At 49.1% G+C, this 115,343-nt stretch carries 103 protein-coding genes (1 of these 103 running past the window's edge); 76 read left to right on the top strand and 27 right to left on the bottom strand.

Annotated elements, in window-relative coordinates; translation table 11 throughout:
• Positions 1–109: the beginning of a sensor domain-containing diguanylate cyclase gene (locus tag IEX98_RS09625; protein ID WP_188888745.1), read on the bottom strand. 881 nt of this gene lie to the left of the window's left edge; 109 of the gene's 990 nt are visible here — the first part of the coding sequence; its start codon is at positions 107–109; its stop codon lies off the left edge, out of view.
• A gap of 18 nt (positions 110–127) precedes the next feature.
• Complete coding sequence (locus IEX98_RS09620) at positions 128–937, bottom strand: alpha/beta fold hydrolase (RefSeq protein ID WP_188888744.1); 810 nt, start codon at positions 935–937, stop codon at positions 128–130.
• Between the two features lie 372 nt (positions 938–1,309).
• Between IEX98_RS09620 and IEX98_RS09615 the strand changes: the two genes are divergently transcribed.
• Positions 1,310–4,345 carry a carboxypeptidase regulatory-like domain-containing protein gene (locus tag IEX98_RS09615; protein WP_188888743.1) on the top strand — a complete coding sequence of 1,012 codons (3,036 nt, stop codon included), beginning with the start codon at positions 1,310–1,312 and terminating at the stop codon, positions 4,343–4,345.
• Between the two features lie 514 nt (positions 4,346–4,859).
• Here the strand turns inward: IEX98_RS09615 and IEX98_RS09610 are convergent.
• The gene (locus IEX98_RS09610) at positions 4,860–5,447 is read right to left on the bottom strand and encodes a GNAT family N-acetyltransferase (protein ID WP_229692070.1); all 588 of its coding nucleotides are present in this window, start codon (positions 5,445–5,447) and stop codon (positions 4,860–4,862) included.
• A gap of 130 nt (positions 5,448–5,577) precedes the next feature.
• Here IEX98_RS09610 and IEX98_RS09605 point away from each other — a divergent pair, with 130 nt between their 5' ends.
• Positions 5,578–5,988 carry a GNAT family N-acetyltransferase gene (locus tag IEX98_RS09605; RefSeq protein WP_188888742.1) on the top strand — a complete coding sequence of 137 codons (411 nt, stop codon included), beginning with the start codon at positions 5,578–5,580 and terminating at the stop codon, positions 5,986–5,988.
• Between the two features lie 72 nt (positions 5,989–6,060).
• Here the strand turns inward: IEX98_RS09605 and IEX98_RS09600 are convergent, their stop codons facing one another.
• Positions 6,061–6,999: an aldo/keto reductase gene (locus IEX98_RS09600; RefSeq protein WP_188888741.1), complete on the bottom strand. Its 939-nt coding sequence runs from the start codon at positions 6,997–6,999 to the stop codon at positions 6,061–6,063.
• Positions 7,000–7,069: 70 nt separating this feature from the next.
• A complete protein-coding gene (locus tag IEX98_RS09595) occupies positions 7,070–8,074 on the bottom strand; it encodes a Gfo/Idh/MocA family protein (RefSeq protein ID WP_188888740.1) in 1,005 nt (334 codons plus the stop codon).
• Between the two features lie 123 nt (positions 8,075–8,197).
• Between IEX98_RS09595 and IEX98_RS09590 the strand changes: the two genes are divergently transcribed.
• The 6 genes from IEX98_RS09590 (at position 8,198) to IEX98_RS09565 (ending at position 15,502) form a co-directional block, all read left to right on the top strand.
• Positions 8,198–9,049, top strand: coding sequence for a helix-turn-helix transcriptional regulator (locus IEX98_RS09590; RefSeq protein ID WP_188888739.1), 852 nt, complete (start codon positions 8,198–8,200; stop codon positions 9,047–9,049).
• Between the two features lie 115 nt (positions 9,050–9,164).
• The gene (locus IEX98_RS09585; protein ID WP_188888738.1) at positions 9,165–10,793 is read left to right on the top strand and encodes a helix-turn-helix domain-containing protein; all 1,629 of its coding nucleotides are present in this window, start codon (positions 9,165–9,167) and stop codon (positions 10,791–10,793) included.
• A 169-nt stretch (positions 10,794–10,962) separates the two neighbouring features.
• A complete protein-coding gene (locus IEX98_RS09580) occupies positions 10,963–11,967 on the top strand; it encodes a FecCD family ABC transporter permease (protein ID WP_188888737.1) in 1,005 nt (334 codons plus the stop codon).
• Complete coding sequence (locus IEX98_RS09575) at positions 11,968–12,987, top strand: FecCD family ABC transporter permease (protein ID WP_188888736.1); 1,020 nt, start codon at positions 11,968–11,970, stop codon at positions 12,985–12,987. It abuts the gene before it with no gap.
• Between the two features lie 27 nt (positions 12,988–13,014).
• Positions 13,015–13,956 carry an ABC transporter substrate-binding protein gene (locus IEX98_RS09570; RefSeq protein ID WP_188888735.1) on the top strand — a complete coding sequence of 314 codons (942 nt, stop codon included), beginning with the start codon at positions 13,015–13,017 and terminating at the stop codon, positions 13,954–13,956.
• A 907-nt stretch (positions 13,957–14,863) separates the two neighbouring features.
• A complete protein-coding gene (locus IEX98_RS09565) occupies positions 14,864–15,502 on the top strand; it encodes an HD domain-containing protein (RefSeq protein WP_188888734.1) in 639 nt (212 codons plus the stop codon).
• Between the two features lie 98 nt (positions 15,503–15,600).
• Here the strand turns inward: IEX98_RS09565 and IEX98_RS09560 are convergent, their stop codons facing one another.
• The 4 genes from IEX98_RS09560 to IEX98_RS09545 form a co-directional block, all read right to left on the bottom strand.
• Complete coding sequence (locus IEX98_RS09560) at positions 15,601–16,842, bottom strand: hypothetical protein (protein ID WP_188888733.1); 1,242 nt, start codon at positions 16,840–16,842, stop codon at positions 15,601–15,603.
• Positions 16,843–16,971: 129 nt separating this feature from the next.
• The gene (locus tag IEX98_RS09555; protein WP_188888732.1) at positions 16,972–17,961 is read right to left on the bottom strand and encodes an ABC transporter ATP-binding protein; all 990 of its coding nucleotides are present in this window, start codon (positions 17,959–17,961) and stop codon (positions 16,972–16,974) included.
• A gap of 21 nt (positions 17,962–17,982) precedes the next feature.
• Positions 17,983–18,801: an ABC transporter permease gene (locus IEX98_RS09550; protein WP_188888731.1), complete on the bottom strand. Its 819-nt coding sequence runs from the start codon at positions 18,799–18,801 to the stop codon at positions 17,983–17,985.
• Between the two features lie 10 nt (positions 18,802–18,811).
• Positions 18,812–19,609: an ABC transporter permease gene (locus IEX98_RS09545; protein ID WP_188888730.1), complete on the bottom strand. Its 798-nt coding sequence runs from the start codon at positions 19,607–19,609 to the stop codon at positions 18,812–18,814.
• Between the two features lie 169 nt (positions 19,610–19,778).
• On the opposite strand from IEX98_RS09545, the gene IEX98_RS09540 reads away from it, so the two are divergent.
• The 6 genes from IEX98_RS09540 (at position 19,779) to IEX98_RS09515 (ending at position 27,540) form a co-directional block, all read left to right on the top strand.
• Positions 19,779–22,133 carry a helix-turn-helix domain-containing protein gene (locus tag IEX98_RS09540; RefSeq protein ID WP_188888729.1) on the top strand — a complete coding sequence of 785 codons (2,355 nt, stop codon included), beginning with the start codon at positions 19,779–19,781 and terminating at the stop codon, positions 22,131–22,133.
• A 239-nt stretch (positions 22,134–22,372) separates the two neighbouring features.
• A complete protein-coding gene (locus tag IEX98_RS09535) occupies positions 22,373–24,019 on the top strand; it encodes an extracellular solute-binding protein (RefSeq protein ID WP_188888728.1) in 1,647 nt (548 codons plus the stop codon).
• 81 nt (positions 24,020–24,100) lie between these two features.
• On the top strand, positions 24,101–25,021 hold the full coding sequence (locus IEX98_RS09530; protein WP_188888727.1) for an ABC transporter permease: 921 nt from the start codon (positions 24,101–24,103) through the stop codon (positions 25,019–25,021).
• A gap of 41 nt (positions 25,022–25,062) precedes the next feature.
• Positions 25,063–25,938: a carbohydrate ABC transporter permease gene (locus IEX98_RS09525; RefSeq protein ID WP_188888726.1), complete on the top strand. Its 876-nt coding sequence runs from the start codon at positions 25,063–25,065 to the stop codon at positions 25,936–25,938.
• A gap of 85 nt (positions 25,939–26,023) precedes the next feature.
• Positions 26,024–26,416: a hypothetical protein gene (locus IEX98_RS09520; RefSeq protein ID WP_229692069.1), complete on the top strand. Its 393-nt coding sequence runs from the start codon at positions 26,024–26,026 to the stop codon at positions 26,414–26,416.
• 152 nt (positions 26,417–26,568) lie between these two features.
• Positions 26,569–27,540: an ABC transporter substrate-binding protein gene (locus IEX98_RS09515; RefSeq protein WP_229692067.1), complete on the top strand. Its 972-nt coding sequence runs from the start codon at positions 26,569–26,571 to the stop codon at positions 27,538–27,540.
• Positions 27,541–27,614: 74 nt separating this feature from the next.
• Here IEX98_RS09515 and IEX98_RS09510 read toward each other — a convergent pair whose 3' ends face one another.
• Positions 27,615–28,739, bottom strand: a complete 1,125-nt coding sequence (locus IEX98_RS09510; RefSeq protein ID WP_188888724.1) for an ROK family transcriptional regulator — start codon at positions 28,737–28,739, stop codon at positions 27,615–27,617.
• Positions 28,740–29,207: 468 nt separating this feature from the next.
• Here IEX98_RS09510 and IEX98_RS09505 point away from each other — a divergent pair, with 468 nt between their 5' ends.
• From IEX98_RS09505 to IEX98_RS09450, 12 genes are all read left to right on the top strand, one after another.
• Positions 29,208–30,140 carry an ABC transporter permease gene (locus IEX98_RS09505; RefSeq protein ID WP_188888723.1) on the top strand — a complete coding sequence of 311 codons (933 nt, stop codon included), beginning with the start codon at positions 29,208–29,210 and terminating at the stop codon, positions 30,138–30,140.
• A 13-nt stretch (positions 30,141–30,153) separates the two neighbouring features.
• Positions 30,154–31,035 (top strand): carbohydrate ABC transporter permease, encoded by an 882-nt coding sequence (locus IEX98_RS09500; RefSeq protein WP_188888722.1) that lies wholly within the window; start codon positions 30,154–30,156, stop codon positions 31,033–31,035.
• Positions 31,036–31,149: 114 nt separating this feature from the next.
• A complete protein-coding gene (locus IEX98_RS09495; protein WP_188888721.1) occupies positions 31,150–31,959 on the top strand; it encodes a sugar phosphate isomerase/epimerase family protein in 810 nt (269 codons plus the stop codon).
• A gap of 22 nt (positions 31,960–31,981) precedes the next feature.
• The gene (locus tag IEX98_RS09490) at positions 31,982–33,112 is read left to right on the top strand and encodes a Gfo/Idh/MocA family protein (protein ID WP_188888720.1); all 1,131 of its coding nucleotides are present in this window, start codon (positions 31,982–31,984) and stop codon (positions 33,110–33,112) included.
• A gap of 33 nt (positions 33,113–33,145) precedes the next feature.
• On the top strand, positions 33,146–34,336 hold the full coding sequence (locus IEX98_RS09485; RefSeq protein ID WP_188888719.1) for an MFS transporter: 1,191 nt from the start codon (positions 33,146–33,148) through the stop codon (positions 34,334–34,336).
• A gap of 176 nt (positions 34,337–34,512) precedes the next feature.
• Positions 34,513–36,024 carry an ABC transporter substrate-binding protein gene (locus IEX98_RS09480; RefSeq protein WP_188888718.1) on the top strand — a complete coding sequence of 504 codons (1,512 nt, stop codon included), beginning with the start codon at positions 34,513–34,515 and terminating at the stop codon, positions 36,022–36,024.
• A gap of 566 nt (positions 36,025–36,590) precedes the next feature.
• Positions 36,591–38,441, top strand: a complete 1,851-nt coding sequence (locus IEX98_RS09475; protein WP_188888717.1) for a sensor histidine kinase — start codon at positions 36,591–36,593, stop codon at positions 38,439–38,441.
• Positions 38,416–39,462, top strand: coding sequence for a response regulator transcription factor (locus tag IEX98_RS09470; protein WP_188888716.1), 1,047 nt, complete (start codon positions 38,416–38,418; stop codon positions 39,460–39,462). The genes IEX98_RS09475 and IEX98_RS09470 overlap by 26 nt, the downstream gene beginning before the upstream one ends.
• Before the next feature lie 121 nt (positions 39,463–39,583).
• Positions 39,584–41,251 carry a sugar ABC transporter substrate-binding protein gene (locus IEX98_RS09465; protein ID WP_188888715.1) on the top strand — a complete coding sequence of 556 codons (1,668 nt, stop codon included), beginning with the start codon at positions 39,584–39,586 and terminating at the stop codon, positions 41,249–41,251.
• Positions 41,252–41,277: 26 nt separating this feature from the next.
• Positions 41,278–42,180, top strand: a complete 903-nt coding sequence (locus tag IEX98_RS09460; protein ID WP_188888714.1) for an ABC transporter permease — start codon at positions 41,278–41,280, stop codon at positions 42,178–42,180.
• 15 nt (positions 42,181–42,195) lie between these two features.
• Complete coding sequence (locus IEX98_RS09455) at positions 42,196–43,086, top strand: carbohydrate ABC transporter permease (RefSeq protein ID WP_188888713.1); 891 nt, start codon at positions 42,196–42,198, stop codon at positions 43,084–43,086.
• Positions 43,087–43,089: 3 nt separating this feature from the next.
• Positions 43,090–44,484 carry an MGH1-like glycoside hydrolase domain-containing protein gene (locus IEX98_RS09450; RefSeq protein ID WP_194458304.1) on the top strand — a complete coding sequence of 465 codons (1,395 nt, stop codon included), beginning with the start codon at positions 43,090–43,092 and terminating at the stop codon, positions 44,482–44,484.
• A gap of 447 nt (positions 44,485–44,931) precedes the next feature.
• Here IEX98_RS09450 and IEX98_RS09445 read toward each other — a convergent pair whose 3' ends face one another.
• Together IEX98_RS09445 and IEX98_RS09440 are read right to left on the bottom strand one after the other, a co-directional pair.
• Positions 44,932–45,090: a hypothetical protein gene (locus IEX98_RS09445; protein ID WP_188888711.1), complete on the bottom strand. Its 159-nt coding sequence runs from the start codon at positions 45,088–45,090 to the stop codon at positions 44,932–44,934.
• A gap of 13 nt (positions 45,091–45,103) precedes the next feature.
• Positions 45,104–45,862: a class I SAM-dependent methyltransferase gene (locus tag IEX98_RS09440; protein ID WP_188888710.1), complete on the bottom strand. Its 759-nt coding sequence runs from the start codon at positions 45,860–45,862 to the stop codon at positions 45,104–45,106.
• 158 nt (positions 45,863–46,020) lie between these two features.
• On the opposite strand from IEX98_RS09440, the gene IEX98_RS09435 reads away from it, so the two are divergent.
• From IEX98_RS09435 to IEX98_RS09415, 5 genes are read left to right on the top strand one after another with little or no spacing between them, the layout of a single operon-like run.
• On the top strand, positions 46,021–47,637 hold the full coding sequence (locus IEX98_RS09435; protein ID WP_188888709.1) for an ABC transporter substrate-binding protein: 1,617 nt from the start codon (positions 46,021–46,023) through the stop codon (positions 47,635–47,637).
• A gap of 2 nt (positions 47,638–47,639) precedes the next feature.
• Positions 47,640–48,587 carry an ABC transporter permease gene (locus IEX98_RS09430; RefSeq protein WP_188888708.1) on the top strand — a complete coding sequence of 316 codons (948 nt, stop codon included), beginning with the start codon at positions 47,640–47,642 and terminating at the stop codon, positions 48,585–48,587.
• On the top strand, positions 48,584–49,408 hold the full coding sequence (locus tag IEX98_RS09425) for an ABC transporter permease (RefSeq protein ID WP_188888707.1): 825 nt from the start codon (positions 48,584–48,586) through the stop codon (positions 49,406–49,408). The genes IEX98_RS09430 and IEX98_RS09425 overlap by 4 nt, the downstream gene beginning before the upstream one ends.
• A 21-nt stretch (positions 49,409–49,429) precedes the next feature.
• On the top strand, positions 49,430–50,242 hold the full coding sequence (locus IEX98_RS09420) for an ABC transporter ATP-binding protein (protein WP_188888706.1): 813 nt from the start codon (positions 49,430–49,432) through the stop codon (positions 50,240–50,242).
• Complete coding sequence (locus tag IEX98_RS09415) at positions 50,226–50,987, top strand: ABC transporter ATP-binding protein (RefSeq protein ID WP_188888705.1); 762 nt, start codon at positions 50,226–50,228, stop codon at positions 50,985–50,987. Before IEX98_RS09420 ends, IEX98_RS09415 begins: the two co-directional genes overlap by 17 nt.
• 813 nt (positions 50,988–51,800) lie before the next feature.
• Here IEX98_RS09415 and IEX98_RS09410 read toward each other — a convergent pair.
• Positions 51,801–52,634 (bottom strand): hypothetical protein, encoded by an 834-nt coding sequence (locus IEX98_RS09410; RefSeq protein WP_188888704.1) that lies wholly within the window; start codon positions 52,632–52,634, stop codon positions 51,801–51,803.
• The gene (locus tag IEX98_RS09405; RefSeq protein ID WP_188888703.1) at positions 52,621–53,175 is read right to left on the bottom strand and encodes an RNA polymerase sigma factor; all 555 of its coding nucleotides are present in this window, start codon (positions 53,173–53,175) and stop codon (positions 52,621–52,623) included. Before IEX98_RS09405 ends, IEX98_RS09410 begins: the two co-directional genes overlap by 14 nt.
• A 142-nt stretch (positions 53,176–53,317) precedes the next feature.
• Between IEX98_RS09405 and IEX98_RS09400 the strand changes: the two genes are divergently transcribed.
• The 15 genes from IEX98_RS09400 (at position 53,318) to thrS (ending at position 74,580) form a co-directional block, all read left to right on the top strand.
• On the top strand, positions 53,318–54,343 hold the full coding sequence (locus IEX98_RS09400; protein ID WP_188888702.1) for a phosphotransferase family protein: 1,026 nt from the start codon (positions 53,318–53,320) through the stop codon (positions 54,341–54,343).
• 87 nt (positions 54,344–54,430) lie between these two features.
• Positions 54,431–56,005: an ABC-F family ATP-binding cassette domain-containing protein gene (locus tag IEX98_RS09395; RefSeq protein WP_188888701.1), complete on the top strand. Its 1,575-nt coding sequence runs from the start codon at positions 54,431–54,433 to the stop codon at positions 56,003–56,005.
• Between the two features lie 370 nt (positions 56,006–56,375).
• On the top strand, positions 56,376–57,530 hold the full coding sequence (locus IEX98_RS09390; RefSeq protein WP_188888700.1) for an ROK family transcriptional regulator: 1,155 nt from the start codon (positions 56,376–56,378) through the stop codon (positions 57,528–57,530).
• Between the two features lie 56 nt (positions 57,531–57,586).
• Positions 57,587–58,591, top strand: coding sequence for an asparaginase (locus tag IEX98_RS09385; RefSeq protein ID WP_188888699.1), 1,005 nt, complete (start codon positions 57,587–57,589; stop codon positions 58,589–58,591).
• Between the two features lie 94 nt (positions 58,592–58,685).
• Positions 58,686–60,293, top strand: a complete 1,608-nt coding sequence (locus IEX98_RS09380; protein WP_188888698.1) for a glutathione ABC transporter substrate-binding protein — start codon at positions 58,686–58,688, stop codon at positions 60,291–60,293.
• Between the two features lie 105 nt (positions 60,294–60,398).
• Positions 60,399–61,325 (top strand): ABC transporter permease subunit, encoded by a 927-nt coding sequence (locus tag IEX98_RS09375; RefSeq protein ID WP_188888697.1) that lies wholly within the window; start codon positions 60,399–60,401, stop codon positions 61,323–61,325.
• A 101-nt stretch (positions 61,326–61,426) separates the two neighbouring features.
• Entirely contained in the window at positions 61,427–62,257 is an 831-nt protein-coding gene (locus IEX98_RS09370) for an ABC transporter permease (RefSeq protein ID WP_229692100.1), read from the top strand.
• Between the two features lie 16 nt (positions 62,258–62,273).
• Positions 62,274–63,275: an ABC transporter ATP-binding protein gene (locus IEX98_RS09365; protein ID WP_188888695.1), complete on the top strand. Its 1,002-nt coding sequence runs from the start codon at positions 62,274–62,276 to the stop codon at positions 63,273–63,275.
• Complete coding sequence (locus IEX98_RS09360) at positions 63,272–64,258, top strand: ABC transporter ATP-binding protein (RefSeq protein ID WP_188888694.1); 987 nt, start codon at positions 63,272–63,274, stop codon at positions 64,256–64,258. Before IEX98_RS09365 ends, IEX98_RS09360 begins: the two co-directional genes overlap by 4 nt.
• Before the next feature lie 47 nt (positions 64,259–64,305).
• Positions 64,306–65,820 carry a M17 family metallopeptidase gene (locus IEX98_RS09355; protein WP_188888693.1) on the top strand — a complete coding sequence of 505 codons (1,515 nt, stop codon included), beginning with the start codon at positions 64,306–64,308 and terminating at the stop codon, positions 65,818–65,820.
• A complete protein-coding gene (locus tag IEX98_RS09350; protein WP_188888692.1) occupies positions 65,817–66,527 on the top strand; it encodes a copper homeostasis protein CutC in 711 nt (236 codons plus the stop codon). Before IEX98_RS09355 ends, IEX98_RS09350 begins: the two co-directional genes overlap by 4 nt.
• 22 nt (positions 66,528–66,549) lie before the next feature.
• Positions 66,550–67,497, top strand: coding sequence for an ROK family protein (locus IEX98_RS09345; RefSeq protein ID WP_188888691.1), 948 nt, complete (start codon positions 66,550–66,552; stop codon positions 67,495–67,497).
• A gap of 328 nt (positions 67,498–67,825) precedes the next feature.
• The gene (locus IEX98_RS09340; protein WP_188888690.1) at positions 67,826–71,296 is read left to right on the top strand and encodes a glycosyl hydrolase family 95 catalytic domain-containing protein; all 3,471 of its coding nucleotides are present in this window, start codon (positions 67,826–67,828) and stop codon (positions 71,294–71,296) included.
• A 163-nt stretch (positions 71,297–71,459) separates the two neighbouring features.
• Complete coding sequence (locus IEX98_RS09335; RefSeq protein ID WP_308421771.1) at positions 71,460–72,263, top strand: alpha/beta fold hydrolase; 804 nt, start codon at positions 71,460–71,462, stop codon at positions 72,261–72,263.
• 406 nt (positions 72,264–72,669) lie between these two features.
• Positions 72,670–74,580 (top strand): threonine--tRNA ligase, encoded by a 1,911-nt coding sequence (thrS, locus tag IEX98_RS09330; protein WP_188888689.1) that lies wholly within the window; start codon positions 72,670–72,672, stop codon positions 74,578–74,580.
• 134 nt (positions 74,581–74,714) lie between these two features.
• On the opposite strand, the gene IEX98_RS09325 is transcribed toward thrS, so the two are convergent.
• Positions 74,715–75,605, bottom strand: a complete 891-nt coding sequence (locus IEX98_RS09325; RefSeq protein WP_188888688.1) for a hypothetical protein — start codon at positions 75,603–75,605, stop codon at positions 74,715–74,717.
• A 184-nt stretch (positions 75,606–75,789) separates the two neighbouring features.
• On the opposite strand from IEX98_RS09325, the gene IEX98_RS09320 reads away from it, so the two are divergent.
• The gene (locus IEX98_RS09320; protein WP_188888687.1) at positions 75,790–76,785 is read left to right on the top strand and encodes a MerR family transcriptional regulator; all 996 of its coding nucleotides are present in this window, start codon (positions 75,790–75,792) and stop codon (positions 76,783–76,785) included.
• Between the two features lie 27 nt (positions 76,786–76,812).
• Here IEX98_RS09320 and IEX98_RS09315 read toward each other — a convergent pair whose 3' ends face one another.
• Positions 76,813–78,246: an alpha/beta hydrolase family protein gene (locus IEX98_RS09315; protein ID WP_188888686.1), complete on the bottom strand. Its 1,434-nt coding sequence runs from the start codon at positions 78,244–78,246 to the stop codon at positions 76,813–76,815.
• A gap of 171 nt (positions 78,247–78,417) precedes the next feature.
• Here IEX98_RS09315 and IEX98_RS09310 point away from each other — a divergent pair, with 171 nt between their 5' ends.
• Positions 78,418–78,780, top strand: coding sequence for a hypothetical protein (locus IEX98_RS09310; protein ID WP_188888685.1), 363 nt, complete (start codon positions 78,418–78,420; stop codon positions 78,778–78,780).
• A gap of 104 nt (positions 78,781–78,884) precedes the next feature.
• On the opposite strand, the gene IEX98_RS09305 is transcribed toward IEX98_RS09310, so the two are convergent.
• Positions 78,885–79,574, bottom strand: coding sequence for an HAD family hydrolase (locus IEX98_RS09305; protein WP_188888684.1), 690 nt, complete (start codon positions 79,572–79,574; stop codon positions 78,885–78,887).
• Positions 79,575–79,759: 185 nt separating this feature from the next.
• On the opposite strand from IEX98_RS09305, the gene IEX98_RS09300 reads away from it, so the two are divergent.
• The 7 genes from IEX98_RS09300 to IEX98_RS09270 all read left to right on the top strand — a co-directional run bounded on the left by IEX98_RS09300 (position 79,760) and on the right by IEX98_RS09270 (position 86,328).
• Positions 79,760–80,770 (top strand): ABC transporter substrate-binding protein, encoded by a 1,011-nt coding sequence (locus IEX98_RS09300; RefSeq protein ID WP_188888683.1) that lies wholly within the window; start codon positions 79,760–79,762, stop codon positions 80,768–80,770.
• 91 nt (positions 80,771–80,861) lie between these two features.
• On the top strand, positions 80,862–81,779 hold the full coding sequence (locus IEX98_RS09295; protein WP_188888682.1) for an ABC transporter substrate-binding protein: 918 nt from the start codon (positions 80,862–80,864) through the stop codon (positions 81,777–81,779).
• 2 nt (positions 81,780–81,781) lie between these two features.
• A complete protein-coding gene (locus IEX98_RS09290) occupies positions 81,782–82,954 on the top strand; it encodes a phosphotransferase enzyme family protein (protein ID WP_188888681.1) in 1,173 nt (390 codons plus the stop codon).
• Positions 82,955–83,078: 124 nt separating this feature from the next.
• Positions 83,079–83,831 carry an ABC transporter permease gene (locus IEX98_RS09285; protein ID WP_188888680.1) on the top strand — a complete coding sequence of 251 codons (753 nt, stop codon included), beginning with the start codon at positions 83,079–83,081 and terminating at the stop codon, positions 83,829–83,831.
• Positions 83,832–83,842: 11 nt separating this feature from the next.
• Positions 83,843–84,604 (top strand): ABC transporter ATP-binding protein, encoded by a 762-nt coding sequence (locus IEX98_RS09280; protein ID WP_188888679.1) that lies wholly within the window; start codon positions 83,843–83,845, stop codon positions 84,602–84,604.
• 39 nt (positions 84,605–84,643) lie between these two features.
• Positions 84,644–85,480, top strand: coding sequence for a MerR family transcriptional regulator (locus IEX98_RS09275; RefSeq protein WP_188888678.1), 837 nt, complete (start codon positions 84,644–84,646; stop codon positions 85,478–85,480).
• A 5-nt stretch (positions 85,481–85,485) separates the two neighbouring features.
• Positions 85,486–86,328: a sulfurtransferase gene (locus tag IEX98_RS09270; RefSeq protein WP_188888677.1), complete on the top strand. Its 843-nt coding sequence runs from the start codon at positions 85,486–85,488 to the stop codon at positions 86,326–86,328.
• A gap of 182 nt (positions 86,329–86,510) precedes the next feature.
• On the opposite strand, the gene IEX98_RS29530 is transcribed toward IEX98_RS09270, so the two are convergent.
• Positions 86,511–86,666, bottom strand: a complete 156-nt coding sequence (locus IEX98_RS29530) for a tyrosine-type recombinase/integrase (protein WP_188888676.1) — start codon at positions 86,664–86,666, stop codon at positions 86,511–86,513.
• Positions 86,667–86,722: 56 nt separating this feature from the next.
• Here IEX98_RS29530 and IEX98_RS29355 point away from each other — a divergent pair, with 56 nt between their 5' ends.
• From IEX98_RS29355 to IEX98_RS09250, 4 genes are all read left to right on the top strand, one after another.
• Complete coding sequence (locus tag IEX98_RS29355) at positions 86,723–86,857, top strand: hypothetical protein (protein WP_268237828.1); 135 nt, start codon at positions 86,723–86,725, stop codon at positions 86,855–86,857.
• A 175-nt stretch (positions 86,858–87,032) separates the two neighbouring features.
• Positions 87,033–87,800, top strand: a complete 768-nt coding sequence (locus IEX98_RS09260) for a nucleotidyltransferase domain-containing protein (protein ID WP_188888675.1) — start codon at positions 87,033–87,035, stop codon at positions 87,798–87,800.
• Between the two features lie 36 nt (positions 87,801–87,836).
• Entirely contained in the window at positions 87,837–88,064 is a 228-nt protein-coding gene (locus tag IEX98_RS09255; protein ID WP_188888674.1) for a hypothetical protein, read from the top strand.
• 35 nt (positions 88,065–88,099) lie between these two features.
• A complete protein-coding gene (locus IEX98_RS09250; protein WP_268237827.1) occupies positions 88,100–88,447 on the top strand; it encodes a sensor histidine kinase in 348 nt (115 codons plus the stop codon).
• A gap of 54 nt (positions 88,448–88,501) precedes the next feature.
• Here the strand turns inward: IEX98_RS09250 and IEX98_RS09245 are convergent, their stop codons facing one another.
• From IEX98_RS09245 to IEX98_RS09235, 3 genes are read right to left on the bottom strand one after another with little or no spacing between them, the layout of a single operon-like run.
• Positions 88,502–90,790, bottom strand: a complete 2,289-nt coding sequence (locus IEX98_RS09245) for a preprotein translocase subunit SecA (RefSeq protein ID WP_188888672.1) — start codon at positions 90,788–90,790, stop codon at positions 88,502–88,504.
• A gap of 41 nt (positions 90,791–90,831) precedes the next feature.
• On the bottom strand, positions 90,832–91,278 hold the full coding sequence (locus IEX98_RS09240; protein WP_188888671.1) for a hypothetical protein: 447 nt from the start codon (positions 91,276–91,278) through the stop codon (positions 90,832–90,834).
• A 1-nt stretch (position 91,279) separates the two neighbouring features.
• On the bottom strand, positions 91,280–91,486 hold the full coding sequence (locus tag IEX98_RS09235) for a helix-turn-helix transcriptional regulator (RefSeq protein ID WP_188888670.1): 207 nt from the start codon (positions 91,484–91,486) through the stop codon (positions 91,280–91,282).
• Positions 91,487–91,640: 154 nt separating this feature from the next.
• Here IEX98_RS09235 and IEX98_RS09230 point away from each other — a divergent pair, with 154 nt between their 5' ends.
• Positions 91,641–92,300: a pentapeptide repeat-containing protein gene (locus IEX98_RS09230; protein ID WP_188888669.1), complete on the top strand. Its 660-nt coding sequence runs from the start codon at positions 91,641–91,643 to the stop codon at positions 92,298–92,300.
• A 104-nt stretch (positions 92,301–92,404) separates the two neighbouring features.
• Here the strand turns inward: IEX98_RS09230 and IEX98_RS09225 are convergent, their stop codons facing one another.
• Complete coding sequence (locus IEX98_RS09225; RefSeq protein ID WP_188888668.1) at positions 92,405–92,959, bottom strand: NAD(P)H-dependent oxidoreductase; 555 nt, start codon at positions 92,957–92,959, stop codon at positions 92,405–92,407.
• Positions 92,960–93,203: 244 nt separating this feature from the next.
• On the opposite strand from IEX98_RS09225, the gene IEX98_RS09220 reads away from it, so the two are divergent.
• The 6 genes from IEX98_RS09220 (at position 93,204) to IEX98_RS09195 (ending at position 98,989) form a co-directional block, all read left to right on the top strand.
• A complete protein-coding gene (locus tag IEX98_RS09220) occupies positions 93,204–93,569 on the top strand; it encodes a winged helix-turn-helix transcriptional regulator (protein WP_188888667.1) in 366 nt (121 codons plus the stop codon).
• A 256-nt stretch (positions 93,570–93,825) separates the two neighbouring features.
• Positions 93,826–95,040 (top strand): MFS transporter, encoded by a 1,215-nt coding sequence (locus IEX98_RS09215; protein WP_188888666.1) that lies wholly within the window; start codon positions 93,826–93,828, stop codon positions 95,038–95,040.
• Positions 95,041–95,212: 172 nt separating this feature from the next.
• A complete protein-coding gene (locus IEX98_RS09210) occupies positions 95,213–97,078 on the top strand; it encodes a 3-oxoacyl-[acyl-carrier-protein] synthase III C-terminal domain-containing protein (RefSeq protein ID WP_188888665.1) in 1,866 nt (621 codons plus the stop codon).
• The gene (locus IEX98_RS09205) at positions 97,075–97,959 is read left to right on the top strand and encodes a DUF6999 family protein (RefSeq protein WP_188888664.1); all 885 of its coding nucleotides are present in this window, start codon (positions 97,075–97,077) and stop codon (positions 97,957–97,959) included. Before IEX98_RS09210 ends, IEX98_RS09205 begins: the two co-directional genes overlap by 4 nt.
• A 134-nt stretch (positions 97,960–98,093) precedes the next feature.
• Positions 98,094–98,474, top strand: a complete 381-nt coding sequence (locus IEX98_RS09200) for a VOC family protein (protein WP_188888663.1) — start codon at positions 98,094–98,096, stop codon at positions 98,472–98,474.
• A gap of 44 nt (positions 98,475–98,518) precedes the next feature.
• Entirely contained in the window at positions 98,519–98,989 is a 471-nt protein-coding gene (locus IEX98_RS09195) for a GyrI-like domain-containing protein (protein WP_188888662.1), read from the top strand.
• A gap of 26 nt (positions 98,990–99,015) precedes the next feature.
• On the opposite strand, the gene IEX98_RS09190 is transcribed toward IEX98_RS09195, so the two are convergent.
• Positions 99,016–99,780: an SDR family oxidoreductase gene (locus tag IEX98_RS09190; protein WP_188888661.1), complete on the bottom strand. Its 765-nt coding sequence runs from the start codon at positions 99,778–99,780 to the stop codon at positions 99,016–99,018.
• Between the two features lie 206 nt (positions 99,781–99,986).
• Between IEX98_RS09190 and IEX98_RS09185 the strand changes: the two genes are divergently transcribed.
• Both IEX98_RS09185 and IEX98_RS09180 read left to right on the top strand, forming a co-directional pair.
• A complete protein-coding gene (locus IEX98_RS09185) occupies positions 99,987–100,706 on the top strand; it encodes an SDR family NAD(P)-dependent oxidoreductase (RefSeq protein WP_188888660.1) in 720 nt (239 codons plus the stop codon).
• Positions 100,707–100,733: 27 nt separating this feature from the next.
• Positions 100,734–101,153: a GNAT family N-acetyltransferase gene (locus IEX98_RS09180; RefSeq protein WP_188888659.1), complete on the top strand. Its 420-nt coding sequence runs from the start codon at positions 100,734–100,736 to the stop codon at positions 101,151–101,153.
• 170 nt (positions 101,154–101,323) lie between these two features.
• On the opposite strand, the gene lgt is transcribed toward IEX98_RS09180, so the two are convergent.
• The 4 genes from lgt to IEX98_RS09160 all read right to left on the bottom strand — a co-directional run bounded on the left by lgt (position 101,324) and on the right by IEX98_RS09160 (position 104,181).
• On the bottom strand, positions 101,324–102,115 hold the full coding sequence (gene lgt / locus IEX98_RS09175) for a prolipoprotein diacylglyceryl transferase (protein WP_188888658.1): 792 nt from the start codon (positions 102,113–102,115) through the stop codon (positions 101,324–101,326).
• A gap of 64 nt (positions 102,116–102,179) precedes the next feature.
• Positions 102,180–102,977, bottom strand: a complete 798-nt coding sequence (locus tag IEX98_RS09170; protein ID WP_188888657.1) for a M56 family metallopeptidase — start codon at positions 102,975–102,977, stop codon at positions 102,180–102,182.
• Positions 102,961–103,404 carry a BlaI/MecI/CopY family transcriptional regulator gene (locus IEX98_RS09165; RefSeq protein ID WP_188888656.1) on the bottom strand — a complete coding sequence of 148 codons (444 nt, stop codon included), beginning with the start codon at positions 103,402–103,404 and terminating at the stop codon, positions 102,961–102,963. Before IEX98_RS09165 ends, IEX98_RS09170 begins: the two co-directional genes overlap by 17 nt.
• A 174-nt stretch (positions 103,405–103,578) precedes the next feature.
• Positions 103,579–104,181 carry a transglutaminase-like domain-containing protein gene (locus tag IEX98_RS09160; protein ID WP_188888655.1) on the bottom strand — a complete coding sequence of 201 codons (603 nt, stop codon included), beginning with the start codon at positions 104,179–104,181 and terminating at the stop codon, positions 103,579–103,581.
• A 314-nt stretch (positions 104,182–104,495) separates the two neighbouring features.
• On the opposite strand from IEX98_RS09160, the gene IEX98_RS09155 reads away from it, so the two are divergent.
• The 8 genes from IEX98_RS09155 (at position 104,496) to IEX98_RS09120 (ending at position 115,309) form a co-directional block, all read left to right on the top strand.
• Entirely contained in the window at positions 104,496–105,452 is a 957-nt protein-coding gene (locus tag IEX98_RS09155; protein ID WP_188888654.1) for an ABC transporter substrate-binding protein, read from the top strand.
• Positions 105,453–105,632: 180 nt separating this feature from the next.
• Complete coding sequence (locus IEX98_RS09150) at positions 105,633–107,267, top strand: AraC family transcriptional regulator (RefSeq protein WP_188888653.1); 1,635 nt, start codon at positions 105,633–105,635, stop codon at positions 107,265–107,267.
• Positions 107,268–107,618: 351 nt separating this feature from the next.
• A complete protein-coding gene (locus IEX98_RS09145) occupies positions 107,619–109,439 on the top strand; it encodes a family 43 glycosylhydrolase (protein WP_188888652.1) in 1,821 nt (606 codons plus the stop codon).
• Between the two features lie 497 nt (positions 109,440–109,936).
• Complete coding sequence (locus tag IEX98_RS09140) at positions 109,937–110,383, top strand: OsmC family protein (protein ID WP_188888651.1); 447 nt, start codon at positions 109,937–109,939, stop codon at positions 110,381–110,383.
• 156 nt (positions 110,384–110,539) lie between these two features.
• Positions 110,540–111,445 carry an AraC family transcriptional regulator gene (locus IEX98_RS09135; protein ID WP_188888650.1) on the top strand — a complete coding sequence of 302 codons (906 nt, stop codon included), beginning with the start codon at positions 110,540–110,542 and terminating at the stop codon, positions 111,443–111,445.
• 115 nt (positions 111,446–111,560) lie between these two features.
• Positions 111,561–113,216, top strand: coding sequence for a helix-turn-helix domain-containing protein (locus IEX98_RS09130; protein WP_229692066.1), 1,656 nt, complete (start codon positions 111,561–111,563; stop codon positions 113,214–113,216).
• A gap of 84 nt (positions 113,217–113,300) precedes the next feature.
• Positions 113,301–114,287, top strand: coding sequence for an ABC transporter substrate-binding protein (locus IEX98_RS09125; protein ID WP_188888648.1), 987 nt, complete (start codon positions 113,301–113,303; stop codon positions 114,285–114,287).
• Positions 114,287–115,309, top strand: a complete 1,023-nt coding sequence (locus IEX98_RS09120) for an NAD(P)/FAD-dependent oxidoreductase (RefSeq protein ID WP_188888647.1) — start codon at positions 114,287–114,289, stop codon at positions 115,307–115,309. The genes IEX98_RS09125 and IEX98_RS09120 overlap by 1 nt, the downstream gene beginning before the upstream one ends.
• The last annotated feature ends 34 nt before the right edge of the window (positions 115,310–115,343 follow it).

Genomic DNA, 115,343 nt, shown 5'->3' with positions numbered 1-115,343 from the left:
GACGTTCATAAAGCAGCATATCCAGCAAAGTTTGATTCACGGTTAGGATGATGCCGCTGTCTGAAATGGAGAAGTAACCGCAGGGAGCTTTATCTAATTGAATGTCCATATGCCGATCCTCCAGATGCTACATGTTTGCCAAATACGCTTTAATGAGCTGGGTCGTCTCTTCAGGATGACTGAGCTGAGGGTAATGACCCTTTGCTGTCATTTGTTGGAGCGTACTGTTTTTAAGATGAGCGTGCAAATATTGCCCGACTTCGACCGGAGCGATACTGTCCTGCGAGCATTGCAGAATAAGCGTCGGAACCGTTGCGTCCGGAAGAATGCTTCTGCAATCGGATAAAAAGGTCACTTCAGCAAACTGACGGGCAATACGAGGATCTCTGGAACAAAAGCTTTGCTCTAATTCCTCTGTGAGCTCCTTACGTTCGGGATTTTGCATAACGATGGGTGCCAGATAGCTGGCCCAGCCGATAAAATTCAACTGCATCATCGTCAGCAGCTCTTCGATATCACTTTTTTCGAAGCCTCCGTAGTACTCAGGCAGGTCGTTCATATAGCGCGGTGAAGGCCCAATCATAACGATGCGCTCGAAATAATCCGAGCCGCCGCGGATAGATGCGAGCAGGCCGATCATGCTGCTGACGGAATGCCCGACGAATATTACATTTTTCAACGCCAGCGCGTCCAAAATCTCCAGCACGTCTTGGGCATAGCCTTGCAAATCACTATATTTGACAGGATCATAATCGTTAATTTGAGATTGTCCGGAGCCTACATAATCGAATAATACAACCTTGTAGTCTTCGATAAAGTTAGGAACGATATAGCGCCACATCGTTTGATCGCATCCGAAGCCATGCGCGAATACAATCGTTTGTGCACCTGTTCCTATCACGTTTACGTTATTTCGTACGAGGATGTTTTCGGTCATATGTATCTCCTTATTAACAAGTGAATGTAGTAGATGAATGATGAATAAGCATGTTTCTTATTTGTATTATATCGGAAAAGCTCGAATTAGGGAGATTCATCTTGTCGATTTGCTGGAAAATGATAAAAATAAATGCGTATACATGCCAAATGGTTACAATTTTCTGCTAGTGATCACAAAATTGCTGCTTGCTCAGCATGATAACTGCTATTACGGAATTTACTTGAAACGATCTGGATTTCTATCATTTCAATTTGCTTACAAATATAGTAGAATCTAATATTGAATAATTTGCCAATGTTATGGGTCTTTTAGATTATTGCGTAGGCCAATTATCCTATTATAAAAACTTATAAAAATGGAGGTAATAGCATGAGACCGAAGTCCAAAAAAACTTCAAAAAAAATGTTTGTTTCAATGGTTACTTTAGTGGCTCTTCTAGTTTCTTTATTTGGCAGCAGTGCAGTGTCGGCAGCTCCTGATACGGGAACCGTTACCGGGGTTATTAATGATCTGGCAACCAACAGCCCCTTGAGCGGTGTTGCGGTAAAAATATTCACCGGTGGGGATGGCGCAGGGGGAGAAGAAGTAGGCTCAGTTGTTACCGGCAATGACGGCGTGTACACGTTTGACAATGTACCTGCCGGCAAGTTTTATTTGAATATTGTGAAGGAAGGGTATCTATCTTCAAATTTTATTCCAAATGGCAATACGGCAGTTGCAGGTGATGTTGTTACAGTCATGCCTTATTTTATGGAGATTACTCTGGTTCACGGTATAGTGAAAAACACGCAAGGCGCTGAAATCGGCGGTGTTGAGGTTCAAATAATTGGTCAGCCATATTATGTTGTTACTCCGGAAACTTCAGGGTATTTTCAATTTTCAAATGTGCCTCATGGAATTTATACATTGCTCATTACAAAACCTGGATACCAGGACCTAACAGAAAGTTTTACGGTATTTCTGGGTGAAAGAGCAAGGGTCTCTTTAGGTGATATTACGCTTCTGGCTGATGGTGAAACTCCACCTCCACCTAAAACGGTCATAGAGTTAACTGCGAATCGGCAGTCCATTGAGGTAGAGGCTGGTCAATTAACAGGGGTAACTATCACTGCTCATTATAGCAATGGTTCTTCTGCTGATGTGACGCCGAGGGTAAGATGGACTTCTTCCAATCCTGCAGTCGTTGAAGCAGCTAGTTATGGAGTTTTTGGAATGAAAGAAGGAAGCGCGACGATAACGGCTGCGCTCGAGGACAAGGAAGTTACGATTCCTGTCGTTGTGACTGCAAGACCTAAACCTATCGGAACAGGAACCGTAACAGGGGTTGTTAATGACTTAGCAACCAATGCTCCATTAAGTGAGGTTGAAGTGAGATTATTTTATATTCCCGGCGGTGGAGGAATTGAAGTTGGTTCAACTGTCACTGATACAGATGGTACATATACGTTCAATAATGTACCAGAAGGGGGAATTTTTTTATTGTTTAGAAAAGATAATTATGTTCCGGGCAATTGGATGACTGACAAGAAGTCCATAAACGATGAGACCGTAACCATAGAGCCGTATAACATGGCATTTTCTCAAATCTCTGGTTCAATCAGGGATACACGAGGCTTTGAAATCGGAGGCACTACGGTAACCCTGACAGGTACTGAATATCAAGTAACTACACCAGAACAATCAGGGTTTTTCCAGCTGAATAATGTGCCCCTTGGAATGCATACGCTGACTGTTACCAAGGAAGGATACGAGCCTTTGGTTACAGAAAGTTTTTCAGTTGTACGAGGTGTGTCTGTTTATCCGAGCGATCTCGTTCTTGTAGAAGAGGGGGAGTTGAATCCCAAAACAATTCTCTTTTTGACAGCCAATCCGAGTCAATTGGAGCTTCAAGTAGGTAAAACGGCAACGGCATCGATCCGGGCTCTTTACAGTAACGGAACCAATGGTGATGTGACATCAAAGGTTAGCTGGACCTCCTCGAATCCTTCAATTGTGAATGTCTCCAGTACTGGTGAAATCATTGGAGTGAGTGAAGGAGAAGGAGTTACAGTAACAGCAAAACTGGATGATAAAACTGTCTCTATTCCAGTTGTGGTAATGACGACATCTGGCTCGCATAAGACGGGCTCCGTAAAAGGGAAGATTAGAGATTTGGAAACGAGAGAGGGATTATCCGGTGCTTCGGTAAGTATTTATACCGGAGAATATCCTGGTACTTTGTTCGAAACGGTAGTAACTGATGATAATGGCGTATTTGTAAGCGAGAACGTACCTGCAGGACTATTCCATTTATTAGTGGAAAAAACGGGTTATGTTTCATTTCATACTACACCAGATAACAATGTGGTTAACGAGAATGAAGTTACATTAATACCGGATTTTAATGTTTTTTATTCACAAGTATTAGGAACAGTTCGGAACGAGAGTAATGAGGCCATAGACAATGCTATTGTTAGAGTTAACGGAACAGATACCGTCACGACAACTTTACCGCGTAGCGGCATTTTCTCTCTCATTAATATCCCGGATGGTACGTACACGTTAACAATTACAAAGCCGGGCTATAAAGATCTGACTACGGATCAATTCACTGTGGAGAAAGGCAATTTGTACAATTTGAATACACTTCACATGGTTGCAACAGGAAGCGGCGGCGGTAACAATGGTGGAGGAGATGGAGGTGGAGGCAACGGCGGCGGTCCTGGCGGTGGCACTGGCGGCGGTACGCCACCAGTAACGACACCAACTCCGAGTCCGACACCAACACCATCGCAGAAGCCAGAAAAGCCTGCTCTTGATGAGAAGCTTATCAAAGCAGAAGTGGTGAAGGAAAAGGTTCAAAAAGCTGCTGCTGCAGACACCACGGTTTCATTCTCAGACGTTAATGCGAATAGCTGGAGCGCCTCTGCAATCGAACTGGCTGCCAAAATCGGTTTTGTCAGCGGCTATGAGGATGGCACCTTCCAAGCCGATGCAAGTGTTACAAGAGCCGAGTTTGCGAGTATGCTGGTCAAGGCACTGGGAATTTCGTCTACGGGAGATGCTTCTTTTGAAGATACCCAAGGTCATTGGGCAGCCAGTGCAATTAATACACTGAAAGCAAATGGCATTATTGGCGGCTATAAAGACGGGTCATTTAAACCAAATAATGAAATCACCCGGGCAGAAATGGTTGCCATTCTCTCGAAGGTATTGAAGCTGGGTGAGGCTACAGGCGATTCCAAGTTTAAAGATGTGACGGGAAGCTGGGCGGAAGCCCAAATCAACCAACTTGCAGAAGCAGGCATCATTAGCGGTAAAAGTGAGAACAAGTTTGATCCGAATGCGACAGCCACTCGTGCAGAATCCGTCGTTATGATTCTTCGTTTGTTGAATGTAACGTTGGATCTCGGTCTCAAGCTGTAGCAGCATCCGTTAAACAAAATTAGCGTCAACCTAAAAAGGCCGCTTAGCACATGCTGAGCGGCCTATATTTTTCAGTAACTTGCGTGCTTTGGATGATCATATCTAGTTAACTCTAAACTTGCATATAGAATTGAGCAATTGAGGGGACCATCAGGCTGACTTCAAGCGCGTCAAATCACGGAGTAAAGAGTCCAATCGAAAGCGGTAATGCTCCACAGGCTGTCTCTCCAGGTCAATTAAGAAACAAAATGTAAAGTGCATGCTGATTAGTCTCAAAAGGTCCAAATTAGCGTTCAAAATGCAAAAGTGCATTTGAAATCAATGAATTTCGCGCTATAGCCGATTTTTAGTTCGATCAAACTGCACTTTTGCATTTTGATGCGGTAAATCGTCGAAAAAGCGGCGGACAACCTGCAGATTTACATTTTGATAGGGAAAAGAAAAAAGGTGAATGGCAGGAAGTTCAAGTCAGGTACTGGAGGCATTTATTTATAATGAGAGTACAATTACTCGGCTATTGCTGCTCCAGCATCGATTCCAGCTTGGCTTTGACACCTGGCCATTCTTCATTCGTAATGCTGTACATGACGGTGTCTCGTACGTAGCCGTCGTGAAGAATACGGTGTTTGCGTAAAATACCTTCTTTAACAGCTCCGATGCGTGCAATGGCCGTTTGGGATTGAAGGTTGCGAAGATCGGTCTTTATTTGCACACGCAGCATATCGAGGTGTTCAAATGCCTCGCGCAGCAATAAGTATTTGCATTCCGTGTTAATCCGAGTACGCCAGACGGCAGGGTTCAGCCATGTACTGCCGATCTCCAGACTGTGATGCTCCGCGGAGAGGTCGAATAAACGGGTGCTGCCGACGATTTTTTGCCCCGTATGATCCCAGATGACATAAGGAATGCATGTACCGGCTGCTTCCTCTTGTTTGGCTTTACCAATGAAATGCTGCACATCTGTGAGTGTTTGGAGAGGTTTCAAGTAAAGAGACCAGCTCGCCATTTCCTGTGCAGCTTCAAGCAAAGGCTTGGCATGGTGCTCGTCCATTCGAAGCAAATCTGCTCGTTTTCCTTGCAGTCGCAGAGTATCTGTCGTCATCTCGATACACCTCTTCATTCATGTCGTTAATGAACAGTATAGAAGTGAAAGACGGACTGTAAAAAGATCCAATTATTTTTGTTTTTAGTAAACCACTTTGAGGCAGAGGCGGAAAAAGGGGGGATCGCTGATGATTATCGAGGCAGCCATTATGGCAGACTATGCTTATATTTTGGAGAGAGATAAACATTTGCTTCAGCATTTAATCGAATCCAAAATCGATGCAAAAGAAATTTATATGCTGCACAGCGAGGAAGGCAACAGCTTTGGATGGTTGAGATACGGTTATTTCTGGGACAATACGCCCTTCATGAATATGCTCTGGATCGATGATGCATTCCGAGGAAAGGGGTTAGGCAAGCAAGCTGTCTTGTTCTGGGAAGAGGACATGAAGCGGAAGGGCTTTAAGCTCGTGATGACATCAACACTGGCCAATGAAGAAGCACAGCATTTCTACCGGAAGCTGGGCTATAAGGACGCCGGATGCCTGTTGCTGGAGAACGAGCCGCTTGAAATTATATTAACGAAGAACATCTCTTAATAGTTCAAAATAAGAATAGGTCAATAGAGGTGCTGGCGTTTGCTTAGCCCCTCTATTGACCTTTCTCAGCTTCTACTTCTTATCCGAGGATAGATCCAGCCACTCTAGCTCTTCCTTGGTCAAAATAATACGCGACCCCTCGTCGCAAGAGCGAAGCTCTTCCAGTGATTGTGCGCCAATTAGGGCGCTAGTCGGGAAAGGCTGGTTCAGTACGTATGCCAGCGCAATTTGAATGGCTGTTACGTTTTTGCGCTCACCCAGCTGCTTGGCCCGTTCAAGCCGTTCCCAGTTGTCTTCGCTGTAGAAGACGCGGACCAAATCCTCGTTCGTCCGATCCTCTGGCGAGAATCTTCCTGTGAAGAAGCCTCTTGCCTGGGAAGACCACGAGAATAAAGGAATTTGATTTGCTTCATGCCAAGCGCAAGTCTCTTCGTCAGCGGAAACGCAGCCCGTCCAGAACGGCTCGTTGGCTTTCGCCAGGCTGAGGTTCGGGCTGCTGAAGGAGAAGCCAACCAGGCCGTTTGCTGCAGCATACTCATTGGCTTCCTGAATCCGCTGCCAGCTCCAGTTGGACACCCCGATCGATCTCACCGCCCCGGATGCGATATGCTCGTTCAGCGCTTCAATGACCTCTCCCGCGGGTACGGCCGGATCATCTCGATGCAGAGCATACATATCGATATAGTCAAATTGCAGACGATCCAGGCTGTCCTTCAAGTCGCTGCGGATCGCCTCGCGGCTGACGCGCGGGCCGTTCTGGTCATGATGCGCGCCTTTGGTCAGCACAATCCACTGCTCCCGATTGCCCCTTTCCTTCATATAACGGCCGATGACTTCCTCGCTTTGTCCGCCGCAATAAATATGAGCGGTATCAATAGAATTGCCTCCGATTGCAAAGAAAGCATCCAAGTTCGCTGCCGCTTTGTCGTAAACGTTATGAAAGAAATAGTCGGAGCCCTTCATCAGGCGCGACACCGGTTTATTGAGTCCTTGTACATGTAAATATTCCATAGTCAGGATAGCCTCCTCGGTATACGATTACTGCCATTCATTATCTGTGGTTACGCTATAACGCAAGCGCTTACGGCTTCAATACGACTCTTGTCCGCTCGCGTGCCGACAGCAAGCAGGCGTCAATGACTCTCATGTTGAGAATCGCATCTGAGGCCGGGAACGGCAGCGCGGTACCTTCTGTAATGGAGCGGGCAATATGGTCGGCTTGTGCGGTATAGGCATTGACATAAGGCACTTCGATTTCTTTGCGTTCGCCGTTTGCATGTAAGTAGATCGTGCCGCTCTCTTGCGAAGGTGTTACGAAAGCGGAAGGAATCTCGATGATGCCATCACTGCCCAGCACCTCGAGCGGGTTGCGGAAGGCGGACCACATGCCGCAGTCGAAAGTCAGCGATACATTTCCTTCGAATTCAAGCAGGCCGGAAGCCATCATGTCGACATTATCATGTTCAGGCGAGAACTGGGCGTTCACCGTAACGGCTTCCGGTTCTTTGCCGAGCAGCAGGCGAGCCGCGCTAATAGGGTAGCAGCCCACATCATAGATCGAGCCGCCGCCCCATGCTTTGCGGTAGCGGACATTCGCTGCATCCTTAGCGTTATTGAACGTAAAGGCGCCGCGTATGCCGCGAACATCGCCGATAGCGCCGGAGGCGATCAAATCTTTTATCGTCTGATAGCGAGGGTGATAACGGTACATGAAGGCTTCGGCGAGCAGAACGCCAGCTTTGTCGGCCGCTTCAACCATTTCCGATGCTTCGGATTCTGTTAAAGCGAGCGGTTTTTCGCACAAAATATGCTTGCCTGCTTCGGCTGCCCGAATAGCCCATTCTTTGTGCAAATGGTTCGGCAGCGGGATATAGATCACGTCGATTGAAGGGTCTGCAAGAAGAGCCTCGTAGCTGTCGTATGCGACTGGAATTTGCAGTTCCTCTGCGGTCTGTTTTGCTTTTTCACCATCGCGGCTCGCGATAGCAGCCGCTTCGTTCAATTCCGATAATTGCAGTCCCGGAATAACAGCCCGCTTTGCAATTCCGGCACAGCCTAGAATACCCCATTTCAACTTTTTGCTCATGATTCACCCTCGCTTTGTTTGTTGGTTTATGATTATATTGCGATTATAGGGGATGCGAATTAAAATTAAAATAATATTATTTTGCTTCACATTGAAACAATATTGTCATTGAGGTGTTTAAAGATGCAGCGTCATAGCTTATTGCTTACGTTACCTGCTATGCCATACTTTTGCTTCCCCGAATCGGTGGGTCAATATCGTGAAAATCCAGAGCATACCGTATCGAGGGAAGCGGGGGCACTTAACAATTTTAATATCCATTACGTCGTTTCTGGAAAAGGTTTTGTGGAGCTGGACGGCGTCGTTCACGAGCTGCGCGCGGGAGAAGCGGTGCTTTATTTCCCGCTGCAGAAGCAGCGGTACTATAGCAGCCAAGATGAACCGTGGGATGTTCGTTGGCTGCATTTTTATGGAGGCAGTGGACTCCGTGATTATTTGCTGGAGCAGGGCTTGCACAAAAGTCCGCTGTGGACGCTTCGGCAGCCTGCCCTTTGGGTGCAGGCTCATGAAGAACTGCTGGTGGAAGCCGAGACCCATCGCATGCTGCATCCCAGCCATTTGTCCATGCTGACGTATGCCGTTCTGACCGCATTCGTCGAGCAGGCTGCTGCGCTTAATCGCGGCAAGGCGGCCACCTCTGCCGACCGGATAATGGAGCTGCTGCCGCTTATGCAGCAAGAAGCGGTTCAACCTTTTATTTTGGATGAATGGGCGGATAAGCTTGGTGTTACCACCTATTACTTCTGCAAACTGTTCAAGAGCGCGACGAGAATGACGCCAATGGCATTCATCACTCGCTGCCGCTTGCAGGCGGCCAAGCAATGGCTGCTGGAGCGGGAGGATGTCACGATCGGACAAATCGCCGAGGAAGCTGGGTATCCGAGCGTCAGCTATTTCAACAAACGATTTATGGAGCACGAAGGGATGACCCCTACGGCATATCGCAGATTATATGCAATACGTGGCAGCCTCTGACGGCCGGAAAGTGAAAAGTGATCTATTGCAGGAACACTTTTCGTTGACTACAATGAAAAAACAATTATGCGGGCGGCACGGGGATGCGCTGGTTTAATAAGGGGATGCGGTCAAAATGAATGCGGAGCAGTTTTTGAATGATACGATGTTTGAGCTCATACAAGCCCGGAAATCCGGCGAACCGCCCGATTGGGCGATCGGCAGCTTGCTGTTGGAGCATCATACTCTTCTATATCTGGTGAAGGGGGATGCTCTTGTTCAAGTGGATGGACTTGAAGCCAGACTAGAGAGCGACACGCTTCATGTGTTTGCGCCCGGAACCCGGCTTGAGCTGAGGCAAGGGCTGCTTGGACGGCTAGAGTTATGCTGGCTGACCTTCGATATTTTCCGTCTAACCAAACATGCTCAGAACAATACAAGCCGATCCTTTATCCGGGAAACCACATTCCCGCTGCAAGGGCAGATTCGTGCCAGCAGTCATCTATTTAAGCGGTATTTCTATTTGCTTGAGGCCGAAGGCAAGCGGATGCAGGCGCAGAATCGGTTTCAGGCCCAGCAATATTTGTATGATTTGCTCAAAGGCATTCTGCAGCACGCGGCCCCAGTAGCGATGAACGACATCGAAGAGCGGCTGAAGCAAGCGATCCACTATATGCAAAACCACTATCGCGAGGAAATTCGGGTAGACAAGCTTGCCGAGTTGGCAGGGCTTCATCCGACGTATTTTTCCCAGCTATTCAAGCGCAACTTGGGTAAAACGCCGGTATCCTTCCTTGCGCATCTCCGTATGAACAAGGCCAAAGAAATGCTGCTGCAGACCGACAGGTCGATACGCGAAATCGCCCAGGACGTCGGCTATAGCGACGAATTTTATTTCAGCCGTCGTTTTAAGGAAATGAGCGGTTACTCCCCAACCATGTTTACGAGCAGCAAAAATGTACGGATCGTCTCACTTTCTTATCCCTATACAGATCACTTGCTCACGCTTGGCATCAAACCTTGCGCAGCGCAGCTTCATGCTTATTTGCCTGAGACGCCGCAATCCCTTCGCTTGCCGCGGCATGGCTCGGAGCTGTGGGAAATTAGCCGGGAAACGTTCGCGGAAGCGAAGCCGGATCTGATCCTGTGCAAGGATAATGTTCACGGTAAAGCATTGGAAAATGTGAACGATATCGCGCCAGTCATTGCCATCCCATGGACGACGAAGGATATCTATGCCCATTTGACCACAATCGCGGAGCTTGTTGACCGGAAGCAGGCTGCCGAAGCATGGATAACTGAGCATAAAAGCAAGGCGGAGCAGCTTCACCGCAAGCTTGAAGGGAAGCTTGCTATTGCGGACACAACCGTCGCGGTATGCAGCGCACGTGCTAAAGGGCTTCGCATGTACGGATCACGAAATATCGGACATGTCTTTTACCGGTCACTGGGGTTTCAGCCGCCGCAGCGAATTCAGGAGCAGCTAAGTCTCCATCCTGAAGGGACAGGCTTTAATTGGACAGGCATTGCTCCGCATGAGATTGGGAATTATGAAGCCGATTATTTGTTGGTCGCAGTGGAGACGGACGAAGATCGTGAGCGGGTACAGCAATGGATCGTCTCGGAACCGGCTTGGGCTGCGCATTCTGCAGTCAAGAATGGGCGTGTTTTTGTGGTGGATTGGGACAAGTGGATTCTTTATTCGCCGCAAATGATCAATTGGCAGCTGGAAGAGGCGTATTTACTTCTGTCAGGTGAGGCATGATGAATAAAAGGGAATAAATCCATATCGAGTGAAACCGGAAATCTTGAATTTGTCCATGAACGAAGCTTGGAATATGTCATGGACGGAGAAAGAGGGACGGTTATAATTAGATAATGATAATGATTATCAATATTATTGATAGGAACGGAGGTATCCTCGCGCGAAACAGATGAACGGGAATAAAAAATGGCAGATAAGCCTATGGTTTACGGCGGTAATTGTGGCCTTACTGCTCTCAATGTTTCTGGCGATTTCCTATGGCGCTAAAGAGCTGACATTGCGGACGGTATGGACCGCGATTTTTCACTATAACAAAGAAGATACGGCACATCAAATCGTCCATGTGTTAAGGCTGCCCCGCGTCCTCGGCGCGGTATTGACGGGAATGGCTTTTGCCGTGGCCGGTTCATTAATGCAAGGGGTTACGCGGAATCCGATGGCGGATACCGGTATTTTGGGCGTCAATGCGGGGGCGGCGTTTGTCGTCGCGCTATCCTTTGCGCTATTGCCGGGTCTTGCCTATGGAAAGTTAATGATTTTATCTTTTATTGGAGCGGCGTTAAGTACATTAATTATCGTCGCACTCAGCTCTGCCACGCGAGGCGGACTGACCTCACTGAAGCTTACGATAGCCGGAGCGGTCGTTGCCGCTATCCTGCATTCATTAAGCAGCGGTGTCGCCATCTATTATGACCTTAGCCAGGATTTGGCCTTCTGGTATGCAGGAGGTGTGGCGGGGGTCAGATGGGAGCATCTGAAGTGGCTTGCGCCTGTTGTACTCCTCACGATTGGCGGTTCCATGGCAATGGGAAGGTCGATTACTTCCATGGCCTTCGGCGAGGAGACGGCTGCAGGCCTTGGAGTTCGCGTCGGGCGGATCCGTTTTTTCGGAATGGCAGCTGCAGTTGTGCTTGCTGGTTCCTCGGTATCGGTCGCAGGGTCGATCAGCTTTGTTGGTCTTGTTATTCCTCATATGGCTCGCCGTTTAGTTGGTGTAGATTATCGGATCACAATTCCGTTCGCCGCTTTACTTGGCGCTATTTTGCTGGTCTGGGCAGATTTCGCTTCGCGAATGGTTCACCCGCCGCGTGAATTTGCAATTGGGGGCATGGTGGCGATGGTAGGCGTTCCTTTCTTTCTCTATTTGGCTCGCAAGGAAAGGAGGGAGCTGTAGATGGACCGGATTCAAGTGAGCCGGCTTCGAAACGCTTTATGGGCTTCCTTTACGCTGCTCCTGATTGCGATTGCGGTCGTGACTATCGCCCTCAATACAGGATCAATTCGTTTGTCGCCGTCAGAAGTCTGGAACACGCTATGGGGCAACGGGACAAATGAGCAGATGCTTATTTTATTCGAATATCGTCTGCCGCGCATTATAATTACCGCTCTTGCGGGGATGGGGCTGGGTGTAGCCGGTGCCGTGCTGCAAGGCGTATCGCGGAATGCTTTAGCTGACCCCGGTATTCTGGGGCTGCATGCGGGCGCAGCATTTGGCCTAATCGTATTCGTTTCCTTCTTTCGGACGATGGAGGGACCGGCAGCCTTGCTTATTCCGCTCTTTACGTTTGCGGGCGGTATGGTGACGGCCGTCATTATTTTCCTATTTGCTTACGACCGGTTTAAAGGACTGCTGCCAATTCGGCTTATCCTTGTCGGCATTGCCATAGAGGCGGGAATCGGGGCTTTTACGCTGTTTCTTTCCTTGCGGCTGGACGAGGACACCTATTCCTTCACCTCGCGCTGGCTGGCGGGAAGCGTCTGGGGCAGGGAATGGATTCATGTATGGACACTGCTTCCTTGGATCGCGCTTCTGATTCCATTCCTGTACAGCCAGTCTAAGAAGCTAGATCTGTTTGCGCTGGGTGATGAGCTGGCCTCGGGAATCGGAAGCCGGGTTACTCGAAACCGGATTGTGATGCTGGCCGCAGCGGTAGCCTTGTCCTGCGCAAGTGTTGCGATGGCAGGCGGGATTGGCTTTATTGGGCTGGTTGCGCCTCATATTGCAAGACGGCTGGCCGGGCCGCAGCATCGTTATTTTTTGCCGGTAGCTGCCCTTACAGGGCTTGTTATTCTAGTGACGGCGGACACGATTGGCCGGTCTATTTTGCAGCCTGTTGCGATACCGGCGGGAATCGTCGTTGCGATGGTAGGCGGACCTTACTTTTTGTATATGCTGTTTAAAACAAAATTTTAGAGAAGATTGAACAGGAGATGGATGAAGTTGAAAAAGGGATTGTTTATGCTAACGGTTGTTATGCTCGTCGCGCTGCTATCTGCATGCGGGCAAGCAGCTAATAAAGGTACGGGCTCCAAAGAAGGTTCCTCTAATACGGGGGCTAGTGAAGTCGAACAAACGGGTCAATATGGCGATGCCAAAATCGCCTCGATGTCGATACATATTACGAACAACTTGCTTGCACTCGGCATTAAGCCGATCGGCTCGGTTATTGGCGGTGACGTCAAAGATTTCCTCCCCCATGTGAAAGATCGTCTGGAGGGTGCAGCCAAATATGGTGTCGTAACTGATCCCGACATGGAAGCCGTTCTGGCGTCGAAGCCGGATGTTATCTTTATCGATGAAGTATACACAGGCGAAGATGTGGGCAAATTTGAAAAAATCGCGCCGACGGTGAGCATTAATATGGACGAAGGAACCTGGCGTGATCATCTGCGAAGAATTGCCGAGCAAGTAGACAAGAAAGCGGAAGCCGAGAAATTTATTGCCGATTATGAGAGTAAAGCGGCAAATGTAAGTACGATGATTCACGAAAAGCTTGGCGCCGATGCCAAAGTGATGGCGATCCGAATGACGGCGAAGGAGCTGCGCGTCATGGGGATGAAGCGTCCGCTAGGGCCGATTATGTTTGATGATCTCAAGCTTGCGCCAGCCGCTGGTGTGGAAAAAATCGTCGATAAACCTTACGCCGTCATCTCGCAAGAGGTGCTGCCGGACTTCGATGCGGATGCGATCTTTGTCATTATAAGCAAAGGCAGCGAAGCCAAAGCCACCTTCGATGAATTGGCCAAAAATCCGATCTGGCAAAATCTAAAAGCGGTGAAAAATCAGCATGTCTATGTGCTCGATGGACAAAAATGGCTGGACTATTCCTCCATTGGCCACTTTATGGCGCTGGAAGACGCGGAAAAGCTATTTGCTAAGTAACTTTTAGGGATGCTGGTGGTAACTGTCGCAGTATGGGTCTGTGAGGACTATACAAGCAGCTAGTTAAGATGCGATATGCCTTCCGAAGCTGCAGAAGGCGCAATTCGCTTTCAACAGCTCCAAGCTGTGAAATCAGCTTCACACAGCTCCACACACTGGACTCTTTGTGCCTAAATGAGAAACAAAATGCAAAAGTGCATGCTGATCTGTCTCAAAAGGTCCAGAATGGCGTTCAAAATGCAAAAGTACATTTGAAATCCTTCTATTTCACGCTATAGCGTCTTTTTGAGCCAATCAAACTGCATATTTGCATTTTGAAGCGAAAAATCGCCGAAAAAGCGGCTAACAACCTGCACATTTACATTTTGTGCCTCCCGCGCGCGGCGTGGCGATGCAGGATAGGATGATGGCAGACCAATTTTACAGTCGTTGCAGACGCGCGGCAGGCAGCAGATAGCGGAGTGGTAGCGGGTTTACTTTCTTGCATGAGACTGATTCGAGTGCTAATGGGTTCGGTTGTAGCGTCATCAAGAATGAGGCATGGCTTTGAATGTTTAATTCTTGGTTTGTCTTGCTCTGAGATGATGCACGGCTGGGGGAAAGCGGAGCGTTTTGAGTTCAGGATGCTTTTTTGAAGATTCTAACCATTTATCATCGTGCCGGCGATGGGGACAATGGAATCAAGAATAGCAGCATGAACCAAAACGCGCAGCGATCCCGTATATAGCACAATAGCAGGGCTCTAAACCGAGTCCTGTTTTTTCATGTCATTAACATCGATGAAATCTATTATTATAATAGAAACAATAATATTTACTTATAATACTGTCCGGACTATACTTTGTTCATCAAGCAGCAACACTAAGATTGACCAGCCACACCATTTGAAAATCAGGGAGGAATCAACATGACTACTACTATCGCCGATATTAAAATTCCGGACAGCAAGCTGGCGCTTGGCGCCGCTGAGCTGCTTCGCGAGCACGGTAATGATCTGCTCTGGAACCACTCACACCGCGTCTATTTGTTTGGAGCTTTGCAAGGTGCCAACAACGGGGTGAAATATGACAGCGAGCTGCTGTACATTAGCGCTTTATTCCATGATCTTGGTCTGACGAAGCATTATAGCAGCCCGGACAAGCGTTTCGAGGTAGACGGAGCGAATGCTGCTCGCGATTATCTGCGGAGCCATGGTGTTCCCGAGGAATCGTCCCGTCTCGTCTGGGATGCGATTGCGCTTCATACAACGATTGGCGTAGCCCAATACAAAGAGCCTGAAGTAGCCTTGATCTACTCTGGCGTTGGTTATGACGTCATGGGTGAAAATTTCGAAAGCCTGACCGAAGAAGTACGCGGGCAAGTAGTTACTGCCTATCCGCGTAACGGATTTAAGAACAAAATCTTGCCTGCTTTCCTGGAAGGCTTCAAGCATAAGCCGGAGACGACGTTCGGCAACATTAAAGCGGATGTTTGCGCGATGCTGCTGCCCGGCTTCAAGCCTACCAACTTCTGCGAATGCGTGCTTCACTCGCCGTGGAAAGAGTAAGCCTGGTTAGCGAACGATAGCAAGTGAAAAGCCAGTCCGATGTGAACTGAAAAACAGTTCAATACCGGTACTGGCTTTTTTCGCGCCGACACTTCTAACTAGCGCTTAAAGTAAATGCGCGGAGCACCGTAAGTGGCGATCGAGTTGGAGAACGGGGCTGCAGACGTGCTCTTGATGAGCTCCAGTCCGCCCCACTTGGAGACGATCTCCGTCGGATTGCCGCTTGCATCCCAGTTCGTTACTTTTGCAAAGTGATAATTCGTGTAATAAATCGCATCAGGGAAGGCGATTGGCGTCATCGATGCCGTTGAATAACTAATGCCAGGACGGGAAGCGTGAGCGCCCTGCTTTTTCATAAAGTTGATAATATCGGCATCATTGCCCTGCTGCGGTGAGCCGGTGTAAGAGGTATCCGAAATATCCGCAACGAAATGATAGCAAGTAAATGCACTCGTCGCAGGGCCAGCAAAGCTGTTGTCAGTCGGCGAGTTGTAGTACCATGTAGAGTCATTGCGCTGATAGTAGTTATAATCCATTTCTGTTACGTAGATGGGCTGAGATGCGACGACGACAGATGCGCCGCGAATATCGTTCGGATAGGTCGCCGTTATTTTGAGCGTAGGCTTCTGTGCGTTTCGGGTGTCATAATGCTCATTGAACGTATAGTCCAGCTTATAGCGGCCGATTGTACCGGGAACATAGGACAGGTTGCCGAGAACCGTCGTGCCGGTGCTTGTCGTGACGGAAGCGACAACGGAGGTGGGTACCCCCTCCACATAAGCATCGATCGTATGTGTACTTCCTCTGAGCAGGTAAGATGAGCCTGAGCCGGCGAAATAACCGGAGGTGTAAGAGAAGGAGCCGGGGCTGTAGAGCCTTACTTCGCCGGGAGTGACTGCACTGACCTCGAGCTGAGAGAGATTCAGGTTGGACGTGTTTCCGGAAAAGTCGTACATGTAGATGTAATAGTCCCCATCCAAATAATTGGAATAGGAGCTAAAGCTGCTTAGCTGCTGCTCATACATGGATTGACCGTCTGGGAACTCGGGGGTGATTTTGGCGATAGCAAAATAAAAGGTGGTGCTTCCGGAGCTTCTGAATTTATAACGGTATTTGTCAAAATGAAGCTTGAACCTTTTCTCATAGCTGTTGTAGCGGTTGGGCGAATGAGGTGTGTACGCGCTGCCGTTAAACGTCTCTGATCCGGTGTAGCGGGTAAAGAGAGTGGAGCCGCTGTAATACGAGATTTCTCCTGGAAGCGCAAATCCGATTGCCGGAATTGAACTGACCCCCAGCAGCATTGCCATTAACAGAACACCTCTTCGTAACCATTTCATCATAATGCCTCCTTTATGGGACAAGTGTGAATCACTTACAGAATATACGAATTAATGGCAGATGAATAGCGGCTCTATGAAAAAAAAGACTGCCCTATTATCCGGAAGAATAATAGGGCAGCTTAGGGTGATCTAGACGGCGGATGTCGTTTTATACACTTCGCGGATCGCGTCTTCAATATCTGGTTCTTTGACGCTCAAATCCTGAATCGGCAGCTTCTGTGACAGATCGGAGATCAGCTCCGCTGCGGATATTCGCTTCTTCTCGAATTGGTACCAGATTTTAAGCCCATCCTGCTTGATAATTGTCGCTGCCGGATGGACGAGATCCTCGCAAGGTTGTTTCAGCTCAACGACGAGCAGACGGTAAGGTGCCAATTTGTGAATGATCGTATCGATAGGTCCGTCCTCTACGATTTTGCCATGGTTGACCACAACGAGACGGTTGCACAGCTGTTCCACGTCATCCAGATCATGAGTCGTCAAGATGACGGTTACGCCGCGCGTCCGGTTAATTTCTTTGATGAAATTGCGAATGGCATGCTTCGCATCGGCATCAAGGCCGATAGTTGGCTCATCGAGAAACAGCACTGACGGGGCATGCAGCATGGCCGCTGCCAAGTCGCCGCGCATCCGTTGTCCTAATGATAGCTGACGAACGGGCGTGTCCATGAATTCATCCAGCTTCAACACGTCTCTTAGAATAGCTAGCGTTTCCTCGTAAGCGGCCAGATCGATTTGATAGATGCGTCTCAGCAGCTCGAAGGACTCGCCAAGCCGCAAATCCCAATACAGCTGCGTGCGCTGTCCGAAGACAACGCCAAGTTTGCGTACGACTGATTTGCGGTCTGCTTGCGGCGATATGCCGCATACTTTGATCGATCCGGAGGTCGGATGGAGGATGCCGGTCAGCATCTTGATCGTTGTACTTTTTCCCGCACCGTTTGGCCCGATATAGCCGACGATTTCTCCTTTTCCGATCGAGAAGCTAATGCCGTCCACGCCGTTCACTATCGTCTTTTGAGGGAACAGCAGGCTCTTAAGCGAGCCCCGCAGTCCGCTTTCTTTCTTCGTAATAATATATTCTTTCACCAGATCATGAACCTCGATAACGGCTTCCATGCCGGATCACTCCCCACTTGTCTAAGAGCCAGCGCTCTCGTAATTTTTCATTCCGATTCTGAAAATCCAGTGCGCCAGCAGGAAGCAGGCCAGCCCGATAATAGGCGTCCATAATGCCAAGCTGAACGGCAGCTGGACCATACCGCTATCCTTGCCGAGAAACTCGACTGCGGGATAGAAGCTGATGAACCCGATCGGAATCAGGAAGGTGAATAATGCCTGCAGTACAAAGGGATAGATGCTAAGCGGGTACATCGTGGCGCGCTCCAGCATGGAGAGGGCAAAGCCGACCATAGAGCCGTTTCGTTTCGTCCAGAAGGCAATGGTGCCCAGACTGATAAATAATGCAGCCCGCAAGAGGACGCCCCCCAGCAAGACAAGCACCAGCTTCACAATATTAAAGAACGACCATTCGAAGCCGACAAGCTGACAGCCGTATAAGAAAATGATAATGCCCGGAATGCAATCAATTAATCCGATGAAATTGACATAGCTCGTTACGAGCTGGAAGAACACATTCATCGGGCGCAGCAGCAGACGGTCGAAGCCGCCATTAATGACCATATTGTCGATATGCCAGGTGTTGATGAAAAAGACAACGAATATGCCATGACTGACTAGAGCGAGCCCATACAGAAAGGTAAGCTCGGGGAAGTCCCATCCGTTAAGCGGTTGAAAACGGTCGACGATAATTTTGAGCATCCATATTCCCGAGAAATATTGAATCGGAATCATGAGCAGCCAGCTGAACAGAAACAGCGGATACTCCAGCTGCCGCTGTACGGCGAGGCGTGCGAAGCAGGATGCGACGGATACATAGTGCCGGATTGATGACATCATAGCTGCTGTCTCATCCTCCCTGAATTAAAGTTTTTTTCTTCGTACGCTTCCAGCCTGCTGCAAGCAGAAGGAACAAGATGATGATCCACACCGCTTGAACCGCTAAGGCCGCTAGAGCTTCCTTCGTTCCGACATTGCCAATGTAGATGCCTAGCGGCGTCTGGTAGGTATACTGAAAGGGCAGAAACTTGGAGACCGTCTGGACGCTTTCCGGGAAAAACCAGAGCGGCACGATGCTGCCCGACAAGACGCGCACGATGCTGTCCTTGACCATCCCCATATTGCCAAGCTCCATCACCCAGAACGCGATTAGGCCAACCAAGGCGCTGAGCAGCCACAGGATGCCGTAACTAAGCAGGCAGCTGGGGATGAAGAGCAGGAAGTTCAGGAAGGACGAAGGCCAAGGGATTCCGAAGAATAGGGAAGCGAATACGATGAGCGGCAGCGCTTTGTTCGCCAGTGAACTCAAGCTGCCTCCGATATCATCGGCCAAATAACAGGCGAGCAGCGGGATCGGGCGATAGAAATCAGTGACGATCTGACCCTCTCTGATTTTGTAATAGATGGTGTCCTGAACATCACATACGAACATCGATGAGAGAATAATCGATAGAATGGTATAGGTAGTCAGGTCTTGCAGGCTGAGCGATTGGACTTGTCCGATACCGCCTCCGTAAGCAGTCTGCCATAGGAAGACGGATGCCAGCATAATGATGAGATTGGTGCCGACAGAAGTGAATACCTCAAACCGGTAAGCCAGATTGGTGAGCATTCTCATCTTTGTTATGTACCAATAGGCCTGTAGCATGGTGAACCCCCTTGAAATATCCGATTTTGTAAATTCATACAATTATAGAGTGGATGCTGTTATTTAGGCAATACTTTCCTGATTTTCACGACATGGATTGAAGCGGTTTCAATATCGTTTTCCTGTGCTATAATCGAATACACTATGCTGATATAAAAGGGGGAGCCTTATGTTGTGGAAACGCTTTATCGTTCATCGTAGAAGCGTGATGATGACATGGCTGCTATCGTATTTGGCGATCCTGACTGTTCCTGTATTAATAAGCATTTTTGTTTATGTGCAGTCACAGGCTATTCTGAAAAGCGAGATTTATCGCGCCAACAACGTCCTGCTGAAAGAAGTGCGGGAAACGATAGATAATCAAATCCAGCTTGCGGAGCGGCTGACGACGGAACTGACTTGGAATGTCCGCATTAGGGGCTATCTCTATTCCAATCAATACAAGACGCCCGATAGTCTGGATAATGACTTGTACGGTCTGCATAAGACCGTTCAGGAGATGGCGATCTATCAATCGCTATATCCTTCCTTCAAAACCTACTATGTCTATTTCAGAGACCAGGATCTTGTACTGGAGCCGGGTGTCTACCGCAGCAGCCGTCTGTCCTATGAAACGGTCCATGAGCATCAGACGATTTCTTATCCGGTCTGGCTCAACATTATGCAAAGCAATAATGCGGGTAAGTTTATTAAATTGGAAAATAGAGATCAGTCCGGCAGTACACTGGCCTATATCCAGTCCTTCCCTGGCAATCGTCAGGAGCCGCCGCCTGGAACAGCCGTTATACTGCTGGATACAGCGAGGCTGATGGAGGTTATCCAGAATGTAAGCGAGTATAGCAGCGGGCAAGTGATGCTGCTCAACCCCGATGGACAGATTCTGTTGTCTACGCAGCAGACAGACGGGCCAGGCTTCCTGCCAGGACCAGAGCTGGCGGGTGATTCGGGAACCTCTTTCACCGAGGTGAACGGACAAAGATCGGAGTTTCTCTACATCAAATCGCAAAATTCCGAATTGATTTACGCCACGGTCATCCCAAGCAATCTGTTCTGGAACAAGACGGATTACTTGCGCAAAATTACGTACCTTGGCCTCGGCATAAGCGTTATTGGCGGCCTTGTGCTTGCTCTTGTCTTTTTGTACCGCAACTATAGTCCGGTGCGTTCACTGCTGCGCATGCTCAAACATTCACAGGGTAAGACGGCCAACGCGGACAATGAGTTTCTCTATATACAACAGGCGATCTCCGATACGCTAAATGAACAGGAGAAAACGCAGTTCAAGATGAAACAGCAGTCCAATCTGCTCCGCTCTAATATGCTTTCAAGATTGTTCAAGGGAAGGATGGAGCATCAGATCGGTCTGGATGAATCGTTGTCCGCCTTTGATGTCCATTTTCTATCTGATCAATTTGCAGTACTGCTATTCCATGTGGATTATGAACGGTTCAGCATGCATCTGGACGAGTTGCCCGGCATTCATGATAAATCCAGGCTCATGCAGTTCATCGTGACTAATATTGTAGAGGATATGGCGGGTGCTGCGCATCGCGGCTACGTGAGCGAAATTGACGATCATATCGCTTGCTTGATTAGTCTGAACGAAGGTGAGACGGAGCAGCATAAGCAGGAGATTCGTGAGCTTGCTGAGCAAGCACGCGAGTTTCTGGGGCAGCACTTCAATATCCAGTCCGAGATTTCGATCAGCCGCATTCAGCGGTCTGTAGAAGGCATTGCACTCGCTTACCGCGAGGCGCTGGATACGATGGAATATATGATGGTCGTCGGTCAACCGGGCATACTGATGATAGATGATATCGCACGCAATCCGGAGTCCGGTTTGCAGTACACCTATCCGATTCAATTAGAGCAGCAATTGATTAACGTCATTAAATCGGGAGACGGCGATAAAACGAAGGCGATGATTCATGCGATCATTTCAGATAGCATGGAGCAGCAGCTCACACCCGATTTGCTCAAATGCTTGATGCTCAATCTGATCAGTACGCTGGTGCGCATCATCGCGGAGGTCGGAAGCAATGATGAGGTGCTGCCGGTTAATAGTCCGGATTGGATTGCACATATTATGGCTGGCGAGTCGATCAAGGAAATGGAACAGCGTCTGCTGATCATTGTCAGTGATGTATGCGCCTATACAGCGGACAAGCAAAAGCAGCTGCAGCAAAGCTCCCGAACCCGGACGCTCCAGCAGCTATCCTTGGAAATTAAATCGTATTTGGGCGAGCATTATCAGGATCCCAACTTAAATATTGCGATGATCGGCGAGCGATTCGGTCTGACGCCAACCTACTTATCGCGGCTGTTCAAGGAGCAGACGGGAAGCGGTCTGCTGGATACGCTCAACCTGCTTCGTCTGGAGCAGGCCAAGCTGCTGCTTCGCGATTCAGACCACAGCATCAAGTCGATTGCCGGCCAAGTCGGCTTTCATGATATCAATACGTTCATCCGTATTTTCAAAAAGTATGAAAGCATGACGCCTGGGCAATATCAAAAAATGATATAGATTACGCTGAAAGAGGCTCCTAGAGCCTCTTTTTCGTATTTGATGACGCGATTCCGCAATTTGATGATGCCATTTACGGCTTTCACGATGCGTTTTCCGGTTTTGAGGATTGAGAAGGGGCTGTTCAGGCCTGATAATCGAAAGTGTGAAGGGCGCCCCTTATCCACCAGTACGATGCATGACCGAATTGAAAATGCAGTGATAACTTATAAACAATACTAGGAGGGTTACACGTCATTATGAAAGTAAAAAGAGGCAAGTTCACAATTCGTTATACCGCATCTGCAATTGCGATGATGATGCTGGTTGTTATACTGTCTGCCTGCAGCGGCTCAGCCGGCAATGGAACCAATAAGGGGACTTCCCAGCCATCACCGGCGAATTCGAATAATCCGGGGCCGGCCGGTGAAGCGTCGTATCCATTGCAAACTACAGATACACTGACCTACTGGGCCGAATACAATTCCTCGATGTCTTCAATCGGCGAAGTTCCATTTTTCCAAGAGTGGCAGAAACGGACAGGCGTACCGCTCCGCTTCATTAGTCCTCCATCCGGTCAAGCTACGGATTCGCTCAACATTATGCTTGCATCGGGCGACCTGCCTGATTTGATCGAGTATGACTGGTTCAATTTCCCTGGCGGACCAGAAAAGGCTATAGCAGATGGCTACATTTTGAGACTCAACGATTATATTGATCAATTTGCTCCAAACTTGAAGAAATACTTGGCGGAGCATCCGGAAGTCGACAAGATGATTAAGACCGATAACGGCAGCTACTATACGTTCCCGTTTCTGCGCGGAGACCCGATGCTGCAAGTGTACCAAGGACCGATTATCCGTCAGGATTGGCTGACCGAGCTGGGTCTGGATGTACCGGAGACGATTGCAGAATGGCATGACATGCTTAAGGCATTTAAGGAGAAAAAAGGTGCAGAAGCTCCCCTTTCCTACATGTTCTCACCTGAATTTCTGAACAATGGCGCGTTCATTGGCGCTTTTGGCGCAAGCCGCACTTGGTTCCAGCAAGATGGCGTCGTCAAATATGGGCCAATGGAGCCTGGCTACAAAGAGTTTCTGTCCACGTTCCGTCAATGGCGTACGGAAGGACTGCTTGATAAAAACATCGCCAATGTCGACGGCAAAGCGCTTGACGCCAACATTACCAATAATCTAACAGGCGCAAGTGTTCTGAACTCCGGCAACGGTATCGGCAAATGGACGCCGCTGCTGCAGGAGAAGAACCCGAATGCCAAGCTTGTTGGCGCTCCGTATCCGGTGCTCAATAAGGGAGATGTGGCGATGCTGGGTCAGAAGGACCCGATCTACACGACAGGAACGAATGTCGCGATCACTAGCAAAGCCAAAAATGTTGAGCTAGCCGTGCGCATGCTGGACTGGGGTTACAGCGAAGAAGGACATATGTACTTCAACTTTGGACAGGAGGGCGTAAGCTATACGCTGGACAGCAGCAATCAGCCAATCTATACCGATCTGCTGCTGAAAAACTCCGAAGGCTTATCCCCTTCGCAAGCTATGACCTTGTACATCCGTGCCAACTACGGTGGTCCTTTTGTACAAGATAAGCGCTATATTACGCAGTACCTGGCACTCCCGGAGCAAAAGAATGCCCTTGAGCAATGGACGAAGACGAATGTCAGTGACCATAAGCTGCCGCAAATTACGCCGACACCGGAAGAAGCTTCGGAGCTGGCGCAAATTATGAACGATGTGAATACGCTTGTCGATGAGATGACGCTAAAAATCATTTTGGGCAACGAGCCCGTGGATGCCTACGACAGCTATATGGACAAGTTGAAATCCCTTGGCATCGAGCGTGTGATTGAAATTCAGCAAGCGGCTTTGGATCGTTACAATAGCCGTTAATCGATGAGATAGATAGACAACAAGCGAATGAGGCGACAGCGCGTTGCTGCGCCTCATTTTGCTGCACGAGGAGTGAGACGAATGAACAAACCGGCCTTTGGACGGTTTCTGATCAAGGATCTGGTCGGAAATCGATACTTGTATTTGATGATGCTGCCTGTTCTTGCTTATTATTTGATCTTTCACTATGCACCGATGTACGGGGTGCTGATTGCCTTCAAGGATTATTCGCCGATGAAGGGGATATTAGGAAGTCCTTGGGTTGATTTCAAGCACTTTGAGACTTTTTTCAACAGCTACTACTTCTTGAGGGTACTCAAAAATACGCTGCTAATCAGCGTGTACTCGCTGCTTTTTGAGTTTCCCGCACCGATAATTTTGGCTTTGCTTATTAACGAAGTGAGAAGCCGGTCCTATAAAAGAGTCGTCCAGTCCATTACGTACATGCCCTACTTTATTTCCATGATCGTTATTGCCGGACTGATTCGGGATTTCACAGATAGCGGCGGCGTACTCAACTCGATTTATATGTATTTTGGCGGGGACGGCACCTCCATGCTGCAAAATGAAGGTTTATTCCGCCCCATCTATATCCTGTCGGAAATTTGGCAAAAGGCAGGCTGGGAATCGATTATTTATTTGGCCGCACTTGCGGGAATCGATCAGGGACAATACGAGGCAGCCCGTATTGACGGCGCCGGACGCTTGAAACAAATATGGTACATTACACTCCCGGGTCTGCTGCCGACTATTGTTATTCTATTTATTTTACGAATGGGCAATTTGCTCAATGTCGGCTTTGAAAAAATCATTCTCTTATACAACCCGGTTATCTATGAAACGGCAGATGTTATCTCCTCTTTTGTATACCGGAAAGGGCTGCTGGAGTTTAACTGGAGCTACAGTACGGCCGTAGGTCTGTTCAACTCAGTCATTAACTTGACTCTGCTCATCTTGGCTAACTGGATCAGCAAAAGAGTCACGAACAGCAGTCTCTGGTAAAAGAACTGCGAAGCATTGCAGATTGAGGAGGTATTATACGAATGAAAACCACGTTATCCGAAAAAACCTTTGTATCCGTCCTATATGTTTTTCTATTTATTCTGGTCATCATTACGTTGTATCCGCTGTTGCATGTGCTGCTGGCCTCCTTCAGCGAGCCTAGCGCCATAATCGCCCATAAGGGATTGCTATGGAAGCCGCTTGGCTTCAGTATGGAGGCTTACCGGCTCGTATTTAGCGATCCTAGCATTTATATCGGGTACCGGAATACGTTGTTTATCGTTATCGTCGGGGTGGCGCTAAATCTGTTATTAACAGCGCTTGGTGCTTATGTGCTGTCCCGCAAGCAGGTGTATTGGAACAATATGTTCATGTTTATCATTACGTTTACGATGTTTTTCAGCGGCGGATTGGTTCCTCTTTACTTGGTTGTCAAGGGGGTCGGACTGACTAATACGCTTTGGTCGACCATATTTCCATTTGCCGTATCGACCTTTAACCTGATTATTATGCGAACTTCGTTTGCAGCTGTTCCGGAGGATCTGGAGGAATCGGCGAAAATGGACGGGGCGAACCATTTTATTATTCTGTTCCGTATTATCGTGCCGTTGTGCTTGCCGGTTATTGCGGTTATGGGGCTCTACTATGCGGTCGAGAAGTGGAACGGCTGGTTCTATGCATCCATCTTCATCCAAAATCACGATCTGTTCCCGCTGCAAATTTTCTTGCGCAAGGTGCTGATTCTAAGCTCGACAGATTCAATGACTGGCGGATCGGCTGCAGGCGAACAATTCCAAATTGGAGCAACGATCAAATATGCAACGATTATGGTTGCTACACTGCCGATTCTATTTGTCTATCCGTTTATTCAAAGGTTCTTTGTTAAGGGCGTCATGATCGGCGCGATTAAAGGATAAGAATACAGCTGATTACTTTACAAAATCATCCAATCTGATTATCCTGTTGGTGTACTTACTGGTTCTGAGTAATAACCGGGCGGGAGTGATCGTTATCCAACTGACGGCTATTGTGGCAGCAGTTATTCTATTGGCAGTCGCTATTTTTCAAGTGCTTCTATCTTTGGGCGCCCCTCTTGCGGAATACAGCTGGGGTGGCAGGCATACTGGCGTTTTGCCAGTGCGGCTGCGGGTGATGAGTCTGGTATCTGTTTTTATTTTGCTGCTGATGGGAGCCGTTTGTTTGGTCCATGCCGGGGTTGGATTCAGCGTCATCGCCGATTGGCCGACGCGAACAATTCTCTGGATCTTTGCCGTTTTTCTGGCGCTGAATACGCTGGGCAATATGGCATCACAAAGCGTGAAGGAGAAGCTTGTCATGACTCCCTTATCGGCTGCTGCCTGTTTGTTATGTTTGCTGCTGGCATGGTTCGGATAAAGAGAACAAAGTAGGCTGCATGGGGGATAGAAGACTGCCCCTTGCAGCTTTTTTTTATTCTTGACGTCCCTAATCAATAATGATAATCTTTATCAATGGATGTCAAGTACATCTGAATTATAAAGATTTTCATCTATTGGGGGAGTATGGCTTTGAAGAGATATTTGCTCACTATAAGTTTGCTTTTGCTGGCACTAACGCTTGCCGCTTGCGGAAATACAGGGAAAGATTCAAGTTCCGGGAGTAACGCGCCGAAGGAAACAGAGGCTCCGCAAACCGAAACGGCAGCACCTGCAACACGCGTATACAAACATTTCTACGGGGAGACGAGCATCCCGGTGAAGCCGGAGAAAGTCGTTACGCTGCAGTATGCGAGCCAGATGATTTCCGTTGGCCTGAAGCCAATCGGCGCAGCCAGCCATTTGCTGGAGACAACCGATCCTGCGTTCCAAGGCATTGAAGACATTGGGCCGCCTGATGATATTAATTTCGAGAAAATTTTGTCGCTTCAGCCAGAGTTGATTATTGCTGGTGATGTCGAGCAGGATGTCTACGACAAATTGTCCAAGATCGCGCCAACCGTAGTCATTCCATGGATGGATTACGATGTGTTCGGCCACGTTCAAGTGATTGGAGATATTTTGAACCGCCAGGATGAAGCTGCTGCCTGGAAGACTGCATTTGATGAAAAGCTCGCAGCGGCCAAGGCTAAAATCGCGGATAAAGTAGCAGATGGGCAGACAGTCGCTATCTATCGTGTTGATCCGAAAGAGTTTTACGTATACGGGGTACGCAATATCGGCTTCACGCTTTACAAAGCGCTAGGCTTGCAACCGCCGGCTATTGTGCAGAAGGAAATCGACAAGGACCCGAACCTGTGGGGAATACCGATTTCACTGGAAATGCTGCCGGACTATGATGCCGATTACGTGTTTGTTACTTTGCTGGACGGGGAAGAGACAAGCAAGCGGTTTGAAACGATTCAGGCGGGTTCCCTGTGGAAAAACCTTAAGGCTGTTAAAAACAATCATGTGTACAAAATCAGCATGGATACGTGGCTTGGCTACACGCCGCATGATATTGAAGTGCAGCTGAATGATGCGGTTAATCTGCTGACGCAATAATCGCAAAGGAATCCACGTCAAAGAACGCAACGACCGGCATAGCCGGAAACGTTGCGTTCTTTGCTTATTCAAGGTTATTGCACGGTCTTCTGCTTGAAGATTTCATACAAGCCAAGCGTGGCGGCGCCCATTGCCGCACCGTACATTTTCCAATGAAACGGCAGCACTGGCGTATCACCGTACGGAGAGCTTTCAGCCTGGTGAATAGCGGTAACGAGACGGTCGAAAAACAGCTTATTGTCTGTAATCCACCCGCCGAGTATCATTTTCTGCGGATTGACGAGCAACAGCGCTTTGCCGCAATAATCACTAATTTCGTGAATCATAAGCTCGGCTAGATCGTGATAGGGCTGAACGCCATCGAAGGCCAGGGCGACAAAGGTCCGAATAACCTCTTCGGGCGTTTGCCCCTCGAACGGCTCAGGATTTTCCCGTCTTAACCGCTCTGCCAGCACCGGCGTGCAATAGGGAGAGAAGAAAGGCGTTCGGCCCGCCGATCCTCCGGAACCGTGATAGATTTGACCATTAATGACGATTCCTGCACCGGTTCCGTAATCAATCATCAGAAAGATGATCGAATGATCACCTTTAGCTGCACCGCTGAACCGCTCCGCGAAGCCAGCTGCATCGAGGTCATTCGTTAACAGAATCGGGATCGACAGCTCGTCTTCAAGCATTTTCAACAACGGGAAGCGGTCCAGCTTTAAGTAATTGGACGTCATGACGACGCTTTGCGTATCGTCAAGTCTGCCCGGAAGCGAAATGCCGATACGCTTGATGAGCTCGTATGGAATTTGCTGATTTCGGATAAAAGTGCGGATCGTATTGGCGAGCTCTGCGCGGATTTGCTCCTCGCCGATGACCGGCTTGAAGGTCTGGTTGGCAATGAGCTCGCCATTCAGGTTGAGAAGCACACAGCGAGCCGGTGAGCTGGACAGATCAACACCGATTACATAGCCGCCGTCGGCGCGAATGTTGAGGAGCGTCATCTTGCGTCCCACGCCGCTTCCGGACGTACCGGTCTCATGCACTAGCTTTTCGCGAATCATATCCTCGATCAGAACCGAGACGGTGGTGGGGCTAAGTTTGGTTTTCCGCGCCAATTCGACCCGGGATATCGGCCCGTGCTCGAATATGGCATGAAGCAGCGTCGAAATGTTGATTTCCCGAAGCATTTGCTGGTTTCCTATTTTTATCATATCAATTCTCCATATTCTATTTAGATGGCGTGCTAGAACGGCCTGAACAAGCCAGTCTGGAATCGGTCCGCGGCCATAAAGCCGGTAGGCGGACAGAGACGGTGGTAGGAGTGCCTATGGAGGATAGGGCCATTCAATATCATATATTTTCTGCGGCAGGGGGATAGGTAGTGTAAAGAGATATCAAAGCGATTATATTGAATGCTCGGGGCCACTGTCAACTTTTGATAGAACTGGAGACCTTGTAATTGTCGAAAAAGAGACATAATTAAATTTTCAGAAAATTAACATTAGTCATTGACAAGCGATATTAACCGAAAATATAATGAATTCAAATAAGAGTAAGCGGTTTAAATTTTTTTGATTAATTAATTCGTCCGGTGGAACAATTAATTAAAAGGGGGTGCATTTCAACGCAAAAGCGTCCGTTTTCATATCAGCCATCAAACTGAGAGGAAGGGAATGGCCATGACGCCAAGGTTGAATCAGGCAGCTTTTCGCAAGCTAAGAAAATACAAAGTTTTGTACTTCATGCTCCTCCCGGGTGTCGCGTATTTGCTCATTAACAACTACATCCCAATGTTCGGCATCGTCATCGCGTTTAAGGAAATCGATTTTTCGAAGGGGGTCTTCGGCGGGGACTGGGTGGGCTTTCGCAATTTCGAGTATTTGTTCAAGACGTCAGAGGCTTACATCATTACGCGAAATACGATTTTGTACAATACCGTATTCATTGCGCTTAATCTCGTCATTTCCGTCGGGCTCGCCATTCTCTTGAATGAGCTGAAGAACAAGCTGCTGAGGCGTTTTTATCAAAGCGCGATTCTGCTGCCCTATCTGATCTCAACCGTCATTGTCGGTTATCTCGTATTCTCGCTGCTCAGCATGGAGACCGGCTTCGTCAACAATACGATTATGCCGCTCTTCGGCAAGGAAGCGGTCATGTGGTATACGGAGCCGAAGTATTGGCCGGTCATCCTGACGATTGTGAACATCTGGCATAGCGTCGGCTACCTGTGTATCATTTATTTCGCCGCCGTTGTCGGGATTGATCATGAATATTACGAGGCCGCCAAGATTGACGGCGCCGGCAAGCTTAAGCAAGTGCTGCACATTACGCTGCCCGCCCTGACACCGGTTATCGTCATTATGACGCTGCTGCAGATCGGAAGAATTTTTCACGCCGATTTCGGCTTGTTCTACCAAGTGCCGCTCGACTCCGGCCCGCTGCTTCCGACAACGAATGTTCTGGACACCTACGTATACCGCGCGCTGCTGAAAAACGGAGATATCGGGATGGCATCGGCAGCCGGCTTCTATCAATCGATTGTCGGCTTCGTGCTCATCATCTTCACCAATTACGTGGTCAAAAAAATAAACCCGGACAATTCATTGTTCTAAGGAGGCGTAACCTTTGCGATCCAACAAAGTGGAGCAAAGCATTATCAATGTCATCTTTGCATTGATCTCCGGCTTCTGCCTGATCCCGTTTTTGCTGCTGGTGTCGGCCTCGTTTACGGACGAAATGGTCATTATCCGGGAGGGCTACTCCTTTTTGCCAAGTCAGTACAGTCTGGAAAGCTACAAGTTTATATTTGAAAAATCAAGCGATATCTTCAATGCCTATGGCATTTCATTCCTCGTGACGACCGTCGGCACGATCGCAAGCCTTGCGATTATGACACTGCTGGCCTATCCGCTTTCCAAAAGAGATTTGCCGTTTCGCGGTTTCTTCTCCTTTCTCGTATTCTTCACGATGCTCTTTAATGGAGGGCTCGTACCGACCTATCTCATTTACGCCAACGTATTCAACATCGACAACACCTTGCTCGCTTTAATCGTTCCCGGCCTGCTGGTCAGCGCTTTTTACGTCATCTTGCTAAGAACCTTCTTCACTGTGTCCATACCGGGCGCCGTACTGGAATCTGCGCATATCGACGGGGCAGGAGAATTCAGAATTTTCTTTCAAATGATTTTGCCGCTGTCACTACCTGTTATTGCGACGGTCGGATTGTTTCAGGTCATTAATTATTGGAATGACTGGTTTAATGGATTGATCTACGTCTCAGACAGCAAGTTGTACAGCATTCAGGTGCTGCTCAATACGATTTTACTCAATGTCCAATATTTGCTCGAAAATGTTGAGTATTCGACGCGCGTGGAGGGTGCGGCGATTCCGACGCAAGGGGTGCGTATTGCCATTGCGGTCATCGGGGTGCTGCCGATTCTGATTGCTTACCCGTTCTTCCAGCGGTTTTTCGTCAAAGGCTTAACGGTTGGGGCAATTAAAGGCTAGTTACAGAAATTGATGGCAGCTTGGAGAGGAGGTGGTGGGGCGGGCGGCCCGGGGGAAAGGAAGCAGGCATCAACCGAAAGATCGTTCCAACAACAGACCAGGGAGGGTAAGCATATGAAAATCAGCATTGGCGGCTATTCCTTTAACAACACGATGAATGAAGGAAAGATGGATACGTTCGGCTATTTGGAATCCTCGAAATACAGGTACGGGCTCGACACGGTAGACCTATGGAATGGAACGTTCGACAAGGCGCGTCAGGATATCTTTACACTGCCCGACGAGTCCTATATCCGGAAAGTTCGCGAAGCGATCGACGAAAAGGGCATGAAGGTTATTAACATCGCAGTCGATGGTGCTCATCTCTGGGACGCGGACCCCGAGAAGCGGAAAATGCTTTTCGGCAACGCCGAGGCTTATATGAAAATTGCCTCTACGCTTGGAGCCGCAACGGTCCGCATTGATACGGGAGACAAAAGCTCCGATCCGTCAACGGAAGAGCAGCTTGACTATAACATAAAGCAGTTCCGGGTACTTAGCCAGCTTGCTGCTGATCTTGGCATGATCGTTGGACCGGAGAATCATATGGGGTCCTCGAAGGACCCGAACTATTTGAAGCAATTGGCTGAGGGAGTCAACCATCCGAGCTTTGGCATTCTGCTGCATATGGGGCGCTGGGCAGTGGACGAGGAGATTGGCGATGCGCTTGTAGCGCCGTGGGTCTATCATACGCATTTCGATGGCAAAACGGTTGCATCCGATAAAGCGGAGTCACTTGTCCGGACGCTACTGGACGCTGGATACGACGGCTATTGGGGCATCGAATACAACTCGCCAGCGAATCAGTATATGGAAATGGAATGGGCGATTGCTTCCGTGAAACGGATTTTGGCCAGTGTACGCGAACCCCAGCCGCAAGCCTAACTAACCAAAGGAGATGAGTGGAATGAGTAGAAAAGTACGCATCGGAATCGTTGGAGCCGGCTTGATCGGCAAAGCGCATTTGAGGAATTATGCCAATATTGCAGATGCTGAAATCGTAGCGATTTGCGACGTGAATGTGCAGGAAGCGCAAAGGGTGGCGGAGCAGTTCGGTATTCCGAACGTCTACTCCGACTTCAAGGAGATGCTGCAGCGGGACGATATTGAAGCGGTGGATGTCTGTCTGCACAACAACCTGCATTCGCCGGTAACGATTGCTGCTTTCAAAGCCGGCAAAGATGTCTATTGCGAGAAGCCGATTGCCGGCTCTTACAGCGACGGCGTTCAGATGCTGGACGCAGCCAAGGCCTATGGCAAGAAGCTCCATATTCAGCTCGGCACGCTATACCGCAAGGAAACGAAAGCGGCGAAGGCTCTAATTGACGGGGGCATGCTCGGCAAGCTGTATCACGCTCGGGCAACCGGTCACCGCCGGAGAGGCCGTCCCTTCATCGACGGATACGGTACGCCGGCTTTTCTCAATAAGGATATCGCCGCAGGCGGAGCGCTTATCGATATGGGCGTCTATCATATTGCCCAAATGCTGTACTTGCTCGATACGCCTAAGGTGGAACGAATATCCGGGAAAGGCTACCGCGAGATGGATATGGATGCGACAAGGGCCGGTCAGGCGGTATTCGACGTGGAGGAGCTTGGTCTTGGCTTCGTGAAGTTCGAGGGCGGTGCCACGCTGGACATCTATGAAGCCTGGAGCATTCATCTTGGCAGCATTGAGGGCTGCAGCATCGTCGGCAACAAAGGCGGCGTGAAGCTGCCAGCTTACTCCGACCAAGCGGTGCTCGCTCCGTTCAGTTTCCATACGACGCTTTGCGATATCGATATTAACGGCATGGTCAATCTCGATGAAATGGACGGACGCTGGAATCATTTGAAGCCGGATTATGACGCCTATCAATCGTCGCAGCATCATTGGGTGGCGGCGCTGCAAGGCCGGGTGGAACTGCTGCCGACGGCGCATATCGCTTTGCAGACGATGCTGGTCAGTGAAGGCATCTACTTGTCAGATCGTCTGGGCAGAGAAGTAAGCGGCGACGAGATCATAGAGCATTCTTTGACGACAGCGATTACGCTCTAATATCCGTGCAAGGAAGGGGTGAGGATTCATCCGATGACGGAACAATCGATTGAAGGCAACAATAAGTCACTTGCGGTTCTGAAACGATTTAATTTCTTTTTATACGGTACGATTGCGATTCTGACCTCCTTTTTCCCGCTCTACTTTCAAGAGATCGGCTTAAGCAAAATCGAGATCGGCATGATCATGGCCGGCGGACCTTTCATATCGATCTTTGCGAATCCATTCTGGGGCTATTGGAGCGACCGGACGCAGAACGTCAAGCGCATTCTGATCCTGCTGCTGATCGGCAACTTGATTGCAACGGTGATCGTATTTCAGACCCGGTCGTATGTGTTGATTTTTGCACTGATGCTTATTTTCTTCTTCTTCAACAGTCCGACCTTCTCTCAGAGCAACAGCCTCATTCTGAACGCCATCGAGAATACGAAGCATAAATTCGGCGCTTTCCGTCTGTGGGGCTCGCTCGGCTGGGCAATTATTGCGGTGCTGGCGGGGCCGGTGCTGAGCTGGATGGGCTTGCTTAATCTATGGGTGCTGTACGGTGCGATGATGGTCGTGACCCTGCTGTTTACGATTGGCTTGCCGCGAGGCAGAGTAACGACCAAACCGAAGGGGGAGCGGCAAAGCTACTGGAAGGTCATGATTTCGAGCAAAGTGTTTTTCGTCTTTGTCATTCTGGGCGTCTTGATCTCGGTGCCTAACTCCATCAACCAGACCTTCGTGTCGCTGTATATATCCAATCTTGGCGGCTCGAATGAGTTGATTGGATGGTCTGTGTTTCTATCGGCTGTGTTTGAAATCCCTGTTTTTCTGCTGTTTGACCGCTTCCTGAAAAAATCGACGAAGATGATGCTGGGCTGTCTGGTCTTAATCAGTATTTTGTTCGTTATCCGATGGCTGCTGATGTCGGTAGTAGGAGGTCCAATTCATATTATTTTCATTCAAATTCTTCACTGTATTACGTTTGGCGGCTATTACTATGTCGGAACGAGTCTTTCTGCACATCTTATTCCGGGCGAATACCGGGCTACGGGCCAAGCGATCTATGCGTTGACCTGGGGCGGCATTTCCGGCATCGTGGCGGGACTATTCGGCGGCTGGATGTTCGACAATCTGGGGCCGCAGATGATGTATCAAATATGCGCGGCTATTTCGGTAGCCGGTGTTATTGGTTTCTTGTTCATGTGGCTGAGAATGAGGAAACAGCCTCAGTTGACATGACGAGGATGGGAGAAGGCGGATAGCGATACTTCATTCCGATGGGGTTGGGGTTGCTTCCGCCGCCCCTTCAGGCAGCAAGAGCAGGAGCAAGAGCAAGAGAATCGGCAAGTTTCATCTCCATTGTTCAAGGATATTCAACAACACCTGTTATGAAAATCCAAGGGAGGTCTTACACGATGTATAAGAAGAAAACGGTTCACGCTTTGCTGTTCATGCTGTCGATTTGTATGGTTCTGAGCGCATGCAGCTCTTCCTCTTCTCCTAGTGAAGGCGGGGAGAAGCCCGGGAAAGGAAAAGATGAAGGCGGATTGAAGCCTTATGAAATTACGCTGGCGTTCTGGGGAGACAATCAGCGCGACCTCGGTCTGGTTGAGGAGGCGGTCAGCAAGATTACGAAGGAGAAGATTAACGCTACGGTTAAGCTGAAGCGAATCGAGCCTGCGGCCTGGACGCAGCAGAAGGTGCTGATGTTCTCAGGCAATGATAAGCTGGACATTATTTTCACAGGGGAAAATCAGTATATCTCGGAAGTCGCGCAGAAAAAGCTCGTTCCAATGGACGATTTGCTGCAGACGGCAGGGCAGGGCATCATAGCGGCATTTGATCCGGACGTACTGGCCGCTTCCAAGATCGGCGGCAAAACCTACGGGATCCCGAGTATCCGAGACTTTGCCTCGTATCCGACGATGTTGTTCCGGAAGGATATGCTGGAGCAAAACAACATCGACGTCAGCGGCGTGAAGACGCTCGAAGAGATGGAGCCGATCTACAAAAAGATGAAGGCGGCTCGTCCAGAACTGTCGCTGATCGGCAAGGCCTCGGGCGGCGCTTCGATTGCTTATCCGCTGCTGTTGACCACGATCGATCCGTTAAGCGATATGATTGGCGTACTGACGGATACGAGCAAGCTCGAAGTAGTCAATCTGTATGAAAGCGATGAGTACGCCAAGTTTGTCAGCACGCTGCACGAATGGTATAAGGCGGGCTATATCCCGAAGGATATCGCTACAACTTCGCAAACCGGCCGGGATTATATGAAGGCGAACATCGGATTTTCCACACCAAACAAAGGCAAGCCCGGCATTACCACCCAGACAGGCAATGCGGTAGGGACGGAACTGACGGAAGTGAAGCTCGCGCCGGCCAAGATGAATACGCTGACGATTACGAATGCGATGCTCGCAATTGCGACGACATCCAAAGACCCGGAACGGGCGATGATGTTTCTAAACCTGCTGTATACGGATAAGGAAATCGTTAATTTGCTTCATTGGGGTATCGAAGGCAAGCACTACAAGGTCAACGAGAACGGCACAATCGACTTTGCAGATGGCGTAGATGCCAGCAATAGCGGGTACAACTTGAGACAGGGCTGGATGTTCGGCAACCAATTGCTGGCGTATCCATGGAAAACCGATAGTCCTGACATTTGGCAGAAGATGGATGAATTCAACCGAGGAGCGGAGAAATCCGCGGCGCTGGGCTTCATGTACAACCCGGAGCCTGTGAAGACGGAGCTTGCGGCCATCGAGAATGTGATCCAGCAATATGCGATGGGGCTGGAGACGGGAACGCTGAACCCTGCGGAAAACTTGCCGAAGTTCAACAACGCCTTGAAGAAGGCGGGCATCGAGAAGGTTATCGCGGAGAAACAGAAGCAGCTGGATGAGTGGGCCGCTTCAAAGTAACTGCGTGGGCTTGGAAGGGGAGGCTGCCGGCAATCTGCCTGTCAGCCTCTGTCCGTTGATAGCCTTGTAGAGGCTGCAACGAATCAAAATGTAAAACTGCATTTTGTCAGCCGATTTATGGACGATTTTTCGCATCAAAATGTAAATGTGCAGGTTGATCGGTCTGAAAAGCCGCGAATGGATGAAATGAAGTGATTTCAAATGCACTTTTGCATTTTGAGGGCAATTTTGGCTAGTTTATGGCTTGTCAAAATGTACTTTTGCAGTTTGATCACCAGTCAGCAAGTAGAGTTGAGCCGTGAAAGGTAAAAAAGTTTTACGCATTTCTATAGCGCCGCCCTCACGGCGGAAACAAGATGCCGGACCGCTGGGGTCCGGCTTTTTCATGCACTTTTGCAGGGCTGAAAATGTTTTTTTACCCGGTATGTCTAAATCATCACGAATATGTCAAAATCATTAGCAATCGCTTTCAAACGATTTTAATCCAATTTCGTCCGCAGCAATATCCTCTATAATGAGAGGGATAAGACGACAGCATGAATTTCTGCACGAAGGGGCGGACAAGCATGTCCATATTTAAACAAGCATCGCTGCGCAAAAAAATAATCATTTTAATGATGGTTCTATATATTCCACTGCCGCTGCTCGGCCAATTCTGGTATGAGAAATCGTACAAGGCGATTAAAGAGAACGCGGTCGGCTCCAGCTATCAGCTCGTTAATCAGGTTAACGATCATCTGGATACGTACTTCAAAGAAGTGCAGCGCTGGACGTATCCGCTGCTGGTCAATGAGCTGACATCGACTTTTCTCAATGAAGAGTTGACGGAATCATTCGAACGTTTTCAGATATCTGAACAGGTCGAAAAAAAGCTGTTTAATCCGATTATGACGAATCGGGAAGATATTCACGGCATATCGCTCGTAACGAGCAAAGGGATCGCCGTCTCTTCCTCCAGTTATATGTCAGCGGAACGAAGATACAGTTTATATAACTCCCGGATTAAAGAGAACGGCAAATTCACAATTATGGGGCTGGAAAAGGAAGAAGGCGGGCCGACCTTTCTGGCGATGGCGTTCAAGTTCAACGGCTTAAACGGCAACACTGACAGCAGCGGCATGCTCATTGTCGATCTGAAGCTGACGGAAGTCATCAATATTACCCAAAATGTCCGCATCGGCAAAACCGGTTTTATATGGATTGCTGATCCGGAGCAGAAGACCGCCTATCACCCGAACGGCTACGGCGCGGAACGATTGATTCCGGAAGCCTATCAGGAGGCGATGGGAGAGCAGCGGCGAGGCACGTTTACGATGCCGACGAAGGAAGGCAATAAGCTCGTCGTCTTCTTCCGCTCCAGCAGCACCGGACTGACTTTGTTCTCAGAGGTGCTGCTCAGCGAGCTTAACGAATCGTTGTTGAAGGTTAGCCGGCTCTCAACGATATTATTCCTTGTCCTGTTCTTCATCGTCATGCTCATTGCGAGTGCTGTTATGTATTCGTTGAGCAATTCGTTGCTGACGATGCTTCGTTTGATGAAGCGGGCAGAGCTAGGCGAGCTTAGCGTGCGTGCACCGGAAAACAAAGGCGCCGAGGTAGGCAGCTTGTACCGCGGATTTAACAAGATGGTAGAGGAATTGAAGCGGTTAGTTGAGATCGTGCATGTCTCCGAGCTGCGGGAGAAGGAGCTGGAGGTCAAGCAGAAGGAAGCGCTGCTCCATGCCATGCAAGCGCAGATTAACCCTCACTTCCTATATAATACGCTGGAATTCATTAACTCTAGCGCCATTGTGGAAGGGAACGATAAAATTAGCCGAATGATCGTATCGCTTGGAGATATGTTCCGCTACAACGTTCAGAATCCGAATGATATCGTCAGCCTGTGGGACGAAAAGCAGCATATTGAAGCGTATCTGGCCATCCAGTCCGAACGATTCGAGTCTTTGAATTATACAATCGATATCCAGCACCGGTATGGCCGTCGGACGCTGGCCGTGCGTTCGATGCTACAGCCTATCGTGGAAAACAGCTTTAAGCATGGCTTCCAGAAGCATAAAATACCGCCGAATTATATTCGGATATCTGAGATGGACGTTGCGGCCGGCAGCTTGATTTCAATCGAGGACGGCGGCAAGGGAATGGATGAGGCTATACTGCAAGCATACAATGACTTGTTCGATCTGCCGCTCGACAAGCTTATGAATCATGAACCGCCACAGGATGGCAAAATGTCTATCGGGCTGATCAATGTGCATACTAGAATTCGGATGCTTTTCGGCGAGCCCTACGGCTTGTTCATCTCAACATCCGGAGAAGACGGCACCTGTATCGACATCTTATTGCCATTAGAATCGGAGCAGCACCAGAATGGAAGCAAAGGAGCGGACAGCGATGATCTACAGAATTCTTCTCGTTGACGATGAAGCGATGAGCAAAAAAAGCCTGCGTAAAATTTTGATGGGGGCAAGCCCGCACTATCGAATTGTGGGAGAAGCGTCAGACGGTGCGGAAGCGCTCCAAGTGGCTGAGCGTGAGCAGCCCCATTTGATTATTACCGATATCAGCATGCCGGTCATGGATGGAATCGAGCTGATCCAACGCCTGCGGCAGGACGGCTTTGAGATGGATATTATTATTTTGTCCGGTTATGGGGAATTTGAATATGCGCAGGAAGCGCTAAGGCATGGGGTAGCTGACTATATTCTGAAGCCTATGCGCCAGGAGCAGGTGCTGCGGCTGGTAGAGAAGCGCTTCGATCGTTTCATGAAGTCGCGTCAATCGGCTATGATCAAGAACCAGCTGATCGCGCCGATCAGCCTGGCGGCGGAGCGTATCGGCAACGAGCTGTGGATGGTCAACGAAGCAGGCGTCCGCCAGGATGTGAGCGAACTGCTGCGGCTGCTCGACGATTCCGATGTGGCGGCTGAGGAACGCATCTCGCTGCTTCGTGATGCGGCTTCCTTGATTCAGAATCGATTGCAGCCGCAATATCAGCTTGTCGCTTGGGCTTTTCCTTTCGAGGGCTCCGACTACGGACAAGCTGCGGCATCGTTCTCGGAATGGCTAGAGGCCGGGCTGCATGAAATCAGGGACAAGCGAAATTGGGGGAAACGCAGCGTTATCCAGCAAGCAATCGACTACTTGAAGGAGAACTTTTCCGACAGCGAGCTGAATCTGGAAAAGGTGCTGACGCCCCTTGGTATATCTCCGACTCACTTCTATCACATGCTGATGGAGGAGACTGGAATGTCTTATATTGCTTATTTGACACATATCCGGATGGAGCATGCCAAGGAGCTTCTTCAGCATAGCGATTTGAAGACGTATGAGGTGGGTCAACGCTGTGGTTATCCCGACTATCCTCATTTTACGAAACGGTTCAAACGGCAAATCGGACTTACCCCAACGGAGTATCGAAAAAATATGCAGCACTTATGAAACCGCTAACATTCCTAATGAAAACGACATACACGCAACGAAAATGCCATTCTCTTCGGGTTCCCGGTTTACTACAATAGCTTTTGCAAGGACATATCTATTTAACTAGGGGGATTCATCTATGAAACGGCAAGTCGCTCTTCTGATGACCATAATAGTTGGAACCGTGTTGATTTTATCTGCATGCGGTAAAGATCAAAACGAGGGTGAAGCAACGCCAGAGAACGGCGCGGGATCTACCGGGCAAACTTCTGTAAACGCATTCGGCTGGCAGCTTCCGGCTAAAACGACGAAAATCCACTTCTACCAAGCGGAGAAAGGCAACCCGGATAAAATCGAGAAAAAGCAAGCCGCTTTTCACGACTACCTGTTGAAGGAATTCAACGTTGATATGAAACGGACGACGCTGGATGTGGAACCAAAGGAAAAGCTGAACCTGATGCTCGTTTCCGGTGATTATCCGGAAGTAATCGCAGGGCTGGATGATTCCGCGATTTCACAATGGAAAGCGCAAAACAAAATTATGGACCTGGCTCCTCTCGTAGATAAGTACGGGCCAAACATTAAGAAAGCGCTGGGCGACCGTTATGCCTCCTATCTGGATGAGAACGGCAAGCTGTGGGGCATTCCACGCGGCTGGGGTTACCTGCCAATTCCGGATTTCACGGCTCATATCCGTTGGGACTGGTACCAAGAGATGGGCGCGCCGGAGATCAAAACGCCGGAAGACTACTACAATGTGCTGAAGCAAATGGTTGCTAAGCATCCAACTAACGCCAATGGCGAAAAAACGTACGCTTTGTCTTGGAACGCGGATGTGAAGGTCAACAATGCAATCGGCTTCTGGGGCCTGCAAGACGGCTACAAAGAAGACGCCGACCATAATCTGACGCATTGGCTGAATACCGAAGAGGGCAAACAGGCTGCTCTGTTCTACAACCGTTTCTTCCTTGAAGGTCTGATGGACCCTGACGCATTCGTCAACAAGTTCGAGGATTGGAGAACGAAATTCTCCAACGAGCGGATTGCCGGACATATCGGTCCATGGTGGCAGTCTTGGAATGCGGGCCATGAAGTATGGCGTACGACAGATCCAAACTACAAAGAAGATAAACGTTACGTACAGGTTGCGTTCAAAGCGGAAGGTGCGGAAAAAGCTTACCTCTCGCCAAAAGATACACATGGCTGGAATTACACGGTTCTGACGGATAAAGCAAAATCGCCGGAAGAAATTATTAAATTCCTTGATTTCACAATGACACCGATGGGTACTCGCCTGATGGGCTGGGGTATTCCGAACATTACTGATTCCTACTGGAACTTTGAAGAAGGCGGCAAGTGGTCGTTCAATGACACTGCGAAGCAAGCATTGCTCGCAGGAGATCTGGATTATGAGAAAACGGAAGCAGCTAACGGCAGCAATATCTTCTGGCTGGCTTATCCGCAAGGCTTGCTCAGCGACGACAATAAGAGCACGGCTTGGTATGACCAGAACTTTAACGCAGATGACAAGTGGAAAAAGCTTATGCTCGACAATGTCAGCGACACGATCTATGAAAGCACAGAACGCCGCGTAATCTTTGCCAATGACAACCCGCTGACGATTAAGAACCAGCAAATCGAAGAGCTGATCAAAACCGGATTTGCAAAAATCGTGATGTCGAAGTCGGAAGCGGAAGCGGTCAAAAACTTCGAAGATCTGCGCAGCAAAGCGCAAAAAATCGGCTTGAGCGATATCGAGAAATACCGCACGGAAGAATACAAAAAGAATCTTGCAAAGTTGAAATAAACGGATAGCTGGAGGGAAGCCGAATCATGAACTACCTTAGACGCTTTTCCAGAGAGAGACAAATTTGGCTGATAAGCTTGCCTATCATACTGTGGGTGCTCGTCTTTTCTTACTTCCCGATGTACGGTTTGATCATTGCCTTTCAAAACTACGTTCCCGGACAGACGATGTTCGGGAACTGGGTAGGGCTTGACAACTTTATTCGGTTTTTCCAGGAACCTGATTTCTGGATGATTATGCGCAATACGATTGTCATTAGTATGCTTAATCTGCTTATAGGATTTCCCGCACCGATCATTCTCGCCTTGTTGCTTAACGAGGTGAGAAACCGGGCGTTCAAGAAAACGATTCAATCGCTCTCTTACATTCCTTACTTTATCTCCTGGGTCGTTGTCGCCAGCATTGCCTTTACGCTGCTTGGCAACGACGGGATCATCAATGATTTGCTGCAGCGTTTCGGCTTTATTCACAATCCGATTCAGTTCCTCGGAGAAGGGAAGTACTTCTGGGCCATCTTGACCTCCAGTAATGTCTGGAAGGATGTCGGCTTCAGTTCTATCATCTATATGTCTGCAATTGCAGGCATCGACCGCGAGCAATACGAAGCGGGCAAAGTAGACGGACTAGGACGCTTCGGCCTTGCTTGGCATATTACATTGCCGGGAATTCGCTCCACGATTGTCCTGCTGTTCATCTTGGCGCTTGGCGGCATTCTGAACGCAGGCTTCGAGCAGCAGCTGCTGCTGGGCAGTCCGACAACCAGGGACTACTACGAGGTTATTGATACGTACGTATACCGGTTTGGTGTTCAGTTCGGCAACTATTCCTACGGTACGGCGGTCGGCTTAATGAAGAGCTTAATCGGCCTGACATTGGTCATTGTGGCGAATAAGCTTTCGAAACGCTATATGCAAACTGCGATTTTCTAGAAAGGAGCAATAAGGATGAGCGAACGTTCGACAACCATTCCTCAACGGCTATTCGACATCGTGAACGTCGTTGTCTTACTGCTGTTTGGCATCATTATGGCTTACCCGTTTTTGAATTTGCTGGCTTTGTCCCTGAACGATGGGGCAGATGCGGCAAGGGGCGGGATCTACATTTTCCCGAGGGAGTTTTCCTTGGATGCCTACAAGCTTCTGCTTCAAAACGATAAACTGCTGGAGGGCTTCGGCTGGTCTGTGCTTCGGGTTGCTGTAGGGACCGTTACTTGTTTGTTCGTAACGGGTCTGCTGGCTTACATCGTAAGTATCCGTCATTTCTCCGGCCGGAAGTTCATGCGGATTCTATTTCTCGTCACGATGTACTTCAACGGCGGTTTGATTCCAATCTATCTGCTGATGGTCAATTTGAAGCTGACGGATTCCTTTCACGTCTATTGGATTCCTTCGCTGATCAGCGCTTACTACATGCTGCTCATGTCCTCGTATATTTCCGAGCTGCCTGATGCACTGTTCGAGTCTGCGCGAATTGACGGGGCTTCGGAGATGAAAATCTATCTAAGCCTAGTTATTCCAATGTCGCTGCCGGTATTTGCTGCCGTATCGATTTACTCGGCTGTCGGTCACTGGAATGCGTGGTTCGATGTTGTGCTGTACAATTCCAGCGGTCATTTCGATACGCTTCAAGTCTACTTGCGGCGGTTGCTCCTGGAAGTGGAAGCATCCCAGCAAATTATGGATCAGCAGCTGATTTTCCAAAAATTCAAAAGCATGACGCCATTGACGCTGCGTGCGGCGACAACCATTTTCGTTACCGTGCCGATCTTGCTTGTGTATCCGTTTTTGCAAAAATACTTTATCGGCGGTTTGACGATCGGCTCTGTGAAAGGATAATTGATGATGACGAACAACAAGAACCATTCCTTAGGCGCAATTACGTTCCGATCGGATGACGAAGCGCTGAATGCCGGATTTGAATGGGCGAAAGACCAAGCGCTCTTTTACGCGCATCACGGTGAAGATCCTGTCGGCCTCTGGTATGAGGCCGCCTTGCCGGGCAGAGAAGCATTCTGCATGCGGGACGTTTCCCATCAAAGCTTAGGCGCTGCCGTTCTGGGCTTGCAGGCGCATACCCGCAATATGATGCTGAAATTCGCGGAGAATATTAGCGAGACGAGAGACTATTGCACGTATTGGGAGATCACAGGAGGAGATATTCCGGCTCCTGTCGATTATGAGAATGACCAGGATTTCTGGTACAACCTGCCGGCGAACTTCGATGCTATCGATGCCTGCTACCGCCAATATTTGTGGACGGGCGACCGCTCCTACTTGGACAATCCGGTTTTTCGTAAATTTTATGACTTGTCCGTAACGGAATATGTGAAGACTTGGGATAAAGACGGAGACGGTATTCTTGAATATGAGGCGGCCTATGGACGCCGCGGCTTAGCTTCTTATAATGAAGCTGGCGAATATGCGAGAATTGGCGCTGATCTCATTGCGATTATGATCGCCGGGTATGAAGCATATGCCGAGATCGTGAAGTTAACGGGGCAAGGTGAAGCGCGTGCCGCTGAGTATTCGGCCAAAGCTTCGGAGCTGCGGAAGCGGCTGGAGGAGCAGTGGTGGGATGAGAGCAACGGCTGCTTCTATATTGCTCTGAGCCAGAAGGGCGACTTCATTGCATCTGAAGCTGGAGAAGGCCAATTCCTTCCGCTCTATTATGGCGTTATCGATAATGCGGAGAAGCGGGAAGGCGCGCTGCGCGAAGCAATCGCGCGAGGCGCTTCCAATGTGGAAGGCATGTCCTATTTGCCGGAAACGTACTATCGCGGAGGAAGTGACGAAGAGGCGCTTCGCAGCTTGAAAGCGCTGATGGAGCCTAGTCTTGAGCGCCGTGAGTATCCTGAGGTTTCTTATTCGGCAGTTGGAGCGGTAGTGTCTGGCCTGATGGGTATCTCGGCAGACGGCATTTCTGGTGTGACGACCGAATCGAAATTGGCGGGAGAGCTGACTTGGGCAGAGCTGTCTCTCGTTCCCGTTCTCGGAAGAACGATTGCTGTTAAGCACCAGGGTACAACGCACACGGAATTTAGCAATCTTTCCGGCGCAGCCTTGCGCTGGAAAGCGAAGTTCCGCACGGAAGCAGCGGAAGGGCAGACTGCTGGGCTGAACCATAATGGTCTTGCCATTCAGCCGTCTGTGGAACGCGACGAACTCGGCCGCACCTATCTGGTGGCCGAAGTCGAGGTCGAGCCTGGCGAGACGCATACGATCACAGTTGGTTAACAGCGAGAGCCGTCAGTCCATTTTCATGGACTGACGGCTTTTTTTGAGTGGTGTCCTATCTGCATTCCAGCGAACCCGCCTCTGCCTCCCCAGCGAAACCACGAGATGGTCGCTCTTCGTGTCTTAGTGAATAACCTACCTCAGGCTCGCCTTCCGAGTCCCGGCGTACTGACCTCTGAATGCTCGCCTTCCGTGTATAATCGAACTAACTAACTTACCAAGCACACCTTCGTGCGTTGAATGCTCGTACTGCGCGCCAACTCGAATGGACTAACTAATTATGTTCACCTTATTGCGCATCCCAGCGCTCTCCACGCCTAATTGAACGGACCAACTCAAAATACACGCATTCCAGCGCTAAATGTGGAACAAAATGTAAAAGTACATTTTGATAAGCCTCAAATTGCCCAAAACACCCCTCAAAATGCAAAAGTACATTTTAAACCTCTACATTTCACCCATTTGAGGCGTTTCCGGCCAATCAACCTGCACTTTTGCATTTTGATGCGATAAATCGCCGAAAACACGGCTGACAACATGTATTTTTGCATTTTGATTAGTAGAGGCAGGGCGTATAGCGAATCTGCTTCGCAAAGAACGAATCAAAGTTGCCCTCCCATCACTTACTCGCCACGATGGCGAACATGGGCCGATGGCGGTTCAGCAGCTGCTCAGCCGGGCTATACAGCCCTGCATCGAATCCGTGCCAGGCGGTCACATGGGTGAAGCCAATGTGGCTCAGCATGTCGATGTCCCAGGCAGGACGCTTCACATAGGTTAGCGGCAGCGCTAAGGCGATTTGATCACCTTCCGATATTTCCTCCTCCGAACGATAAGGCACATAGCCTGCCGCGATCGCTTCCTGTTTAGCCGCTTGGAACAAGGCGGCTTCCCTCGGATCGGTCAAGAACAAGTTCCAGTTGCCGTCGAAAATAATCGTCTGCCCATCCTCGGCCAGCCATTGATGCCATTTCCGGTAGACGCCAACGGGATTCGGCAGAAACCAGGTAACGTTGCGGGATATGATCAAATCGAACACACCATCCGGCTCATATTCCAAAATATCGGTCTGGATGATTCGAATATCGCAGCCGTGCTTTTCTGCATTTTTCCTCGCTTTGGCTATCATCTCCGTGGAGGAGTCGATGGCGGTTACTTGATGCCCCAAGCGCGTTAATAAAATGCTGAAAAAGCCTGGGCCAGCGCCAACGTCCAGCACTCGAAGCCCCTGCTTATCCTTAAGCAGCTTGCTCAGAATCGCCGTCCACTTATCGGCCGACTCATTCGTAAATTCCTGCTCCACAATTTCCTCGTAAATATCGGCCCCCTTATCCCAATATTGCTGATGCTCCAATTGTTGCTCCTTGCTGATCGTCATAAAATCTCTCCTCATGTAAAAAATCTCGGATAAAATCGTTATAAAAAATAATGCTTGCTAATAGTAATTATTACGATTAAAATCTATCATCAGTTGGATATCGAAGTCAAGCGATACTTGTTCAACTGCATTTTATATCTATTTTCCGGGAGGGCATCATGTCAAAATCATTCAAAAGATCGGCCATCACAATCAGTACAATACTTCTCTTATTGCTGGCGGCCTGCTCGTCGCAGACGGAGCCGGGACCAGCATCAACGAATAAACCGGAGGCACCGGCCGCCAAGCGCATCACCGTCGCGGTTACTCAAGATTCGAAGGGGGATCGAATCGACGCCTCCACCTATAACGGGGCGAGAGCCGTTCATAGCGCAATCTATGACCCGCTCGTGGAATTTGGCGAAGGCGGCAAAATCGGACCGGGGCTCGCAACCGCTTGGGAAGTGTCGGAGGACGGCAAAACCTACACTTTCCATCTGAGAGAAGGTGTTCAATTCTCCGACGGCAGCGAGTTTAATGCTGAATCCGTCAAATTCTCATTGGCTCGAACCGTGGCAAATGAGGAGAATGCATCGCTAGAAATTGCAAGGAAGCTGGACAAGGTGGAGACGCCGGACACTCATACTGTTGTGCTCCAGTTTAAGGAGATGGCGACGCAGGTTCTTCTCGAGCTCAGCCAAGCCCGTCCTTTTCGGATCATGAGTCCCAATGCGGTTAATCCTGCAGGTGCTGCGGATGGAGAGTTTGTGAAGCCAATCGGTACCGGTCCATGGCAATTAGACAGCTTCAAGGAGGGAGCGGAAACCGTCCTGACCGCCAACGAGCATTATTGGAAGGAGAAGCCATCTCCATACAAGCTGGTGTTCAAAGTCATTACCGACCCGCAGGCCCGCGTGCTTGCACTGCAGAATGGCGAGATCGACATTGCCGGGGGAGAAGTGGGGAACATTCCGTATGAGAGCCTGCCTATCTTTGAGAACAATGCGAAATACAAGATAGAGCAGCACGCCAGCACGATGTCTTATTTCATGGTCATCAACCAGAAGAATTCATTTCTAGCGGATAAAAGCGTCCGTCAGGCCATTAATCTCGGAACCGATACTAGCAAAATGATGAACGGACAAGGCGCAGATGTGTCCGGCTTGTTCCAGAGCACGGTCGCTTTCGTTACGCCTACTAATCAGCCCTCTTATAGCTTTGATCCTGATAAAGCTAAGCAATTGCTTGAGGCAGCTGGCTTCCAATGGAATGCGGGCAGCAAACAATACGAGAAGGACGGCAAGCCGATCCAGCTTCGTTTAGTCATCCAGACAGAGGAATATCCGGAGTGGAAAGAGATGGCCGAGATTTTCCAAAGTGAGATGAAAAATATCGGCATCAAGGTGGAGATTGCCAACCTGGAGCGTGCGGCCTATTATGATGCGCTGTGGACCAACAAAGAGTATGATCTGCTTCTCTATCGGACGTATACCGATGCGCAGCTGCCGTACCGCTTCCTGACATCCCTGTTTTATCATACGGATAAAACGCCGGGCGTCGCCTATCAGGATGCAGCCCTCACGCAACAACTGGATGGCATCGCGAAAACAACTTCGCCAGCGGAGCAGCAGGCGATCTTCGACCGGATTTTTGCCCGGCTGCATGAAGAAGCGATGACCGTGCCGGTTTACTATACAAAGCAAACCTTTATTCATAGCAGCAAGATTGGAAACTTCGCCTTTGGCGATATTGAAGACAATCCGGTCAAATGGCATCAGCTGACGATTGAGGAATAGAGATGCTGCGCTATGCGATCGGCAGACTTGCCCTGCTTGTCTTTACTTTGTTTTTGCTGACATTATTCGTATTCGCGCTTATGCGGCTTGCCCCCGGAAATCCTGCAGCTTTGCTGCTGCAGGGTATCGGTGCCGTTCCCGACGAGAGCTTGATTGCTCTCTACGAGCATAAATGGGGCTTGGATCAGTCATTCGTCCAGCAATATGTCACTTGGCTGCTAGAACTGCTTCAAGGCCATTTGGGTTCTTCTTTTGTAACGGGTCAGCCCGTCACGAAGGAAATCGCATCGCGGCTTCAGCCTACGCTATTGTTGATTGCCAGTTCTTTTATCGTGACCGTTCTTTTCTCGGTTCCACTTGGGATCGTAAGCGCCATCCGGGAAAATACGCTGCTCGATCGGATCGTCTATGGAGGCTCCGTTCTCGGCTTATCCGTTCCGCTCTACTGGCTGGCGATTTTGCTCATGCTCGGTTTTGGCGTGTTATGGCCCTTGTTTCCGATCATCGGAAGCGGTTCGGCGAATCATTACGTCCTTCCAGTAGCGGCAATCAGTCTCATTCAAGGCGCATATTTTGTCCGAATGATCCGTTCTTTCACGTTGGAATACAAGCATTCCTTTTTCATGGAGGCGGCGAGGGCACGCGGCTTGCGGCGACGTATTTTGTACCCGTCCTATCTGCTTAGGTCGATGTTGATTCCGGTGCTAACGGTTGTTGGAACAAGCTTCTCCGGCTTTTTCGGTGCGGCCGTCATGATTGAGAATGTGTTCAGCTTTCCGGGGCTCGGAACTTATATGCTGGACATGATCTACAATCGAGATTTTCCAGCTATACAGGGCTGCAGCTTACTGGTGGCAGCGGTAATCTTCGTCTTGAATTTCGTGACCGATCTTGGCTATTATGCGGCCGATCCGCGTGTAAGGCTGGATAAGCAGAGGTGGGAATTGTGAAGAAGAGGTTTACTTCGTTTGCGTTTGAAAATAAATGGACAACGGCAGCGCTGCTATTTCTAACGGGGCTGCTTATCGTGGGCATTCTGGCTTCTTGGCTGCATCCATTTGATCCTTACGAGCCTAATTATGAAGCCAAGCTGCAGCATCCGAGCCTTGCTCATCCCTTTGGGACGGATTATTTGGGTCGTGACTTGTTGAGCCGAGTGCTTGCGGGTATTCCCTATTCGGTGTTTCCCGCCCTTATCGTTCTTGGGCTGGTTATGGTCATCAGCCTCGTTCTTGGAACGTTAAGCGGGTTTTACGGAGGCCGCCTGGATATGCTGCTGATGAGCGTTGCAGATTTATTCACGGCCGTTCCGAATCTTCTGCTTACTATTGTCATTATCGGTTTTTTAGGCTTTGGGATGGAAAATGTTTATGCGGCCATTTTGCTGTCCTGGTGGGCCAAATATGTACGGATCATCCGCGGCCTCGTTCATGATGTGAAAAAAGAGCCGTATATGCTATCCAGCCGGGTGAGCGGCTCCTTCGGTTTTCATGCGATACGGCGGCATGTTGTGCCGAACGTTATGCCGCAGGTGTTGACGCTGATTATTTTGGATGTCAGCCGGGTTATTTTGACTTTGTCAGGGTTGTCCTTTCTGGGACTGGGCGCTCAGCCGCCTTCGCCGGAATGGGGCGTGATGCTGCTGGACGGCAAAAACTATTTGCAAATTGCGCCTTGGATGGGCTTTTTTCCAGGGTTGATGATCTTTGCGACGGCTGTCGCGTTTCAGATTTGCGGAGAGAAGCTGCGGAGCCGATTTCAATTGAGTTAGCGGATGAGGGGAGTGGCAGAGGTGCTGGAGGTTCATGGGCTTACGATAACTGCGAAAGATACCAATCGGGTGCTCGTCAGGGATAGTTCTTTCTCGGTAGACGCGGGGGAGACGTTATGCCTCATCGGCGAGAGCGGCAGCGGCAAGACACTGACGGGCAAAGCGCTGCTCGGTATGCTGCCGGATGGGCTGCTGATGGCGGGGGAACTATCATTTGGCGGCGAAGTGATGTCGGGGTATGGCAAGAAGGAGTGGAGGCAGGTAAGGGGCAGACGAATAGGCGTCATTTATCAGCATCCCGAGCAAGCGCTGCATCCCGCCATTCCGATCGGCAGACAGCTGGTCGATTTGCTGCGCAGCCACCTGCCGGTGACACGGCATGCCGCAGAAGCTAGTGCTAGGGCGATGCTGGATAAGGTGTCGCTGAAAGACACAGACCGGTTGATGAAGAGCTATCCGTTCCAATTAAGCGGCGGCATGAACCAGCGGGTGATGGTTGCGATGGCGCTTCTATTGAAACCAGAGCTGCTTATAGCCGATGAGCCAACGAGCGCACTGGATGTGACGACACAGTCGGAGATTATCGCTTTGCTGCAAGGGCTTGTGGCGGAAGAACAGTTAAGCATGCTGTTCATTACCCATGATCTATTGCTGGCTGGCGAGCTCGCCGATACAATTGCCGTCATGAAGCAAGGGGAGATTGTGGAGCAGGGAACAGCGGCAGCAGTGATGCACCGGCCCAAGCATGCGTACACGAAGCAATTGTTGAACTGCCGCTCCTCATTCCGATTTACTTCAGAAGAGGGTGCATACTTATATGTTGGAAATCGATGAAATATCGAAAACGATCGGAACGAAAACGGTGCTCGACCGGATCACGTTGTCGATCTCCAGCGGCGCTTCGTTAGCCATTGTTGGTGAAAGCGGCAGCGGCAAGTCAACGCTCGCTCGCATCGTTATGGCGCTAGAGCGTCCCACTTCGGGTGTGATTCGATTCAACGGTATAGCGGCTCCGCACAAGAAAACCTCAGACTTCAAGGACTGGTACCGTCAAATTCAGTTCGTATTTCAAAATACGACGGCGTCGCTAGACCCCCGAATGACAATTGCGCAAAGCCTGGAAGAGCCGCTGACCGGGTTTACGGGCATGGGCAAAAACGAGCGTAAGGAGCGGATAGCGGAGTATGCTGAAAAAGTTGGATTGCCGCCTCATCTTCTTGCCGAGAGGCCAGGACGCTTAAGCGGCGGGCAATACCAACGTGCGTGCATTGCCAAGGCGCTCGTCGTGAAGCCGAAGCTGCTCATATGCGACGAAATCGTATCGAACTTAGATTTGCTGCACCAGCATCAAATTATTGAGTTGCTCCATACGCTAAAAATCGAGCAGCAATTGTCACTTCTATTCATTACGCATGACCTTTCGCTCTTAGCCGGGTTGTGCGAGGAGATTGCGGTGTTGAAGGAAGGGCAGTTGGTCGAGCGTTTCGCCTCCTCGGCCATCCATGCCTCCGGCCATCATCCCTACACACAATCGCTGCTGAATGCAGCACGATCGCTTGGGCGCCGCGCATCTGAGTAGCAAGGGTACGCGATGATGTTCAGAAAGTTTTGTGTATTAAGACGCATTGGAAAGGTGATCTCACACCTATTCTAATGCTCCGCTGGCGAACCTCCTTTGCAAACCGACTAAGGAGAATCATAAACGTACATGCCGCATTACGCCCTCGAGTAACTCATTAGCGAACCTGCTTCACAAAACAGCGAATGAAAGTCATAAATGTGCGTGCAGCATTATGCCCTTGAGTAACTCATTAGCGAACCTGCTTCGCAATAAAGCGAATCCAGGTTCGCTACACATCCGCTATTTAGCTGGTACAGAGGCTACAGCGAAGAGAATTTCGCTATTGGAGAACTTAGCTTCTCCAAAAAGGAAATTCTCTTCGCTAATGCTAAAGGGCAGCTTAAATGCGCATGTATTTCGGAAAATTTGCGAAGCGGTCTTCGTTAAATAGCGAAGCCGATTCGCTGTTTGATAGCATTAGGTGGTTTATACACAAAGGCTAGAAGACCATAAGGCGGCAACTTACTCACCGTCCTGTACCACATAGGGTGAGCGGAGTGTTTCGAGTTCGTGATGACTTTTCGCAAATTCATCTCATTTGCATCGTGTATGCGATGGGGCAAATGGAATCAAGAATGGCAGCATGAACCGAAACGCGCAGCGAACCTAGCGTAGTAGACAAAGAAGGGGTTAGGTCAGTCTGTGCCACATAAGGTGAGCGGAGCGTATCGAGTTCAGGATGATTTTTCGCAGATTCAACTCCATGTACATCGTGTAAGCGATGGGGCAAATGGAATCAAGAATGGCAGCATGGACCGAAACGCGCAGCGACTACAAATAATGCTTCTCCGTCTTGAGCTCAGCGCCATCATTGTCGAGCGCCGAGACATCCATATACCTGCGGAGTCCTTCAAGCCATGAATCCGGTATGCGGCCGAAGAAGAACGAGTCGCCGGATGCGCTTTGAATGACATCTGCATCCACATGATCGCCAACTTCATTGGTCATCCGAATGGCGGCGACCTTACTATCCCTAATAATACCGATCAGCTGTCCTTTTAAAGGGTCGCTGCCCTCTCTGCCGATGGCTGCCATTTGCAGAAAGTAGGCGTTGCCTTCGCTGAAGGGCCCTGGGGTCCACTGCTTCGATACATTCGTGCTCGTCATACTTACTGATTTATATTCCCCTTCTTCGCTCTGCCGCACATTTGCGACTACAATCTGATATTCGGAGTTTGGGCTCAACTGGTTAATGAAAAAGACTACGTTGGTGTCGTCCGTCAGCTTTTCTTGATGCAGCAGTTCAATAGAAGGATCAATTGAAGTGCCGCTGAGGAGCGACTTCCATTCGTCGGAGGTCAGGCGATGCAAGTCTATCAAGTCTTTGATAGGGCTGCTATTCTGCTGATTCGCTACACCTGCCTGATTCTCGCTATCGGCTGGCGGTATGTGATCAACCTGCTTCCATGTCATATCGCCTGCCCAAAGCCCAGCCGTAATAACTAGCACAATAGCTGCAGCCGACGTAAGCAGAAGCCATCTGCTCCTACCGTTCCTATTGGGCCTTATTTCTGCTGTAATACTTTCCAACGATACCTGTACTTGCTTGGCAGGAAGGGGACGTTCTTGCAGCTGCCGCTCCAAATCGAGATTATACTCCGTCATGCTCTTGACCTCCTTCATAGCTTTTCGCTAATTTGATTCTCGCGTGGTGAAGACGGGATTTCACCGTACCGACCGGAAGCCGTAACAAGGAAGCAATCTCATCATGAGAGAGGGCGTGATGCGCATGCAGCACCATCACCTCTCGCTGTTTAACCGGCAATTGAAGAACGAGCCGCCAGGCTTCCGAAGACATTAGGTTATCTAACGCCTCAAGTTCCGCAGAAGGGGAATTGCTGCCGCTCTCCGGCAATTCTTTCATTAATAGGACGCGGCGAACGAAGCTGTTTTTCCTGCGGTTAAAGCTAATGTTGCGTGTTATCCGGAGCAGCCAGGTCTTAATAGAAGCTTCACCTCGAAAGGTATGGAGCTTTTCATAGACAGCCAGAAAGACATCCTGAGCGATATCATCCGCCATATGCGTGCTCCTTGTTAACGATAGCGCATAATCCCAAACTTCGTTCTGGTAGGCCAGAATCAAATCACTCAAAATTTGTTCTTTGTCATAACCGTCCGAGAGCGTCTCCAAGTATGTAAAATCCAATCGTTTCTCACCTCCATACCAAACAGACAACGCACACGGCCATTAGGTTCATTTTTAATAGTATAAAGGATAAACTGCCCTCAACTAGAATTATTAGGATGAAATATACTCCATAGTTATCCTGAAAGGGGCACACGGCCAGATGGACATGCAAGCTGCTGAATTAGAAGTGAAAAGCTGGGCAATCGCCAATGCCTCCTCACTAGGACTGAATCCAACCCGGATAGAGGTTCAATCGATATGGAATCCCGGCGGTTTAAGCAATATGTCCTACCGGGTATCGGATGGCGAGACGGCCCGCCATATAAAGCTGTCGCCGCCGAAGAAGGCGGAACGGTTGAAGCGCTGGGCCAAAGTAAGCTGTGATCTGGCAGAGCGCTACCATGCGCCGCGCCTGATCGCGGAAATCGAGGATGAGATCGTTCCCGGTTATTCCTACGGTCTTGTATTTGAATTTATTAAAAGCAGGCCGTTAAGTGAAACGGCAAATCCCGGTCCCATTGCGATGAAAGTGCTGGAGCTATTGCAACGGCTGCAGCAGGATGAACGGATTAGAGAAATTCTCGCTGAAGAGGATGCCGCTGCTTCTTATGCGGATGCTTTTATTGAAGAGTATGTTTGCCGCTTGGAAGAGGATATGGAAGTGATCAGGTCGGAGAAGGAAAGCTTGGATTTTGTAACGGAGCAGGATTTGGACGGGTTTGACCGTGAGGTCAAAGTGCTGCGCCAGTTGGCCAGCGACAATCCTGCATTTCAGCATACCGCCAATGATGTCGTTCATAACGACATTCATTGGGACAATATTTTGGTAGAGGATTCCGGCCGGTTCTGGATAATCGATTGGGATGACATGTCGGCAGCCGGTGATGCAGCGATGGATTATTCCGTGCTGCTGTGGACGCTGCATGAGTCGGAGGAATGGCGGCGTTGGCAGGAGCAAGCGCTAGAGCTAGAGCTTGCGGCCAAAGGCACCGGTATTTCCGAGCGTCTGGAGCTTTACTTCCGGGCAAAGCTGCTCGATGATGTCATTGATGTGCTTGCCGATTATGTCGAGGTAGAGGGCGTGCCGGAATGGATGGAGAAAACCCGGCAGCGGGCGAAGGAAATCCATCTTCGTGCTTATCCGGAATACATCAGACGCTATGGCGGGCTTGGCACCGGCTCGTAGCAGCAGCGCAGCGGCGCTTTGAGCAAACATATGCCCGCGAACAAGTGTTATAATCAACTAGACTAACGGAAGCAGAAGGGTGAAGCCATGAGCGTTATTCGGTTGGAGAACGTCACAAAGAAATATGAAGAGTCTATGATCTTTCGCGATATTTATTTTCGCCTAAGTCAAGGAGAACGGGTAGGATTGATCGGCCGCAACGGCGCCGGCAAGTCGACGGTGTTCAAGCTGATTATGGGCAAGGATGAGCCGACGTCCGGCAAAGTAGAGATTGACCCGCAAGTGAAAATCGGATACTTCTCGCAGTTTTCCGAAATGCGCGGCAATCTGTCCGTTCAACAAGAGCTGGAAAACAGCTTTGAGCAGGTTGCTCTAATTGAAAGGGAGCTGCAGGAGGTTGGAGAGAAGCTTGGTCTGGTCACTGACGACGGCGAGATGGAAGCGTTGCTGGCAAGACAGGCAGAGCTGTTCGAGCAAATGGATCATTTGGACGGCTGGAACGTAGCTGTGGAGATCAACACGGTGCTTACGAAGCTGGGCTTCAATGACAGGTCGCGCAATCAGCCGGTCGATGAATTGTCCGGCGGCTGGAGAAACCGCGCGGCTCTCGCCAAGATGCTCATTGAGCAGCCGGATGTCGTTCTGCTGGACGAGCCGACGAACTATCTGGATCTGGAAGGGATCGCTTGGCTGGAGCAGTGGCTGTACCGCTTCAAAGGCGCTATGATTCTCGTATCGCATGACCGCGAATTTATCGACAAAGTCGTTACGCGGACGATTGAGATCGAGAACTATCATTTCCAGGAGTACGAGGGTAATTATACGGACTACATTCGTAAAAAGAAGATGCGCAAGAAGGAGCTGGACCGTCAGTTTGAGTGGGAGGAAGAGCTGCTTCTTATGGAATCGGAAGCGATCGACAGCCGTGTGAGCCGCAAGTCTTTTGCAAAAGACAGGCTATCCCGCAAATTGGCTGACAACAAGAAGCGGATTGAGCCGCATCCCGTTAACGTACTTATTACCGATATTTACGAGCGGCTGCGGTTTCCGGACAAGCTGTGCGAAGTGAAGGCCATCGGGCAGTCCTATGAAGGCCGGGAGATTTTCCGGGATGTCAGCTTTGATATCCAGAAGGAAGACCGGCTGGTGATCGCAGGACCGAATGGAAGCGGCAAGTCCACGCTGATTAAAGTGCTCACCGGCACAGAGAAGCCTGAAGCCGGAGAAGTCGTCTGGGAGCGGGGCGTCAGCTATGCTTACTTCAACCGGATGTGGGAGGAGCTTGATCCGAAGGATACGGTGAGCCACTCCGTTAATACGTATGGGCTTGGACTGGACGCGCCACGGAAAAAGGTCAACAAGTTCCTGTCCATGCTGCAATTTTCGGAAATGGATCTTAGCAAGACGATCAGCAGTCTGTCAGGAGGACAGAAGGCCCGGGTGGCGCTGGCGAAATGTCTGCTGTCCGGTGCGGCCGTCATTATTCTCGATGAGCCGACGAATCATTTGGATTTAACGAGCATCCAGGTCATGGAGCAAGCGCTGATTCATTTCCCGGGCGCCGTTATTACGGTCAGTCATGACAGGTTCTTTATCGATAAAATCGGGACGAAAATGTTGAGCTTTGATCCAGTCACTGGAATAAGTGAACAAAGTCTATAACGATCTCTATACGAGACCCGAAGCCTCTTCGCGAGAAGCGGCTTCGGGTCTTTTTTACAATATAAATATTAACTGGACTGATTCTATGTAAGATATATGTAAGAGTTAAGCCTAATTAGATGTAATATTTTATATCCGATGCTTTTACTGGAATATGAAGCGCTTACTTCGAGCGGCCAAAAATATCAAACTCGAAAAATGTTATATATGTTGACACACGGCCATTGGATGTTTTATATTAATAACATCACTGGAGAATATAAAGAGTAAAACCTTAAATTTAACCCCAATTTACCAGATAAAACATCATTTTCATGCCTTTTTTCACGGCAATTAATCCAATGAAGAAATTAAATAGGGGAATGATTGTATGAAGCATGATCAGGACTTCATTAAACGGCAAAACCGTTTGACCGTTTTTGAAATGATAAAAAATCATAATCCTATTTCACGAGCGATGATCGCCAAGCAGACCGGCATGAGTCCTACGACAGTAGGGCGTATTGTTGGAGAGTTGACGGAGCAGGGATATATTCTGGAGTCGGAGCAAGTGTCCGAGGGCCTGGGCCGAAAGTCGACGCTGCTTGGCATGGTGGACGCTTCAGTCATCACGATTGGAGTGGAGCTGGATCGTCATGAAATAAGCGTAGGCGTTGTCGACCTGCAGGGCAATCTGGTCCACAGCGAACGGCATGACCGGACTGTGGAGGAAACGCCAGCTGTCACCGTGCAACGAATTGCTGATGTACTGAACGGCATGCTGAATCGGAACATCGTCGAACGCAAGCAAATCGTCGGTATTGGTGTGGGACTTCCCGGTATCGTCAACAATGACAATGGGGTCGTTGTATTCTCCGTCCAGCTGGGCTGGAAGAACGTACAGCTCGGCGAATCGCTCGAGAAGCTGACCGGCCTGAAGGTCAATGTCGACAATGAGCTGAAGGTTAAGGCGCTGGCGGAGCAGTTGAAGGGCTCGGCGATCGGCTCCAGCCGGACGGCACTGCTGGGCTTTGGCAATGGCGTCGGCTCGGCACTTATTGTGGAAGGTGAAATCTATCGCGGTGAAATGAACAGCGCCGGGGAGATTGGCCATACAACGGTTGATCCGAATGGTACGTTATGTGAATGCGGCAAGGCTGGCTGCCTGCAAAGCTATATTACGATTCCATCGCTGCTCCAGGAAGCCAATCAGATTGCACCGATTCAGACGGTGGAGGAGCTGTTCGCTGCAAGAGATACGGGTGAGCGCTGGGCGATTCATCTCATTGACAGGGCACTCACTTATATGGCGATTACAGTCAATAACGTCGTATGCATGTACAACCCGGACAGCGTCATCTTCAGCGGTGAGCTGGCGGATAAATTTCCGGACTTATATGAGGAAGTCAAGGAGCGCTGCATGTCACGCTTTGTATGGGAACCGCTGCAGGATTCCTTCCGCTTCGTAAGGTCGGAACTGAACGTAGCGGGTGTAATGATCGGCTCCGGCTTGCTGGCGCAGACGCAATTTTTCAAATTGGATTAACAGTCAGAGTCAGATAGAAAGATAGATAAACGATATAGCTTAAGGGGGAGTACAGCATGAGCAGCAGCTTTGTGCCATTGGTTGAGGAATATCGGGGCGGCGTTCTCGAGAACGTCCATTATGGAGCAGTAACGGTTGTGGACGAGACCGGGAAGATCATTTATCAAACAGGAAATCCGGAGCATATGACCTTTCTTCGCTCAGCCGCTAAGCCTTTCCAAGCGCTGCCGGGCATGAAGCGGCAAATCGACGAGGTGTATGGCTTGACGGGCAAGGAAGCCTCGTTGTTCGCAGCTTCGCATCGCGGCGAGTCTTTCCATATCGATGCGCTTGAATCGATTTTGAACAAAATGGATGTGTCCGAGAGCACGCTTCATTGCTGCTCGACTTACCCGCTCAACGAGCAGGCGAAGGCGGAACGGCATCAGAACCATGAAGCTCCGCGCAGACTGTTCCATAACTGCTCAGGCAAACATCTAGGCTTGATCGGTCTAAGCAAGCACATGGGCTGGAACGCGGAAACCTACTATGAGCTGGATCATCCGGTGCAGCAGGAAATTATAGAGTCGCTTGCTTACCTGGCTGAGGTGCCAGCGTCGTCTATTCCAGTTGGAATTGATGGCTGCGGTCTCCCGGTTCATGCGCTTCCGCTTCATAAGATTGCGCTGGTGTACTTGAAGCTTGCCTGCCCGGATTTGATTGCAGATGCCGATACTAGAGCGGCTGCTGCTCGAATTGCGAAGCTGATGAATGAGAATCCCGACATGATCGCCGATACGAAATTTGTCTGCTCCGCGCTGCTGAAAGACAGCAACCTTAGCGCGAAAGGCGGGGCGAAAGGGGTTTATGGCATCGGTCTCCGCAAGGAAAGACTGGGTATTTCCCTGAAGGTATCCGACGGCTCCGAGCAAGTATGGCCGTGCATTATCGCAACGATTCTAGAAAAGCTTGGTTACAGCGACCGTTCGACGATCGACCGTTTGTATGAACTCGTACCTAACATCATCGTGAATGACGGGGGAACGGTAGTCGGCGAACGCAAGCCGGTCTTCTCGCTCTAAGGCAAGAGAATATTCTTTGTGACGGAAAGCCTCAAGGTGCCGGAATGAAGTGATTCTAATAGATACACAATACTAGCATAGGGAGTGTGGCAGAATGAAATTCAAAGGAAAAGCATGGTCCATGTTAATGCTTCTTGTAATTGTTGCTGTAGTAGCCGCGGGCTGCGGATCGGGCAATAACAACGGAGGAGCAAATGCAGGAACAGACGGCAAAGGCACAAAACCGGCAGCTGGCTCGAAAAACGGCAACAACGTAGTTGTCGGGCTGAATGCGAACTTTATTACACTTGATCCCCACAATGCAGGCGACACAAACTCGATTTCCGGTGCAAGATCCATGTACGAAGGCCTGATGGGCTTTGATGAGAATATGAGCTTGAAGCCGGTTCTGGCAGAAAGCTACTCGATCAGCGACGATGGTCTGGTCTACACGATTAAATTGAAGCAAGGCGTGAAATTCCATGATGGTACGGATTTCAACTCCGAAGCTGTAAAAATCAATATTGCACGTATCCAGGATGAGAAAAACAACCTGAGAATGCGTAAAAGCTTTGCAAAAGTAGCTACGGTAGAAACACCTGATGCAAATACGGTTGTTATTACACTAAGCGAGCCATACAACGCATTCCTGAACAAGCTGGCTATGGGCCTGATGATCAGCCCGGCTGCTCTTGAGAAATACGGTGAAAAAATCGGTCAAAACCCAGTGGGTACAGGTCCTTTCAAATTCAAAGAATGGGTTGAAGGCGACCGCCTCGTTGTTGAGAAAAACGCTGACTACTGGCAAGCTGGTCTTCCTAAAGTCGACAGCGTAACGTTCAAACCGGTACCAGAAAACGGTTCACGTACTGCGATGCTGAAAACAGGCGAAGCGGACTTCATCTATCCGATGCCAACTGAGCAAGTTAACCTGCTCGAAACCGACAAAAACATCGTGATCGACAAAACGGACTCCACAATCGTGCGTTATGTAACACTGAATACGATGAAAAAACCGTTCGACGACGTGAAGGTTCGTCAAGCAATCAACTACGCAATTGATAAAGATGCTTTCATTAAAGTTGTAAAATCGGGACTGGGCTCGGCGCTTGATTCCAGCATGTCCTCGAAAACACAATATTACTCCAAGCAAGAAGGCTACGGCTATGACTTGGAAAAAGCGAAGCAATTGCTGAAGGAAGCGGGCTATCCAGAAGGCTTCTCTGCTGAAATCTGGGGCGAGAACGACTCCGAGACGATGAAAGGCATGCAGTTCCTGGCACAACAGCTGGCGCTTGCAGGCATCAAGCTTGATGTGAAATCGATGGAGGGCGCTACGCTTTCCGATCAAATCAACTCGGCTAAAACGCCGGAAGAAGCAAAAATTCAAATGTGGTTCGTAAGCTGGTCGCCGTCTTCCGGTGATGCGGACGGCGCTACAAGAGGCTTGTTCAGCAGCGAAATGTTCCCTCCTGCAGGATCGAACACTGCGTACTACAAAAACGATAACGTTGATAAATGGATTGCGGAAGCGAATAAATCGATTGACGCCAACAATGCGAAATCGATCTATGCCGATATCCAAAAACAAATCTGGAATGACGCACCATGGGCATTCCTGGGCGTTGACCAAGTGATCTCGGGCAAACGCTCGTATCTGGAAGGCGTAAAAGTCTATCCGGATGGTTCCGTCAATGTTCGTGAAGCAGAAGTGAAGCAATAACTCAACAAGACCACGAATAATAGGAAGCAATAATAAGAGAGAGGGGCTGCTTCAGCATGGGTTTATTGAAGCGGCCTCTCTTTTTTTTCTAAGGAGGTTTCCAGCTTGGGAAGATATGCTCTGCAACGATTGCTGGGAGTGATACCGCTCCTCTTCGTCGTATCGGTGCTCGTATTTATGTTCATTCACCTTATTCCAGGCGATCCGGCCAGGCTAGTTGCCGGCAAGGACGCCACGCTAGAAGAGATCAACGGCATCCGTGAACAGCTGGGCCTCAATGATCCGCTATGGAGACAATATATCGATTATATGGGTAACTTGTTCAAAGGCGATCTTGGCAACTCGATACGCTCGGGATTGCCGGTCAGCGAAATGCTGGCGAGCCGTTTCATGCCGACGATCTGGCTGACGATATTCAGCATGGTGTGGGCAGTTATCATCGGCGTGTTGATCGGGATCATTTCGGCGGTCAAGCGCAATAAATGGCCGGATCACGTTGGGATGATTACCGCAATATCCGGTATTTCGGTTCCGGGCTTCTGGCTCGGTCTTGTCCTTATTCAAGTTTTCTCCGTACAGCTTGGCTGGTTTCCGACCGGTGGCGTCGATTCCTGGTCCAGTTATGTACTTCCGTCCTTAACGCTTGGAGCGGGTATTATGTCGATGCTTGCGCGATTCTCCAGAACGTCGATGCTGGAATCGATGCGCGAGGATTATATTCGTACGGGCCGGGCAAAAGGGCTGCATGAATTCGTTGTTGTTGGACGTCATGCGCTGCGCAACTCACTCATTCAAGTCGTGACAGTAGCGGGTCTGCAATTTGGCTTCCTGCTTGGCGGTTCCGTCATGGTAGAGACGGTGTTTAGTATTCCGGGCCTCGGACGGCTGCTCGTCGACTCCATCGCCTTCCGCGATTACACCGTTATTCAAGCGGAGCTGCTGTTGTTCGCTACCGAGTTTATCCTGATTAATCTGGTCGTCGATCTGCTGTACGGCGTACTGAATCCGAAGATCAGATTCGATTCGAACTAGAGGAAGGAGAATCACAGATGAGTCAACAATCGACAACTGCAGAACATCGCTCATCCGGAGGCTCCGGACAGGAGGCTGCACCTGCGAAGCGCAAAAGCGCAATGGCTGAGTTTATTCGCAAATTCAGCAAGCAGAAGCTTTCGCTCGTTGCTGGGATTTTTATTATTCTACTGCTGCTGGTCGCTATATTCGGCCCGTACTTGACGCCATATGATCCAGACGCGCCAGACTATGATTCGATGCTGTCCGGGCCTTCGCTCAAGCATTGGGCGGGAACGGATGAATATGGCCGTGATATACTGAGCCGGCTGATTGAGGGCACGCGTCTCTCGCTTGCTGTTAGTCTGAGCGCTGTATTTATCGCCGCCTTCTTTGGTACCATCCTTGGTCTGCTTAGCGGCTTTTACGGCAAATGGCTGGACCGGCTTATTATGCGAAGCAGCGATGTGCTGTTCTCGTTTCCTGATATTTTGCTCGCTATCGGTATCGTGGCGATCCTCGGTCCGGGCTTGACCAACGTCGTTATCGCAGTAGCGGTATTCGGCATCCCGTCCTTTGCGCGGATGATCCGAAGCGTTACACTATCGGCCAAAGAAACGTTATTCGTAGAAGCTGCACGGTCGATGGGCGCGAAGGACAGAAGAATTATTTGGCGTCATATTTTCCCCGAGACGCTCCCGAGCGTTATCGTCAACGTTACGATGAAGATTGGCGGAGCTATTCTGGCCGCATCGTCCCTGAGCTTTCTGGGCATGGGCGCAAAGCCGACGGAGCCGGATTGGGGCGCTATGCTAAGCATGGGGCGTGACTACTTGAGCATTGCTCCGCATGTCGTTTATTTCCCGGGTTTAATTATATTTCTTACGGTGCTTGCTTTTAATCTGGTCGGAGACGGACTGCAGGACGCTCTTGATCCCAAAATGAAAAACTAAAGGGGGACAGGCCGCGATGGATAAATTGCTGGAAGTAGAAGGGCTGAAAACGGAATTCAAGCGGGATGGCGGCAATGTAATGGCCGTCGCCGGATTGGATTTTCATATAAACAGCGGGGAAGTGCTTGGCCTCGTCGGAGAATCCGGCTGCGGCAAAAGCGTAACGTCCCTGTCGATTATGAGGCTGCTGAAAGGAACCCCGGGCAGGAATGCCGGAGGCAGCGTGAAATTTAAAGGCAAAGATTTGCTGCGTCTGTCTGATAAGGAAATGCGCAGCGTGCGCGGCAAGGATCTGGCGATGATCTTCCAGGAGCCGATGACCTCGCTGAACCCGGTGCTGCGAATCGGCAAGCAACTGGAAGAACCGATCCGCCTGCATTTGGGCTATAACAAATCGAAGGCACGCGAGCATGCGATTCATATGCTGCAACTGGTAGGCATTCCGCGGGCAGAAGGGGTTATGAATGACTACCCCCATCAACTGTCCGGAGGAATGAGACAACGTGTCATGATAGCGATGGCGATGTCCTGCCATCCGCAGCTGCTGATCGCTGACGAGCCGACGACGGCGCTGGACGTTACGATTCAAGCGCAAATATTGGACCTGATGAAGCGGTTGAAGGAAGAGAGAAGCATGGGCATGCTGCTCATTACGCATGATCTCGGGGTCGTGGCCGAAATGTGCGACCGTGTAGTTGTCATGTATGCGGGACGAGTAGTGGAAGAAGCTCCGGTGAAGGAGCTGTTCGAAAACCCGCAGCATCCGTATACGCAAGGCTTGATCCGCTCGGTACCGAAGCTTCGTCAGAAAGTACGGCGGCTGGAGTCGATTCCAGGCAATGTACCGGATCTGTCCCGTATGCCGGCAGGCTGCAAATTCGCGCCTCGCTGTCCGCATGTGATGCCGCAATGTCTGACTGCTGAGCCGGAGCTGCTCGCTGCATCTGGCGACAGCACTCGCAAAAGCCGCTGCTGGCTGACGCAGGAGACGGAATTGAAAGGGGGGACCGGCGCATGAGCACGCCGCTTATCGAAGTAAAAGGGCTGCAAAAGTCGTTTCTCGTCAATAAAGGCTGGTTTGGCAACAACAAATACTTGCAGGCGGTCAACAATATTTCGTTCTCCATCGGCAAAGGCGAGACGTTCAGCCTTGTGGGCGAAAGCGGCTGCGGCAAGTCGACCACTGGCCGTCTCGTTACGAGACTGCTGACTCCCAATCAAGGCGAGGTTTGGTTCAACGGGCAAAATATTACGCAATTGAATGATAATCAAATGCGTCCCATCCGCAAGGAAATGCAAATGGTGTTCCAGGACCCGTATGCGTCCCTTAATCCACGGATGAAGGTAAAGGATCTGGTAGCGGAACCGCTGCTGATTCATACGAAGCTCAGCCAAGGAGAGCGGGATAAACTTGCTTCCGAACTGCTCGAAGTGGTCGGTCTGAACAGCTTTCACGCCGAGCGGTATGCGCATGAATTCAGCGGCGGACAACGCCAGCGGATCGGTATTGCTCGCGCATTGTCCGTTCGTCCGAGCCTGATCGTAGCTGACGAACCGGTATCCGCGCTGGATGTATCGATTCAATCCCAGGTTCTGAATCTATTGCAAGATTTGCAGGAGCAATACGGTCTTACGTACCTCTTTATCTCGCATGATCTTAGCGTTGTCGAGCATATTAGCGACCGCATCGGGGTTATGTATTTGGGCTCGCTCGTGGAAACGGCGCCTAAGGATGAACTGTATGAGCGTCCGCTGCATCCATACACACAAGCGCTGCTCTCATCCGTTCCCGTTCCCGATCCAAGCATGGCAAGGGAGCGAATTATACTGAAGGGCGATCTGCCAAGTCCCGTCGATCCGCCATCCGGCTGCCGTTTTCATACGCGCTGCCCGGCTTGTATGGAAGTCTGCAAGACGAAGGTTCCAGTGTTCCAAGAAGTGGAGCCGGGCCGTCAGGTCGCTTGCCATCTCTATGACGAGGAAGTTATGTCGAAGAACTAAACGAAGCATAAGATCGAGGTTGAACTTCAGGCGAAGAAGGGATAACGATGAATATTCGAATAGAATCGGCTGCCGGTTCCAAGATTCAGATCATGCTGGCTTATGCCGGCCAGCCATTTAAATATGAACTGCCGGACAACCGCCGGGAAGCCGGTACGGTTACATGGTTCTATGCTAGGACGAATCAGGAAACGGATGTGCTCGTGCTTGGTATGGGCTTGGCGGACGAATTGAGTCTGGAAAAGCTTCGCCGGGCCGGCGGTTATGCGGCAAGGGCGCTGCGCAAGGAAGGACGCTCTAGCGGCGAACTGGATATCGCAGCGCTGGCTGAGGCTTCGAGAGCGTTTAAGGCCGGCGTCTCGGTTTGTCTGCAAGCTTGGACGGAGGGCTGGCTGCTTGGTCTATACCGCTATGACAAATATAGAGGGCTGACCGCATCAGATCGAACGGTTGATTTCTATCTTGCGCCGGGTAAGGAAGCAACAGCAGACGTATCTGTGGCGGAGTGCGAAGCGGCTATAGCCGCGGCTCGCATTCGGGCCGAAGCGACGATGCTGACGCGTGATCTCGTGAATGAGACGCCGGACGGCCTTCACCCGGAAGCTTTCGTTGAAGTCGTGCAGCGGCATTTCGCAGATTTGCCGGTTAAGCTGCATGTCTATCAAGGGCAAGAGCTTGTGGACCGTCAGATGAACGGTCTCCTTGCAGTAGGAGCGGGAAGCGTGCATGAGCCTGCACTCATTGAGCTGGCTTATGAAGGGGCGCCCGGAGAGCCTATGCTGGCGCTTATCGGTAAAGGCGTAACGTTCGATATGGGCGGCATGAACGTCAAGACGGGAAGAGACATCAGCGATGCCAGAATGGACATGGGCGGAGCGGCTGCAGTTGTTGGCGCTATGGATATTTTGGCGAGAACGGGCGCGGCCGTAAACGTGACTGCGCTAATTGCTGTCGTCGATAACTTGCCGGGTATGGAGGCAATGCTGCCGTCGTCAGTCATTCGGTATCCGAATGGCTTGACCGTTCAGGTGGCCAATACCGACGGCGAAGGCCGTCTCGTTATTGCGGATGCGCTATTGCACGCCGCGAATCTTGGAGCCGCTAAAGTCATCGATATCGCAACGCTGACCGGCAATGTTGGCGCAGCCTTGGGGCTTGGTATCGCCGGGATTTGGGGCGATGAAGAGATGACACAGGGGCTTGTTGCGGTAGGAGAAGGGAACGGGGAGCGGCTATGGCCGATGCCTCTGATGGACGAATACGAATCAGAGCTTCGCAGCGACTATGCCGATCTGCGCAATGTTGGTACTGGCACGCTGGCCGGCGCTATTACGGCTGCGCTGTTCATCCGGCGCTTCGTTGCGCCTTCGATGGATTGGGTTCATATCGATATGGCGGGCACCGTTCAGTATAAATCGGATGTCGGCTATTCCGGCGTCGGCGCAACCGGCTACGGGGCACGGCTGCTGGCGGATTATGCGGAGCGTTGTTTTCTAGTGGAGCATGCTGCCAATGCTGCGAGTGTGGATGCGAGTGCAGATACGGAGGCGAGCCAAGGATGAGCCGGCATACAGGATTAGAAGTGATCGCAACCTGCGTGCAGGATGCGCTGGAAGCGGAGAGAAACGGCGCCGACCGGATTGAATTAATTACGGCCATCACCGAAGGCGGGCTAACACCCGGCATCGGGATGGTGAAGCAGGTAACGGAAGCGGTTCGCATTCCGGTTAACGTTATGGTCAGACCGCATAGCCGGTCGTTCGTATACGATAAGCTGGATAAGGAGACGATGGCGGAGGAGATTCAGGCTATTGCTGCTACGAAAGCTTCAGGCATCGTAATCGGTCTTCTGAATGAAGAAGGCCATATTGATACGGCTGGGCTGGATGAACTGCTGCCGCTGGCCGGTCATCTGAATGTAACCTTCCACCGGGCGTTTGATGAGCTGGAGGATCAGTTGGCGGGTCTGCGGATACTGCAGACTTATCCCCGAATTAATCGTGTTCTAACCTCCGGCGGCTTAAAGCCTGCCCTGCAAGCGGCGGATCAGATTCGAGCGCTGGAAGAAGCGTCGCGTGAAAGCTCGCTTCGCATACTTGCTGGCAGCGGATTGACGATCGAAGGGATCAGCGAATTTGTGGCGGCTACCGGCGTTTCCGAGGTGCATTTCGGCACGGCGGTACGAGTCGGATCCTCGGGTCTGGCAGCGATCGATTCGGAACGGCTTAGCCGTTTGGCAGGCATTTTGCATCCTAATGGCGATAAATAGAGTTGAAAAAAGGTGAGCAGCTTTGAGTAACGATAACTATGTAGTTGGAGTGGATTTAGGCGGCACGAAAATCGCCGCTGCTATATTTGACGGAGCGGGAACCGTGTTGAACCGCGAGCGGATTGATACGGCTGATGCCTCGACAGCGCGTGAAGTCGTGCAAAGCATGGTAAGCATGATCGAGCGCGTATCCGGCGGAAGGAAGCTGAGCGGAGTAGGGCTGGCATCCCCCGGCGCGGTGGATAGCCGTGAGGGGATCGCGCTGAACGGTACGAACCTTCCCGAGTGGAATAATGTGCCGCTGAAGCAGTGGATGGAAGCCGACCTGGGCGGCGTTCAAGTGCAGGTGGTCAACGATGCGAATGCAGCCGCTTGGGGAGAATATGTCCGCGGGGCCGGCATCGGTTCGCAAAATATGGTTTATGTGACACTGAGCACCGGCATTGGAGCGGGAGTCATTCTGGACGGCAAGCTGCTGCTGGGCAGCAAGTCGTTTGCAGGCGAGCTTGGCCATACGATTATTCATCCGGAAGGCGAGCTTTGCAATTGCGGCAACCGGGGCTGCTGGGAAACCTTCTCTTCTGGTACTGCAATTCGCAACGAAGCATTACGGCGTCTTGAGGGCGGCGGCTCCGCTATTGAGGAGATTGCGGCGATGGCCGGGGAAGAAATTTCTTCGCGCCATGTGTTTGAGGCGGCGAGCCAAGGCGATGCACTGGCTGCAGAAGTAATTGACCGGATGATTCGTTATACAGCCATCGGTCTTGCCAATGTGGTTCACACCTTTAACCCCGACCGGATCGTCATCGGCGGCGGTGTGAGCAAAGCGGGGGACCTGTTGTTCCCAAAACTGCGGGAAGAGACGGCACGCTTCGTTATGGCTCCGTACCGGAACACTTTTGAAATCGTGCCTGCAGGTCTGAATGATGATGTTGGACTAATTGGAGCAGCATCGCTCTTTAACGTATAAGCATACAAGGCGTAGCGGAAGGCAGAACATCCGCTGCGTCTTTTTTTTATTTCCACCTGCTCATTTTTCAGTCTATTTTGCAGCTTACGTCCTCATTTTGTATTTTTCTCGACTATTTGTGGAAATTATTCCATTGTTTTAAACGCGTCAGGCACTATGATTAGGGTATAAACAGCATGAGAGCGTCATGTCAGTACAGGCAGATTGAGACAGAGATAATCAATAGTAAGGGGGTGAAGTTGATATAAGGGAGGTTATGATACTCAGAAATGTAAGCGCTTTATTGTTTGGTTTATAAAATATGAACCTAATGGAGGTTTGCGGGCCCATGAAGCTTAAGAAGAAGAGTGGCTTTAAGATGCTTGCCAGTCTACTGGTAGTTGGAAGTCTTTCGTTTTCTTCCGTCACAGCTTTAATTGGAACAAGCGGCGTTGCATCGGCGGCGGATAGCGCCACGTCACAAGCGTTTAATACGTCAACCGGCGTACTGGATGTAGACTATGCCTCGTATTTGTCCAAGCATGATGTTGTCTTTCAATCGCCGGTGTCAGATCCGAAAGGGGCTTTGACCGTCGGCAACGGACGGGTAGGCGGAATGGTGTGGGATACGCTTAACGGCATTACGATGCAAGTATCCGGTGTGGATGCTTCGCAGGAAGGCTTTGCTTCGCAAGGGCTCGTCAATCTGTATACGAACCCGGGGCTGAATTCGAATTATACGACGTACAAGCAGCGGCTTTCGCTCTATGACGGTCTGCTGACCACCGAATACGATGCCAACCGTAAAATAACGATTATGGGCGCGCCCAATTCCGAAGTGATGGGCATTCATGTGGAAGACAGCCGTACCGGCCTGTCCAGCGTCTCACTGGATTTAAGTCTATGGGACGTGAGCAATTTCAGCGGCGGCGATGTGCCGGATATCAACACCTGGAGAACCGTCTCTACCTTCGTCGATCCGACGGTCGTTGGACTCAGCAGGGGGCAGACGGACGCGAATAACTTTGGCTACACGCTGGCTGCTACCGTCGAGGGGGCGAGCTTTACGACCCAAGCGGTTGGCGGCAGTAAAGTACGATTGAACATTACACCATCCTCCAGCTATACCATTTGGATCTCCAGCGCCAGCCGGCTTAATGCTCCAGGGCATGATTCGGTAGCGGCTGCCAAAAATCAGCTTTCCGCCGTGAAGAGCACGGGCTACAACACCACCTTAACGAATTATAAAAACTGGTGGCATGATTTCTGGACCAAATCCTTCGTGCAGTATTCCAACCCTTCAGGCGATGCTGATTATATGGAGAGCTTCTATTATCTGAGCACTTATATGATCGCCGCAGGCTCCTTCGGCAACTACCCGTTCCACTTTATTAATGGTGTATTTAGCGCCGTTAACGACAATGACAGCGGCAAATGGAGCAACGCCTATTGGTATTGGAATCAGCGGGATGTGTACCATTCCTTCCTCGCCTCCAACCATGCCGATATGGTTAACGTGTTCAATAATTTGTACAGCCGCAACTTCAACACGCTGAAATCGTATACGATGACAAGGTATGGCATCGACGGCATATGGGTCCCGGAAACGATGGGCTGGAACGGCAGTCCGGAGGGGACAATTTATAGCGACTATACGAAAAATACACTGTCTACCGCCTCGGAAGCAGCATTGAACATGTATGCGCAATATAAGTATACGAATGATACTAATTATTTGAGCAGCACCGCTTATCCATTTATGAAGGAAGCAGTTAAGTTCTATGCCAAGAAGCTTTCCTACGATACCGCTACCGGCAAATATTTCATGGCCTCTTCCAACGCTCATGAGCAGCACTGGAATGTGAAAAATGCCATTACCGACCTGGCGGCAATCCGCGCATTATTCCCGGTCTCGATTCAGACGAGTGCGAGCTTGGGTGTCGATGCCACGCTTCGTGCTGAATGGCAAAATGTATTAAATAATCTGGTCGCTTATCCGGTTGACCCAAGCGATCCGAATAAATATGCGCCGCATACGCCGCCGATCTCGCAAAACCGGAACAACGAGAATGTTGTGCTGGAGCTGGCATGGCCTTACAGCGTGAGCGGCATCGGATCGGCGGATTATCAGATGCTGGTGAACAACTACAACAGCCGGCCTTATCCGTATACGTCCAACAATGTGTGGGACCCGGCTCCGATACAAGCTGCCCGCCTTGGTCTCGGCAATGAGGCGTATCTCGGCATGAAGATGATGCTGCAGCGCTATCAGCAATACCCGAACGGCAGAACGACCAATTCGAACGGTGAGTTTGAATATATGGGCGTTCATCTGTCGGCGATGAATGAATCGCTGCTTCAAAGCTATAACGATAAAATCCGGGTATTCCCGGCGCTGCCGACCGAAACAAATTTCGTAAGCAAGTTTACGCTGCTTGCCAGCGGCGGCTTCCTGGTCAGCTCGGAGAAGGCGGCCAATGAGATTAAATATGTCGGCATTAAGAGTCTTTACGGCAAACCTGCCACTGTTGTAAATCCGTGGGGAACGCAAGCCGTTCAAGTCCGGAGAGCTTCCGACAATACGGTTGTCTCCACATCCTCAAGCGCCGAGTTTACGTTTAATACGACAGCGGGCGCGGTCTATATCGTGGAGCGGACGGCTAAGCCTTTCTCTAGCTTCGGGCATACACAGCTTACCGGAACGGCCAATCAAGGCGTGAAGGCGTTAAGCGGTACGAACTCGAAGCTGGGCTTGGATGCGGCGGGAGGCCGCGTCACCGTTACAACCTTCTATGAGGATTCCAATTACTCGGGAACTGCGAGGACGCTTGCTCCGGGGAGCTACACGACAGCGCAGCTTGTTGCCGCAGGCATTCCGGACAACTGGGTATCTTCGATCAGAGTGCCACTGGGCTATACAGTGACGATTTATGATAATGACAACTTTACGGGGACGCAATGGATCTTTACTGCGGATACCGATTTTCCGAGCAGCACGAACCCTAATGCTAATGACAAAATGTCATCGGTAGTCATCAGCTCCGGCAGCGGGGGTGGCGATGGAGGCAGTGGCGGAAATGCGGGCGTGAAATATGAGGCGGAGAACGGAACAAGAACCGGAACCGTTGGCGTCTATGACGATGCCGCCGCCTCTAACGGCAAGGCAACGGATCATTTCTCCAATGCTGGCGACTCCGTGTCCATTGCTAATGTACAGGCGGGATCGAAGCTTGTAATCGGCTATTGCACGGCGAACAATCCGGGAAGGCTTAGCCTGTATATTAATGGGGTAGACAGCGGCAATATTACGTTCCCGTCCACCTCGACTTGGAATACGACGTATTCCACTGCCACGGCGACAGTGGCGATACCGGCTGGAGCTACGATTAAACTGCAGCTCGACAGCGGCGATTCAGGAGCGAATATCGATTATATTACCGTGGAATCGCAAAATCAGAAGATCGAAGCCGAAAGCGGAACGCTGACCAGCGTTAATGTTACGGCGGATACAGCGGCTTCTGGGGGCTATGAAGTGACTGGCTTGTCCACACCTGGCAGCTCTTCCGTTGCATTCACCAGTCCAACCGCTGGCAGTCAGCTCACTATTGGCTATACAACAGCCAATACGAACAGCAAGCTCAGTCTTTACGTCAATAACACTTTTATCAAAAGTGTAAGTTTTCCCTCTACCGGAGTTTGGAGCGGGGTGTATGCTACCGCCCAGACGGCTGTCGCTATACCGGCGAATGGCGTCGTTAAGCTGCAGCTGAATAGCGGCGATTCCGGCGCGAATCTGGACTATTTTATCGTTCAGGCGTAAGACTTAACTCTATAAATAGAGAGTGTTGGTGGTCTTTGTATCACCGGCGCTCTCTATTTATTTTTGCACATAATCACACTTAAATGAAGTAGCTGCCGATCTTGAACCAATTGCCCATTCTCATCATAAACTAGGCTAATAATCATGAGAGAGGATATTCCATATGAATAGATACGTAATGAATCAGCCTGGCGTTTACGGCTATTACCCGATGCTGCCGCGTGAAGCTGTGCAGCCTCTGACGTTTGTTCTTGTGCATGGCTCTTGGGCCAACGCTAGTTTCTGGAATGGCGTGGCCGCCGAGCTTCGAAGGCAAGGTCATACCGTTTATGCACCGGAATACCCCGGACATGGAAGTGACCCGAATACGAATGTGACACATGCCATGATTTCGAGGGCGGTGGCGGATTTTATTATCGCTCATAACTTGCATGATATTATTCTTGTCGGCCATAGCTTTGGCGGATCGGTTATTCAGAAGGTGGCTGAGCTGGTTCCGGACCGCATCAAACGGCTCGTATTTATGGACGGATTCGTAGTAGCCGATGGCCAGTCACTTGCCGATCAGCTTCCTCCTCCGGTACAAGAGGCGTTCACGCAATTGAGAGAAATGTCGACGGACGATACGATTATGCTGCCCTTCTCGTTGTTTCGAGAAACCTTTGTCAATTTGGCCGACCATGCCCTCGCATCACAGTTATACAATGAGATTAGGCCAGAACCCGCTAAGCCGCTGTTCGAGAAGCTCGATTTGAAGACATTCTTCCGTTTGCAAATACCGCGCAGCTATTTGTATTTGACAGAGGATAATGTCCTGCCGCAAGGGGAAGGCTATGGCTGGCACCCCCATATGTCGAGCCGTCTCGGGGTGTTTCGCTTAATAAAATCACATGGCGATCATATGACCTTCTTTCGCACGCAGCCGGCGCTGCTGGCACAGAGACTTTACGAGGCTTCAAGGGATTAAGGAGCTGTCCGGCAAATTCAGAACCGTAAAAATGCCAATTGACTCGAGCGGGTAACCGCGGCTATAATGGGTGACATTATAGATCAGGCGAAGACCAAAGACATGATTTCCGTCAAGGGCTGTACAGAGAGAGGGGCGAAAGCTGAGAGCCTCTACTGCGACCGGATGGCAATTACCCCTTTGCAGCTGTGATGGTGAACCTGCGGATTTGTATGCCCGGCAGTAATCATCACCGTGTTATCCCCGTTACCGGATACCGAAGGATTTGTTGCGCGTCATGCTGACTGTATGTTCAGGTGGCACGGGCAAATCGAATGAGGGTGGAACCACGAGCTGAACGCACTCGTCCCTATGTGGGAAGAGATGCGTTTTTTTGCGTTCAAAAAAATCCAAGGAGGTTTTTATCGTGGGAATCCAGATTACGTTGGCGGACGGAAAAGTAAAGGAGTATGTCCAAGGGACGACACTCGCCCAAGTGGCGGAGTCGATAAGCCCGGGGTTAGGGAAGAGGGCCGTTGCGGGTAAAATAAACGGAGTTTCGGTAGACCTCAACAGACCGATTGAGGCGGACAGCAGAATCGAGATCATTACGCTCGATAGCCAGGAAGGTCTTGAAATTTACAGACACAGCACGGCTCATCTGATGGCGCAAGCAATTAAGCGGATCTACGGGCAAAAGGCAGTAAAGCTCGGGATCGGCCCGGTCATCGAGGACGGGTTTTATTATGACATCGACATGGAAAAACCATTATCTGCAGACGATCTGGCCGCTATTGAGGCAGAAATGCGAGTGATAGCGAAGCAGGATTTACCGATTCGCCGCCGAGTGGTGAGCCGGGAGGAGGCGCTAGCCTTTTTCGGAGAGTTAGAGGACCCGCTCAAGCTGGAGCTGATCCGCGATTTGCCGGCTGATGCCGTGCTCACGATCTACGATCAAGGCGAGTTTAGCGATTTGTGCCGGGGGCCGCATCTGCCATCAACTGGGCGAATTACGGCTTTTAAGCTGCTAAGTGTAGCTGGGGCATACTGGCGGGGTGACTCGAATAACAAAATGCTGCAAAGGATATACGGCACAGCATTTCCGAAGGAAGCGCAGCTGAAGGAGCATTTGCACGCGCTGGAGGAAGCGAAGAAGCGGGATCACCGGAAGCTTGGAACAGAACTGGAACTGTTTATGTTTTCCGAGGAGGCGCCGGGTATGCCTTTCTATTTGCCCAACGGGATGACGATCCGGACGGAGCTGGAGGATTTCTCTCGCCAATTGCAGAAGAAGCGGGGCTATGTTGAAGTACGCTCGCCGCTGATGATGAACAATCGGATGTGGGAGCAGTCGGGACATTGGGATCACTACAAGGACAATATGTATTTCACGAAAGTAGATGAGACGACGTTTGCGCTCAAGCCGATGAACTGTCCGGGGCATATGCTTATTTACAAAAACAGCCTGCATTCTTATCGGGAGCTGCCGATTCGGGTATCGGAGTTCGGCCAAGTGCACCGCCATGAATATTCCGGCGCTCTGAACGGGATGATGCGGGTACGGACATTCTGTCAGGATGATGCGCATTTATTCGTTCGCCCGGATCAAATCGAAGCGGAAATTAACGGAGTTATTGCTTTGATCGAAGAAATGTACGAGGTGTTTGGCTTTGCCTACAGACTGGAGCTGTCGACAAGGCCTGCTGATTTCATGGGTTCGCCGGAATTATGGGATCAGGCGGAAGCTTCTCTGCAAAACGTGCTCGATAAGCGTGGAATCGACTATGTGTTGAACGAAGGGGACGGCGCATTCTATGGCCCCAAAATCGATTTTCACATCCTGGATGCTTTGAAGCGCAGCTGGCAGTGCGGCACAATTCAGCTGGATTTTCAAATGCCGGAGAAATTCGATCTCTCTTACATTGGGGAGGACAGTCAGAAGCACCGGCCGGTCGTCATTCACCGTGCGATATTCGGCTCAATCGACCGGTTCATGGGCATATTGACGGAGCATTACAGCGGCGCATTCCCATTATGGCTGGCGCCTGTGCATGTGAAGCTGCTGCCAGTCTCCGACCGTTATAATGACTATGCGTTCGAGGTCAAGCAGGGCTTGCTGGAGGCAGGTATTCGCGTCGAGGTGGATATGCGCACAGAAAAGCTGGGCTACAAAATCCGCGAAGCTCAATTGGAGAAGGTGCCATATATGCTTGTGCTTGGCGAAGCCGAGCAGAGCTCGGGAATGGTGTCGGTCAGGAAGCGGGAGGAAGGCGATCTGGGACAGCAGCCAGTCGCTGATTTCGTGAAGCGGGTTCTGGGGGAGATTGGGGCGAAGTGATAGTGAAGAGGGAAGTTTTGCATGAATAACTAGTTTTGCTGGTTTGATTGAACCTGCAAAACGTATATCAGGTAAAGTCACATCAGATTAATTTCTGATGTGACTTTTTGTGTATTATAGGACCGAAGAAAAAATTAACCGTCCGGTGCGGTGTATTTGCCTGCGTCCACCTCGAAAGCTGTTTCATTGGAGGGGTCCAGCTCCACTAGGGTGGTTCCGCGATTGTCCGTCAGCACGAGCATACGCGAGCCGATGACGGGAACTCGGTCGGCGGTGGTGCGCATGCGCGCTGAGACGACACGAGGAGCACCGCTCGAGATATAACTTACTTTTACCTTGAACATAGGGTAATTCAAGAGCCAACTGTTAGTGAATTTCACGGCGGTCAACGTCCCGATGAAGGAGGAACCTTCCGCGCGAAGCCGCTGGATGTCCGCCTGACGCCGCCGGGCGTGGGCGATTGAGACGGGCAGCCTCAAGAGCATGTAGGCAGCCAAGAGGGCGAAGCAAGCCCCGACGACTGCTCCGAGCTCTGGCGGGATTGTTGGGGAAGTAACTATGGCTTCGAGGTCGAAGGGGCGTGATGGATTGTTTGTCAGCGTCCAGAGCAGAAGGGCTCCCGCACCTGCGAAGAGACCTCCTGCGATCGCCAGCGTCGCAAACAGGCCGGCGACCCTGATTTGTCCGAATTGCTCGACCCCTCGTGAGTACACGCCGCCAGTCACGCCGATTACGACGAAAAACAGCACCACGGCGACGCCCACCGTGACAGGATGACCGAGGAGCTTGCTGATCTCCGGTGTCGGCGCCAGGCCAAGCAGGGCGCCGAACGGCACGGAGCCTGTCAGCGCCCACAGTACCGAGGCTGCAAACAGCCACGGCAGCACCGGAGCCACACGTCCGACTTGGCTCCCTGGCAGGAGAGAAGTCATTTTCACGCCAGTGTCGGTGGTGGAGAACAGCGGCAGCATATCGATATGCGCTTGCTCCCCGTGCTTGTGATGACCCTTCGCAGTATCACTCATTGGCATGTACCTCCCGAACATCACTTCCAAAATTTTCATTTATATATTACCATATGAATGTTGTCCGCTGTAACTGCCTAAAGTCGCTTCCGTACTATTGGGCAATCGCCTCCTCCACACAGTATAATTGTAATGAATCTTCAGCAGCTGAAGATTGTAATTGATTATTTTGGAGGCGGATTCCTTGCACTCAAACGACGACATGGCGCCGGAAACCTATTCAATTGGGAAAGTAGCCAAAATGATTGGATCCAAGGTCAGAAATATCCGTTATTATGATGAGATCGGGTTAGTAAAGCCCTCCAGTCATACAGAGGGAGGTCATCGTCTCTATACGGCAGAAGATATTTGGCGTTTGGAATTGACGGCAACACTGCGTTACCTGGATTTCAGCATCGAAGAGATTAGCCAGCTGTTCTCTGGAAACTTATCGGTCGACAAGGCACTCGACTGGCAGATTGAATCGCTCTCGATTCAGGCCAGCGCGTTAACCAATATGATCTCGATTTTACAGCAAGCGAAGCAGGGACAAGGGGAAGGGGATTCGATGCGTTACCTTTACGATCTTGTCCAAGCCAAAGCATCAAATGTTGAAAAGAGAAACCGGTTTATTGCCGAGAGAGTGGAGGCTGGCGATCTCTTTAACGGAGTTCCTGCAGAATGGCAGAGTCCGATGCTGCATTACTTTAATAAATATATTGTTAATCAAGAGAAAACAACCGCTCAACAAATAGCGGCTTGGAATGAGCTGCAGGAAATTATTAACGATCGGCAATTTCTTGAAGATACAAAAAACACGGACTTCTCGTTCATTGTGAAAGAGCTTCAGCCCCGTTATGATGCCGATACGTGGATTAAGAAGCTGGATCAGTTTTATGTCCGATTGACCAAAGCGCTGGAGAACAAAAAGTCTGCCGACAGCCCCGAGGTTCAGGCGATTATTGAGGAGTCGCTGGCGCTCTATAGCAATACGGAGCAAACGATTTATAACCTGGAGTTCCTTAATACTTACATGGAACATGTCGAGTTAACCAGTACGCCTCTTATTGATCGTGTCAACCGGTTGTGTGCCATTATGAGCCCGCAGTTAAACTTGCTCGCAGAAGGAAACAACGTATTTATTCAAAACTTGCAGCGAAAGATGCAATCCGAACAAGAAAACAAACAACCCGAAAGCTAGGCTCACGGGCTGTTCGTATGGTGTCTTTTAGCCTCTTTGCAGCGTAAATTCTGGATGTTCGCCGATATTTTGCTCCAATAGCCTTGTTGGCTTGTTTTTTAAATAATGATCGAAGAAATCCAGCGAATAATCGTTAATGAGGCCTAATGCTTCCCGGATATTGCTTCCTTGCATCAATTGAAATAACGGCGAGAACAGGACCATATCGGTAAAGCTGAGGTGATTCGTCTTGTTCAGAATCAACCAGTAGCTGCCGCCTGTAGTTATATGTGCGAATCGCGGCCAAATTTCCTTCGACATATCCAGCTCATTGCCTGTCGGGGTCTTCAAATTCTCTACGCTGGAATCTGCACTCATCATCATAAACGGCTTCTTCAGCCCATCTTCCGGAATACGAAGTTCACCATATAACGCTCCGTCCATATTGATCGCCGCTTTAATTCTTGAATCTGTCATTAACACTTGCACGCTTGTTGCTCCGCCGAAGGAGTGTCCGAACATGCCGACATTATTCATATCCATCCGGCCGGTAAAACGCTTCTCCGGATCATTGGCCGCCAGTTGCTCCACCTGATCCAGTACAAACTTGGCATCTTCAACCCATTGTTCATTTGCTTTATCCAAATCGGAGAATTTTTTAATTTCTGGCAGCTGTAAAGCGGCCACACGACCGTCCGGGAAAACCGAAGCGGTGCTGCTATAGGTGTGGTCGATGCCGACTACGATATAACCTTGACTAACCAATTGCTCGAGCTGGAAGGTATTCTGCATTTTATTACCAGTCAGGCCGTGTGAAAAAATGAGCACCGGGAAGGACGGCTCCGCATTAGAAATTTCTGCTTTCTCGATGGCATGCGTTTTAACATAGCCTAGAGAAGTAAACAGCAGCTTAGGGAAACTAAACATTTTACTATAGCCTTCAGCGAACGCATCGACGTTAGTATGATAAGCCTGTTTCTTTCCTTTTGCTTTGGCATCAGCAGGATACCAGATTTGTACCATTAACTCGCGTTTATCATCCGGATCAGACGTCAGAATTTCATCCCGTGAATTATCTTTCCAATCATAGGCCACTGTGCCGATTTTATAGGGACCTGCCGGCTTATTGAAGGTGAATACCGGAATCAGGATTGGCAGTGCTACGGTTACAGCTGAATAAATAACCGCCAGTGCTGTTATTGCGATAAGCTTTAGCTTTGAACCTTTACGGGCTGTGCGTTCTTCAGCTTTTCCGGACTTGGGTATTGATCTGACAACGAAAAGGATGAGAGGCAATGCCGTCAACACATAAGCAGGAATCATCGGCAAGCGCATGCCCTCTATAACCCCATGTATCAGCATAAAGATGGCGGAAACGCCGAACCCGATTAGGAGAAAACGCTGCGGCTTGTTTTTAGCAAATATAAGCCAGCCCGTCAGCAAAATATTAATGACAATAAATAAAATTTCCAAAGACCTCATAAGATTTGAACCTCCACATTTGAGTAAGCTGCTAGCTGCTAGCTAAATCAAATCTTACAATCTCCAGTAGCTGAAGATTCAAGTCTTTTTCAATCTCTAAGTTATTAACTTTCTCTAAACTGCTATTATATTGCAAAGCATTCTATAAACAATGGAGGGAAGAAGAAAGCGATGAATAACCCGACCAATCGAATTAATAAGTACTTGTTTTATTTGGGCATCTCAATCGCAGTCGCATTTTTGGGTGCCCTGCTATTATTATCATTTTACGATCAGAAGCCTAAATACACTCTCCTAGTCTATAACGTTCCAAACAACAGTGAAGATTTCCAGCAAAAATATATGGAAGAAATAAATGATCCGAAACATCGGATAAGCGGGTATAGCATTGGAGTTATGGATATGCCAGACAAAAGAATTCATGTCGTAGAAACTCCGCTTTATGTACTAATGAAAATAAAAAATCGAGAGATTATGTTTGTAACGGATAGACTGAACAAACTAAATGAATATGTAATTAACGAGATAAAATAATGTCGCAATTTTCGGCAGCAAATTGGCCCATAACTCCAAACATCGCCTGCGGTTTATTTACTCTTAGGCGATGTTTTTTGCAATGGATAATAGAACGAACAATTTCAACCAATTCCTCTAATCCGCTCCTCCAGCAGCTCCAAATTCCACTTCTCCCCGGTAAAATGGATAGCATCCGAATCCGGGCGCAAGGCTAGACGCTGCTTCCCTACAACAATAGGAATAAGGCTGTGATCAAGCAGTGGAATGTCAGCGACGGCGTCTCCCATGCTGAGCAGGTGAACGGCACCTGGAGCTTGTAAGAGCGGATGGCTTAGAATTCGCTCTTTGTCCAGACCATAGTTGCTAGAGACGCGACCTGTCAGCGTATCGCCCGATACTTCGAGCTGAAAGGCGAATATGCCTCGAAGGTCAAACTCCTCGGCATAGGTGTTCAGCACGTCAAACGGCGCTCCGCTTACGAGATAGGTATGGACGTTGTGCTTTTTAAGCAAATGAAATAACGCATGGACGTCTTCATATAAGGCAGCTTCATTAAAAGGACGATAGGACTGCACCGCTTCCTTATAAAGAAGTGCAGAGCAGCCGGTCAAACCCTGGGCGAATGACTCGCAAGTCCGCTCCGTATATTCGGCATAGGAAATGCCGCCGGTCAAATAAAGCTGTTCCAGCTCCTTAAAGTGATGAAGCAGCTCGCGCGTCACGATTCCTTTCTCCATTAAATAATCTGCTAATCCATATATGGTATAGCCCCGGTGCAGCGTATTGTCCCAATCCAGCAATGCGATATGCATATGTTTTTCCCTCCTTCGTGGTCTAGCCTTCCATTAAAATGAGTCCAACTCTTTCTATATTGGCATAAAAGCGAATAAAACGCTTGACCCTCCAGTCGAATGGAGGGTTATTATTTTTTCATACCATATTAAATCTATCGGAATAGAATTTATTTTTGCAACGACGAGAGGAGAAGGATTGCGATATGAAACGGAGCTTATTGTTACTGCTCAGTTTGGGGATGGTGTCGATAGCGGTATTATCCGCTTGCGGCAGCAATGAATCAAAGCAAGAAAGTGCAGGAGGGAAAGGGCTGGAGCGAACAACAGTCATTCTCGACTGGACGCCAAATACGAACCATACCGGGTTATATGTTGCGCTTGAGAAGGGCTACTACAAGGATGAAGGGCTGGATGTAGAAATTGTGCAGCCGTCCGAAGGCACAACTTCGACTCTAATTGCAGCGGGGAAAGGCGACTTTGGCGTTAGCTATCAGGAGGACGTTACCTTCGCATTAACAAGTAAAAATCCGCTGCCGATTAAGGCAGTTGCGACCATTATTCAGCATAACACCTCCGGCTTCGCGGCGCCTAAGGATAAAAATATTAACAGCGTCAAAGACTTCGAAGGCAAATTTTACGGCGGCTGGGGCTCCCCTTCTGAGGAAGCGATTCTTCAAGCCGTTATGGAAAAGAACGGAGCCGATTATAGCAAGCTGAAGCATGTGGATATCGGCAACGATGATTTCTTCGCCGCCACGCTGAAAAATGTAGATTTTGCGTGGATTTTCGAAGGCTGGACCGGCGTGAAAGCTAAACTGAAAGGCGTTGACTTGACCTATATTCCGGCGAGGGATCTTGATCCTGCACTCGATTATTACACACCTATTCTGATCACGGGGACGAAGACGATCGCCAAAGATCCAGAGAAAGTGCGCAAGTTCTTGAAGGCTACACAAGAGGGCTATCAGTACGCCATTGATCATCCGGAGGAGAGCGCTGAGCTGCTGCTGAAGCATGCGCCCGAGATCGACAAGCAGCTTGCTGTGGAAAGCCAGAAGTTTCTAGCCGCTCAGTACATTGCAGATGCGCCTGCTTGGGGGCAGATGAAGACGGAAGTATGGAGTGCTTACGCACAGTTTCTGAAGAACAGAGGACTACTGGAATCGGATTTGAAGCCGGAGGATGCTTTCACAAACGAGTTTTTGCCGAAGTAAGTGAGCAGCCGAGCCGGAGCGCCATTAGATAGACGTTTTATAGGGAAATCGCATGCCAAGAAACAGACCTTAAAGAAAAGGATGTTGCCGTATGAAAAATGTAAAAGTGATGCTGGAATATTTTTATCCTTGGACGAATGCCGCCGGATTCTATTATGCCCGTGAGCAGGGCTGGTATAAGGAAGCGGGTCTGGACGTGGAATTTACGGTGTACGACCCTGAACGGGGAGACACACTGGCGTATCTGGCTAGAGGAGATGCCGATTTCGGTATCTTCCCCAGCAACCGGCTTCTCGTACAGCGGGAGAAACTGCCTGTCGTTATCGGCGTAGCAGCGATTAACCACCGGGGGATGGAGACGGTGCAAACGGTTCGCAGCACCGGAATCCGGCGTCCGGCTGATTTGAGCGGGAAGCGGGTTGCGATGAATCCGACGCCGAGAGGACTGGCAATGATCCGTCAGCTGGTGAAAGCCGATGGCGGAGATCCGGACGGCATTATTATCGTGAACAGCGGTGCACGAGAGCTAACTCCAGATGCTATTGCAGCAGGAGCGGCGGATGCGACCTTCGGCAGCTACTGGGCGTGGGAAATTCTAATGGATACGGCAGTGCCGGACGAAGAGCGCATCATATGGCCAGTAGATGAGATTGGCGCACCGCCTTATCACAGCTATTTGCTCGGCACACAGGAAGAAGCAACGAAACGGGATCCGGAGACAGTACGCGCATTTCTGGCAGCTACGGCACGGGGCTTTCAGGCATTGGCAGCTGAGCCGTTGAAGGCTGCACCGCTATATGAACGCATTATTCCTTATTTCCCTGCCAGTCTCATCGAACGATCGCTGCCGCTTATTGCACCAACATGGCTGCATAACGGCGTATGGGGCGTGCAAAGAACGGAGCTGATGGCCCCTTATGCGGAATGGCTGGCTGATCATGACATCTTAAAGAACCGCGATGGTTGGAAGGGCGCCTATACTAATGCCTTCCTGCCTCAGGGGGAATAATGATGAGCGAGATCAAAGCGGCAGAAGTACAAGCGCATGGAATGGGAACGACGCTTGTCCGCCCGGACTGGGCGCCAATTACGCTGGAGGAGGCGAATCAGCTTCTTAGCCGGTATCCGGATTTGGAGCCGGCTTCCGCCCTTACTTGGCACAGTCCGCGCCCGTTCTCCAGTGCGACAATTGCAGCAACATCTTCTGAATCGTTATTTATTAAAAGGCATCATCATTCCGTCCGGGATAAGGCCGGATTGACTGAAGAGCACCGGTTGATCCGGCATTTGCGGGATCGGGGAATTCCGGTCAGCGATATCATTGCCGGAGCCGGTGGCCAGACAGCCTTCGAAATCGGAGAATGGACCTACGAAATACACCGGTTAGCCCAGGGCTTGGACTTGTACCGCGATGCCGTCTCTTGGAGTCCATTTCTGTCGGAAGCTCATGCTTATGCAGCCGGAGACGCATTAGCCCGAGTACATCTTGCTGCCGAGGGCTACGACGCCCCGCCAAGAGCGGGCCGTCAGCTCGTGTCCAGCTTCTCGATCTTCGGATCGGCTAATCCGCGAGCGGCGATGGCTGCTTACATGGGTCAAAGGGCGGCGTTATCGGATTATATCCGCGGTCGAAATTTGGAGCAGGATTTGGATACGGTGCTCATGCCGCTCTATTCCCGCCTTGAGCCATGGCTTGGGAAGCTCGAACCGCTCTGGACCCATAATGACTGGCATGCCTCCAATCTGCTTTGGAGCGATGCAGAGCTTGCCGGAGGGACGTCAAGTGTGGAGACGATTCTGGATTTTGGCCTCGCAGACCGGACGAATGCCGTCTATGATCTGGCTACCGCTATTGAACGCAATACGATTGAATGGCTTGCCTTGGAAGAGAGCGATTGCCAGGATGTCGTTCATTATGGACAGCTTAAAGCGCTGCTGGACGGCTATGAATCGACTCGTCCCCTGAGCAGTGAAGAGGCGGCAGCGCTCGTAGCGATGCTTCCGCTGGTACACGTAGAATTTGCACTGTCGGAGATCGATTATTTTACCGGTATTGTCGGGTCGGTCTCTAATGCAGATATTGCCTACGACAGCTTCTTATTGGGACATGCAAAATGGTTTGCAAGCCCTGCTGGTCAGCAGTTGCTTGCGTTTCTGGAGCAGCGATATGGCATTCACAGCTAGAACGGCGAAGATTGTCCGTTGACAGAATATCGGGATGTTGGTAATTTTATTATTAATCATATCGGAATTATAGTATATTGAATAGATTACATGAAAGCAAAGCGATTAAGGGCGTGACTTACGTATGAACAGACTGAAGAAACTGGACCAGAGGATTTATCCGATCGCTACCCTTTTCCTTGCGGTCATTCTGTGGCAGCTGATTGTTACTCTGGCCCATATTCCCTTATATATTTTGCCTTCCCCGCTGGATACGGTGAATGCGCTCGTTAGTGATTTTAGCGCCATTGCAGGCCATGTGGGCACGACGCTGTATGAATCGGTCCTTGGCTTTGCGCTATCGATCGCTTTGGCGTTCGTATTAGGCATTCTAATGGACAGCTTCCAGGTCGTGAAGAAGTCGATTTATCCGATTCTGATCGTCTCTCAGACCATTCCGACTATCGCCCTTACTCCGCTGCTTATCGTCTGGTTTGGGTTTGGAATTTTGCCGAAAATTCTTATTATCGTTATGGTGTGCTTTTTCCCCATTTGTATTAGTCTAGTGGACGGTTTTGAGAAGGTAGACAAGGATTACTTGAATTTATTTCATTCCTATAAAGCATCCAAGCTGCAGACGTTTATTCATTTGAAGCTTCCCTATGCGCTTGTCAATCTGTTCTCCGGGCTCAAAATCGCGGCAACCTATATGATTATGGCGGCGATTATCGGTGAATGGCAGGGCGGAACGAAGGGGATCGGCGTCTACATGGTGCGGACTAAAAATGCTTATGCGCTGGATAAAGTGTTTGCGGCGATTTTGGTCATCGTCATCGTCAGTGTCGCCTTCATTTATGTGATTAACTATGTTGCCAAAAAAACGACTCACTGGAAATAGCGGAGGTTGCCATGCAGGATAGAGCGGTATTGGAAAAGAAAGTGCCGGCTTCTTCCGGCGATGAAGCCTTGATTACGCTGGACCGTATCAGCAAGTCTTACGGTTCTGCAGAGATACTGAACAAAGTCTCATTGAACATTAGCAAAGGCGAGTTTGTATCGATTCTTGGACCAAGCGGCTCCGGAAAAAGCACCTTGTTCAATATCATCACGGGACTTGTACCGGCCGATGAGGGAACGCTGCATGTGAACGGGGAAATCGGCTATATGCAGCAGAAGGATCTGCTTCTGCCATGGAAGACCGTACTCGACAATATTGTGCTGCCGCTGGACTTGAAGGGCTTCGATAAGAAGGCTTCCAGGGCGAAGGCGGATGCACTGATTGACCGGATCGGGCTTAGAGGCTATGAGCACCGGTATCCGAGCCAGCTGTCCGGAGGGATGAAGCAGCGTGCAAGCTTCTTGCGCACCTTCCTTGCTTCCGGAGAAATTATGCTGCTGGACGAGCCATTCGGCGCATTGGATTCCATAACGAAGGGGAAAATGCAAACATGGCTGCTTGAGGTTCAGAAGGAGCTCGGTGTCACGATTCTTTTTATAACGCATGATATTGAAGAATCGATTTTGCTGTCGGACCGGATTTATGTGCTGTCGTCGAGGCCTGGGGTCGTGAAGGAAGAGATTTCGGTTGAATTCGACCGCAGCAACAAGCCGGGAAGGCTGCTGAATCCAGAGCTGTTAATGATGAAAGAAGCGATTAAAGGGCTTTTGTAGAGCGGGTTGGTTAATTGGTCAAAAAAAGGGGGGCTCGGCATGAAATGGTACACCATTGGAGAGGTAGCGAAGCTATGCAACATTCCGATTCGGACACTTCGTTATTATGATGATATCGGCCTGCTGAAGCCCGAGCGGATCGCACCTGAAACCAACTACCGTTACTATTCCATCGAAGGCATGCGGAAAATACCGGTCATCAAATATTATAAGCAGCTTGGCTTTAAGCTGGAAGATATTAGCCGGATGCTGGAGCGGTCTAATTTCGACGTGCTGGAAGATTACATGGCCAAGGAGCTGCTTATCGTCGAGAAGCAGATGGCGGAGCTGCAGAAGAAGCATTTTGCGATTAAGGAATGGCAAAGGCTGCTGGAGCAAGGGGAGACACTGCTTGCCGAACCGACCGGGGAAAATAAGATCGAAATTTCGAGCGTTCCCCGCTATCGGACCTTGAAGTTCCACTATGAGCTGGAGAAATCGCAAAACGTCGATATCGAATTTCTGTACAGCAACTTGCTGGTTGAAATATGCAACAAAAATAACATTTACGCCTACGGGCCGTTCATGCTGTATTTCGATAATGTGGATCAGCGTATTCATCATACCTTCACAGGAGTCGATTGTTACACCGCTGTTATTGAAGAAGAGACGAATGAAGCGATGACGACAGAGGTCGGCGGCTTCGAGGCGTTAAGCGTCGTCCATAAAGGCGATTACCGGACCATCTCCGACACTTACGGCAAAGTCCAGGACTGGGCCAAAGAGCAAGGCATACCGCTGCAAGGGGCTTCCTATGAGCGTTATATTATCGACCCCTGGAGCACGACGGTCAGCGACAATTATATTACCGAACTTATTTTACCTATTGGGGGTTAACGCCAATGTCTTATTTAATTTCTGCCTCCAAAGCTTATGAGCGGCTTCATGATTCGAACACAGTATTCGCAGATGTCCGATTCGTGCTGGGTCAGCCGTCGGCGGGAGAGGAAGCGTATCGGCTCGGGCATATTCCCGGGGCGGTTTTTTTCGATTTGAATCATGATCTCTCGGGTCCCAAGGAGGAGCATGGCGGAGGCCACCCGTTGCCTGACGCAGATCTATTTGCTCTTAAGCTGGGCCAAGCAGGCATTGATGAACATACGGAAGTTATTGTCTACGACGATCAAGGAGGCAGTATCGCTTCACGGTTATGGTGGATGCTGAAGCACGCTGGGCATGAGCGGGTAAAGCTATTGGCCGATGGCTTCTCGGGCTGGCAGGCGAGCGGATTTCCTGTTACAACGGAGATCGCTCAGCCTGCGGCTAAGAGGTTCATTCCCCGTGTGAATGATAGTCTTCAAGCGACAATAGAGGAAGTTAAGGCAGGGATCGGCGCTGGGAATCGTGTACTGATGGACTCGCGTATTCACGGGCGTTACACAGGCGAGGATACGTCGAAGTATTTGAAAGCTGGCCATATTCCGGGGGCCATTAATCACTATTGGGAGGACGGCTCTCCAGAGGGCGTGTTCCTTGACGCTGCTCATCAGCGCGAACGCTTTAAGTCGATTCCGCTAGATCGGGAGATTATTGTCTATTGCGGAGCCGGAGTTACGGCCTGTCCGAATGTGCTTGCGCTCACGGAAGCTGGGTATACCGATGTGAAGCTTTATGTGGGCAGCTGGAGCGATTGGACTTCGTATGATGAGAATCCGGTGGCGACGGGGGAGGAAGGCAAGGCGTAAGGCCGCGTGGAACGCGGGTTGGAGGGCTGCGACAGGTTAGTAACAAATGACCTGTTGCAGCCCTCTTTGGGCTTTTCTGTAAACAGCTTGCAAACAAGAACCCAGCGAAAGCAGTTGCAAGAACCCCGGAATCAGCCACAGCGAGACGGTCGGGTCAGGTGGTTGTGGAACGCTTAGTGGCTTTACTTGTGTCCATCGACAGACAGGCGCGACTTGCCGTTCTTGGCAACGTTGTTGCGGACGGTGATCGTTTTGTCGGTTGGGCTCAAGTCGTTCACAGTCAGGTTCAGTGCCTCATTGATCCGCAGTCCTGTGTCGAAAAGTACGGTGAGCAACACATAGTCCTGGAAGCCTGTTTACTCCCACTGACCGGTGCGGCAAGCAGTTGCAGCACTTGCTCATTCTTGAAAGCGACGATGGTGTCCTCTGCAACCTTTTGCCGCTTGATACGAGAGGCGAGGTCGGTTTGCAGGTAGCCTTCGTCGTGGAGGAACCGAAGGAAGCACTTGAACGTCCGGGTGTACAATAATTATAAATTCTGGAAATCCAAGCGGACAAGGCATATACGTAGTATTTAAAGAAAGGCCGTTACGCTAACGGGCAGGATAGTTGAATGGTTTCGCGAATAATTTAAGTCATGACGAATTTACGAAGTTCGCAAAAGACGTTAGCCGAAAGAAGTTCTTGGTTTAGGAGGAGTCTATATGATATTAGAAAAAGTTATAAATAGAATTGTAATACAAAGTGAATATAAGGATTTTGTTGATAAGTATATAGATAATATACTGGCCGAATTTAAAGGTAAGATTCATAGCATTTATATGTGTGGCTCGATTCCAAAAGGAACTGCTAAACCTTTTAAGTCAGATGCAGACTTTACTATTGTATGTGAAAATCCCAAAGATATTGATTACGAAAGAATGTCAAATATTAAAGACAGGCTTTTGGAAGAATATCCAATAGTAACTAAGATTGATACTATAATTTGCTCGATTGACGATGTATTAAGTAAACCAAATGAGTGGGGTTTTTGGGTAAAGATAATTTGTGTTTGCATATATGGTCATGATGTAGGTGAAAAAGTACCACCGATAATTATTTCTCCAGAGTTCATTATAGACTTAAATACAGAGACCAAGGAGGAAGTAAATCGTATACATAGTTTACTTTCTAATGCTAGTGATAACACAATGAAAACTAGATATATTAAAGGTTACTCTAAGAGATTAATTCGTGCATTATACTCTTTGGTTTTAGAAGATACAGGTGTATGGCAAGATGACATTATTAAGATGAAGAATGCCATATTAAACTATTGTGAGATTGACTCCGCTTTAGTTGATTATCTGTATGCTTGTTACTTGGATAGTAATGTACTTGTTGAAGAGTTTCTGGGAATTGCAGATGAAGTATATAGCTATTTTGAGAACGCTTTAAATGCAATGGCTGCTTCCAGAACTTCCTTCGGCTAACACCATATTAACGCTCCGGGGCACTCTGAGAAGCGAGTGACGTTACTGCTGCGTCATCCCGATCATACGATCGAGGAAGAAAGCGTTCCAATCGCAGCTATTCTGAAAGAAACGAAAAGAATGAGCAAAATGGTCAGCGGGTTGCTTTTGTTGGCAAGAGGCGATTCACACGAGGAAGTCATCTCATGCAGACCTGTACGAGTTGATGACATCATGAAAGAGATTGCCAAAAACATAGAGCCGATAATGGATTATAGCAACTAGAGCTGCAACTCCATGTTGAAGGTGCAGAATTACTTGTGAATGGAGATGAGGATAGACTCATGCAGTTGTTCATGATTTTATTGGACAACGCTATTAAATTTACGCAGGAGCATGGACAAATTGATCTGGGATGCGTCAAGCAGGGGAGATCGGTTCTCATAACCGTTAAGGATAACGGAGCGGGGATTCTGAAAAGTGATTTGCCGCTCGTATTTAATCGCTTCTATAAGGGTGATTACGCTAGAGATAGATGGGATCAAGGAGCGGGCTTAGGGCTATTGATTGCACACTGGATCGTCGACCAGCATCAAGGTTCTATCCGTATTAGCAGCGAAGCAGGGCAGGGTACGATGGTTGCCATTCGTTTTCCACTGATTGGTTAGATAAAAAGACGAGGATTACCCCTCGCCTCTCACAAATTATGAAACTGCACGATATCAATATTTTGGCAGTTTGATTATCGGCATTAAAACCAGCCTGAGGCCTTTACGTAAATAATAAGCCATTACCGTCATTGGTGTCCATGAGCTGCGCTTGTTCTGGATATAGTGGTCGCTGATCATATAAGTCCGAGTGGAAGCAGGGCTCTTGAGACCGAGCTTTTCCCACTCGGCAGGATCATTCGAACCTCCGAGTCTTACAAGCATATCCGCCGACGCTCTATCTATTTTAGCCGGAATTTCCTCGTAGGCTTGGGTGATTAGTGCATGGAATTCGTCCATCGGATTGCGGCTGGCTAGGCTCTCCAAGTGGATGCCTTCGCGAATGTAAGAAGCGTATACTAGATGGTCCGCCCAGAACTCGTCGATATAAAAAAGCCGTACCCGTTGCTCCGATGGGCTCATCGGCTTCTCGCCTTTCAAAATTCCGAGCCGCTCCTCGTATAAAATTCGCCGCTGATCCTCCACCATATCTGAATAATAGTTCAGTTCCTGACGAATATCGAAGTTTTGAGCCATAGCAACGCGCTGAATATGCGAGATTTTGCTCTGAAGTACCGGATCTTCGAGGGGCTCGTCTTGCCTAAGACCACGAACCCATTTATCGATGCCGAACCGGAGCATCAACTCGTCCTCCAAGCTTACGAAAAATATAGAAGCTCCCGGATCGCCTTGGCGTGCAGAGCGCCCGCGCAGTTGGTTGTCGATCCGCACGCTTTCGTTCACATGCGTACCAATTACGTACAATCCGCCCAGCTTGGCCACAACTTCTGCTTGCAAGAGGTTGCCGCCGCCGAGCCGAATGTCAACGCCGCGTCCTGCCATATTCGTAGACACTGTCACAGCGCCGATTTCTCCAGCTTTGGAGATGATCTCCGCTTCTTTTGCATCGTTTCTCGCATTCAGAACATGGCAGGACAGGCCGGCAGCTGCTAGTGCCTCCGCCAGTGTGTCAGATTCCTCGACGCTAGACGTACCAATGAGAATCGGACGTCCCGTTGCATGGACGGACGAGATTTCTTGTACAAGCGCCTTAAGTTTGGCTTCTTTATGCGTATAAATCCGGCGCGGATGGTCGATCCGTATGTTTGGCCGTTTCGGCGGGATTTGCACAACCTGCAGTTCATAAATAGCTTCAAATTCCGAAGCGGAAGCGTAGGCGGTAGCCGTCATCCCGCAAACCTTCGGATATAGGCTGAGGAAGTGTTGAAGGGTAATCGTCCCGAGAATTTTCCCGCCGGATGTCGACTGCAGCCCTTCTTTAGCCGTAAGCGCGGCTTGAAGTCCGTCCGGCAAATGCCTATTCTCCGCCACACGGCCGGTATATTCGTCGATCAGCTCGATTTTCTCGTCCCGGACGATGTAATCTACATCTTTTTTCAATAATGTTTCTACATGCAGCGCGCAATTTAATGATGATAATAAATGATTATTATGGCTTTCGTACAAATTGCCGCAGCCTAGCAGCGATTCTGCCTTTGCAGAGCCCGTTTCATTCAAATAAACGTTCCGCATGGACTCGTCGAAGTCGTAATGCTCCATTTGCTCAAGCTGCCGGGCCACCTCAGCAAAGCGAAAACCTTCATTGCCGGAAGAGCCCGACTCGCCAGCGATGACTAGCGGTACTCGCGCTTCGTCAAGAAGCAGCGAATCCGCTTCGTCGACGATGACATAGTGGAAAGGACGATGCACGGTATCGGCTTCGCCCAGTGCGATCGTGTCGCGCAAATAATCGAACCCCGCCTCTTTAGCCGTAACATAGGTGATATCCTGGGCATACGCTTCCCTTTTCTCGAGCAGGCTCATGCCCGCTTGAACCGAGTTTACCGTTAACCCGAGAAAACGATAGATCGGGCCCATCCACTCCGCATCCCGCTTTGCCAAATAATCGTTAAATGTCAGCACATGAACGCCTTCGCCGGTTAGCGCATTAAGATAAGCTGGCATAACAGCAGAGAGCGTTTTACCTTCACCGGTATGCTGCTCGATTAAAAATCTCTCGTGCAGAGCGATAGCAGCCATGATCTGAACATCGTAAGGCTGCAGGCCAAGTGTTCTCTTCGCTGCCTCGCAGACTAACGCATAAGCATCAATAAGCAGCCCATCCAATGATGTACCCGACTTTGCTTCCTTTTGCAGACGGAGGGATTCCGCTTGAAGCTGCCCATCATCCCATGCTTCCAAATTCCGCTCCCTAATGAGCTCAGCTTTGGCCTGATAGACGTTCAGCTTGTTCTGGTTATCGCGGTCATTAAGTTTTTGCATGAACTTGACGGCTGCATTCATAGGCATTTGCTCTCCCCTCGATAGAAATTCGCACAGCAGAATTAGACGCGGCTATACTTCCACATTGTTAGACCGTAGACAAGAAATTGGCCCAATCCGAGCAAGCCGAAGGTGATTAAAGTATAGACAGCATTGGGTGGTATCAATAGGATGATTATTGCAGCAAAGGGTAAACCACAGCCGTAGTAAATATAGACGTTCCGGCAAGCTTTGAATGAGATCCATTGCTGTCCCTCATCCACCTCCCGAATTTCAAACGGGATTACGGCCCAGACACTAATACGGTCTTTCGGATTTCTTCGATTATAAGTCCTTACAAGCAACACCCACAGCACGCCTAGAGGGATAACGAAGATGGCGCAATAGATTCTTCCCGTCGTAGTCGAAAGTTCCCCTGTCAGCATCAGCTTTAATAGATAAGCCAAACCTAATGTGCTAAGAAATAGGGTGAGTGAAAGTAAGGGAGAGCGTATAATCCGTGTTAACATCTTATTCCTCCACCTCCTTTAAATAAAAAACTTCCTCCACAGGTAATTTGAAAGCTGCGGCAATTTTAAGCGCAAGCGTAATGGAAGGGGAGTAGTCTCCTTTCTCAATTAACCCTACTGTCTGACGAGTGGCTCCAATGGCATCCGCCAGGTCTTGCTGCGACCATCTGAAGCGGGCTCTCAGTTCACGAACTTTATTCACTAGCATATAAGAGAATCCCTTCTAGTCCTTGATTAGAAGTTATTGTAATTTATGTCTGGTGAAATGTAAAGGATCTATTGCATTTTGGAAATAATCATAGTCATCTACGAATTATGGTAGTATTAATTAAAATGAATTGTGATGTGAGGAGGTTCACTCATTGAACAAAAAGCAATTGATTGCCAGGTGGGAGCCAGCTCAGATCGCTGCCGTCAACAAGGCATTAGCTGCTGTAACTGGAAAACAAAATTTGCATAAAAAAGACCGCTCTTTCCCTCTGTCGCCTTATGGCCAAACCGCTGACGGGTTAGAGGATTTTCGAGGAGTCGTTCTGACCGAGTCCATGCAGTATCTTACTGTACAAAACCTTGATTTATCATATGCAGTTTTCGAGCCTGGCGGCGGCTTAATCTATTCTACTTTTACGAATTGCCATTTTGATGGGGTTAAACTAGATGGCAGATTCATCACGAAGATATTCAAACATTGTTCGTTTCATAAGGCAATTCTCAAGAATGCTGCGTTTGGCGAGCAATTTGAGGATTGTGATTTTACAGGCAGCAATTTGAGCCATACGAAGGGAAGAGACGTATCGTTTCTCCGCTGCCGCTTCTCGGACGCTAGCTTTCGCGGTGCTCATCTCATGTATTGTAAATTCGAGGGATGTCTCTTTGCAGGAGCAAAGATGGATAACGGATCTTTAGCCGGAAGCAGGTTTTTAGGGGAATCACAACATCTTCCAGATTGGGGCACGATGATCACAGAGCACGTCAAGGTTAATGGAGAAGCTTTAGTGCTTGATCCTAGTCGCGAAATTTAGAGGCCGCGAAACGCGACAAAGTGAACACACCGCTCCAAGCTATAGCAGCTTGAACCGGTGTGTTTGTTTTGTTCTCTGGTCAATATTGAACGGAGTTGCTTATCTTAAGAGGCCTTTGTATTTTCAACCAGTACATCTGCGGATGCACGGATATGTTCGACATACTTGCGTGCCTCTGAACTCAGTTGGTCATCTGTGGCTTTCAATGTTCCGTATACAACGAATTCAGGCAGGTAGATGGCATCGGTATATTTGACGCTGACCTGTAATGGTCTCAAGAACTCATTCATCGTGAACTCGTAACTGCCGCTCGAACGATAATCCTGTTCACTGCCGCCCGCTGTTGTTGACACGATGAACTCTTTGCCTTTCAGGTTATCGCCGCCTGTTCCATACGCCCATCCGTACGCTAACACATCGTCCAGCCATTTTTTGAGCAGCGGCGGGGTACTGTACCAAAACAAAGGAAATTGAAGCACGATTCGGTCATATTTGGTCAGCAGCTGCTGTTCTCTCTCGATGTCGATGTTCCAATCCGGGTACTCGTCGTGAAGGTTGTGAACATCAATATTATCATACGGACTCAGTTCATTAATAAGAGCACGGTTGGCTCGAGACTGATCGAAGGACGGGTGAGTAACAATGACTAGAATTTTCATGGGAATCTTCCTCTCTCCATAAGATGGTGTCAGCGCTTGACTGCTCCATTATTCTTGAGGAAAGAATTCCTGTAAAGTACGCTGTTTTTTCATACTAAGTCGGGTTGAAAGTACCTTAGTTACCGAATTTTCATTAGTATGCTAAAGCGTACTAAGTACATTTTTTCAGTGTATTGGTTAACCGCCAAACGTTTGTTACAATACGATTATTCGCAAGAAAATATGAGTAATTGAGGGATCATCGATGGCCGAAGATATAAACAATTCTTATCTAACCAATGGAGTCATAGCAACTCTCCAAGTCATTGGAGGGAAGTGGAAGCCGATTATTTTATATATTTTGCTGACGGAAGGCACCAAACGATTCGGAGAGCTCAGACGGATGATTCCAGCCATTACCCAGGGGATGCTGACCAGCCAGCTTCGTGAGCTGGAACGGGATGGCATGGTCGTTCGGAGGGTGTATCAGGAGATTCCGCCTAAAGTGGAATATTTTATTTCCGAACATGGACAAACGCTCAGTACCGTTCTTAATGACATGTGCGGGTGGGGATTTTATCACATCGAGCAGAAAAAGAACAAGGAAAAGCAAGATCAACCATCCCATTAGTACACTGACCCTAGAATCGATACCCGTGTTGACTAATTAAGCTTCGTTAGAATTATCTGGTTTCTCACGATCACGCCTTTTCCTCTAGCCATGCTATAGGGATTTAGAATGCCTACCCTATATAGTAAACATATTAATTTAAAAAGTATATATTGACACTAGGTAATCTGTGCATTACATTTACAGTATACTTTTTATATGTTTATGTTTACTAAGTGGTCATGATGAGAATTGGCGAGGGTTGGAGGACAAACAGATGGCTTTATTGTTCAAAAATAGGGGCGTTATGCTGCTTCTGATGTTTAACTTGTTTTTGGTCTTCGCCGGTATCGGTCTGGTTATACCCGTAATCCCTAAATACATAACGATGTTGGACGTTAACGGAAGCATTGCAGGCTTGCTTGTCGCATCCTTTTCGTTCACACAATTGGTCTTCTCGCCGCTGGCAGGACGGCTGTCCGATTCCTTCGGACGCAAGCGCATCATTGTGGCTGGCATGCTGGTCTTCGCCTGTGCGGAGGTGATCTTCGGACTAGCTGATTCGGCCGTGCTGCTCTTTGTATCCCGGATGTTGGGGGGCATTAGCGGAGCGCTTATTATGCCTGCTATTATGGCCTATGCAGCGGATGTTACGACTGAGGAAGAGCGTGCCAAAGGGATGGGCTTCATCAATGCTTCGATCTCGACGGGCTATATCATTGCTCCTGGAATTGGAGGCTATATTGCGGAGTTCGGTATTCGGGTTCCGTTTTTTGCTGCTGGAGCTGCGGGCCTTGTCGCTGCAATTCTTACGACAGTTATATTGCCGGAATCGCTGCCTTCTATTGCGAAAGGTGATAACAATAACGAAAAGGCAGTGTCTCATTCTGCACCGAAAAGAAGTCTGCTTCAGCAGTTGCGCTTCTCTTATCGCGAACCGTATTTTATCAGCTTAATCATTGTGTTCGTCATGTCCTTTGGACTTGCGAATTATGAAGCGGTCTTTGGCCTGTTCGTTGACCACAAGTTCAGCTTCACACCGAAGGATATTGCCTTTATCTTCACCTTTGCTTCCATTGGGGGTGCGTTAATTCAACTGACCATTTTCGGCTGGCTCATGAACCGTCTGGGTGAGAAGATGATCATTACACTCTGCCTGCTCGCTGCAGGGGTGTTCGTCCTATTAACGTTATTAGTCCATCAATATTGGCTGATCTTTGCAGTTACCTTTGTTATATTTTTGGCTATTGATCTTTTACGCCCCGCCATCAGTACGCAAATGTCCATGGTCGCACAAGAACAGCAGGGGTATGTGGCAGGACTTAACTCCTCCTTTACCAGCCTTGGCAATATTATCGGACCGATAGCAGCTGGAATGCTATTTGATGTGAATTTGAACTTCCCATATGTCGTTGCTGGAATCATTCTGATTCTGTGCTTCGGGCTTAATATGTTCACCGGAGGCAAGCGCGTACAGCGTGCAAGTGCTTAAAGCGGAGCCTGTTCGAGAATTTGTAAAGCCAGCATGAGGCATCTTAACGCCTTTTCTGGCTTTTTCATATTGGAACGCATGACGCACTAGTACTATAAAAAGTTGGAACTATCCGTAGACAGCCTCATCGGAGATTATGGGATATATACCATATTCTACAGGAGGTGCACGGATGAACAACGTATACGTGACAAGCATGGGGAAGTTCCTGCCGGGAGAGCCGATCGGCAATGAAGAGATTGAAGATTACTTGGGCCGAATCAACGGCAAGAGCTCTAAATCCATGAGACGCATCCTTGAGCAAAATAAAATCCGTTATCGCCATTATGCCATCGATAAGGAGCAGCGCAGCTTATACAGCAACGCAGAGATGGCCGCTTTGGCCATTCGCGAAGCGCTGCATCGCAATCCGAACGCATCTGAGAACGACATCGACTTTCTTGCGGTGGGCACGACGCAAGGTGACCTGCTTGTTCCCGGCTTTGCGAGTATGGTCCATGCGGAGACGGGCCTGCCCGTTATGGAAATCGCAACTCATCACGGCGTATGCGCCAGCGGCATGCAGGCGATGAAGAATGCCTATCTGCAAGTGCTGTCTGGCGAGAGCCGCACCGCTATATCCTGCGCTAGCGAGTTTCCAAGCCGCGTATTCAAGCATACGCGATTCGAAGCACAGCAGGCTTACCGGGACAGCGCGGTGCCATTCGATACGGACTTTCTCCGCTTCATGCTATCTGACGGTGCTGGAGCGGCCATTTTGCAGAGCAGTCCTGCTCCGAGCGGCTTGTCGCTTCGTATCGAGTGGATCGACAACAAGTCCTATGCGAACAGCTATGACGTATGCATGTACGCAGGAAGCAACAAGGATAACAAGGAGCATGCCAGCTGGCAGGATTACCCGACTATACATGATGCGGCCGATGACGGCGCGGTAAATTTGAAGCAGGATATCCGGCTTGTGAATGAAATGCCGAAGGTAGGTGTAGACCGTTTCTTCGAGCTTGTGGAGGAGGGGGCGGTTGATCCGGCTTCGATCGATTGGATGGTATGCCATTATTCCTCGCACTTCTTCCGCGACGAAATATTCCGTCTGCTGAAGCTTGGCGGTTTAACGATCCCGGAGGAGAAATGGTTCACCAATCTGTACACGCGGGGCAATACAGGAGCGGCATCGATCTACATTATGCTGGAGGAGCTGCTTGGCAGCGGCAAGCTGTCGCCGGGTGAACACGTACTGTGCATGGTGCCGGAGAGCGGGCGATTCCAGACCTCATATATGCTGCTGACAGTTGTTGGCTCTAAGGAAGAGGTGCGGAAGTCAGCTTTCGAGGAGCGGGCGCCAGAAGCACCGTATTTGAAATATGATAGCGCGAATGATGTGCAAGCTCAGCTCGTCCGCCAGCTTGTGCGCGTATGGATAGACTTTGAGCAGAAGCTGGCTCGCGTTCCCATTATTCATAAGCTGTACCACGGAAAATTCACACTGAACGATTATAAGTCATTGATGGAAAATATCCGCCAGCAAGTTATCGACGGCTCGCAATGGATCGCGCGTGCAGCGTCCTACATTCCGATTGAGCATATCGATCTGCGATCGACGTTCATTGCCCATGCGCGCGACGAGCATCGTGATTTTCAAATTTTAGAGCGTAATTACGCAGCAGTAGGGGGAGATCTGGCGGCCATTCAGGCAGGAGAGAAAAATATCGGCAGCGAAGCGCTGTCCGCTTATCTGTTCCAGCGTGCGAGCCGCGATAATCCCGTTGATCTCATCGGTGCCATGTGGATTATCGAGGGACTTGGCTGCCGGATGGCCCGTTATTGGGGAGAAATGATTCGCGATCAGCTTGGGCTGGACGACGAACAGGTCTCGTTCTTGCTCTACCATAGCGATTCCGACGAGCTGCATTTCGAGCGGCTGGAGACAGTTGTGCAGCATCCGCTGCTAACGGCAGACATCGCTGCCCGCATCGTCAAGACGGCCAAGACGACGGCGCGATTGTATTTACTGCAATTAGAGGAGCTGAATAACGTATGAGTGAGTCGGACTATTTTCGCAATATGACGCATGACCGGGATGACCCGAACCCTTTTCTTGCGATCTATCTCGATCAGAGCATTCCGTTCAATGAGGAAGCAAAGGCCGCCTACTTAAAGGATTGCTCGAGCCGATCACGGCAGTTTCTGCTTCCGCTGCTTCGTCCGTTTGCCCGTCTCCTGATCGTTTTGCTGCAAATTTACAAGATCATCGTGCCGAAGGCACTCACGTCTTCCCGGGTGCTGCACCGCGTGTTGCATTGGGGTATGAAAACGTTCGTTAGTCCGAGCGCCAACTATATGATTCTGCGTCACTTCTATCTCGGATCGGAGGTACTGCAGTTCATTCGCGACAATGTACCCGGCACAAATATAACGATGAACCCGCTTAAACCAACGAATCTGGAACCGGTGAAGGACGATTTATTCCTTATCCATGATCTAAACCTGTACAACTTCGTCATCAACTTGAATAAGGAGCTGCTGGATAAAGGGATCGAGGTAACCAAGCAGGAACATCTGAACTTCTCTGCCATTACTTCAACGCCACTGCCCATTGAGCCGATGCCGAAGCGCTGGACGAACTTCATGGATCTCACGACGGCAATTGAGTGCTTCACGCCAGTGTACCAGTTGTTCCTGACCGACAATGATTTCTGGAGGGCTACCAATTCCTTGCAATTGGACGAAACGATTGGCATTCTCGCTTCGAAAATTATCGGCAGCAACGATCGGCTTGCGCTCATTAACAACAAGCATCCGATGGTACCGCTGTCGACGTTGAGAGCCGGATTTCGATTAGTGCTGCACGGACTTGCGACAGAGCAGCTGCACGCGCTGCTCGTTGAGCTTAAGCAGAAGCAGGAGCTTTCTGCCTTATGACTCGACACCGCTTGAGCTAACGTAGCTCTAGCGGTGTTTTTTTCTCGAATAGATGATAGTGTTCAAAGATTTCATTTGGTAAAATATACATATATTGAAAACTATTCAACGATCAATGGTGAGGAGAATGAGTATTGCTTACGTCGCTTGAACACATGCAAATTCCGGTACGTCAGATGGATCGGGCTATCTTATGGTACACAGAGATGCTAGGGTTTCAGCTAAACAGCCGTGAGGGGGACCGCATCGCGTTTCTTGCTTTGCCGGAGGGACCTATCCTGATGCTATGGCAAACGCATGATGAAGCTTCATATGCGCATTATACGGTGGATGGAGCAGACTTCCCGGTTTTGTTATTTCGTACATCAAAGATTCATGAGCTTCATGATAAACTGGCAGCGCGCAATACCCGGATTCAAGTCTATCAGAATGACGGATTTGCCTGGGTACTCAAATTTTATGATACAGAAGGGAATTTATGGGGTGCTCTTCAGTTTAATTCCTCTTCGCAATAGTAATGTATTCTAAATTCTAAATCATATTGCAAGGAGAGAGGTTCATGAATAACAATCTGATCGAGATCGTGACTCTTCAGACGAAGCATTTTATTGGAGTTCCCGTGACTAATGTTTTTAAAAGATTCGACCAGGGAATCATTAACGAAGCAAATCAATTATTTCTTGAAAGAAAGAGCGAGATTAAAGGGATTGTGAATGAGCAGCAGTATGTATGCCCCCATTTTGCGAACGAAGTACTCTTTACCTATATCTACTGTATGGAAGTGGCGAGTATTGAGGATGTTCCGAAAGGCATGATCGGCTTCACTGTAGACAGCCAATCTTATGCCACGGTAAGGTCGGCAGATCAGGATCCTTATGTGTTAATAAAAGCTTTTTTGAAAGAAAATCATCTGGATCATAATCCAGTGGCGCTTGCGCTGGAAGTATTCCGATTCGGAGAAGAACAGCATTTAAATAACGCTGATATTTTTGTGCCGATACGAGCTAAAACGGACCTTCACACTACTTGAAGCAGTGTGAAGGTTCAAAACTTAACTTATAAATGAGATCCGCCGCTTGCATCAATTAATTGGCCGGTAATCCAGCGGCTGTCTGATGAAGCAAGAAAAGCGGCAATGTCGGCAATATCTTGGGGCTCTCCCCATCTGTTGAAGGTCGAGAGGGCGGCAGCATATTTTTGTCCATTGGGGTCTTGAAGTGTGCCGGCATTCATCTCTGTGTTAATAATGCCAGGCTGAATCGCATTGACCGTAATATTCCGGCTCCCTAGTTGTTGAGCTAAGGCCAGGGTAAACGTATCGATAGCACCTTTGGACATGCTGTACGTAAAAACACTAGGGGAAGCTGCGCGTGTAACAAACGATGAAATATTAATAATACGCCCCTCATCTTTGAGACGCGATAAAGCTTGTTGAGTAACAAAAAACGGCGCTTTTACATTCAAGTTCATGACTTCATCAAAACTTCGCTCGGTTGCTTCCTCCATGGTTAGAATTTGGCCGATTCCAGCGTTATTCACAAGGATATCAAAACGATTATCGCCCGTACGCTCCCGTAGAGCTTCATCGAAAGCTGCATATAAATCATGAATGCCGTTGAGGGTATTGAAGCTGGCGCCAAGCGTGAAAGCAGTACCCCCGCTTTGCTCAATTTCACGAACAACTTCAGCAGCCTCATCCTGTCTTTTTCCATAGTGTACGGCAACAACTGCACCTTCTTGAGCTAGACGCAATGCGATACCGCGGCCGATTCCCCGGCTTGCACCCGTTACTAGAGCGATTTTACCTATCAATTTTTGCATATTTTCATCTCCTCGGTTTGATTTCATTGCTACTATATCATCAGCCGATATTTGAAATGTTGCTCTCTCATTCCGGGCAGGACGGGGCATCTGTTTGGTATGCTAGTACTATCTCTGAGGTGGAAGCATGGCTTCAAAACGTAGAAGTATAAGGCCTTCCTCACATCAAGGGATGCTCTAATAGACAAAATAGGAGGGTTTAACATATGAAAAAATATCTTGTGTTTGGTGCAAGTAAAGGCTTGGGAGATGCATTCGTCAGAGGAGTGCCCGAGCAGGGCGATAAGGTCTGGGTCGTATCCCGCAGCAAGCCTGATAGCTTGGATTTAAGTGATGGTATACAACGAATATGGATACAGGCAGACTTGTCTGAGCTTGATTCCGCTAAAATTGTTGCAGATCAATTGCGTGACGAGACACTGGACGTTCTCATATACAATGTTGGTATTTGGGAAAAAGAGGGCTTTGAGGATCACTATACGTTTGATAAGGACGAGCCCGCTGATATAAGCCATCTTATTCATGTGAATGTCACTTCGACCATTTTATGCGTGCAGGCGTTATTACCCTCTCTGCGTAAATCGGCAGCCGGAAAAATCATTCTTATTGGCTCGACTGCTGGTTTGAATAATGCAAATAGTACGCAAGTCGCTTTTGTTGCATCCAAATTTGCAATTCGGGGAATTACTGAGGCTTTAAGGGAGCATACGAGAGATGACGGCATCGCCGTTACTTGTATTAATCCTGGTGAATTGGCAGCCGAAATTCCTTATGAGGAGGGAAGTGAACGTGCACTTTCTGCTTATAATGGGACACGCATTCCACTTCAGGACATTGTTGCTCTGGTAAAATGTGTCGTCAGCTTATCCAAAGCGGCTTGCGTAAAAGAGATTAATATCCCGGCACTAACGGATAGGAACACTTAGACGAACTAACAAGTTAGGAGAAACACAATGATTATTAGAGAAGCACGTAAACAAGACTACCCGGAGCTAAGAAAGATATACCTTGAATCACGTCAGCAGAACTTTCACTGGGTAAATAGAAGTGAGATGGCGTCGGAGGATTTTGATCGCGATACAGTTGAGGAACAAATTATTGTAGCAGAGGACAATTCCCGTATTGTTGGTTTCTCCTCTCTCTACTTGCCGGAAAACTTCATTCATAATTTATTCGTACACCCTAGCTATACCAGCAAGGGAGTGGGGGGCAAGCTACTCCATCATGCACTCGAAACCATGAACAAGCCTATAAGGCTCAAATGTATATCAGAAAACGATAGAGCCTTGAAATTCTACGATAATAACGGCGGTAAAAAAGTCGTGGAAGAAGGCAATCCCGGAGAGAAGTATTGGGTAGTCGTATTCGAATAACGCCGATCAGGAGGTACATATGATAGAGCCGGGCATATATGTAAGAGGGGCAACTATAGATGATGTACATGATCTTGTTGCCCTCAATACGGAATTCAATGGAGCAGGCACATAAGACATATAAGCGTTCCAACTATATAAAGAAAGACGATATCACCTTTTAAAAAAAGCTATGGGCTGACGGGAACCTCATTCAGCTTCTTATGGTCTCGTTGAACGAGGAAGACAATCAGGCACAAGCTGGCCGCGATAACGCTGAAGCTGGTCCACTGTCCGGCTGTCCAATGGAAGGCATAGCGCGGCGAATCTCCCCGCAGCCATTCCAGGTTGAACCGGCCGAAGGAATACATGATGTTGTAGATCAGGAATAAGACGCCACTTGGCCATTTCTTGTTTCTCAACAGAATGAGGATGACGAATACGATCAAATCCCACTGTCCTTCCCATACTTCGGCGGGCCACAATGGCTGTGAGCCATAAACGTCATGAGCCATGGAGCCCTCAGGATAGACTAAGCCGAAGCCTAATCCAGTAGGCGAGCCATACGCATCCCCGTTAAGGAAGCAAGCAATTCTGCCAATCGACTGGCCTAGAACAATTGCCGGTGCGAGAAGATCCGCCAGCTTCCAGAATGACAAACGATGCTTCCTTGTGTAAAAGAGTGCGGCTGCGAAGCCCCCGATCAATGCACCTTGAATCGCAATGCCGCCTTGCCCAATATACAGAATTTCTATCGGATGCTCCGAATAATATCCCCATTGAAAAAAGAAAACATGCCAGATACGCGCACATAAAATCGCGCCTGCAATAACATAGGGCAACATATTCCCTATATGCTCCTTATAGAGTGTTCCTTCTGCCAAATAACGGGCAACCCCTAACGCCAGCAATACAGCCAAAGCCACAACAACTCCATAGGAATGGACTTCATAATTCCCAATCGTAAATAAAACAACTCTCATTCGAACAACCTCCAGATTAACTAATGAACTACAATGTGTAGTATAATCGTGTAAAAAAAGGGGGTTATGTATCCCCGCCTAACATAAACAACAGCAGCAACGAAAGAGATGCCAGCAGCGGCCGAAGCAATGCTATCTTTACCTTAACAGTCTGATGCGGCTCTAGTACTTGAATCATCCGATAATGCAGCGCCGATGCGGCAAAATGAACGGCTGCGGCAGGCTGCGTCTTTCCTAACTTTGCAAGCTTCAGAAGAACGCTGGCTAAGGGCAGCTCTGTCCCCATTTGACGAATTGCAAAGCGGTCGGCGAGCAGTTCTGTCCAAGTCTCGTAGTAACGGAATATCGGCATCATAATCGGCCAATAGCCGAAAGCGTCCGTCAGCAAGGTCATCATGAACGTTTTTAGTGTATCGCGATTGCGGCAATGGAACTGTTCATGAAGAAGAATTGCTTTCACTTCATTGTCGCTAAACAAGTGGAGAACCTGAGTAGAGATCACGATTCTCGGTTTAAACAGTCCGATTGCCAGTGCAAGGAACGTATCATCTTGCACAACAATGATCTTCGTCCCGAAGCTCTGGTATTTATAGTTGAGTTGTTTTGTTAGTTTATGGTGCTGATTAGAGGTGAATCGTTTGTACCATTTTCTAGATAAATAGAGCTGCGCAGTGATTCGCCAGATTGCTCGGATGAGCGTGTAGCCGATTACGAGATCGAATACGATATAAATCAACAGATTAGCTCCTAGTTGCGAGCCATCTATTTGACGGGTGGCGAAAAAAACCATTTGCGCACTGAATAAACCAAGGAAGACAGCCAATAATACACGAATCCATCTCAGCTTAACGGGAGGACTCATTCTTTTTTCCCCGTTTGATTTCATTTAGTTTCTGTTCCAGCTTCGTAATCGTCTCCTGATCGACATCATCAAGCGCATCAATCATGTGGCTTACGACCAAACTGCCAAACTCTTGGATAAGTCCTTGCGATACGGCTTTCGTCTGCTCCGAAAGAAACTGTTCCCTTGATTGCAGAGTGCTGAATTGTGCAGCCTGGGTTCTGCCTGTTCCCGTCATTACTTTTGTAAGATGACCTTTGCTTTCTAAACGGTTCATCACTGTCATGACCGTGTTGATAGAAATCGGACTTTCCTGATTAAGAATCGATTGAACCTCCTTAATCTTCATGCCGTCGGAAGACCAGAGAATGTCCATAATTTTAGCTTCGAGCGGGCCGAAAAAACGGTTTAATCCTTCTCCGCTTACATTCAGCTTTTTTATTCTCATATGATCACATCCCATCATACTACGTATTGTAGTGTGGAAGCCCTTGGTTGTCAATCATGCTTTTGAGGTTAGCTATAAGCAGCGCGCGGGCAATAGAAATCTGCTGCTTCTCACTGTAGCAGGTTGAGGTTGCATCATCTCAGCCTGCCACAGTCTTTTTTACAATGAGGGATATTATACTAATTCAGATGGCAAGTGAAGCTCAGAACCGTTAGCGGCTTGCTTGAGTATCGTTATTAAGTTTTGATTCGGACGGATGTATATAGTCGGGTAGTCGATATCTCCGCAGTGACTTCTAATGGGAAAGGCCAACTGCTCTTTATCGATAGAGAACTGGGCGTTTATCCCTGCTTTATTGCCTCGGGCATCTAAGCGTATCCATTTGTTTAATGTGTTCAAATAGATGGCATTTAGCCCATGGAGAGCATGGCCTGCCTCTGGTGTATCTCCGTAGGCAAGCTTTTGGTAGCAAAATCCCGCAGGTATGCCTTTATTTCTTAATAGAGCCCCTAACAGTATCGATTTTGCATAACATAATCCTTCATTGTGCTGGAGGATATCAGATGCCTTGTAAGTGACTCGAGAGCTTCCAATATCGGCAGAGTGGAAGACTTGATCGCGGACAAATTCGAAAGCGGCCTGTACAAATTCAATTTCACTCCGGGCGTTGTTACTCAGTTCAGCTGCCTTTTCTACAATTGAATGATGAGAGTGATCGACTTCTTCCGTCTCTATTAAATAGTCATTCATATTGCTCGATTCAACGATTAATTGCATAGCTGTATTTCCTCCGTTTAAATTCGTAATACTCCATCTCGTTGTAATTTCTAACTCAGAAAGCAACTTGGCAGTTCCTTCCCGGTTACACCGATTAGCCGTGTTACGACTATTATATCAAACTGCAATTTACATGTCGTTTATTCTAGGATAGTGGCTGCTTGCACGATAAAGCCCCTCTTAAATTCGTACAAAGTAACAAGGTTTTGGCGAAATCGGACTATTTTTATCCGAAAAATCTATTGTTTGAGCCATTCCCTCCTCCTATAATGAATGTAATTGAGAATTATTATCATACAGATGGAGGGTCAACAATGATGCAAGCACACAGAATGAAATATGTTTGGATGGGAGTTGCTCTTGTGCTTATGGCGGCTGTGATCAGCGCCTGTGGTGGAGCAACTAATAGCGAGAAGAAAGAGAAAACCCATGTTGTCAGCACGGTGAACGGTGATGTGGAAATTCCGTCAGAACCTAAGCGGATCGTCGCTTTGTATTATCATAATATTTTGCTCGCTTTCGATATGAAGCCGGTTGGAGCAAATTTGACCTGGTGGGGAGGCAGCCCGTTTCTGAAGGACTTTGAATCGGAAGGAATCGTAGACGTAGGCGGCCCGCCGTCTCCGGAAGCGGTAGCCGCACTGGACCCGGATCTAATCATTATGAATAGCAACAACGCGGACGATTATGAGCAATATGCCAAAATCGCGCCATCTGTACTAATTCCTTACGATCCAGCGAACAGCGTCTATGACGATTCGAAGCTGCTTGGCGAGGTGCTAGGCAAGCCGGAGGCAGGAGAGAAACTGCTCAAGCAATTTGAGGAAAAGGCTAAAGCGGCAAGAGAGAAGCTCACCGGAAAAATAGATGAGAACGCGAAGGTGGCCATTATCCGGATCGATGCAAAAGGCGGCCAATTCTCTATCTTCGGCTATAACTACGGTCGAGGCGGCTGGTCGGTTTATAAAGGCCTCAATCTGAAGATGCCGGCTAAAATTGAGAAGGAGCTTAACGATCAGAACGCGCAAATCGTTCAGAAGCTGTCGATTGAGCTGCTTCCAGAATATTTGGCTGATGCCGACTATGTTCTGGTATCCAACGAGGGTGAAGGCATAGACAGCCTTGCAAACCGCGACATTTGGAAGACGATTCCCGCTGTCAAAAACAATAAAGCAATCGAGCTTGACGGCAAACAATACTTTTATTTCGACCCGATATCGATTGAAGCTCAGCTCGATTTGATTACCGAATTGTTGCTTAAACATTCGTAACAGCTTTCTTCCTAGCCAGTCAGAAAAGGCACCGTAGCTCCGCATGTCAAGCGGACTGGGGTGTCTTTTGCATTTTCCCCCGGATTCGTAGTTGCTAGAACATGCCCTTCTAGTTAAAATAAAACCTATCATAACTATGATAACTGTTCTCAATTACTTGCATCAAGGAGCTGATTCTTCATGAATGACATGGGATTGCCTTTTCAGTCTTGTTTGTTCACATTTGCGGAGATGGACTACATTCAGTATCAAGCTGAAAGCATACCGTTGAAGATGTTTATGCATCATTATACGTTGATCGCTATCGTGCAAGGAAAGGGAACAGGGGGGATTGACGGCAAGCGCTGCAGGTTCGTTAAAGGCAATTGCTTTATAGCTTCGCCCGGCGTTTTAGTAGAGACGGATGGCGCTGAGGCGGAAGGGCTTGCGTTTTACCGGCTGTCATTCCTTGTAGAACAGATAGCAAGCGCAGAGGGGCATCCTGCTGCTAAGGGGTTATTCGAGGAAGTGATTCTGCAGGGAGGCAAGCTGAGTGTTCAACCGTTCGGTCAGTGGTCAGCCATGCTGGACGAGCTGCATTTGCATCGGGAGCATACAGCAGGATTAGAGGGTTATCGGCAGCATATTCGTCTGCAGGAGCTGCTCTACTATTTGTGCGAGCGGAACATGCAGCATGCCAGACACGACCCTCGAAGTGCGGTCAGCCGGACCATTGACGAGCTGCATGCCGATATCACAAAGATCGTAACCGTTAAGCAGTTGGCGGAGAAAGCGAATATTGGCATTAGACAATACAGCTATCTATTTAAAGAACAGACCGGTCAGAGCCCGGTGGATTATATAACGGAGCTGCGTATGAACGAGGCGAAGAAGCAACTGCTCGTATCTAACGATCAGTTGAACATCATTGCCCGTAATGCCGGTTTTCAGGATGTTTATTATTTCAGCAAACGCTTCAAACAGGTGGTCGGAATGTCACCCAAGCATTTTGTAACGAAGCGGCGGCGCGAGCTGAAGGTTGTTGCTCTGTATTATGCCGGCATTCTGATGTCGATGGGAGTTAAGCCGGTAGGGGCGAATTTGACTTGGTGGGGAGGCAGCGACTTTCTAAAGGATCAGGAGAAGGAAGTTGTCGATGTGGGAGCTCCGCCATCCTTGGAGATGATCGCGGAGCTCCAGCCCGATCTGATTCTGATGAACGATCAACATCTGCAGCATTATGATCAATTTTCGAAAATAGCGCCATCGGTCGTCATTCCCTACGACGGCAAACGAAATGTGTACGAGGATATTCGTCTGGTAGGCAGCTTGATCGACAATACTCAGGCAGCGGAGCAATTTATTGCCCGCTATGAACGGAGTGCGGCGGCTTCACGGGCTAAAATCGCAGCGGCAGGCATTGCTCAAGGCAATCAGACTGCAACGATTATTCGGGTCGAAGGAGGCGGAAGCCGATTCTCCGTGTTCGGCGACAATTATGGACGCAGCGGTTGGGCGATATATCGGGGACTAGGGCTTAAAGCGCCCGCTAAAGTGCGTCAGTTAATCGATAGCGGGGTGCAAATCTTGCAAAATATGCCGATTGCGATACTGCCCGACTATGCGGAAACAACCGATTATTTGTTTGTCATTAATGAAGGCGAAGGAATCGAATGTATCACGAACAGAGACATTTGGAACCGGCTCAGGGCAGTGAATAACAATAGCGTCTTTGAGCTGAATAAGGAACGTTTCTCTTATTTTGACCCGGTATCGCTTGAAGCTCAGCTTGAGCTGATTACGAATCTGCTGCTGGAGCGACGAGATTCCGTATAAGGAAAAAGGAATTGCGGAGTGAAATGGCAAAGGCATAAATGCACCATTTCAAGCGGACAAGCTTGGACGGTGTATTTTTTTATACCGTTAAATGATGATTCGTGGAATATCCGTCCAGCGTTTGTCTACAAGCTAATAATGACTAAGAGAGTTTATAAATACCTCACTATAAAAGCGCTTTCATTTGCTGTACACTATTGTTGCATTGCTTATTTACAATTTTTACATATTGGCTGTCGAGGGGGTGAAAATTGACGTATAGATGCTTTTTGTGTCTGTATCGAGGCAGGCTTACTGTAATGGTCATACCGGGATCGCATTCCGGATACTAGTAATGGGGAGGTAACACTAATGAAAAAAAAGGTTATGAATCTGTTTTTGTCAGGAGTTATGCTGCTGTCTATTTTAGTCGGATTCAGGTTCTCTTCATCAGCTGCTGATCCCGTCATCAAGTCTGGCAATCCTATTTTCACAAGTATTTTTACCGCTGATCCCTCTGCGCATGTGTGGAATGACGGACGTATTTATGTGTATGCGTCGCATGATATCTTCCCTTCCAGGGGCAGCGATTTAATGGATAAATACCATGTTTTCTCGTCGGATAATATGGTTGATTGGGTGGACGAGGGTCAAATTCTCAGTGCTGCCGACGTGTCTTGGGGACGTCCTGAGGGCGGCTTTATGTGGGCTCCTGATGCTGCATACAAGGACGGAACCTACTACCTCTATTTCCCTCATCCGAGCGGAACAGATTGGAATAACACTTGGAAAATCGGGGTGGCGACAAGCAGCAAGCCGGCCTCGGATTTCACAGTTCAAGGCTATATAAACGGCTTGCCGGGCAATAGCTTTATTGATCCTGCTGTATTCAAGGATGACGATGGAAGCTACTATCTCTACGGCGGCGGAGGCGGCAACAGCTATGGAGCCAAGCTTGCCAGCAATATGATGTCGCTGGACGGACCGCTCCAACAGTTCACTGGGCTGACAGATTTCCATGAGGCCAGCTGGGTGTTTAAACGGAACGGCATCTATTACTTGATGTATTCCGACAATAATCCTAGCGGCAATCAGATGCGCTACGCAACGAGCAGCAATCCTCTTGGTCCTTGGACGAACCGGGGTGTCATTCTGGATCCTGTCAAAAATAGCGGAACGTCGCATGGTTCTATCGTAGAGTACAAGGGCAACTGGTATATGTTCTACCATAACGCCGAAATTTCCTCGAACGGTACACTGCGTTCCGTTTGTGTAGACCAGTTGTATTTCAATGCAGACGGTACGATTAAGAAAGTTGTTCAGACGACGGATGGCGTTCCAGCAGTAGGGCCGCGCTCCCGGGCTACAGAAACAAAGTATTATGACTTGGTGAACGAGAACTATTCACAATATACTCAGAAGACAGATTACGCTATGACTGCAAGCAACGTAACATTTGGCGGAGGAGCAACAAGACCGGGCAACAATATTGAGAATATGCATACCTCAGGCTCCTATATCCAATTGAGCGGAATCAATGGCGGTTCAGGCGGAAAAGCGCTTCTGACCGTAAATTACGCTTCCGGCGACGCTGGAACAGCCTTTAAAGTGAATGCCAGCGGTGACACGGCTGGGGACGGTTATTTCCTTGCCTTGCCTGGTACCGGAGGCTGGGGGAATTACACCGGCAAGACCAGCCGCCTTATTGATCTGAACGCAGGCACGGCTAACACCATTAAGCTTAGCGGCGGTATGGGCGGAGCCAACGTATCCGGCGTCAGCGTATCGCTAATCCCTTCACAGCCTCCTCAGGGAACGGAATATCCGATGAGTGGCAGCAATGTTACTTTCGGAGGGGGAGCGACCCGTTCGGGCGGAAATATTGAGAATTTGCACATTGCGGGCTCTTACTTCCAACTGACGGGAGTTAACGGAGGCACAGGAGGTCAGGCCAGTGTAACTTTGGTCTATGCTTCCGCAGATACTTCAACTACGTTTAAGATTAATACGAGCGGCGACACGACGGGGAACGGTTACTCGGTCACGCTGCCTGGTACAGGCGGCTGGGGCGCGTACACCGGCCAAGTCACTCGTTTGGTTAACCTGAATGCGGGGGCGAACAACACGATAAAAGTAAATGGCGGTCTCGGAGGAGCCAACGTATCCCGCGTTATTGTAACGTTGAACCAGTAGAAGATGGAAGCATAATTGGGGCAGTGGCAGGTTGCTGATGAGCAGTCTGCCACTGCTTTTTTAGTTGAGTAACAACCCACTCCACGCGCGTCTTCCGCCCACAGCGGAACCAAAATGTAAAAGTACATCTTGATGAGCCTCAAATCGGTCAAAAAGGCCATCAAAATGTAAAAGTACATTTGAAATCACTCCATTTCATCGAATTGGGGCTTTTTAGGCCAATCCACCTGCACTTTTGCATTTTGATGCGATAAATCGTCGATAAATCTGCTAACAACCTGCACTTTTACAATTTGACGCTTAGAGAGTTACTCTAGTAAGCTCTGTTGAATTACTATCAGCGATCAGGAAAGTACGGATGCAATAAACAATTAGAATATATCTCTATCGTGTAGCTAACTAGATTGACAGTATGCTATACCAAATATATAATACTCATAATACATAGTGAATAAGTTGGTTATTTGAAAATTCATACATGCAAAGGGGATTATACAATGGCTGCTGTTAACACTTTCAAAGCAACTGCGCATTTACAGGATGGCGTTAAAGTAAAAACGAATGTTAGACAATTCGAGCTGATCATCGATGAGCCTGCAAGTCTGGGAGGAACAGATACGGGAATGAATCCCGTAGAAGCTCTGCTTGCATCGCTAGGAGCATGCCAGGCGATTGTTGCTAGAGTATATGCGCCTAAGTTCGGTGTCAAACTGAACGATTTCCGTGTAGAGGTTGAAGGGGAGTTGGATCTGGATGGGTTTTTCGACAAAGCCCCAGTCCGTCCAGGCTATTCTGATATCCGGTATACATTCCACATTAAGACGGATTCTCCGAAAGAGAAGGTTGAAGAATTCGTACAGTTTCTGGAAAGCAAATGCCCAGTCGGGGACACGCTTGCAAACCCGGTGAATTTGAAGTTGGCGGGTATCATTATCGAGAACTAAGCCGTGCTGAACGCACGTTTGAGGGCTGTAGCAGCTTGCCAATGGGCAAGCCGTTACAGTCCTTTTTGTGTTATTCTTTCCACATATAGAGCAAAAAAGATCAAGAACATCTGTTTGTATCGATCTACAATGGAATAGAAGAGAGGAGGTCAACGGTTGCCAACATATGAGAGTATCATTCAGCATGTGGTGGATGAGATCGAGGTCAGATTGGGAGAGGATTTGAAATTTACCGATCTGGCGAAGCTCTCGAGCTTCTCGGATTTTCATTTTCACCGAGTCTTTCAGTCCATAGCAGGCTTGCCCGTAATGGAATATGTTCGCAAACGCAGGCTGGTTCATGCCGCTTACAGCGTTGCCCATACGGATGAAAAACTGCTCGATATCGCTCTAAACTATGGCTTTGGCACGCCGGAAACCTTTATTCGTGCTTTTCGCAAAATGTATGGAATAACGCCTAGTGAATATAGAAAGCGCGGCTTTCGCCCGCCTGTCTATGCCAAGGTGAATGTGCTCGAGCGGAGATTTAATCCCTATTTAGGAGGAATTCGAATGAATTATGAAATCGTAACGAAACCAAGCTTTACTGTGATCGGTTATTCGATCCGTACCCGGAATGCAGACGGCCAGAACACTCGGGACATTCCAGCTTTCTGGAGCCGTTACATGCAGGAGGGGCTGGGCAAGCGCTTGTATGAACAAGCCAGCTCAAATGCAGAGTATGGCATTTGCGATGATTTTGATATGGAGTCAGGAGAATTCAGCTATATTATCGGTGTCCAAGCGAAAGAGGGAGCGGAAGCGCCTGAAGGTACAGTTACCCGCCACTATCCGGAGCAGACGTATGCCGTATTCACGACGCCTCAGGCGGATTCCGATCATTTTACCGATTCGATTCAGAATACTTGGACGGCTATATTTAGCGAATGGTTTCCTCACTCCAGCTATGAACATGCGGGTGCGGCGGAGTTTGAGTATTATGACGAGCGATGCTGGCGCGATCGCAATACGCTGCTGGAAATGGATATTTATATTCCGGTGAAGCGTAAAGAAGAAGCTTAATATCCGATTGTGTTAGATCGAGGGCGATGACAGGCTGCTGTGAAGCGGACTGGCAACGCCCTTTATTCTTTTCGTGGTAATATTGAAAGAGTTATGGAATGCGTCATAGGGAAGGGTGAGCAGAATAGAACGACAACAAGACGGGCGGCAGTGGATTGCGCAATGGCATTCCACGCAACCATTAGAAGATAAATGGATGGCCGCAGGTGAAGTTCTTTATCTTCCTTGTCCGGCCTTCATTCTCATTACAGACGGTCAAGCGGTGTGGAACATCAACGGACAACCTATACATGTAGCCTTCGGCCAGTTATTCGCTGTTGAAGCAAATTCAGTGATCGAGGTTATCGAGAGTGGCAATTTGGATTTGGCAGGCTGGCAGATTCAATTTCATACCTATGTCTTAAACAATAATGAAACAGAAGATAAGAATTTCGAATGGCATGTTCCAGCGGGAGATACTTTTCAGCAGGTGCAATTAACAGGCGGTTTTTTGACGGGAATTAACGATTTTTTGCACGAGGAGCAGCCCGGTCAGACTATTGGGATGCTGGTTGATCGTCAGTATTTTTTATATGGATTACTCAGAAGCCTGTACCAACAACAGCCTGATGACCGGCAGACGACCAAAAAAGGAATTTTACGCTCCATTGCCTATATGCAAGAGCATTATGATGAGGTAATCACACGGGAGCAGCTTGCACAACTTGCAGGTATCAGCCCGTGGCATTACTCCCGCAAGTTTAGCGAATGGTGCGGCAAGCGTCCTTCAGATTATTTGGCAAATTACAGAATCTATCGCGCACAGGAAGAACTCTTGCTAACCTCAGCGAAATCGCAGGATATTGCCAGAAAAACAGGCTTTGAGGATGTTCATTATTTTAGCCGCCGTTTTAAACATTTTACAGGTGTGTCGCCAAAAAAATATGCCCAAACGCTGCAGCAGCGTAAGATTGTATCGTTATCGCCGATTTGTGCCGAAGTGCTAATAGCATTAGGCATCGTCCCTTATGCTGTAATGGTAACTCCGCTGCTGTTATCCGAGCATCACCGTGACTTGTTCGACAAGCATCGAGTGAAGCTTCTTGAAGCGCAACAGTATGTTATTCCTGTCGAGCTTATTGAGCAAGCGGAGCCTGCGCTCATTGTCGGACATTTTTTAACGGAAGACATGAAGAAGAGATTGCGTACAATCGGACCGATTCTAACAGGGCTTACACTTGATATCGATTCGCTGCTTACTCGATTTGCTGAGTTATTTGATAAAAGAGCCGAAGCACAAAGCTATCAACTACGAATGACAAATGAAATGAACGCAGCGCAGCAACGGTTAAAGGCTGTAATTGAAGCTAAGGCTCCCGTAATGGTACTGCGCGTGGAGCCCTTCGGCTACCGGTATTTGGGAGGGAACTCCAGCGGTGTGTCTCAATTGCTGTATCACAAGCTGGGACTGGCGATCCCTCCTTCTTTAAAGGCGGGCAAGGCTTGGTTCAATCCTTGCTCATTGGATCAGCTTGCTGCTGTCGATCCGGAGTATCTGTTCGTGGAGAAACGCGTCATGGAAAACTTCAGCACGGAAGAAAATATGCAGAAGCTGCTGGAGAGCAACTGCTGGGCAAACCTAAGAGCGGTCAGGAACGATCAGGTTTTCTACGTCGATACCCGAATTTGGGTAGATGGCTGCGGAATTGCCGGGCAGACCCTTATTATCGATCAAATTGTGTCCGGCCTGACGAAGGCTCCGAAGGAAGCGCACAATAATCCAATAGAATAGGCACGATTTGCTATGGAAGGACATCTCCTTATTTGATAATCTTTGATAGTGATTATTATTATCAATAAGAGGAGAGAATACCTGATGATCAAACGATTCACACTGCTGCTGGGGGCAGCATTGATCTTTTGTATTGCTGCTGCTTGCTCCAACACACCCGTGAAGCAAGAGCAAAAGCAAGAGCAAGAGGAAACACCTGCAGCAAACCAAAGTGAAACTAGAGTTATGAAGGATATGTTCGGAGGTGTAACGATTCCTGTCAAACCGAAAAATCTGCTCGTATCAAGCTCGAACTATGCCGAGTATTTAATCGAAATGGGGGTAGCCCCGCAGTATGCCCTTGTTGTTCCTGAAATTGAGCCGGACTACCGCAAGCCCTACTTGGAAAAGAACGGCGTTGAATTAATTACAACTCAGCAATATGACTTCAACTATGAGAAATTGCTCAGCCTGTCGCCGGATCTGATTATCGTTCCTGGTCAAGGAATGGAGAAAAACGTCTATGACGAGTTGTCGAAAATTGCGCCTACCGTCGCTTTGGACGCGAACAGCGGCATGCATATAGCGATGTCCAAATTAGCGGAGCTATTCGATAAGAAAGCAGAATCGGATAAGGTGCTGGCTGAATTTGATAAGAAGGCAGCAGAGGCCAAAGAAAAGATTCATCAAGCTATCGGTGATAAAACGGTGCTTGTATTACGAGTCGAGCCAAGGCGTTATCGTTATCTGGGACCGAAATCCGAGGATGATGTCAGCAAATTTTTCTATGAAACACTGGGGCTAAAAAGTCCTGAGCTTATAAAAGATTCAACGGAATGGTTCACACCGCTCTCATTAGAGCTGCTGCCTGAGATTAACCCGGATTATGTATTCCTGGAAAAAAGAAGCATGGAAGACTACGACAGCTCTGATTCGTTGAAAGAACTGGAAGACAGCTCCCTGTGGAAGCATTTGGACGCCGTCAAAAATAAAGGCATATTCCCGCTCCGCACCAACGACTTCATTCAAGCCAAAGGTCCAATCGGAACAAGCATGCTGATTGACTACATTGTAGAAAAGTTGGTGCCATAATGAGTACGGATGATATTTATGAGGTTACGATTGTCGGCGGCGGTCCGGCAGGCATGTATGCGGCTTTTTACAGCGGTATGAGAGCGATGCGCACGAAATTAATCGATGCCAAGGAAGAATTGGGCGGTTTCATGCGTACTTACCCGGAGAAGCTTGTGTGGGACGTTGGCGGAGTTGACCCTATTCGCTGTGAGGTTTTGATCGATAAACTGGAGAAACAAGCGAAAACGTTTGATCCCACTATTGTATTGGGTCAAGAAATCGCTCATATGGAGCGAGGAGAAGACGGGGTTTTTACGATAACAGCGAAGACAGGCGAACGTCATTACACACGTACGATCCTGCTATGTGCGGGACGGGGAATGACGCAAGTTCAAAAGCTCGATGTGGAAGGCGCGAGCCGTTATGAACTGACAAACCTGCATTATGTGGTAACCGACTTGTCTCGCTTCAAGGATAAAGTAGTACTCATCTCGGGCGGAGGCGATTCGGCAGTGGATTGGGCGAATGAAATCACTCCGTTGGCTAAGGAAGTGATTGTTGTCCACAGACGGGATCAATTTACTGCGCATGAACAGCCTGTAGCCCAAATGAGAGCATCCGCCAGAGTGATAACACCGTATCATATCTCACGGTTGTATGGTTCCGGTGACCGGCTTGACAGCGTGGCGCTCGAGCACTCGGAGACTGGAGAGATTCAACGTATTGAAGTCGATGAAGTGATCGTCAGCCATGGATTTGACCGTGATTTTGGCGAACTGTTGAAATGGGGACTGAAGAAAGAAGACTACGGCCTGACAGTTGATCCGAAAATGCGCACAAGCATCCCTGGCATATTCGGAGCAGGCGACTTTATTACGTATGGCAGTAAAGTCCGTTTAATCGCGGGTGCATTTAATGATGCGGTGCTTGCGGTGAACAGCGCCAAGCTCTACATGGAGCCGACAGCCTCGGATATGGCTGGCGTTTCTTCTCATAATGCCCGTTTTTTTGAGAAAAACAAAGCGATTTTGAGCGAATGATCCTTCGTATAGTCAGTTATGAGCAAAAAGGGGA

This window comes from Paenibacillus radicis (ex Gao et al. 2016) (genome assembly GCF_014641555.1).
Taxonomy (GTDB): domain Bacteria; phylum Bacillota; class Bacilli; order Paenibacillales; family Paenibacillaceae; genus Pristimantibacillus; species Pristimantibacillus radicis.
This window is presented reverse-complemented; position numbering and strand designations above follow the sequence as displayed.

What these genes read in the sequence shown, in the direction of transcription:
- IEX98_RS09355 (WP_188888693.1), top strand. Translation starts at nt 64,306, where the DNA reads ATGAATATTCGAATAGAATCGGCTGCCGGTTCCAAGATTCAGATCATG.
- IEX98_RS09310 (WP_188888685.1), top strand. Translation starts at nt 78,418, where the DNA reads ATGAATAACCCGACCAATCGAATTAATAAGTACTTGTTTTATTTGGGC.
- IEX98_RS09590 (WP_188888739.1), top strand. Translation starts at nt 8,198, where the DNA reads ATGCAGCGTCATAGCTTATTGCTTACGTTACCTGCTATGCCATACTTT.
- lgt (WP_188888658.1), bottom strand. Translation starts at nt 102,115, where the DNA reads ATGAGAGTTGTTTTATTTACGATTGGGAATTATGAAGTCCATTCCTAT.
- IEX98_RS09595 (WP_188888740.1), bottom strand. Translation starts at nt 8,074, where the DNA reads ATGAGCAAAAAGTTGAAATGGGGTATTCTAGGCTGTGCCGGAATTGCA.
- IEX98_RS09410 (WP_188888704.1), bottom strand. Translation starts at nt 52,634, where the DNA reads ATGACGGAGTATAATCTCGATTTGGAGCGGCAGCTGCAAGAACGTCCC.
- IEX98_RS09125 (WP_188888648.1), top strand. Translation starts at nt 113,301, where the DNA reads ATGATCAAACGATTCACACTGCTGCTGGGGGCAGCATTGATCTTTTGT.
- IEX98_RS09280 (WP_188888679.1), top strand. Translation starts at nt 83,843, where the DNA reads ATGCAGGATAGAGCGGTATTGGAAAAGAAAGTGCCGGCTTCTTCCGGC.
- IEX98_RS09620 (WP_188888744.1), bottom strand. Translation starts at nt 937, where the DNA reads ATGACCGAAAACATCCTCGTACGAAATAACGTAAACGTGATAGGAACA.
- IEX98_RS09335 (WP_308421771.1), top strand. Translation starts at nt 71,460, where the DNA reads ATGAATAGATACGTAATGAATCAGCCTGGCGTTTACGGCTATTACCCG.
- IEX98_RS09190 (WP_188888661.1), bottom strand. Translation starts at nt 99,780, where the DNA reads ATGCAAAAATTGATAGGTAAAATCGCTCTAGTAACGGGTGCAAGCCGG.
- IEX98_RS09470 (WP_188888716.1), top strand. Translation starts at nt 38,416, where the DNA reads ATGATCTACAGAATTCTTCTCGTTGACGATGAAGCGATGAGCAAAAAA.
- IEX98_RS09565 (WP_188888734.1), top strand. Translation starts at nt 14,864, where the DNA reads ATGACTACTACTATCGCCGATATTAAAATTCCGGACAGCAAGCTGGCG.
- IEX98_RS09300 (WP_188888683.1), top strand. Translation starts at nt 79,760, where the DNA reads ATGAAACGGAGCTTATTGTTACTGCTCAGTTTGGGGATGGTGTCGATA.
- IEX98_RS09560 (WP_188888733.1), bottom strand. Translation starts at nt 16,842, where the DNA reads ATGATGAAATGGTTACGAAGAGGTGTTCTGTTAATGGCAATGCTGCTG.
- IEX98_RS09225 (WP_188888668.1), bottom strand. Translation starts at nt 92,959, where the DNA reads ATGAAAATTCTAGTCATTGTTACTCACCCGTCCTTCGATCAGTCTCGA.
- IEX98_RS09580 (WP_188888737.1), top strand. Translation starts at nt 10,963, where the DNA reads ATGAACGGGAATAAAAAATGGCAGATAAGCCTATGGTTTACGGCGGTA.
- IEX98_RS09165 (WP_188888656.1), bottom strand. Translation starts at nt 103,404, where the DNA reads ATGAGAATAAAAAAGCTGAATGTAAGCGGAGAAGGATTAAACCGTTTT.
- IEX98_RS09285 (WP_188888680.1), top strand. Translation starts at nt 83,079, where the DNA reads ATGAACAGACTGAAGAAACTGGACCAGAGGATTTATCCGATCGCTACC.
- IEX98_RS09610 (WP_229692070.1), bottom strand. Translation starts at nt 5,447, where the DNA reads ATGACGACAGATACTCTGCGACTGCAAGGAAAACGAGCAGATTTGCTT.
- IEX98_RS09245 (WP_188888672.1), bottom strand. Translation starts at nt 90,790, where the DNA reads ATGAATGCAGCCGTCAAGTTCATGCAAAAACTTAATGACCGCGATAAC.
- IEX98_RS09495 (WP_188888721.1), top strand. Translation starts at nt 31,150, where the DNA reads ATGAAAATCAGCATTGGCGGCTATTCCTTTAACAACACGATGAATGAA.
- IEX98_RS09585 (WP_188888738.1), top strand. Translation starts at nt 9,165, where the DNA reads ATGAATGCGGAGCAGTTTTTGAATGATACGATGTTTGAGCTCATACAA.
- IEX98_RS09380 (WP_188888698.1), top strand. Translation starts at nt 58,686, where the DNA reads ATGAAATTCAAAGGAAAAGCATGGTCCATGTTAATGCTTCTTGTAATT.
- IEX98_RS09385 (WP_188888699.1), top strand. Translation starts at nt 57,587, where the DNA reads ATGAGCAGCAGCTTTGTGCCATTGGTTGAGGAATATCGGGGCGGCGTT.
- IEX98_RS09275 (WP_188888678.1), top strand. Translation starts at nt 84,644, where the DNA reads ATGAAATGGTACACCATTGGAGAGGTAGCGAAGCTATGCAACATTCCG.
- IEX98_RS09395 (WP_188888701.1), top strand. Translation starts at nt 54,431, where the DNA reads ATGAGCGTTATTCGGTTGGAGAACGTCACAAAGAAATATGAAGAGTCT.
- IEX98_RS09440 (WP_188888710.1), bottom strand. Translation starts at nt 45,862, where the DNA reads ATGACGATCAGCAAGGAGCAACAATTGGAGCATCAGCAATATTGGGAT.
- IEX98_RS09350 (WP_188888692.1), top strand. Translation starts at nt 65,817, where the DNA reads ATGAGCCGGCATACAGGATTAGAAGTGATCGCAACCTGCGTGCAGGAT.
- IEX98_RS09205 (WP_188888664.1), top strand. Translation starts at nt 97,075, where the DNA reads ATGAGTGAGTCGGACTATTTTCGCAATATGACGCATGACCGGGATGAC.
- IEX98_RS09315 (WP_188888686.1), bottom strand. Translation starts at nt 78,246, where the DNA reads ATGAGGTCTTTGGAAATTTTATTTATTGTCATTAATATTTTGCTGACG.
- IEX98_RS09390 (WP_188888700.1), top strand. Translation starts at nt 56,376, where the DNA reads ATGAAGCATGATCAGGACTTCATTAAACGGCAAAACCGTTTGACCGTT.
- IEX98_RS09535 (WP_188888728.1), top strand. Translation starts at nt 22,373, where the DNA reads ATGAAAGTAAAAAGAGGCAAGTTCACAATTCGTTATACCGCATCTGCA.
- IEX98_RS09455 (WP_188888713.1), top strand. Translation starts at nt 42,196, where the DNA reads ATGAGCGAACGTTCGACAACCATTCCTCAACGGCTATTCGACATCGTG.
- IEX98_RS09465 (WP_188888715.1), top strand. Translation starts at nt 39,584, where the DNA reads ATGAAACGGCAAGTCGCTCTTCTGATGACCATAATAGTTGGAACCGTG.
- IEX98_RS09450 (WP_194458304.1), top strand. Translation starts at nt 43,090, where the DNA reads ATGATGACGAACAACAAGAACCATTCCTTAGGCGCAATTACGTTCCGA.
- IEX98_RS09140 (WP_188888651.1), top strand. Translation starts at nt 109,937, where the DNA reads ATGGCTGCTGTTAACACTTTCAAAGCAACTGCGCATTTACAGGATGGC.
- IEX98_RS09365 (WP_188888695.1), top strand. Translation starts at nt 62,274, where the DNA reads ATGGATAAATTGCTGGAAGTAGAAGGGCTGAAAACGGAATTCAAGCGG.
- IEX98_RS09510 (WP_188888724.1), bottom strand. Translation starts at nt 28,739, where the DNA reads ATGATAAAAATAGGAAACCAGCAAATGCTTCGGGAAATCAACATTTCG.
- IEX98_RS09600 (WP_188888741.1), bottom strand. Translation starts at nt 6,999, where the DNA reads ATGGAATATTTACATGTACAAGGACTCAATAAACCGGTGTCGCGCCTG.
- IEX98_RS09215 (WP_188888666.1), top strand. Translation starts at nt 93,826, where the DNA reads ATGGCTTTATTGTTCAAAAATAGGGGCGTTATGCTGCTTCTGATGTTT.
- IEX98_RS09180 (WP_188888659.1), top strand. Translation starts at nt 100,734, where the DNA reads ATGATTATTAGAGAAGCACGTAAACAAGACTACCCGGAGCTAAGAAAG.
- IEX98_RS09295 (WP_188888682.1), top strand. Translation starts at nt 80,862, where the DNA reads ATGAAAAATGTAAAAGTGATGCTGGAATATTTTTATCCTTGGACGAAT.
- IEX98_RS09160 (WP_188888655.1), bottom strand. Translation starts at nt 104,181, where the DNA reads ATGCAATTAATCGTTGAATCGAGCAATATGAATGACTATTTAATAGAG.
- IEX98_RS09370 (WP_229692100.1), top strand. Translation starts at nt 61,427, where the DNA reads ATGGCTGAGTTTATTCGCAAATTCAGCAAGCAGAAGCTTTCGCTCGTT.
- IEX98_RS09480 (WP_188888718.1), top strand. Translation starts at nt 34,513, where the DNA reads ATGTATAAGAAGAAAACGGTTCACGCTTTGCTGTTCATGCTGTCGATT.
- IEX98_RS09155 (WP_188888654.1), top strand. Translation starts at nt 104,496, where the DNA reads ATGATGCAAGCACACAGAATGAAATATGTTTGGATGGGAGTTGCTCTT.
- IEX98_RS09305 (WP_188888684.1), bottom strand. Translation starts at nt 79,574, where the DNA reads ATGCATATCGCATTGCTGGATTGGGACAATACGCTGCACCGGGGCTAT.
- IEX98_RS09550 (WP_188888731.1), bottom strand. Translation starts at nt 18,801, where the DNA reads ATGATGTCATCAATCCGGCACTATGTATCCGTCGCATCCTGCTTCGCA.
- IEX98_RS09240 (WP_188888671.1), bottom strand. Translation starts at nt 91,278, where the DNA reads ATGTTAACACGGATTATACGCTCTCCCTTACTTTCACTCACCCTATTT.
- IEX98_RS09340 (WP_188888690.1), top strand. Translation starts at nt 67,826, where the DNA reads ATGAAGCTTAAGAAGAAGAGTGGCTTTAAGATGCTTGCCAGTCTACTG.
- IEX98_RS09120 (WP_188888647.1), top strand. Translation starts at nt 114,287, where the DNA reads ATGAGTACGGATGATATTTATGAGGTTACGATTGTCGGCGGCGGTCCG.
- IEX98_RS09400 (WP_188888702.1), top strand. Translation starts at nt 53,318, where the DNA reads ATGGACATGCAAGCTGCTGAATTAGAAGTGAAAAGCTGGGCAATCGCC.
- IEX98_RS09220 (WP_188888667.1), top strand. Translation starts at nt 93,204, where the DNA reads ATGGCCGAAGATATAAACAATTCTTATCTAACCAATGGAGTCATAGCA.
- IEX98_RS09150 (WP_188888653.1), top strand. Translation starts at nt 105,633, where the DNA reads ATGAATGACATGGGATTGCCTTTTCAGTCTTGTTTGTTCACATTTGCG.
- IEX98_RS09270 (WP_188888677.1), top strand. Translation starts at nt 85,486, where the DNA reads ATGTCTTATTTAATTTCTGCCTCCAAAGCTTATGAGCGGCTTCATGAT.
- IEX98_RS09185 (WP_188888660.1), top strand. Translation starts at nt 99,987, where the DNA reads ATGAAAAAATATCTTGTGTTTGGTGCAAGTAAAGGCTTGGGAGATGCA.
- IEX98_RS09435 (WP_188888709.1), top strand. Translation starts at nt 46,021, where the DNA reads ATGTCAAAATCATTCAAAAGATCGGCCATCACAATCAGTACAATACTT.
- IEX98_RS09485 (WP_188888719.1), top strand. Translation starts at nt 33,146, where the DNA reads ATGACGGAACAATCGATTGAAGGCAACAATAAGTCACTTGCGGTTCTG.
- IEX98_RS09460 (WP_188888714.1), top strand. Translation starts at nt 41,278, where the DNA reads ATGAACTACCTTAGACGCTTTTCCAGAGAGAGACAAATTTGGCTGATA.
- IEX98_RS09360 (WP_188888694.1), top strand. Translation starts at nt 63,272, where the DNA reads ATGAGCACGCCGCTTATCGAAGTAAAAGGGCTGCAAAAGTCGTTTCTC.
- IEX98_RS09615 (WP_188888743.1), top strand. Translation starts at nt 1,310, where the DNA reads ATGAGACCGAAGTCCAAAAAAACTTCAAAAAAAATGTTTGTTTCAATG.
- IEX98_RS09555 (WP_188888732.1), bottom strand. Translation starts at nt 17,961, where the DNA reads ATGGAAGCCGTTATCGAGGTTCATGATCTGGTGAAAGAATATATTATT.
- IEX98_RS09145 (WP_188888652.1), top strand. Translation starts at nt 107,619, where the DNA reads ATGAAAAAAAAGGTTATGAATCTGTTTTTGTCAGGAGTTATGCTGCTG.
- IEX98_RS09545 (WP_188888730.1), bottom strand. Translation starts at nt 19,609, where the DNA reads ATGCTACAGGCCTATTGGTACATAACAAAGATGAGAATGCTCACCAAT.
- IEX98_RS09325 (WP_188888688.1), bottom strand. Translation starts at nt 75,605, where the DNA reads ATGAGTGATACTGCGAAGGGTCATCACAAGCACGGGGAGCAAGCGCAT.
- IEX98_RS09210 (WP_188888665.1), top strand. Translation starts at nt 95,213, where the DNA reads ATGAACAACGTATACGTGACAAGCATGGGGAAGTTCCTGCCGGGAGAG.
- IEX98_RS09540 (WP_188888729.1), top strand. Translation starts at nt 19,779, where the DNA reads ATGTTGTGGAAACGCTTTATCGTTCATCGTAGAAGCGTGATGATGACA.
- IEX98_RS09530 (WP_188888727.1), top strand. Translation starts at nt 24,101, where the DNA reads ATGAACAAACCGGCCTTTGGACGGTTTCTGATCAAGGATCTGGTCGGA.
- IEX98_RS09195 (WP_188888662.1), top strand. Translation starts at nt 98,519, where the DNA reads ATGAATAACAATCTGATCGAGATCGTGACTCTTCAGACGAAGCATTTT.
- IEX98_RS09430 (WP_188888708.1), top strand. Translation starts at nt 47,640, where the DNA reads ATGCTGCGCTATGCGATCGGCAGACTTGCCCTGCTTGTCTTTACTTTG.
- IEX98_RS09290 (WP_188888681.1), top strand. Translation starts at nt 81,782, where the DNA reads ATGAGCGAGATCAAAGCGGCAGAAGTACAAGCGCATGGAATGGGAACG.
- IEX98_RS09605 (WP_188888742.1), top strand. Translation starts at nt 5,578, where the DNA reads ATGATTATCGAGGCAGCCATTATGGCAGACTATGCTTATATTTTGGAG.
- IEX98_RS09170 (WP_188888657.1), bottom strand. Translation starts at nt 102,977, where the DNA reads ATGAGTCCTCCCGTTAAGCTGAGATGGATTCGTGTATTATTGGCTGTC.
- IEX98_RS09475 (WP_188888717.1), top strand. Translation starts at nt 36,591, where the DNA reads ATGTCCATATTTAAACAAGCATCGCTGCGCAAAAAAATAATCATTTTA.
- IEX98_RS09575 (WP_188888736.1), top strand. Translation starts at nt 11,968, where the DNA reads ATGGACCGGATTCAAGTGAGCCGGCTTCGAAACGCTTTATGGGCTTCC.
- IEX98_RS09505 (WP_188888723.1), top strand. Translation starts at nt 29,208, where the DNA reads ATGACGCCAAGGTTGAATCAGGCAGCTTTTCGCAAGCTAAGAAAATAC.
- IEX98_RS09415 (WP_188888705.1), top strand. Translation starts at nt 50,226, where the DNA reads ATGTTGGAAATCGATGAAATATCGAAAACGATCGGAACGAAAACGGTG.
- IEX98_RS09260 (WP_188888675.1), top strand. Translation starts at nt 87,033, where the DNA reads ATGATATTAGAAAAAGTTATAAATAGAATTGTAATACAAAGTGAATAT.
- IEX98_RS09525 (WP_188888726.1), top strand. Translation starts at nt 25,063, where the DNA reads ATGAAAACCACGTTATCCGAAAAAACCTTTGTATCCGTCCTATATGTT.
- IEX98_RS09235 (WP_188888670.1), bottom strand. Translation starts at nt 91,486, where the DNA reads ATGCTAGTGAATAAAGTTCGTGAACTGAGAGCCCGCTTCAGATGGTCG.
- IEX98_RS09490 (WP_188888720.1), top strand. Translation starts at nt 31,982, where the DNA reads ATGAGTAGAAAAGTACGCATCGGAATCGTTGGAGCCGGCTTGATCGGC.